This is a genomic window from Gilliamella sp. LMG 34359 (assembly GCF_984569085.1).
The window spans coordinates 1,499,457-1,614,799 of sequence record NZ_OZ474906.1 but is presented as its reverse complement, the minus strand read 5'-3'; the positions used below and the strand labels follow the sequence as shown (position 1 = coordinate 1,614,799).

Genomic DNA, 115,343 nt, shown 5'->3' with positions numbered 1-115,343 from the left:
TATTGTCACTTTTTTTTCGCTACTCATCATCAAATTATTCATCATGTTAAGCACCATATTATTTCACTAATGCCATTATCAACAGTAACGCATTTGACTATCAGCGGCTTTAAATATCCAATAGATAATCAAACTTTATCTTTGGGGGGGTTTACCAGTTTACGTAACAAAGCGATTGATGACACAGTGAAAATTTCCTTTAAAAATGGTAACTTATTGGTATTCATTGAAGATAAGTGCAGTTTGAATTGACTTCAACTTACATTACTTTACAATAGCGTTACATTTTATAAGAGTACCTTCTTAAAGGAACAACAGCATGCTTTTAAAAAAATTTACACTTTTTATTTGTTTTTCATTTGTTTCCTACACGGTTTTTGCTCAAGATAATAAACCAAGCGTTACTGATAATTTAGTTGACACTTTTCTTAACTGTGATAATCAATTTTTTCAGCATTTAGCGGAAAATAAGCAAACAGTGAGTGAATATGTTGATTTAACCACTAAAGATAATGTCACTTTTATCCCAGTTGAATCGATTTATCAACAAAATAAAAATAGCGTTAATTTCAAAAAACCACTTAAATATCACGGCTTGACGATAACTGGCTATCAAAATATTTTCATACCAACCAATCTGTCTGGTCAATATTATTATTGGGGCTTTATTTTTGATAATAGTCAAGAAGAAATTATTAAAACCTTAGATAAGTTAAATTGGTCCAGATACAATGAAAAAGTCTATATTGCTAATTCAAAAATCTATGATCGCAACGCCAAATCACCAGTATGGAAAAACAATCCCTACTCAATTGATGGTGTAGTACCAAGACTTGGCACTGTTGAAAAAGCCATTTATTTAGAAAGTATTGATAATAAACAAAATAGTTTGCTTTGTTCTATTCAAGGCGATTTAAATAAAGAGCTTCTCTATAAAGATCGTCCGGATATAAAACCATTTGACGAAGAGTTTGAAAAAATTCGGCAAGAAAAGAACAAAGCCTATAAATTGAAGAAACAACAAGAACAACAAGAAAAAAAAGCAGTGTCCGAAAACCAACCACAACCAACTAAAAAACAGTAGCTCGAAGGAAGGAGATTAAACTTAAATGAAAAAATTATGTCTATTCTTAATGCTCTTTTCTTTTGCAGCAACAATCCATGCCGCAGAAAACAAAGAGAAACCATCCTATACAGAGGCAGAGAAAGCAGCGCAAGCTAAACAAATTGAATTAATGCTGAGTAATCCCAAAATTGGCAAACAATTCGTTCCAATTTCGAAAAGTAATGAAGATAACAAGCTTGGTTATGCTTACCTTGATAAGGATTCAATAAAATTACACCCATATAATAAAAGAATCCGTGTTTTTAGAGAAGTTATTAATTATGTCCCAGAATTAGTACAAAACATTGATAATGTAAAAACGCCATATCATGCAATTGTCATCAATTATTATGCTAACTGTGCGAAAAAAGAGATCGCTAAAGGGCAACTAGATCTTGTTGAAAACTTCTTTGCTGAAGGTAAAACAATTAATCATATTAACATTCCAAGTCGTTGGAACCGAGCCCTGAAAGGGGACGATAAGCATCAATTACTCGTAATTGCTTGTTCTTTACCACTTAATAAATAAACACTTTATTCGCCTATTAACACTCTTGCCACCTTGCTGTGGCAGAGTCTTTTTATTTATGCTAATATCCCTACTTTAATCGCCCAACTATAGTTAGATCAATATGAATATCGCCCAATTCCATACCTTAACAGATCAACTTTTTAATCAAATCGAATTATACCTTGATGATTATGCTGATGAACATGATATCGATTTAGATTATGAAACGAATGGTAATGTCATTACGGTGAGTTTTCCTAATCACAGTAAAATTATTGTTAATACCCAAGAACCGCTATTCCAAGTTTGGTTAGCCACCAGAAAACAAGGGTATCATTTTGACTTTATCAATGACAAATGGATCTGTAATCGTACTGATCAATCATTCAGCGATATCTTTGCCCAAGCGGTACAAGAACAAGCCGAACAATAACTATCTAAAGAAAAGGCGCTAGATAACAATTTAGCGCCTTTTTTAAGGTATATGTTATTTACAGTAATGTCAGGTTGGCTAGTTTTATCACAAGCCATTTGATACCAACATCAACAAAAGCAATTTGCACTCGTTTATGCTCACCTTCGCCATCAAGATTTATAATGGAGCCTTCACCAAAACGGGCGTGTTTCACTTTTCTACCTAACGTATAGCCATCATCTTCTTTCATCTTCTTAGAATAGGATTTTTTACGTTCTTGATAGAATTGATCATCTTTGTCCTGATATTTACCACGATGACTAAATGATGAAAAACTACCATGGTAGAAAGTTTCATTTAAATTTTCAATCGGTAATTCATCTAAAAAACGGGATGGTAAATTACGTTCTTCACGGCCATAAAGTCGTCTTTGTTCTGACAGTGAAAGGGTTAAACATTTTCGCGCACGAGTAATTCCCACATAAGCTAATCGTCTTTCCTCTTCCATTTTATCGATTTCTTGGATTGATCGTTGCGCAGGGAAAATTCCCTCTTCCAAGCCCACAATAAAGACATTATCAAACTCTAAACCCTTAGCCGAGTGAAGCGTCATCAATTGTACAGAATCTTGCTCACTAACCGCATCCCGGCTTTCAAGTGAAGTAACCGATAAAAATGATTCAAGAACAGTTAATGGCTTACCAGTGACATTATCTTCAATCACCGCATTTTGATTTAAAAGATAAAATTGTTCAGCCGCTGACACCAGTTCTTCAAGATTTTCTATTCTTGTTTGTCCCTTAATACCCGGCTCTTGTTCATACATTCGCATTACACCGGATAATTTAATGATCCTCTCAAGCTGTGTATAGAAAGGTAGATCTTTAACTTCGGCGTAGATAGATTCCATTAAATGCAAAAAACGATTAACATCATTACGTTGTCGATCAGTCAGCGCATTTTGTTCAATCAACATTAAGCAGGCGTCCCACAAGGATATAGCATTATGGTTAGCACAATTTCTAATTTTATCTAATGTTACTTGTCCGATACCACGAGTCGGGGTATTTATGGTAGCGTCGAATGCCATATCATTGTTATGATCATGCAATAAACGTAAATAAGCGAGGGCTAATTTAACCTCTTGCCTTTCATAGAATCTAATCGAACCATAAATTTGAAAAGGTATAGCATTTTGCATCAAGGTATCTTCAAATATTCGCGATTGAATATTATTACGATACAAAATAGCGCAACTTGCATATTTCTGACCTTCATCATGATATTTTTTGATTTGGCCAACAACAAATCTAGCTTCATCTGCATCATTGAAGCTCCTATATACGGTGATCTTCTCGCCCTGACCACTATCCGTCCATAGATTTTTACCTAAACGATTCTTATTATTTGCAATTAATTTATTTGCCGTATCTAAAATAATCCCGGTAGATCGATAATTTTGCTCTAAGCGAATAATCTCAGTATCAGGATAATCATTGATAAATAATTGAAGATTATCGGCATTAGCCCCACGCCAACTATATATAGATTGGTCATCATCGCCAACGATCATTACATTAGCCGTGTTACCCGCGAGCTTTTGCACAAATCGATATTGAATTTTATTGGTATCTTGAAATTCATCAATTAACACATTTGAGAAACGATGACGGCAATAACTTAAAACATTTTCATCTTTGCAGAGTAATTCATAAGCTCGCAAAATTAGTTCAGAAAAATCGACATATCCTACTTTATCGCAAATTGCTTGATAATCGCGATAGATCGTTTGCCACATAACTTGTTTTGGATCTTCTGGCACTAAATCTTTTGCCCGCAGCCCTTTCTCTTTTTGAGCTGAGATATAATTGGCACACTCTTTAGCTGACCACTCTTTCTCATCTACTTGTAGTTCGCGAAAAATTCGCTTGATAAGTCGAATCTGATCTTCTGTATCAATAAGTTGGAAATTATCGGGAAGATTAGCTTGCTGGGCAAACATCCTTAGTAAACGATGGGTTAAGCCGTGGAAAGTTCCTACCCACATACCGGTTAAATAGCTCTCACCAACTAGCGCTTTTATTCGCTCTTGCATTTCAGCAGCTGCTTTGTTGGTAAATGTAACGGCAAAAATTGAACCAGATGAATAATTTTTTTCAATACAAAGCCAAGCTATTCGATGAACTAAAACACGAGTTTTACCGCTTCCGGCACCGGCAAGTACAATAGTATATTGATTATCAGTGGTTACTGCTGTTTGTTGTTCGGTATTAAGATCGCTTAATAATGATTGTTTAATGTCCATTATGCATTAACCCATCACGATAACATAAATCACTCATAGTTCTAAATGTTGCAACTCTTTTTAATATTTTCATTTTCTTTATAATATTTTTTAGAGGATCCGTTAAAAAAATAAAGACAGGAGTAAATGCAAGCGTAATTACATCTAACTTCACTGTCTTTTTATACACATATTGAACAATTATAACAGATTATCTAATTCTGGCAATCGAGTTATTTCAACATGAGGTAGACACCTTGCATCAGTAAGATGGTAGATATCTTGACCAAAAATATTTATCCAACATGACAAATAGCCATTATTAATGGCACCATTTACATCGGTCTCTAAATTATCACCAACATGTAAAATGTAGTTTTTGGCTACCGCTAATTTTTTTGCGGCTAAGTCAAAAATTTCAGGAAATGGTTTTGAGCGGCCATCCGGCCCACCACGTAAAGAAAATTGAAAATAGTCACCTAAACCTATTTTATTAACATCAACATTGCCATTAGTAATTACGGCTAGTGGATATTTTTTGGCGAGTTTGGCTAATAAGATATGCGTTGATTCAGGAATAACCATCTTATGCCGCCAAATATTAAAACAGCCTAAAGCATCATCAATAATATTAGTATGTTGTAATACGGGGATATTGGTTTTACTCAATAGAGATTTGATGGTCTCAATCCGCCAAGCTATCACATCATGATAGATTTCCGGATTTAAAGAAAGGATCAAATTTTTCTCTTGGTAATATAAATCTAAAGTTAAATTTGCTAGTTGCTGAAGTTTTTGTAAAGTTTTTAACATCTCCTCTTCAGCTTTATCGACAATCATACTATTGTCATATAAAGTATCATCAAGATCGAAAGTGATCGCTTTAATGCAGTCAATTGAACGATAAAAATGCATTATTTTTTCCCTCTTTTAGCTCGTGGATGAGCAGAATCATAAACTTCCGATAAATGTGAAAAATCCAAATGTGTATAAACTTGAGTTGTGGATAAATCAGCATGACCTAGTAATTCTTGTACTGCTCGCAAATCACCACTCGATTCAAGCATATGCGTGGCAAACGAGTGACGTAATTTATGTGGATGAACATGCGAACTTAAACCTTGTTTGACGCCCCATTGAGCAAAACGCTTTTCCACATTACGCGGCGAAATTCGTTTACCTAATTTAGAAATAAATAGAGCATCATCATGAGGTTTAAATTGATTACGCATGCTTAGCCAATGTTCAATCCATTTAATGGACTCGCGGCCTAAAGGTAATTTTCGCTCCTTATTGCCTTTTCCCATTACCCGGACTTCACCTTCTCGCAAATTTAGCTCTCGGCAATTGATATTCACTAATTCGGACAGTCGTAATCCCGAACCATACATTACTTCGAGCATAGCTCTATCGCGTACCGATAATGGGTCATTATATTCAATATTCAGTAATTGGTTAACTTCGTCAATATCAATATTTTTAGGAAGATGCTGACCTAATTTCGGATTGACTACACCGCGAGCCGGATTAGCGGCAATCAATTCATTTTTCACCATCCAATCAAAAAAACTACGCAGTGCCGACAAACGTAATGAGAGACTTCTTGCTTGTAAACCGGTTTGCCGACTACGACTAATTAACAGCCGTACCGCTGATGAATCGAGATCTTGCCAATTAGTGATATCCAAATCTTTGCTTAAATCGATAATAGCATAGAGTTGGCGACGATAATTAATTTGTGTATTAAGGCTAAGTTGTTTTTCCGATTTTAAATAATTTAAGAACTGTTCAATCGGTTTAGCTAATAAAGAGGAGTGACTGAGATTATTTTCAACCATCATAATTCCTTACTTTTTTCGCATAATCCATTTTTCAATTAAAATAGGTAGTATTTCACTTACCTTTTCCAATAACAAAGTACCTTGTCCAGCCTGATAATGCATAGAATCTGAACTGGTAAAAACTAACACCCCAAGGTCACCAAATTGACCAAATAAGGATAAAGCAACCGAACCTACATAACCACGGTGTGGTAATAGAAGGTCTAATTCACTGGTGTTTAACTGACCTAAATAGAATTGACTATACTGTAAATGACGGACACGAATAAAATCAAATTGTGCAGAACTTAAAGCCAAATGATGATAGTTAGATGGAGCGTTAATTAACCATTTATCATCGAAAAGATATAAATAAGCACCATTGAGGCCTAACTCTTTAGCCCAATTTTTTAAAGAAGTCATTAGTTCATCAATATCTTTTGCTTTAATTAATTCATATTGTAATTTCATTAGCTGATTAAACAGCAGTTCATTAGCAATAGCATGTTCCATCAGCATAGTGATTTCAGATTCTAACTGATTAATTTTATTACGTTGTCTAGCCATATGCCATTCTGGTAATGAAATAATCCCACGAACAGGGTGTGGCACACGCATACGCTCAATTTGCGCCGCATTGCGAATAAAGAAATCAGGATTATCAATGATATATTGACTCACCATTTCATCATTCAATTTAACGACTGTTTTTTGTTTATGACTTAGCTTATTTTTGGCTGTTTCTGCTTTTTTTTTGACCATAATTTATTTTTATTGAGCTCAATGAGGTTAGTTGTAGCAAACCTCATTGCTTGATTAGTTATTAAATTGATATATAACCATCATATACGTGTGTGGCAGGTCCAGTCATATAAAGTGGTTGCTGATTGCCTTGCCACTCGATAACTAATTTACCACCTGGCAAATTAACATTGACTCGCTGATTTAACAGTCCTTGCTTTATTCCAACAGCAACAGCTGCACAGGCACCGGTACCACAAGCTTGTGTTTCACCAACGCCGCGTTCAAATACTCGTAAATTAATATTATTTCTATCAATAATATGCATAAAACCAATATTGGCTTTTTCAGGAAAGCGTTCATGTTGTTCCAACAAAGGACCTAATGTGGCAACTTGAGCTGTCAATATATCATCTACTTGCAAAACACAATGCGGATTACCCATTGAGGCCACACCACACAGAACCGTCTGTTCTTGCGCGCGAATAATATAGGTTTTTTCTTCTTTAATGGCTTTGAAAGGAATTTTATTCGGCTCAAAAATGGGACTACCCATATTAACCCGCACGGTTTCATCATCATTAACAGTTAACACAATATTACCCTTCATGGTGCTCACCTTTAACACCCGTTTTTTCGTCAACCCTTTTAAACGAACAAAACGAGCAAAACAACGGGCACCATTGCCACATTGTCCAACTTCAGTACCATCAGCATTAAATATTCGATAATGAAAATCACTTTCTGGCGAATATGGTGGTTCAACAACCAGTAACTGATCGAATCCTATTCCAGTATATCGATCTGCCATCCGTTTAATCATTTCACTTGAAAGATGAACATTTTGCGTTACTGCATCAATAACCATAAAATCATTACCTAATCCATGCATTTTAGAAAAGTTCATCTTTAATTACCCTTTAGTGTGAAACATTATTATTGATTATTGTTTAAAATTTGATTCAAAAAGCGCTTTATTTGCCCTACGCATCAGCACATCGTTAGTGCCCTCGCAAGCAAATTATAGTACTAATTCACCGCGCCATAAATCATCAAACGTCTCACGTTTTCGAATTAGCTTATGTCTATTGCCTCCCTCGATCATGATTTCAGCTGGGCGTGGATGGCTATTATAATTTGATGCCATACTAAAGCCATAAGCACCGGCACTACAAATTACTAATAGATCATCTTGTGCAACCGACAATTCGCGTTGATAGGCTAATACGTCACTCGATTCGCAAATAGGCCCAACAACATTATAGCATTCTTTTTTATCCGAACTTGTTGGTTCTTTAACCGGTAAAACTCGCATCCAAGCTTTATAGAGTGCGGGTCGAATTAAATCATTCATTCCGGCATCTACAATAGCAAAATGGTTACCATCTTGATGTTTGGTGTATTCAACTTTAGTAATTAATATACCTGCATTGGCGATAATTGACCTACCCGGTTCAAAAATAATTTCAAGATCAGTATAATTGGTTAATTTTGCCATTAATTCTGCAGTAAGTAATGATGCGGAAGGAGGTGTTTCGTTATCATAACAAACACCCAATCCGCCACCTAAATCAATATGTTCAAGATGAATATTTTCTGCTTTAAGCTTATCAACTAAAGCTAAAATTCTATCGGTAGCGTCAAGAAATGGTGATAGTTCTGTTAACTGAGAGCCAATATGACAATCAATTCCCGCTATTTTAATATGACTTAAACAAGCGGCTTTACGATAAACGTCTAAAGCTAATTGATAACTTATACCAAATTTATTTTCCCGCAGTCCAGTTGAAATATAGGGATGGGTTTTTGCATCCACATCAGGATTAATTCGTAATGAAATTGCAGCGATTTTACCCAACTGTTGAGCAATTTGGTTAATCCGATATAATTCTGATTCGGATTCAACGTTAAAACATTTAATGCCAACCTCAAGCGCTCTTTTGATTTCGACAATGGATTTTGCCACACCTGAAAAAACAATCTTTTTAGGATCACCACCGGCTTTTAATACTCTTTCTAACTCACCTTGCGAAACAATATCAAAACCTGCACCAAGTTTGGCTAATAAGTTGAGAACCGATAAATTACTGTTGGTCTTAACGGCATAACAAATTAGATGTTGCTTATCTTTAAGCGAATCTTGATAAGCACGAAATTGCTGAGTGATATGGTTTGCAGAATAGACGTATAACGGCGTACCATATTGGTTAGCTAGTTCAGAAATAGCGACGTTATCAGCCAATAACTGGCCATTGTGATAGTGTAACAATTCCATTAAATGATTCCTTTAAGCGATTTTACTTATATCGTTAGATTGAACAGCGGCAGCTGACTCATCAGCAGGATAATAGAGGGGTCCCTTTAAACCACAGCCGACTAAAGTGAAAACGACTAAAAAAGTAGCAATAAGTTTTAAAAAGAATTTCATACAATATTCACAATTTAATCAAATTTATAATGCGCTCTATATTACACGATAGCCATATTCGTGCAAAGAGCAAATCATTAAGTTTTCTACAGTAAATCCGAGAAAATTACGACCAATAATTTAATCATAATAGTGATAGTGGTTTGATCATCAACTGGTATGATGTTTTAATTATCGAAATAATTCAAGTTAAAGATAGATACCCTACACTATCCCGCTTTAAAACCATGTTAACCGATAAATATCATCACTCCTTGAACCAAAATATTTCAATAGGTTGATTATTTTTTTAGATAATAATCCCTTGGTTTAATATAAATTTTTGAAAAATATCAAGCATCTATGCCTCCTCGCATCTATTTACCTAAAATTAAATCAGATATAAGACTGTGCTAACCTATTAAAGAACATAACTATTTTTTGATTAGTGTTAGCGGATGTATTAACTGAAATTTTTACCGCTCATTCCAATTATTAATAGGCTTTTTAAGTAATTATTACCTAGTTTAATTTAAATTTTTGAAAAAATATCGAGGCATCTATAACGTTTTATACCTATTCACCTAAAATTAACCATACATATAACCGGGCTAAACTATTAAAGAGCATAACTCCTTTTTAAACCGAAGTTACCAGATGCGGATCCTCTTAACTTTTAACCGTATATTTCAATCATTCATAGGCTTTATTGGTAATGATTACTTGGTTTAATAAAATTTTTGTTAAAAAATTGCCACGTCTATACCGCGTCTTCACCATCTAGTTAAGTCTGATAACCGCCACAGCCTAACCTAATCAATGCCCCACGTTAAAATTTTATGGAGCACTGTTTTAAATTATCATTGCAAATGAGGTATTCAAAATAGAGGAAAATCTGCCTGTTTGGCGATTGCTTGTAGGCGTTTTTTGGCGGTGATAATATTTTCTTGCCAATTATCATCTTTAGCCCACATTTCGATAACTAATGGTGCGGTATAATCCATCCTTTTTAGGGTTTTAAAGATGGAAAGAAAGTCCACTTCACCTTCACCAATCGTTAAATCTCTAAATTGACCTGCATAATTGCCGTTAACTTTATAAGTATCTTTTAAATGTATTTGCACTATATGTTCACGACTTAACATAAGCTCAGTACAAACATCATAATTCCAACCGGAAATATTACCCACATCGGGATAGGCCATAAAGTAAGGTGAACTCACCTCTTTTTTGAGAATTTCAAACTTGCTAAGCGAATTTAGATAATTAGTATCCATAATTTCGACAGCAAGCATTATCCCTAATTTTTCCGCTTGTTTTGCCGACCATTGCATACCCGAAATAAAGCGCTGGTGAGTTTGTAAATTGGCTGGTTCATAATAAACATCATAGCCAGCCAATTGAATAACTCTGATACCTAATTTATAGGCAAAAATGAGCGCTTTGTTCATAATGATTTTTGCTTGTTGACGAATGGTTTCATCAGCAGAACCAAAAGGATATTTACGATGAGCACTCAAACACATTGAATGTAATGGTAGACCAGATTGTTCACATAAACGTTTTAATTGATAAATTTCGTCATCTGACCAATCAAGTCTTGCCCGGCGTTCATCTGATTCATCAATTGAAATCTCGATAAAATTAAATCCGAGTGATTTTGCTTGGTCTAGTTTTTCTTGCCAAGTAAGATCATTCGGTAAGGCTTTTTCATAAATACCAATATGATTAGTCAATTTGGTTGGATCGATTGCAAATTTCGACATATTTAAAACCTAATAACAGTTGTTTAAACATAAAAAAATGCAGTCGTATTCCCGACTGCATCAGTTAAATTACCAATATTTAGCGATCTGCTCTCTTAATGCTTGCGCCGTTTTATTACCATTTTCATTGGCTAATGCGCGACCAGCAATGAAAGCCTTAGTTTTAATACCCGCAAACAAATGAATATCTTCTGGTACAATCCCACCGGTAATAGATAGCTCAAGGCCTAAATCCGAAAGTTGACGCATTTTAACAAGATCTGCTTCTCCCCAACCTACGCCGGCTAGCTCAGCATCACGAGAACGATGATAAATAGCCTGTTTAATTCCCAATTTCCGCCATGCTTTGGCATCTTCGAGTGTCCAATGACCATATAATTCGATCTGAATTTCGCCATTAAATTCGTCTGCCACTTTTTTACACGCTTCAATGGTAGCTATATGTGCGGCAGCTGAAACCGTTAACCAGTTAGCCCCAGCTGAAAAAGCCATTTTAGCTAATATCGCTCCGCCATCAGTGGTTTTTAAATCACAGACTAATATATGATTAGGATATAATTTTCTTAGATTTTTAACGCTTTCTATTCCAGCACCAAAGGCGAGAATAGTGCCAACTTCGATAATATCAACAAATCCTGAAACATTTTTTGCCACCTCCAATGCTGAGGTTAGTTCTGTTTGATCTAAAGCAATTTGTAATTTTGGTGTTGTCATGTTGGTTTCCTTATCTAATTTGATTTTTGGCCATAATAAGCATTAGCACCATGTTTGCGAAAATAGTGCTTATCGGATAATGTTTGTTGAATTTTGATGGTTTGATTAAGTTGTCGAGTTGAGATCGCCATCATTGCGACTTCTTCAAGTACCACAGCATTGTGTACCGCATTTAAGGCATTTTTACCCCAACAAAATGGCGCATGACCAGAGACAATAACCCCAGGCATCGCCATAGGATCAATACCGCGCTGTTTAAATTCCTCGATAATCACTAATCCGGTATTTTTTTCGTAATCTGTGGCGATTTCACTATCAGTTAGTCGGCGGGTACAAGGTACATCACCATAAAAATAGTCAGCATGAGTGGTACCTAATGCAGGAATATCCAATTCTGCCTGTGCCCAAACGGTTGCATAGCGAGAATGGGTATGCACAATTCCGCCAATATTTGCAAAGGCTTTATAGAGTTCGAGATGTGTTGCGGTATCACTAGAGGGATTTAGTTTGCCTTCGACAATTTCGCCGGTTAATGAAACCACAACAATATCATCTATGGTCATATCACTGTACTCAACCCCAGATGGTTTGATGGCAATGACCCCCTTGGCACGATCCACTTCTGATACATTTCCCCATGTAAAGGTGACTAAATTATATTGTGGTAGCAATAAATTAGCCTGTAGTACGCGTTCTTTTAATGCTTGAAACATTATTTAGCCTCCATTTAGCGCGCGATCGATAACCGCATAAACATCTTCTTTGCTGTTACAACGTCTTAATTTATCCAGATCAACACCAGTCTCACTATTTTCATCATCTAAAATTTGAGTCACTTCCATTAATCCTTCCATATGCTGATCAGAAGTACTGCCGGCAAGAGTAACTAGTACATCTACAGGATCAGTCTCTCCCTCAAAATAAACAGGTTTTTTCAAAGTTACTAATGCAAAAGCCGTACGGTTCACGCCATCTTCTGGTCGCGCATGTGGCATGGCCAGATTAGGGGCAATAATGATATAAGGCCCCATGGTTTTAACGCATTGAATGATGGCATCATAATAACGAGGCTCAATCGCTTTAGACGCAACTAGCATATCTGTTCCTAACTTAACCGCGTCTTGCCAATTTGTAGCTTCTGCTTTAAGTAAAATAGAGTTATTTTCAATTAATGATTCTTTGAAAGCCATTGTTGGACTCCTTTAAATATTTTGCCTATTTACCATTTACTTTATTGATAAGTTCAATAAGTTCATCGCCGAAAGTTTGAGGATTTAACATGTTTTGGACACCTAACGCATGTTGTCCTTCATTAACCTCGATTTCATGAATCAAATGTTTAGAAGCAACGATAATGTCGACATTAGGTAGTTTTGATTTATAATCCGTGACTGCGCATGAATCCATGACATTTGCGATACCTTTTTTATCTAAATAATTGGCAATTTTCATCTTCATCATCATTGATGATCCCTGACCACTACCACAAACAGCAAGAATACGAATCGGTTGACCTTCACTAATTGCCACTTCCTCCATTTTTTCAACTACTGCTTCATTAACATCATCATGAATATCATTGGTCGGTTGTTGTTTTTGTAAGGCTTCTTCGGCTCGTAGTGATTTAGCCGCAAAGAACATATAGACCAGAGATAACGCAATCAAGACATAAATAAATAGATGAGAGAAAGATAAACCTTGTAAAATCGGTGGGAATAAAATTGCCCAATCAGCCATTCCCATCCAGGAATCAATTGGCGTACCATTTTGGGCGAAGATATTAATTACCCAAGCAGAGCCTAGAACCTCAACCATTCCCATAATGAAACAGAGTTTCATTACCGCTTTCCATCCACCATAATGATTGGCAAATACACCAATAGTGGCATTAGAGAAAAACATAGGAATAAAACCAGGAATAATCATGATTGGCGATTTAAATACCAGTAATAAGGCTATCGCTAAAAATTGACCTAATGCCCCCCAAATAAAACCAAATACCATCGCGTTAGGTGAAAAAGCATAAATAGCCGCACAATCGATAGCCAACACCGCATTTGGTATTAATTTTTCAGAAATTCCCTTAAATGCTTCAGATAACTCGGCCACAAACATTCTTACACCACCAACAATAACTTGGATAGCTACGGCAAATTTAAGCCCGGTTTCGAAAATGTAGATAGTCCAGTGGGTCGACCCCGCCATTGTTTGTAAATTATCCAAACCAAATGAAAGAAGAATGATACCAAAAAAGAACGTCATCACAATCGTTGTGGCGGCAATACTATCGTGGAAAATATGTAACCATTTTGGTAATTTTAAATTATCTACTGAATCATCTTTATCGCCCAATTTTGGCGCTAATTTCACTGCAATCCATGAACCTAACTGCTGTTGGTGACCAATTGAAAAACCTGCGCCGCCAGTTACCGCTTCAGTTGGTTTAAACATCATATTTGAAAAAATTCCCCAATATAATGCCGTAATTATTGCTGAGTAGGTGATGGTTTCCCACATGCCATAACCAAATAGGAAGTAGAAAAGAGTAATTAAACCAACTTGTTGGAACATGATATGACCGGTCAACATGATGGTTCTAATTCCGGTGAAACGTCTAAAGATGACCAGTAAAATATTAATCGCTAATGCAAGCAATACTGCATAACCAACCCATGAATATTGTTCACCCATCCCCTTTTCGACAGCCACCATTGAGGCATAAGTATCGATAATCGATCCGGTTATACCATGATATTCGGAAAGTTTAGCAATAACGGGTTTAAATGTTGAAACTAAAACACCTGAGCCAACTTGTAACAGCATAAAACCAACAATGGTTTTAATCGTGCCTTTTAAAATCGTGGTGATATCTTTTTTTAAAAGACAATAACCTAGCAAGGTAACTAGGCCCAGTAATAATGGTGCCTTCGTCATAACTTGACTATAAAAGATATAAAATATGTTATAAATTACTTCCATATGTCCCTCTCATTGATTGTTGACAACTTTAGATAGCATTAATGCTATAAGCATGGAGACATCAACCCCACTTAATGTCATTTGTATAATTACTCATCTCGCAAAACGAATTGATGGAACTTTTGCTCATTTAGCGTTATCCAAATCGGAGAAATGAATAACTACTGCTATATTCCACAATCATAAATAATCACTCAATGATTGTTTATGATTATTTTGATCAAGATCACTTTTCTTACACTATTATCTAAACAAATGTGATTTCTGTCACATTTTGATAAAAAACCGCAAGTAAAACTTAAAAATATAACTATTATTATCAATACATTGTAGTGACAAGTTAAGATTATTGATTTAAACGATTGACAAATAACCAAACGAAAATTAATATCATTTTCAATCATAAAAAATCATGTTTACTTAATAAGAGGCAATAATGAACGAAATATCACGGCATAATGAAATTGTAGCGATGGTTAATGATCGAGGAATGGTAAGAGTCACCGAATTAGTCTCCTATTTTTCAATATCACCAGCCACGGCTCGTCGAGATATTACCAAGCTCGATCAGGATGGAAGAGTAAAAAAAGTTCGCAATGGAATTATGCGGATTGAAGTTGCAAAACCCATTTGGGCGCCAATAGGCAATAACAATACCGATCATTATCATGAAAAAGCACGTATCGCGATTAGAGCAGCCAAATTATGTGGAAGTGATGAAAATATCGTAATTAATTGTGGTTCTACTGCATTTTTGTTAGGTCGTGAACTGTGTGGTAAGAATGTTTCAATCATTACCAACTATTTTCCATTAGCGTGCTACTTGATTGAACATGATCATGAAAACGTCATCATTATGGGAGGGTTATATAACAAAACACAAAATATTATTCTCAACCCAATAGCTAACATAACTGATTCTTATGCAGGTAAATGGATGTTTACCAGTGGTAAAACTTTAACGCCTAATGGACTGTATAAAAATGAAATATTAGGTGCGGTAGCAGAACAACAAATACTTGAAAAAATAGAGAAATTAGTCGTTGTTGTTGATAGTTCAAAGATAAATACCAAAGCAAATTCTGGCATGCTTTTTTGCCCGATTACTAAAATTGATATTTTAATAACTGGCAAACAAGCAAATAAGGAAGTAATTGAAAGCATAAAGGAACAAGGCACAGAAGTGATTTTAGTTTAATAATTAAATTGTAAAAGGAACAAAGTATGAGTAAAGTAAACGAAATTACCAGAGAATCTTGGATATTGAATACCTTTCCTGAATGGGGAACGTGGCTTAATGAAGAAATAGAAACAACAGAGGTCAAACCTAATACGTTTACCATGTGGTGGCTTGCTTGTACCGGGATTTGGTTAAAATCAGCAGGTAATACTAATATCTCTGTCGATTTCTGGTGTGGTACAGGTAAAAAAACTCACGCCAATCCATTAATGAACAAACAACATCAAATGATGCGAATGGGTGGTGTTCGTGAACTACAACCAAATCTTAGAACCAGTCCATTTGTTCTAGATCCTTTTGCAATCAAAGAGATTGATGCTGTAATGGCAACCCATGATCATGCTGATCATATTGATGTCAATGTTGCGGCGGCAGTCATGCAAAACTGCTCCTCAAAAGTCAAATTTATTGGCCCTAAAGCTTGTGTTGAATTATGGAAAAGTTGGGGCGTTCCTGAAGATCGCTGTATTGTTGCTAAAGTAGGTGAAACTATCCAAGTTGGTGATATTACCATTCGCGTTTTAGACTCTTTTGATAGAACTTCATTAGTTACTTTACCGAAAGGTGTTTCATCCACCGATAAATCCATATTAGATGGAATGGATGATCGTGCGGTTAACTATTTATTCGAAACTTCTGGCGGATCACTTTATCATTCTGGCGATTCTCACTACTCTAATTATTATGCCAAGCATGGTAATGATCATAAAATTGATGTTGCTTTGTTATCTTATGGCGAGAACCCGCGCGGCGTAACCGATAAAATGACTTCATCAGACATTTTACGGGCGGCAGAATCGTTAAATACTAAAGTAGTAATTCCATTCCACCACGATATATGGGCGAATTTCCAAAGTGACCCGCGTGAAATTGAAGTCCTTTGGCAAATGAAAAAGGATCGTCTGGAGTATCAATTTACGCCATTCTTCTGGCAAGTTGGTGGTAAATATACTTATCCAACCGATAAAAACAAAATGCACTATCAACACTATCGTGGATTTAGAGATATCTTTACCGATGAACCTGAACTGCCATACCGTTCATTCTTATAAAGTAAAACGATAAAACAAACGGACTTTGAATAATCTCAAAGTCCGTTTTTTGTTGGTTGTGCAAGCCGTTATTTGATCTTAAGCCAAACTAAACAATTAGTTATACAGCTAGGCATTTATATATTTCTGTCTTTCTGGCAACCAACATTCAATAAGTTGTTGCGCAGACTCTGGATAATCTTGTTGAATATAATATGAGGCTTGTTGAACATCGCTAATTAAATGTTGATCACGGATTAAATCAACCACTTTAAAATTGGCGACCCCCATTTGTCTGGTACCTAGAATTTCGCCACTTCCTCTAATTTCAAGGTCTTTTTGCGCGATAACAAAACCATCACTACTCTCGCGCATCACTTTCATCCTTTGTTGTGCGACTTTACTCAGTGGCGCTTGATACATTAATACGCAATATGAAATTGCACTACCCCGACCAACTCGTCCTCGTAATTGATGTAATTGCGAAAGCCCTAATCGTTCAGCATTCTCAATAATCATCAAACTTGCGTTTGGCACATCAACCCCGACTTCAATAACGGTCGTTGCAACTAAAAGTTGTGTTTCACCTGATTTGAACGCTTTCATGACGGCTTGTTTTTCATCCGATTTCATTTTGCCATGAACTAAAGCGATCTTTAGATGAGGCAATAACATTCGCAACTCTTCAACCAACATTTCAGCAGCTTGGGCATCAAGTGTTTCGGACTCTTCAACTAATGTACAAACCCAATAAACCTGACGATTATTAAGACAAGCATTATTCACTTTTTCAATAATCTCATCGCGACGTGAATTAGGTATAACGATAGTTGTTACTGGGGTTCGTCCGGGAGGTAATTCATCAATAATTGATACATCTAAATCAGCATAAACCGTCATTGCTAAGGTTCTTGGAATTGGCGTTGCCGTCATGATTAATTGATGCGGATGACATTCATCTTTAGCACCTTTTTCCCAAAGACTTAATCGTTGATTTACCCCGAACCGATGCTGTTCATCAATAATGACTAAGCCTAAATGGTTAAACTTAACTTTATCAACAAACACCGCATGAGTACCGATTAACATTGAAATTTCACCCAATTCGATATCATTATAGCGTAGTTGTTTATTTTTAGCGGTTAAACGACCAGTGAGTAGCTCAACCTTAATCCCTAGTGGCTCAAACCATTGGCAAAAATTATGAAAATGTTGTTCAGCTAATATTTCAGTTGGCGCCATTAAGACGACTTGTTGCTTATTTTCAATAGCATTTAAAGCGGCTAACGCGGCAACTAAGGTTTTACCCGACCCTACATCACCTTGGATTAATCGCATCATTGGCACTGATTTTGCCATATCTTGATAAATATCCTGCACCACTCTTTTTTGCGCTTTGGTTGGTTCAAATGGTAATGCCGCAAGAAAAGGCCGAATATATTGTTGAGTAATATGCATTGGGTAAGAATGTTGTCTTTGATTATCAAATTTAATCAGCAACATACTTAAATGATAAGCAAGCAACTCTTCTAAAATAAATCGTTTTATTGCCAGATGCTCGCCAGCAATTAACTGCTCGACATCGGTGGTCAATGAAGGATTATGAACAATGTCTAATGATTCAATGACAGGCAAATATCTAGAACTCAATGTAGCCGGTAAAATTTCATCGGGTGGATTGCGTTTTAACAATATTAATGCCGATTGTATTGCCTTACGAATGACATTTTGAGTTAATCCATGGGTAGTAGAATAAATTGGCGTAAATCGCTCTTCATTGGCATCAGCAAAAGCGCTATGCGCTTCTTTTTGGCTTTGAATTTTAAATTGTGGATGAATAATTTCCGGATAATGACTACCGCTTTTTATCTCACCGTAAGCACTCACCCATTTACCAGGGGCTAGGGAAGCCTTCATCCCCATATTGAAATGAAGAAAACGTAAAATTGCGATACCCGAATCATCCTGAATATGACACAACAACATTTTACGTTTAGTAATGATAATTTCACTTTTAATGATACAACCTTGAATAGTGGTTGTTTCGCCAATTGCCACCTCACCAATAGCGGAAGATGTAGAACGGTCTTCATAACGAAGCGGAAAATGTAATAACAGATCTTGAACAGATTTAATACCCAGTTGAGAGAATTTACTTTCTAAACTAGGCCCAATGCCCGCTAATTTTGCAAGCGGTATGTGGTTTAGCAAACGATCAGCCATAATAACTAATTAATATTGCGTGTCACACTCACTACATCTTGTTGGAGTGACAATTTTCGGATTAAATCATTAAGTTGTTGGGTATTTTTAACTTCAATCTGCAAAATAATAGTGTATATTTGTCTATCTTTTTCTTCGGTATTCAACCACTGGATATGGGCTTTCTCATCATTAATGATAGAAAGAACATGCCCCAAAGAACCTTGATTATTAACAATATCTACCCAGATTTCCGCCACAAAAAACTGCTCAATATCAGGGGCCCATTTAAGTGGAATGTATTTTTCGGGATTATTTTGATAACCACTGATGTTACGACAAGACTCATGGTGGACCGTCAAACCTTTTTCCGGACTGACATGACCGATAATCGGATCATTAGGAATAGGATGGCAACATCTTGAAAAAGTTACCAATACCCCTTCACTTCCGGTTATAACTAATGTTTTATTGGCCTCAGATTCGTTTGATAAAAGTGTTTTATGTTCAAGACCTTTGACAATAAAATAGCTCATAATATTGCCAAGTCCTATTTCGGCTAAAACATCATCAAACGAGCTTAGTTGAGTCAACTCAACGATACGCTCTTTTTGCTTATCAGTTAGCGAATCAATTCCACTGGTTTTTATTAAAGCCAAATTAAGCAATTTACGCCCTAACAATATAGCATCTTCTCGTTTCAAGGTTTTTAATGCTTGGCGAATACGCGATCTGGCTTTGGCACTCACCACAAAATTTAACCAACTTGCATTAGGACGACTTTCAGGGGAGGTAATAATTTCAACCGTTTGCCCATTGCTCAACGGTTGAGAAAGCGGATAAGGTTTACGATCAACTACCGCACCAATACATTGGAAACCAATATCAGAGTGGACGGCATATGCTAAATCAACTGCGGTTGACCCTTCCGGTAATTGGACAATTCGACCTTTTGGTGTAAAGACATATATCTCTTTAGGAAATAGATCCGACTTAACATTTTCAATAAATTCAAATGAATTACCGACACTCTGCTGAAGTTCTAATAAACTTTGCATCCAACGTTGAGCTTTAATTTGCGCGGTAGTGTTATTTAACTCATCATTCTCATTATAAATCCAATGCGCAGCAACCCCCATTTCCGCCATTTGTTCCATATCTTCAGTTCTTATTTGCACTTCGACCGGTGTACCATGTGGGCCAATTAATGACGAATGTAATGATTGGTAACCATTGGCTTTGGGAATAGCAATATAATCTTTGAAGCGATTAAGTCTTGGTTTATATAGATTATGGACTAAACCAAGCGTACGATAGCAAGCATCGACATCATCAACAACAATGCGGAAAACGTAAATATCCATAATTGAGTGGAAATGTTGCTCACGAAGTTGCATCTTTTGGTAGATTGCATAGATATTCTTTTCAAGTGCTTCAACTTGCGCATGAATATTCGCTTCGCTTAAACGCCCTCTAATTTCTGATAAAATTTGCTGAACCAGCTCTTTTCTAGTTCCTTGAGCAATTTTTACCACTTTTTCAAGAACTTTAGCTCGATTAGGGTGCATAGCAGTAAAAGCAAGTATTTCAAGCTCAGTTTTAATATGATGAATACCCAACCGATGAGCCAAAGGCGCATAAATTTCTAAGGTTTCTTTGGCTATCCGACGACGTTTATCCGGCCGCAATGCACCAAGAGTACGCATATTATGCGTTCTATCAGCTAATTTAATTAAAATTACGCGCACATCTTCGGTCATGGCTAAAACCATTTTACGAAAATTTTCAGCTTGGGCTTCTTGTCGATTTCTAAATTTTAACTTATCAAGTTTTGATACACCTTCAACTAAAACAGCGACATGTTTACCAAACTTTTGAGTAATGTCTTGAAAGGTGACCGGAGTATCTTCGATGGTGTCATGTAACAATGCCGCGGTAACGGTTTCATAATCTAACCGCATTTCGGCTAAAATGGTTGCTACCGCAACCGGATGAGTAATATAAGGTTCACCGCTGGAACGGAATTGTCCATCATGTGCTTGCTTGGCAAAGAAATAGGCATCTTGAATAAATTCAACTTGTTTCGCTGGAAGATAAGATGCAACAACCTCTTTTAAGCTTTCAAAATATTGCATGGACAATTCTCAGCAATGTTTATTCGTATGAAGGAGTGTTTTCTAAAAGTACCGTTTCATGAAGAGCGTTACGCACTTCAGATTCTTCATCTTGACGAGCTTGGAATTCAGCTGTATCAAGGATTTGTTTATTTACAAGCCCATTCTCAATTTCGCGTAAAGCCACTACAGTTTCTTTATCGTGTTCTTCTGGAATTAGTGGTGTTTTGTTTTCAACTTGTAGTTGACGAGCGCGTCTTGCTGCAACTAAAACGAGATCAAAGCGATTACCAATTTTTTCTACTGCATCTTGGACAGTTACACGAGCCATTTTTACCTCTAATTTTTTAACTTAAATGCTTCAATTGAAAGATCAGTTATTCTACTTAATTTTGTAGGGAATTGTCCATAGTAATATTACTAATTAGTGAAAAACCTAATTTAAATTATTTGCAAAGTAAAAAATATTTGATAAATCTATGCAATCTGTTCCAACCAAACATTAGGGCCAACAATAGGCAGATTTAATAAATAACGACGCAAACCATCCAAGGCAATCGATGTCAAAATTTGTTGTTGAATTTTACTACTTTGCGATCGTCCAATATATTTTAACTTAAAGTGTAAAACTTGCTTAATGGTGGCAATAATCAAAGTAAATTCAGTATTCTTCTCCTGAAAATTTACTATGCCGAGTACAATATCAGCTCTCTGATTTTGCAATATTTGTGAGAAGTAATCAATCGGCTCTTCCATCACAAAAGGGACTACTTCTGACTTTACAATAGGCGCATTAGCTTCGAACAATTGGTAACTCACCATACCTGCGGATTGCTGTTCAATAACGACAATAGTTTGCTTGCTTTGATTTAATAACTTTGATACCACCTGAGCTAAGCCCGATTCACCTTGATTAATCACGACCCCTTCATAAAGTAAATTATCAGCAACAATGGCTTTTATCTTCTGCCAGATGTTATCCATTTCACTCTTTTTACTTTCTGGTCCAGTTAATTTTAACTCAATAATGGGCATAGCTGCACGATAACCAACAGTGATATAATGAGGAATCTCAACGGTTGTCTCGATCGCCTGTCCTAAATCACTTTCAGTTCGTCCCATAGTGGTTAATCGATAACAAAGATTTCTTTCGGTTATAGGATAATTAGCTTTAATTTCCGGTAGGATCGAATTTCTAACCATAGCTTTAAATTCAGACGGCACACCTGGGGTAAAAAATAAAAGACAATGATTTAACTGCATTTTAAAACCGCAAGCGGTGCCAATAGGATTATCAATTAACGTTGCACTCTGAGGTAACATAGCTTGTTTAATATTGGTTGCTGGCATCACTCTACCACGATTAAGGAAGTAGCGTTCAAGCGTCTTAAGCCACTCTTCGTGTAAAATCAACGATTCATTATTCGCCTGAGCTGCGGCTTGGGCACTAAGATCATCACTGGTTGGTCCTAATCCGCCATTCACAATTAAAATATCATTGTGTAAGCTACGCTCTTGCAAAGTTTCAACCAAGGTCAACAAATCATCGCCTACCGTATGGCGCGAAGTAATAGTGATCCCTTCTGCAAATAAAAAATCTGATAACCAAGCGGCATTAGTATCGACAATTTGACCGTATAAAACTTCATCACCAGTACTAAGCATTTCAATTTTGATGCGCTTTTTTATCTGATTCATAATTATCCTTAGCTAATTTAATATGATGATTAATGTTCTAATTATCAACATCTTCGTCGGTTTTGCTGTCCATATGCTCTTTACTTTGTACTAATCGCACCGCAAAATAAAGATCGTAAGCGAACTCAATATAATCACTATCTAATTTTAGATTCATCTGTTTAAACCAATTTTTCAAAGTTTTGCGTCGACCTGATAAAATTAGCACCACATTCCTAACTTTTAATGATTTAACCAACTCATCAATACCGGTTAATACACTGACATCTTTATAGGTAAAGCAAGGTATGGCATCAACAATAACATAATTAATTGGTTCAGAAGATTCATCAATATAACCGATAATTCTACGTTTAAAATAGGCAATATTGAAATAAGTTAATGGTGAATTGAAACGATAAATAATCGTATTACTTAACGGATAGACATCAGGCCCAATAGAATGAATTCGTCCACTTTCATCAACACCTAATAACTGATCATTTGGTCTAAACACTCGTCGTAAAAACAAAAATAGACCTAAAAGCACCGCCAACGCCATACCAGGTATGATACCAATGACTAAAACAGAAATTAGCGTCGTTAAGCTTAGATAAAATGCATCACGATCAAATTTAAAAAATCGAATAATAGTTTGTAAATTAATAAGGGATAGAGAAGAATAAATTAATATGACACCTAATACGCAAGTTGGAATATACTGTAGCGGTGACAAAAAGAACATTACCACAAAGCCAATCAAAACCGCGGCGATAATTGACACCAATTGGGTTTTGCCTCCATTGGCATCATTCACCGCAGTACGCGAAGAAGTACCACTTACTACAAAACCTTGTGATAAGCCAGCTACGATATTGGCCATACCTAACGCTTTAAATTCGACATCAGCATTAGTTTCATAATTATTTTTAGAAGCAAAACTACGTACCGTTATCATCATACTAACAAAGCAGATCACGGCTATATTAAGTGAAGGTACCACTAAATTTCGCATCAAACCTTTATCAAAATCTATCCATGACTCAGCAGGAATAAAATTACTGCTTACACTACCAATAATTCGAACATTGTAATGTTCAAAATTAAATAGCCAAGAGAGAAAAGTCATAATAATTACAGCAAAAAGTGGCGCAGGGTAACGCGGTTTGAATTTTTTTAAAACCACTAAAATTACTAATGTAAAAAAAGACACTAAGGTAGTTAATAAGTGGATTTCCGTTATTTTAAACGGTAAATAGACGATACGCTCAATTAAATAAGAATAGTCATAGCTAAAGCCAAAGGTTTTAGCTAACTGATCAACCATAATGGTAATAGAAATCCCATTAAGCAGACCAATCAAAATTGGTTGACTTAAGAGATCAGCCAAGGCACCTAAATGAAGTTTACCAGCGATAAGACACCAAATACCTATCATAATAGTTAACAGTATCACTAATTGCCAACGCAAAATAGGATCATTTGCTGCCAAAGGAAACACCACAGCCGCCACCACCGCACAAGTTGCCGTGTCGGGACCGACAATGAGTTGTTTAGAAGAACCAAAAAGCGCATAAACAATAAGTGGTAAAATTGTTGAATATAATCCAGCAATCGCCCCGACACCAGTAAGCTCCGCATAGGCGATAGATACTGGCAAAGAGACTGCTGCCACTGATAATCCCGCTTTAATATCAAAACTAAAATATTCACGCTTATAGCGTAATAAACTCATTAACCCCGGCATCCAAAGAATCACTTTTTGGAATAACGCGCTATTGGTAAACTTTCCCATGTTTGCCTATTTCCCTGCTATACTCATATTTTCAATTAATATTGAGCCAGTTTGAATACTACTTCTGGTCTCAATATCATTACCTATTGCTACAATATTTTGGTACATATCTTTAAGATTACCCGCAACAGTAATTTCATTGATTGGATATTGGATTTTACCATTTTCTACCCAAAAACCTGTAGCACCACGCGAATAATCACCGGTTACATTATTAACACCTTGTCCCATTAACGAGGTAATGACAACACCTTTATCTAATTTTTTGAGCATTGCAGCAAAATCAGCATCAGATTGACTTGGTGAAACTAACCAATTATGAATGCCACCTGCATGTCCAGTTGATTTCAAACCCAATTTTCTTGCTGAATAATTACTTAACAAATAAGTTTGTAAAATACCTTGATCAATAATATTGCGCTTAAATGTTTGGGTGCCTTCACTATCAAATGGTGACGACCCTATCCCTGTTAAAATGTGAGGATCTTCTAAAATCGTCAGCCAAGCGGGAAAAATCGCTTTACCGACACTGTCTAATAAAAAAGAGGATTTTCGATAGATAGCACCACCACTGATTGCACTAACTAAGTGCCGCATCAACCCCACAGCAACATCAGCACAAAAAAGAACCGGAACTTGCATTGTCGGAATTTGCCTCGCACCTAAATGGGCTACCGCCTTTTCAGCAGCATGCTTACCAACCCAAGCAGATGATTTTAGTTGGTTGACATCGCGAGATGACGTATATTCATAATTACGCTCCATTTGTCCATCTTGCTGAGCAATAACTGAACAAGAAAGTGAATGCGAACTCGCACAATAACCTTGTAACATTCCGAAGCTATTACCATAAACATAAACACCATAACGGCTGTTATAATAACCACCATCACAGCTTATCAAAGAAGAGTGAGTAAGTGCATTATGTTCTGCCTGTTTTGCTTGCTCAATAGCATTATCAACATTCAAATCACTTGGATAAAACAGATCTAAATCTGGTGCATCAAAAGCCATCAAATCAGGGTCGCCCAAGCCAGAATAAGGATCCGCTGAGGTATACTGCATAATGTTAATCGCCATATCCACCGTTTGACTAATCGCCTGTGGCGACAAATCACTGGTTGATGCACTACCTTTACGCTGATTTTGATACACTGTAATGCCTAATGCACCATCACTATTAAACTCAACATTTTCTGTGTCACCTTCTCGGGTACTGACACTAATACCAGTCGATTGATTGATCGACACCTCAACAGCATCAACTCGAGCTTGCGCCTGTTTAATCGCATCAGCGACAATCGCTGACAAATGCTGCTTTTGGCTCATCGCGTCTTTTTTAATTTGTTCTACACTCATTCTATTATTTTCTACAATTCTGCTAGTGATACGTTATAATATGCCAGAATTCAATTTTAGTTAACAAAAGAAATAGCATGAATAGCAATCAAGAGCCAAATTTAGAACCTGACTTCAATATAGACCTTGAAGATGAAGAGATTATCTACGTTAGTAAAAGTGAAATCAAACGCGATGCTGAAGCACTTAAAAAGTTAGGTGTCGAACTTGTCAACTTAAGCAAAAATGAAATTGCCAAAATTCCCCTTGATGAAGATTTACTTTATGCGATTGAATTAGCGCAAAAAATAAAAAAAGAGGGTTATCGAAGACAGATCCAATACATTGGCAAGTTACTTCGAAGTCGTGATATCGAACCGATTACATCAGCTTTAGATAAACTTAAAAACCGCCATAATCAGCAGGTCGCGCTATTTCATCGATTAGAAAAATTACGCGATGAACTTATCGAAACTGGTGATGCAGAATCAATTATGGAGCTATTTCCTTCCGCAGATAGACAGCAATTGCGTACATTAGCGCGTTTAGCGAAAAAAGAACTCACGGCAAACAAACCACCAAAAACTGCTAGACAAATCTTTCAATATTTAAAAGATTTGAGCGAAACTGAGTAAGTTTTTATAATGTTTGCATTATATTTATTATTAAACACTATTAACAAATAAAAGATAGAGGATACAAAAATGGGACTATTAAATGTACCAGCAGGTAAAGAATTACCAGACGACATCTATGTTGTAATCGAAATTCCAGCGAATGCTGATCCAATCAAATATGAAGTAGATAAAGATACTGGTGCTGTCTTTGTCGATCGTTTCATGGCAACAGCGATGTTTTACCCATGTAACTATGGTTACATTAATCACACATTATCACTCGATGGTGATCCTGTTGACGTATTAGTTCCAACTCCGTACCCATTACAACCAGGCTCAGTTATTCGTTGTCGTCCAGTTGGCGTATTAAAAATGACCGACGAAGCAGGCTCTGATGCAAAATTAGTAGCAGTTCCACATACTAAACTGTCAAAAGAATATGATCACATTAAAGACGTTAATGACTTACCTGAGTTATTAAAATCTCAAATCAAACACTTCTTTGAACAGTATAAAGCACTTGAAAAAGGCAAATGGGTAAAAGTTGAAGGCTGGGATAATGCTGAAGCCGCACGCAAAGAAATTATCGAATCTTTTGAACGTGCAAAACAAAAATAACATTTCTTAACAAAAAAGTAATCGTTTCATCGAGTCATAGAAAAAAAATTTTATGGCTCGTGTTTTTCCACTTTTTTTGACTTTCGAAATATCCTCAAGTAGTTATAATATAAGCAATTTGCTATAGATCAAAAAACGATCAATTACCAAAAAATCATAGAAAAAACTTTATCATAAGATGAAAAAATTGTAATGAAACTCTTGCTTTCGATTTTAAATTATGAGGTAATAGTAATGGGCAAACAACATAAGCATTTTTATGGAAACGATTAACTTTTTAATTTAGCGTTTAACTAGTTAAATTTGTTTTTGAGTTGAAGTAATAATGTTTAGTGATGCCTAAACAGCCGATAAGGCAAATTATTAATTATTGTTAGGATGTCTAGTAAATGAATAAAAAAACAGGCCAAGTAAAATGGTTCAACGAAAGTAAAGGTTTTGGTTTTATTACCCCTGCCGACGGAAGCAAAGACGTATTTGTTCACTTCTCTGCTATCTCAGGTGACGGATTTAAAACCTTAGCTGAAGGACAACAAGTCGAATTTGCTATCCAGGATAGCCCTCGTGGACCAGCAGCGGCTGAAGTTGTTGTTATCTAATTAAATTTAATTAAATAATATAAGCAAAACGCCTATTTCTCGAAATAGGCGTTTTTTTATGCGTACAAACAATAATTTCAAGCAGAAATTAAAAAAGCGACACCAATGAAGTGACCCCCAATAGTTGGACAACCAATTACTGAGGGTCTTTTTATGTCAAAATATAGTCGAGAATTAAAAATTATCATAGCTAATGAATTCTTATCAGGAGAATCATCGAAAATTCTTTCAAAAAAATATGCGATATCTTCTAGTCAGATTCGATATTGGTCCCAAGTGGTTGCGATTCATGGTGATAACGCCTTTCAACCAACACCTCATTTACGTCATGCCGAAGCAAGATTACAAGCACTAAAATTAATGTGGACAAATAATTGGTCTCTCGGGCACACTAGTGCTATGCTTAATTTAAGTTCCCCCGGTCTTCTATTTGTTTGGCTTGATAGATATCATAAAAAAGGTTTCCGAGGGCTTGAATATCGTTCCAGAGGAAGACCATGTATGAAGCGAACCCGTATTGAACCCACTCACAGTGATGATGAAAAAACAATTGAAGAATTAAAAGAGGAAATTGCTTATTTACGAGCAGAAAATGCTGTTCTAAAAAAGTTAGAAGAGCTGAAGCAAGCAAAACGTCAACAAACAAAGAAAAAACGTTAGTTGTTTTAGCTCTTAAATATCAGTATTCTTTAAAACATTTGCTATCAGCAACAAAACTGGCAAAAAGTGTTTTTTATTATCATGTTAATAGGTTGAAAATGCCGTCTGCTTATGAAAATGAGTTAAAACGTATAGAATCGATTTACCATGAACATAAAGGGCGTTATGGTTATCGGCGAATTCATTTAACGTTGATAAATGAAGGCATTAAGCTCAATCATAAAACGGTACAACGCTTAATGGGTCAGCTTAATCTCAAATCGACAGTAAGACCTAAAAAATATCGTTCTTATCGTGGAGAGACAGGTAAAACAGTAGCTAATTATCTTAAAAGAGATTTTGAATCATCGAAACCAAATGAAAAATGGGTAACGGATGTCACAGAATTTAAGGTAAATGAACAGAAAATTTACCTATCGCCCATTATCGATTTATATAATCAAGAAGTAATCGCTTATAAAGTGGCTAAAAATGCACGTTTGACCTTGGTGACAGATATGCTTCAAAAAGGGATATCACGATTAAAACAGTGTGAAAAACCGTTACTACATAGTGACCAAGGCTGGCAATATAGAAATTGCCATTATCAGAAACTACTAGCTAATAATGGCATCAAACAAAGTATGTCCAGAAAAGGAAATTGTTTAGATAATGCGGTAGCTGAAAACTTTTTTGGTCTATTAAAATCAGAAATGTATCATGGACAATGCTTTCAAGATGCAGATGAATTGATTGAAAAAATAGAAGAATATATAGAATACTACAACACCAAACGGATTAAAGCCAAATTAAAAGGCCTGACTCCGGTTGAATTTCGAAATCAGGCCTTACAAGCCGCTTAATCAAAGTGTCCAACTTTATGGGGTCACTTCAACCAAGGTCGCTTTTTTTAATTACAATTGATTCTTATTTTTTAGAAACAACTGCGATTAAGTCTAATACTTTATTTGAATAACCAACTTCGTTATCGTACCAAGATACTAATTTAACAAAGTTATCGCTTAATTGGATACCCGCTTTAGCATCAAATACAGAAGTACAAACTTCGCCTAAGAAATCTGTAGACACAACGTCATCTTCAGTATAACCAAGAACGCCTTTCATTGGGCCTTCTGCAGCAGCTTTGATTGCTTTACAGATATCTTCGTATTTAGCTGGTTTTGCTAAACGAGCAGTTAAGTCAACAACAGAAACGTCTGGAGTTGGAACACGGAAAGCCATACCTGTTAATTTACCATTTAATTCAGGAATAACTTTACCTACCGCTTTAGCCGCACCAGTTGATGAAGGGATGATGTTTTGAGCAGCACCACGACCACCACGCCAATCTTTGTGAGAAGGACCATCAACTGTTTTTTGAGTTGCAGTTGTTGCGTGAACAGTAGTCATTAACGCTTCAACAATTCCGAAGTTATCATTAACTACTTTAGCTAAAGGTGCTAAACAGTTAGTAGTACAAGATGCGTTAGAAACAATATCTTGACCTGCATAGTCTTTATCATTAACACCCATAACGAACATAGGAGTGCTATCTTTAGATGGGCCAGTTAATACAACTTTTTTAGCGCCAGCTTGGATATGTTTACGCGCAGTTTCATCAGTTAAGAATAAACCAGTTGCTTCAGCTACAACATCAACACCTACTTCATTCCATTTTAAGTTTGCAGGATCTCTTTCAGCAGTAACGCGGATTGTTTTACCGTTAACGACTAATTTACCGTCTTTAACTTCAACAGTACCGTCAAAACGACCGTGAGTTGAATCATATTTAAGCATATAAGCCATATAATCAACGTCTAATAGATCATTGATCGCAACGATTTCAATGTCAGAACGTTTTTGTGCAGCACGGAAAACAATACGACCAATACGGCCAAAACCATTAATACCTACTTTGATTGTCATAACAATTACCTTCTTTTTTGTTGTATATGATAAAAATAACTTGCAGTAAACTACCAAATTTTGGGGGTTTATTCAAGATCATTACACGTAATTAGGCACGAATTAATGAAATAGTTTTAGGTAAACAAATAAACCAGAGAAAATAATAATTATAATCAAGGTATTAAATTATAAAATTAATTTAATGCTGCAACAAAAAAATAACTTCTGCATTAAGTAAAAATAATTGGGTATAATAATGAGCTATTAGCTCAATACCTTGTCAATAAAGTAGCTAAGAACGTATCGATCCAAAAATGAATATATATTATTATTCAATGCAAACTATAACCATTCATATTTAAGATAGTTGTAAACGGTTATAAATACAGATAACCACTTAAATATGAAATTTTACGATTAAAGTCTAAATATTATTTTTTAAACTAAAGAAACAACGCTATGACAGATAACCAAGATTTGACTGACCACACACCAATGATGCGACAGTATCTAAAGTTAAAAGCTGAAAACCCAGATATTTTATTGTTTTATCGTATGGGTGATTTTTATGAGATGTTTTATGAAGATGCTAAACGTGCTTCACAACTCTTAGATATTTCGCTTACTAAACGTGGTTCATCAAATGGTCAGCCAATTCCGATGGCTGGGGTACCTTATCACGCGGTTGAAAGTTATTTAGCCAAACTTATCTCGTTAGGCGAATCAGTGGCAATCTGTGAACAAATAGGCGATCCTGCAACCAGCAAAGGGCCTGTGGAGCGTAAGATTGTCCGTATTATCACTCCCGGCACGGTAAGTGATGAATTATTATTAGAAGATCGTAAAGACAACTTACTTGCCTGCATATGGCAACAAAAACAGCACTTTGGCTATGCCACTTTAGACATGAGTTCAGGTCGCTTTTTTGTATTTGAATGTGATAATCCGGAAGCAATGCAAGCTGAATTACAGCGAACTAGCCCAGTTGAATTACTTTACCCTGAAGACTTTCCATCAATGTGTTTAATCGAAAATCGCCACGGATTAAGACGACGCCCAATTTGGGATTTTGATCTGGAAACTGCCAAACAGCAACTTAATTTACAATTTGGTACCAATGATTTAGTGGGATATGGGGTGGAAGATTGCCATTATGCTTTATGTGCAGCAGGCTGTTTATTGCAATATGTCAAAGATACCCAACGCACAGCCATGCCACACATTCGCTCAATAGTTAAAGAATCTTCAGTTGATTTTGTGGTATTAGATGCCGCCACGCGCCGAAACTTAGAGATCACCGAAAACCTATCAGGTGGTACTGAACATACCGTTGCCGACATTTTAGATAACACCCAAACGGCCATGGGCAGTCGAATGCTTAAACGTTGGCTACACTCGCCAATTCGTAATTTGGCCATTTTAGAAAATCGACAACAAGCCATTAAAGAGTTACAAAATGATGTCACCGACCTACAACCGCTATTAAAGCAAATTGGTGATCTTGAACGAATTTTGGCAAGATTAGCACTACGAAGTGCTCGGCCACGCGATTTTGCTCGGTTACGTGATGCCTATAACCTATTACCACAACTCCAACAACAGTTAGCGCAATTTAACGCACCATCACTCATTGCATTACGCGCCAAAATCAATCAATTCGATCAAATTGCCGATCTCTTAAATCGGGCGATTGTCGAAGCGCCACCGGTTATTATTCGAGATGGAGGTGTAATTGCCACTAATTATCATCCTGAATTAGATGAATTGCGTAACCTAGCTGATGGTGCAACCAACTACTTAGAACAACTTGAAATTCGCGAACGCGAATCCTTAGGAATTGATACTCTAAAAGTAGGCTTTAATGCGGTACATGGTTACTACATCCAAATTAGCCGAGGTCAAAGCCACCTCGCACCAATACACTATACACGTAGACAAACACTGAAAAATGTCGAACGTTATATCATTCCTGAACTTAAAGAGTATGAAGACAAAGTTTTAACTTCAAAAGGCCGTGCATTAGCGCTTGAAAAGCAGCTTTATGATCAACTGTTCGATCTACTTATGCCTGAATTAGCGGATATGCAAACCAGTGCCGATGCGATTGCCGAACTTGATGTTCTAACTAATCTTGCTGAACGAGCTTTCACGCTCAACTACCATTGTCCAACATTAACTAATCAAACTGGTATTGAAATCAAAGACGGTCGACATGTTGTGATCGAACAAGTGCTACAAAAACCATTTATCGCCAACTCACTGTGTCTCTCATCACATAGACGGATGCTGATTATCACCGGCCCCAATATGGGCGGAAAAAGTACCTACATGCGTCAAGCGGCGCTAATTGTCTTATTGGCTTACATAGGTAGTTTTGTTCCGGCATCTAAAGCGACAATTGGTCCTGTTGATCGTATCTTTACTCGAATTGGGGCATCCGATGACTTAGCTTCAGGCCGTTCTACCTTTATGGTTGAAATGACTGAAACCGCTAACATTATGCATAACGCTACGCCAAATAGCTTAGTGTTAATGGATGAAATTGGCCGTGGTACCTCAACCTATGATGGACTTTCATTAGCATGGGCATGTGCTGAAAATTTAGCTAACCAAATCAAAGCGATGACGCTATTTGCCACCCACTATTTTGAGTTAACCCAATTACCTGAACAGATGCAAGGTGTCTATAATATCCATTTTGACGCTATTGAACACGACAACAGTGTCGCCTTCATTCATGAAGTATCCGAAGGTGCCGCCAGCAAAAGTTTTGGTATTGCTGTTGCAGGGCTAGCCGGTGTACCGAAAACTATCTTAAAACGCGCCAAACAAAAGCTAAAAGAGCTAGAAGTCATCTCTAAACAATCGGCTAACAGTCATGTTGAAAGCTCACAGCTTACTTTAATCACTGATAGTGAACCATCAGAAGTCGAACTCGCCCTACAGCAGATCGATCCTGATGCTCTAACACCAAAACAGGCGTTAGAGGCCATCTATCAATTAAAAAAATTACTTTAAATAAAATAAAAACCGCCATTAATTTAATAATGGCGGTTTGGATATTGAATTTAGCCTCTAACTTATTTCCAAAATTTCTTCTTAGAAGTTTTACCGATACCCGGATTGAAACTATTGGTTGGATCTAACTCATGATAGAATTTTTGCAAATCGGAATTGGCATGATACAAGTGACCAACATTATGTTCAGCTGGGTATTGAGCGCCACGCTGATCGAGTATCACCAACATTTCTTCTTCAACTTTCGCACAGTCAGTACCCTTTTTAGCCAAATAGTCTTGATGGAACACCGAACAGAAAAAGTGGCCATAATACAACTTATGAATAAAATGCTGACTAATATTTTCAGGTAACGTTTCAAACCACTGCTTATCATTACGACGCAAAGCAATATCCAGCGCCACTAAATCCTCGACAGTTTTAGTATGAACATTACGATAAACAGTCGCAGCACCAGCTACGGCAAAACGGTGTAACATTGCTGCTTCAGCTTCTTTATCATTACAACGGAAATAGCTACCGTTACGCTTATCTGTTGAACTATTAGCAAAATACTCTTTTAAAAACGCCTCAGCTTCGGCTATGCCGTCATCAGACATTTTTAAAATTAAATGATGTGCATAACGATCACGATAATCTCGTAGCGATTTTGGCAAATGGTTTGGCCACAATTTACATACCGTCACCGCAAATTTATCGGAAAAACTTCCTGAAAAGAAAGGAATTTTACTCATTATTCGATCGACAAAATTCTTTAATGCGTACATCTTTGGTATGGTATCAGTACCCAGTTTTTGAATCGCTAAAAACAGATGTTTACCATACACCGCTGCAATATCAAACGCATCACGATGAATATACTCGCCAGAGATTGGTAGATTTTTAAAATTACCTAAAATATGACGACGAATATCATCAAGCTCACTTGTATCATTGGTTCCAATATAAAATACTGCGGTGTTTTCCTCTAATGGAAAGGTATCTAACCGTACCGCAAACACCATCAACCGACCCGCACTTCCCGATGCCTCATAATGACGAGCAGGATCGGCATTATATCGCGCTGGTGTATCGGCATCGATTTGTCGCACATGGTCACAATAGTGATAATCATGTCCCAAACCAGCGTTAGGATTAACATCTTTATCAGTATAACTGCGTTTTTGTAGGTTCTCTAAAATCGCTTCTGGGGTATCACCTAATTCAATTCCTAAATGGTTAACCAAATGTAGCTCACCTTGCTCATCCAATTGGGCAAACACTGCCATTTGTGTATAAGCAGGACCACGCTGAATTAATGCACCACCGGAATTATTACAAACTCCGCCTAAAACCGAAGCGCCAATACAAGAAGAACCAATCACAGAATGTGGGCCACGATGATATTTTTTTAACTCTTTTTCCAAATGGAATAGTGTACTCCCCGGCAAACAGACCACCTGATCACCATTTTCAATCACTTGAATACCATCTAATCGACGAGTACTAACAATCACTATCGGCCGATCATAATCATTACCATCAGGTGTTGAGCCACCAGTTAATCCTGTATTAGCCGATTGTGTAATCACAATCACATCTGACTCAACACAAGCATTTAAAACTTGCCACTGTTCTAACAGCGTGCCGGGAATCACAACGGCTAATGCATCCCCTACCCCAAAACGAGCTCCTTGACGATAAGGTAAAGTACGACTTGGATCAGTTAAGGTATATTTATCACCAACAATATTTTTTAACTTCCCTACAAGATCTGATGTATTATTTACAGCCATTTTATGTTTCCTTATTTGGGTTATGATCACGCCAAAATTCACTCAATTTTTGTCTATACTATAACCAATGCAATCTATTGAAAAGAGCACATCACACTTTACAGCGCAAAACATCAAAACTGACACAAAAAGCTAAAAAGAATCAAAATAAAAGATAATTGTTAGTAGGTTGGAAATGTTAAAAATAAGAATTCAGGTTTTGTCGAAAACACAGTCGTATATGCATAGTATTAATTTTTTTTTGAAAATCTCGTTCCTCAACTTTTTTTTCTAAAAAATTCTTTTAATCGATATAAATATTTCCCAAAAAAGTCAAGTAAACGGCGTTTATAACTATTTTTTCTGAGTTTTTTAAATTCTTGGACGGATTTTATTAATGGTACTTCGGTTTTGAATATTTTTTTCGGCTTCTTTGGTTTTCTCTCTATTTTATTTTGTATTCGCTTTTCAATAACTTCAACAATACCAATCATAATAACAAACAATACGACTAAAAATTCACAAATTGCTGCATTAAAGATTCGATCACTGGGTCCCCTGAGAAGATAAATTCTTGTAGGTATTGACGAGGTTCTAGCACTGATGGCAGCATAAGCATCGGTGATATTTAACAAAAAAAAGAGTGAATAATAAAAAAAACTTTAATTTTAACATTCCTTTGCCATTACATTGTTACTTGTTCTTTATAAATAAGAGTGAGAGATAATATAAAATCTATTATTAAATTCATGGATAAAAAAACTATATTTTACCCAATTCCGCTATTATACCAAACATCGAAAAAAGTTTTATTTAATGAATTATTAATAAACGTAGAGTTTACACAATATTATTAGCCATTGATCCATTTGATTATCATGAATAAGATTAAAATCTTTTATCAAACCTCTACCACATTAAGCAATAACCATAAATGTTTCAAAAGTTTAGTAAACCCCATTATAATTTATTTGGTTATTTTGCTAATTTTCGGTTATTCAGCTTCAATCTCGAGTTTATAATCTTTGGCGACAATATCAAAAACATAATCATATGTTTGTAATACATAATGTTTATGATCTTTTTTTATCTTAGAAGTTGTCCCTCGGTTGGTTAATTCTTGAATTAAACAAGAATTGTCAACAAAATCAAAAGATGAATCCATCTTATTTTCATTTACATAAAGATCTAATTCACAACATTGATAATATATGACATTCGAAAAAGAAAATATATATGGGATAAAATCTTTCCCCGAAGTTATTTCAGTTAATGTGGAACTGAATTCACCTTTAAAAATACAATTATATTCTGAATCAAATATCTGCTTGAATTCATCTAAATAGATCGCATTTCTTCCGCTTATAATTCCAACCGCTTCAGTTTTAATCGCTTGATATTTCATATTGGTTAATCTTTTTAGTTAATATTTCTAGGGATTAATTTGTTTATAAATTATTATTTCATGCTTTCATCAAAAACAATTCTCTTTTTAGTTAACTTGGTACACAAACTATATTTGCTCATTAAATTTAGGGGCGATTATTTTTTTGAAATTAGAAAAAATAACTATGATTGTATTTACTATAAAAACGTATATTTAACACAGCAAATCATTTTCTCTATATTCCTAATAAAGTTGAATAAAAAGACGAATTAATTTTTTTAAATAACTAATTTTATAGATAAATAATGATTGTATTATTTATCTAAACTATTTTTATTATCACTAGCAATAGTGATGTTTACCAAAGTAAAAACTTAATCCAACTTGGGATGTTGATCGACAAGTTCCTGTCGTTTAGTTTGTAGTTCTTCGATCTGCTCATCGATATCTTCCACTTCATCTTCAATTGAATCAAAATGTTCAGATAGGAGTGATTCAGCTTCGTTGCGATTGGCGGCAGTTGGCGTGGTACCATGTAACGGTTTTTTAGCGGTTTCGTGCATGGCAAAACCGGTAACAACACCAATAAATCCCACCAACATCAAATAATAGGCTGGCATATATAAGTTACCGGTTGATTCAACAAGCCATGCTACTAAAGTTGGCGTTACCCCAGCAACAATAATCGCAAGATTGAAAATGCTAGCAATGGCGCTATAGCGGATATTGGTAGGAAACATGGCGGGCAATATTGAGGTAATAATCCCGGTAAAACAGTTAATAAACAGTGCTAAGATAAATACCCCTAAAAAAACCAAGGGAATATGCTGACTGTTAATTAACATAAACGCCGGATAAGATAATAGCAATAGACCGATACTACCAATTAATATAAATGGTTTACGTCCTACTTTGTCACTTATTAGCCCAATTATGGGTTGAATAATTAACATTCCGACCATTATCGCTATAATTATGAGTAAACCATGCTCAGTGTCATAATTTAAGTTATGCGCTAAATAGCTTGGCATATAAGTTAATAACAAATAGAACGATACGTTTGTCACAATAACTAATCCTACGCAAACCAAAATATGTCGCCAATATTTGCTGATAATATTTTTTAGCGCTGATTTGGTTTCAGCTATTTGTTCTGATTCTCTAGCTTCGAGGTGTTGTTGGAAAGTTGGAGTCTCTTCGGAAATATGATGTAAGATAAAACTAATTATACCTAAGGGTAAGGCAATTAAAAATGGGATACGCCAACCCCAACTATATAGCGCCGATTGACTAAGTAGCATGGATAAGAACACCACTAACCCTGCTCCAATAATAAACCCGACCATTGAACCAAAATCAAGCCAACCACCAATAAAACCGCGTTTACGATCGGGTGAATATTCCGCCACCACCGTTGCTGAACCTGAGTATTCACCACCAATTGAAAACCCTTGTGCTAATTTAACCATTAACAGTAATACCGGTGAGGTAATGCCAATTGTTTCATAAGTTGGTATCAGTCCAATACAAAATGTACTTAATGACATGATTACTAACGTGATAGATAGTACTTTTTGCCGACCGATATTATCACCAATTAAACCCCAAATTATCCCTCCTAATGGACGAATAAAAAAGGGAATAGAAAAGGTCGATAACGCTGCAATAATCTGCACACTAGGCGATACATGAGGAAAAAACACCTGACCGATAATATACGCCAAAAAGCTATATACACCAAAGTCATACCACTCAATAGCATTACTGAAAGCCGATGCCCAAGTGGCTTTTTTTAATTGGTTATCATTAATAATGGGAATGTCATTAATGTCTAGAGGTTTATGATTCGATTTTGCCATGAAATACCGCCTTTTAAATTTATTAATATCAAGATTTAAATCCAAATAATTAATTTCAACCGGCTGCCATGCCAAAGATAAACGATAAGATTAGATAAATTCGAGGTAAAAATCTAAACACACCAATTTTGTTTAATGATTGATGTCAGATAGGAAAGAATTATATACCTAAATTAAGCAAAAATAACTCATTTATCACACCATGCTATTATCTTCATTTTCATCTTGTTGATGGTGACTATTGCTAGTAACCTTATCTATTATCCTTTAGAATGAGATTACCCAAACTGATGAGGTATTCCCTATGCGATGGAGAGACCAAAGAGAGAGTGATAACATTGAAGATCGCCGCTCACAATCAGCAAGTGATATTGGGACACGTATCCCAATTGGTGGTAAAGGTAAAATTATTTTATTTCTTATCGTGTTAGTAGCCGGTTACTACGGCGTTGACTTGACGGGCTTACTAGACAGCAGTGTGATTAATTTAGGCGATAACACATCAACGAGCCAAGTTGATGACGCTCCACTTAACGACAGTGACGCTGCTAAATTTACTTCAGTGATTTTAGCTAGCACCGAAGATTTTTGGCAAGAACAATTCCAACAATTAGGCAAAACGTATATTCCTCCTAAACTGGTGCTGTATAGCGGTGCAACCCGGACGCTATGTGGTACTGGCCAAGCTATGATGGGTCCATTTTATTGTAATTTAGATAAAACCGTTTACCTTGATTTATCATTTTATCAAGAGATGAAAAGACGCCTTGGTGGTGGCGGTGACTTTGCTCAAGGCTATGTGATTGCCCACGAAGTTGGACATCACGTACAAAATTTACTTGGCACTTTTGATAAAATCCAGCAATTAGGGCAAAATCAAACAAATCAGCTATCGATTAAACTTGAATTGCAAGCCGATTGTTATGCCGGTTTATGGGGCAATGCTATGCAAAAACAGCATATTTTAGAAGTGGGCGATATCGAACAAGCCCTCAATACCGTGCAAGCGATTGGCGACGATCGTCTACAACAACAAAATAATGGTTATGTTGTTCCTGATAGTTTTACTCATGGCACCTCAAAACAACGTTATACATGGTTTAAACGTGGCTTTGATAGTGGGTCGATAAATCAGTGCAATACATTTATTCAATAAGGAAATTTAAGTTAAGGAACCAATATGTCAAAAAAATTAGTAAACCGAGTTCTATTAGTCAATGATGATGGCATTGATGCCACCGGGATCCGAATTTTGAAGAGTATCGCGGAAAATATCGCTAACGAAGTGTGGGTGGTTGCGCCGGTGGTCGATCAGAGCGGTGTTTCTTGTTCGGTGAGTCTAAAATCGCCATTTCGGGTACAAAAGCGTAGCCAAACGGAATATGCGGTCTATGGCACACCTGCCGACTGTTCGCTATTTGCTATAAAATCTGTCATGGCCAACCAATTACCTGATTTGGTGCTATCAGGAATTAATAATGGTTCCAATTTAGGATTTGAAACAGTATTATCGGGTACGGTAGGGGCAGCAATGATGGCGATGACGCTAGGCGTACCGGCAATGGCTTTAAGTCAAGTTAGTAGTGAAGATAACATACCAACCGATTGGCACTGTTCAACTCATCTTGCTGAATCCATAATTAGACAACTTTATGCGCTATCGACCCCAGATAATATCTGTTTTAATATCAACTTCCCTAATTGCCAAGCTGAGCAAATAAAAGGCGTTAAAATCACCAAACAAGGCAGTCCGGATGTTAGCCAATTTGTAATTGCTGAAACTCAAGATCCGGAAGGTCATGACTATTTTTGGTTTAGAGCCAAACGCAACCAAGGTGTGATTGATGTCGAAAAAGAACTCGATGCTGCCAATGATGGATATATTGCTATCACCCCGTTAAATTATGAACGTACCGATTATGCGTTTTATCAACAGATAAAAGCCACATTTAACGTTTAAATTTTTGTTTGATGGCAACCGTCTTCCTACTTGTTAAATCAAATAAGGAAGACGTTAATTTGCATAAGATAAAATGAGATGAATTGACAACTATTTTTTTACTAATGCACAAAATAGTAAAGAAATCGTCACCATTACTAAGCCAATCCAATAAACCACTTCATGACCGTAAGCTTGAGAGGCAAAACCTTGAATAATACCAGCCAAAATCACGCTACAAATAATGCCGTTATTAAATAAAGTTGAGGCAATACCCATGCGGGTTGGTAATAAGTCTTGGAAATAGATAATACCAATATTGGCAACAATCCCAATAAACAATCCATTAAAGATTTGTAATATATACAACATGGTTGCATCTTTAAATAAAATCATCCCGACATAAAACAAAATTCCGCAAATGATAGCAATAAAAAATAGATTGCGTTTGCCTAATACTGGTACCAAATAACCAGCAATAATCATAATAGGAATTTCAATTCCTGCCGCTAATCCCATCAAACTACCCGGTAATGAATTAGACAGGTGTAATACCGCTTCCACATAAATCGGCATATCGATGATATACATCATATTTGCAGTCCACATAAAAATAGTGGAGATTAACAAACACATCACATTGCGATTGGTGAAAATCGATTGGTTCGCCGTAGCTAATTCAGTTGCCGTAAACGAACTGATTGCTCTTTTTTCAACTGGCGGCAAGAAGATAGTGACGACAATCATCGAGATAATAAACATCGACATGGCACACAAATACATCGCAGTAAAACCGTAATTGATTGCCAACGCAAAAGATAATGGTGGACCTATCACCCATGCTAATGATAATTGCGCACGAATCAGGGAATTAAAGGCAACTGCATTACGACCGCTCTTTTCGGCATACTCACGCGCCATCGCAAATACCTGCGGCATTGCCGCAGACGCTAATGCGGCAAAAAATACACCTAAGGTAATTAACACATAATAGTTACGTGAATAAGCAAAAATCAGACTATTTGCCAGCCCCATCAAACAACAAAAAATTACAATTTTACGGCGGTCACCCCTGTTATCCGAATACTTGGCTAACAAATAACTACCAATAATACTGGCTAGCGCATTAACCGAATAAAACGCGCCGACTAAACGAGGATCAGCCCCAACTTCAAACGATAAGAAGCGACTTAAGGTAGGCGATTGTAAGGCACCCGCTACTCCAATAATAAACGTTGTCACTAAAAAAGCACCAAAAACAACGCCAGATTTTCGAATGAATGAAGAAGTCATAAACGCAGATTAACCATTAAATTAAGTGTCGTAATTATACCCTTAAAATTAATGGGAATATAGGCGTTCGTCAGCTAATTGGGCGACTTTTCAACTTATCGACAATATAGATGATCGATATATAATGTACCATTGAGTAATGTTTATTACCTAGGCTTTAAACACTTTAAAGGCTTTATAAAATTAGCGAAATAATCACCTAATATGCCTTTAAATTTGATTAATCTGAAAACTACATTATTATATTTTTAACATTATGTTATTTAATTGATGATATTGTTTCAAAAAATAGTTAACTTGCATAAACAAAGGATTAGATAGTTGCATAGCTAATAAAAAGGCTAATTGTCAGAACTTTCAATAAATCAGACAAAAATAAAAGATCCTTTATGGTATTTTTAAGGTAATAAAATAATGAAAAAAATATTAATTTTTGCAGTAACTTGTTTAGCTTTATTTTCGTGTAATATTCAAAAAAGCGAAGGACAAGAAAAAAAGTTAATAGTACTTTCGAACAACTATAACTTAATATGGAGGTCAGAGTATGCCCCTAACAGTATCGCAATTAAGAAACAAAAAATAATCCGTAATAATGAAGGAAGTAATAACGAATCAACTTTAACCATCGAAGCTAATCCAGATGGATTTATTACATCAGTATATGGTGACGAATATAAACTCTTAGAAGTTGATTATATCAATGCTATTTTCAAATCTTACGATGATGAAGATCAGGCTCAAATTTATCAATTAAAATTAGATCAAAATAACAATATTATTGAGACGTTTAATGATCGAAATGAACAAGCGAGTTACGCAAAATTCGATGACAGAGGCAGAGTGACAAATATATTTGACGTTGAAGATGATGATGGTGATGATGAATTAAACTTGCCCCATACTAAAGAGTTAAGCTATTTTGATAATAATAAACTAGCATTTTTTTCAAACAAATTTATCTACATTTCTGAGGAACATTCCCAAGAAGATTTATTCAAAAGCTATTTTTTTTATAACGACCAAAATCAGTTAATCAAATCTATAACTAAATACTCTCTGCGGTATAGTAATGAAAAAACCGATGATAACAGCCCACTTGAAAGACTTAAAGAAGCTTGTTTTTATTCAAATCATAACCAACATGGCGATTGGACTCAATCTTACTGTGTAAATGAGGACAATAAAAGAATATCGAGTTCTAGTCGAAGTTTAGAATATTAATCTATTACCTAATAGATTATAGAGATAACTGTTTTAAACAGCCTAAAATATCCTCTTTTTATCAACTTTGATAATTTGGAATATCTATACTAATCATACGACAAAATTAACGATTACTGTTTATTTAATGTCATCGCCATTAAATAAGCTAATAATTAAAAAGATAAAAAGTTATATGGACAACCATTTTCATTAACAAGGTTCATCTGTTCATTAACAGGTCTCATATTAGTAGTATTCGGAACTTTATCAAATTTTTCCTTTAAATAACGATATAATACCCCGATTTTATTTCTCTCTAAGATTGGCCATCATTCCCTGCCAATTAATAACCTCATTATGATATCCCATATTAAATTCTTCTGGCGAAAAATATTCAACTTCACCTTTAAAAAAGGCACTAATTTCATTGTTCTTCAATGCACGTTCAAATTTACCCATTATTTTAGCTTTATCTAGTTTCCAAATTGTTTTAACAATATTGGTTAATTACTGTTTTCATGGCACTCAATAACGCTATCTATTCGCCTAGAGATATATCATTTTTTAAAAAAATCTGAAATAGCATTAAAATCATCATCTATTTTTTGCTTTAATTGATCAAGTGCTTCGTTGAGGGGTTTTCTCTCTTCAAAGTTCTCCCGCCAAATATGAAACTCGGCAAAGCCATAATATCTCCTTTGGATTGAGTAATAATTATCTCTTGCAGATTCAATAAAATAATCAGCTGAACTTGTATCTTCAATTGCTGATGATATATCTGCAATTGTACGATTAATTGCAGATAACCAAGTGTTATCCTGTTCAGCAATTAAAATATTTCGAAGTTTAATAAAATCATCTAATAATGTATTTAATAATTGAGATAATATTCTAGTGTCCTTAAGGTATTGGTATTCGAAACAATCTTGAGCGTTAAATGGACGCGTTAAATCTAATGCCATCACAGAATCTATATATTCTTGTGGTGGTTTATAATAATGGTCCCTTATATAATGGAGGATAAGATCTGGTGACGCATAATATTGATTACTCACTTGTGATGGAATTAATAATTCGCAATATCCTAAAGGTATTCTCGCAGGCAAATTTCTCTTCTTATTGATATAAGGTTGTAAAATAGATTCTTTACATAAATTACAAGGAGTATTACATCTTATCCTATTAAATGTATAATCATAAATATCATCGTTGCTTATAATTTCTGTGAGTTTTTCAATGAATTCTGGTTCGGTATCGCCCATTTCATAAGAATGTTCAGAAGAAAGCCAACCAATATTGACAATCATTTTTAACGGTTTGTTCCAATTGTAACTATAGTGTGTATGATCTTTAAAATACATATTTTTCACCTTAAATATTTCCATGATGTTTCTACCGTTTTTATAATCTAACTTCTAGGTATATTAATAACAACTATTAATGATAGGTTTTAAATCCACCAATAGATCTTGAGCTCTAAACCGCCCAATAAATGGGGGGGAATAACGATCTAGATTGTAGTTTAGACCAGTCTCTTCGTGGTAGTATTGTCCCTAAAAATGCAGTGGCTCATCAGGGATAGCATGATTACCAACTTCATGGTAGGTTTCGTCAATAATTTATCCATAGGTATTATACTGGTATTCATATAATGTTTAACCAAATCCATCCGTTAACCCTATTGCGTGCTGAGTTGGTCGTTTGGCTATCAGTAAAATTGGGGGAGTACCTTGCTGGGCATTGTTAGTTTCGGTAATCAGTTTATGACCTTGCCAGATAAATTCCGTGGTTTTGCCATTAACCGTTTTACTGGTACGGCGGTTAAGCAACCTATTTACTCACATCAACATGACCTATAAAACAGCCCTTTAACGATTAGCTAGCTTTTATTAGTCAAAATGGGGCTCGCATGTAAAGATAGTTCAGGAATATCTTAAGTTTTTATATTTACATTCGAATATTTTCGGCTGTTAATAACTTATGCTCCAAGGAATATCATTAAGCAAATATAAGAATTTATATTATTAACTTTCTAACGCTTTAGTATCGTCAAGAATGCGTTGCGTTATTTTTTCTTTTAATAAATATGGAGGAAGCTCACCATTATATTTATAACTATCATCAACTGTAAACAAAGAAGTATCTATTCTTACTAATACCTCTTTGCAGTATTTTTTTATTGATTCATCTGTTATTCCTTTATCTTTTATGAAATTAATTATTATCTCTATCATCACTAATTTAGAAAAATCATCCAATTCTTTTTGTTTATAAAAAAAATCGAATGCAAATTTTATGTCATTCATTGAAAAATATTGGATATTACATCTAATTAATTCTAAATATTTAAAAAAATTGTTAGTTATTTCCTTGTTATTTGATGGTGCTAATAATTCTTCTTTATTTCTTAATAATAACTCTTTATACCACAGTGATAATAAATTATTAGGGATATTATATTTTTGGAATGTTTTATATAAATTATCACGCTCCATATGGAAAACATTTCCTTGATATTTTATAAATAATTCTTTAGCTTGATCATAAGTATTATCTTCCATAAAATTAATTTCCCATGTTTTTAATTGCTCGCCAATATGCCCTTCTTTTACAACATCATGATTAAACTTTAATAAATATTTTACTTCTTCTAAGTAATAACCTTCGGCCATATAAAGATTATGAGACAATAATATAGTTTTATCTAACGCTATTTGTAGTTTTAGAAAAACTTCGTTTATTTTCCATATATTACTGAGTCATAAAAATGACAATTAAGGATTGCCCATCCAGCGTCATTCCACGTAGCTGACCGTTACGGTGATGGTATTCCAACCACTGCCTATCGGGGAGTTTGATAGTTTTATACTGGTTTGCGGGAATAAAACATAGGCGTTACCGTTTGAATTTATTAGTAGAATCAGAATGTTATATCAAAACCAGTAACGCTCTATTTTTTTAAACTATACTCCGATTAAATCGGAATTTGTATACCAAATAATTAACAAGAAAATAGATCATATGGACAACCTTTTTCAAGAGTAAATTGAAATTGTTTATCTATAGGGTACATTTGTGCTGCACCCGGAACTTTATCAAAATTATTTCTTAAATAACGATATAGTACCCCAATTTTCTTTTTCTCTTCCGTAGATAATTGATCGATTAAGTATTCATTTTGAGTCAAAAAAAAGGGATTATTACTTCGAAGAATATAAAAACAAGCAATATTTCTAAATAAACTCCATGCATCTAAAGCTTCTTCCTTAAGTGAACTTAAGTAAAATTTAAAATATTTGACCAACTCTTGATAGGGATGTTCTTTATTTTTAAGATAGGACATCATTCCTGTGAAATTCATAATAAAACTATGGTACCCCATATTAAATTCCTCTGGTGTAAAATAGTCACCTTCACCTTTCAAATAGGCAATAATTTCATTATTATTTACTGCTTGTTCAAAATCACCTTTCATGGGAACTCCTCCTTGGTTTTATACTCCTACTCATAGAGGTAACTTTGCCAGTGCTTGTCGGTTTCGGCAATCAAATTATTGCCTTGCCACGCATTTTTCGGGAAAAAATTTGAACAACGCTTTAGCGTTCGCTCCGAAGGAGCGAGTCTCATGGATGAGACGAGCATTTGAATTCGGTTATTTTGCCATTAACGATTGATTGTTTCTGACTTTAATTAGTCAACATAAGTATTATTAACATCACCTAAAAATGATATTTAAAGAACATGAAGCTGATCAGTTTTTGTAAAGATGGTTCAGGAAATCTCGCTACTTCAATATAAAAACCTAAAATTACAGTTATACTAAGATGTAATAAACTTAAAATATATATGTTTTATTATAATAAACAATCCATGGCTTTATAAAAATTTAACATAAAATCATAAAGATATTGTTATACAACAAAGTTAATATTCTTCTGTAACTAAGGCTAATCCATGAGATACTATTTCTTGCGTTAATTCTTTTTCCGTAAAATTTGGAATATCTCGTATAAAGTCTAAAATCCAAGTGATTTTTTGCTCCTCAAAATATTTTAAAAATGAATACTTATATACATCTTGTAAAGAAAGAGTACACGCGTTACCTGCTTTTCCTTTTCCTTCTATGTAAATAATGAAGTGACCCCATAAAGTTGGACACTTTTATTAAGCGGCTTGTAAGGCCTGATTTCGATATTCAACCGGAGTCAGGCCTTTTAATTTGGCCTTAATCCGTTTGGTGTTGTAGTATTCTATATATTCTTCTATTTTTTCAATCAATTCATCTGCATCTTTAAAGCATTGTCCATGATACATTTCTGATTTTAATAGACCAAAAAAGTTTTCAGCTACCGCATTATCTAAACAATTTCCTTTTCTGGACATACTTTGTTTGATGCCATTATTAGCTAGTAGCTTCTGATAATGGCAATTTCTATATTGCCAGCCTTGGTCACTATGTAGTAACGGTTTTTCACACTGTTTTAATCGTGATATCCCTTTTTTAAGCATATCTGTCACCAAGGTCAAACGTGCATTTTTAGCCACTTTATAAGCGATTACTTCTTGATTATATAAATCGATAATGGGCGATAGGTAAATTTTCTGTTCATTTACCTTAAATTCTGTGACATCCGTTACCCATTTTTCATTTGGTCTCGATGATTCAAAATCTCTTTTAAGATAATTAGCTACTGTTTTACCTGTCTCTCCACGATAAGAACGATATTTTTTAGGTCTTACTGTCGATTTGAGATTAAGCTGACCCATTAAGCGTTGTACCGTTTTATGATTGAGCTTAATGCCTTCATTTATCAACGTTAAATGAATTCGCCGATAACCATAACGCCCTTTATGTTCATGGTAAATCGATTCTATACGTTTTAACTCATTTTCATAAGCAGACGGCATTTTCAACCTATTAACATGATAATAAAAAACACTTTTTGCCAGTTTTGTTGCTGATAGCAAATGTTTTAAAGAATACTGATATTTAAGAGCTAAAACAACTAACGTTTTTTCTTTGTTTGTTGACGTTTTGCTTGCTTCAGCTCTTCTAACTTTTTTAGAACAGCATTTTCTGCTCGTAAATAAGCAATTTCCTCTTTTAATTCTTCAATTGTTTTTTCATCATCACTGTGAGTGGGTTCAATACGGGTTCGCTTCATACATGGTCTTCCTCTGGAACGATATTCAAGCCCTCGGAAACCTTTTTTATGATATCTATCAAGCCAAACAAATAGAAGACCGGGGGAACTTAAATTAAGCATAGCACTAGTGTGCCCGAGAGACCAATTATTTGTCCACATTAATTTTAGTGCTTGTAATCTTGCTTCGGCATGACGTAAATGAGGTGTTGGTTGAAAGGCGTTATCACCATGAATCGCAACCACTTGGGACCAATATCGAATCTGACTAGAAGATATCGCATATTTTTTTGAAAGAATTTTCGATGATTCTCCTGATAAGAATTCATTAGCTATGATAATTTTTAATTCTCGACTATATTTTGACATAAAAAGACCCTCAGTAATTGGTTGTCCAACTATTGGGGGTCACTTCATAATTGGTGCGTTTTTATTACAATTGTCTGCGGTAATACCTATTTTTAACACTCCATCTAGAGCATTAGCTAAATATGGATGTAGATCAATATCAACTAAAATATAATATAACGCTCTCATTCTAATATCCTTGATGCAAAACTCACTCTGTAATGTAAGTATAGTGATTTTTTTTTGATTTAATCAACATATAATTTGCATGTAGTTGCTGCGCTTCCTCCTAAACCATATTCAGGATAAGCCATAGCAAAAGGTTCAAGTTTACCCTTCATAGTATCACCAGCCCAGTTTGGAATTCTTGCTTTAACGATACCATTTTCAAAAAGTTGTAATGTATCAAATTCGCCTAAGAGCCTCGCGTCAGACCATAACCTACTAATTTGATAAGCTTCTCTTGCAGCTGAGCCAGTATTAAATTTTACAATACCAAAATAATTTACTTTATTTGTCATCTCATCTAAAGTCACTGATACCGCATGACTTACAGTACCATCATCATTCAAATATCGCATATAACGATACCCAGTAGCTGGTAGAGTCGCACTTGATCCATTTGGACCGACATAAAAATCAATTGCAAACTCAGTTCCAGATATCACTACTGAAGACAACCCAAGCGGATCAATCCAGTTAACTGGATTTGGGCTGTATTGATAAAAATTGAGACCACCAATCAGCTTTATCGAGTCTTGAGTTATATACCGCCCGACAAAGGGGTCTAAAAATCTAACATAAAATCATAAAGATATTGTTATACAATAAAGTTAATATTCTTGTGTAACTAAGGCTAATCCATGAGATACTATTTCTTGCGTTAATTCTTTTTCCGTAAAATTTGGAGTATCTCGTATAAAGTCTAAAATCCAAGTGATTTTTTGCTCCTCAAAATATTTTAAAAATGAATACTTATATACATTTTCTAAAGAAAGAGTACACGTGTTATCTGCTTTTCCTTTTCCTTCAATGTAAATAATTGGCGCGTTTTTTCTACAATTGTCTGCGGTAATAGCTATTTTTAACACTCCATCTGGAGCATTAGCTAAATATGGATGTAGATCAATATCAACTAAAATATAATATAACGCTCTCATTCTAATATCCTTGATGCAAAACTCACTCTGTAATGTAAGTATAGTGATTTTTTTTTGATTTAATCAACATATAATTTGCATGTAGTTGCTGCGCTTCCCCCTAAACCATATTCAGGATAAGCCATAGCAAAAGGTTCAAGTTTACCCTTCATAGTATCACCAGCCCAGTTTGGAATTCTTGCTTTAACGATACCATTTTCAAAAAGTTGTAATGTATCAAATTCGCCTAAGAGCCTCGCTTCAGACCATAACCTACTAATTTGATAAGCTTCTCTTGCAGCTGAGCCATTACTAAATTTTCTAAAACCAAAGTAACTTACTTTATTTGTCATCGTATCTAAAGTCAGTGATGCTAAATTATTTACAGTACTATCATCATTCAAATATCGCATATAACGATACCCAATAGTTGGTAGAGTCGCACTTTGTCCATTTGGAACGACATAAAAATCAATTGCAAACTCAGTTCCAGATGTCACTACTGAAGACAACCCAAGCGGTTCAATCCAGTTAACTGGATTTGGGCTGTATTGGTAAAGATTGAGACCATCAATCAGCTTTATCGGGTCTTGGGTTATATACCGCCCGACAAAGGGGTCTAAAAATTTAACATAAAATCACAAAGATATTGTTATACAATAAAGTTAATATTCTTGTGTAACTAAGGCTAATCCATGAGATACTATTTCTTGCGTTAATTCTTTTTCCGTAAAATTTGGAATATCACGTATAAAGTCTAAAATCCAAGTGATGTTTTGCTCCTCAAAATATTTTAAAAATGAATACTTATATACATCTTCTAAAGAAAGAGAACACGCGTTATCTGCTTTTCCTTTTCCTTCAATGTAAATAATTGGTGCGTTTTTTCTACAATTGTCTGCGGTAATAGCTATTTTTAACACTCCATCTGGAGCATTAGCTAAATATGGATGTAGATCAATATCAACTAAAATATAATATAACGCTCTCATTCTAATATCCTTGATGCAAAACTCACTCTGTAAGTATAGTGATTTTTTTTTGATTTAATCAACATATAATTTGCATGTAGTTGCTGCGCTTCCCCCTAAACCATATTCAGGATAAGCCATAGCAAAAGGTTCAAGTTTACCCTTCATAGTATCACCAGCCCAGTTTGGAATTCTTGCTTTAACGATACCATTTTCAAAAAGTTGTAATGTATCAAATTCGCCTAAGAGCCTCGCGTCAGACCATGACCTACTAATTTGATAAGCATCTATTGCAGCTGAGTCATTACTAAATCTTCTAAAATCAAAGTAACTTACTTTATTTGTCATCGTATTTAAAGTCTTTGATACCAAATGATTTACAGTACCATCATCATTCAAATATCGCATATAACGATACCCAATAGTTGGTAGAGTCGCACTTGGTCCATTTGGAACGACATAAAAATCAATTGCAAACTCAGTTCCAGATGTCACTACTGAAGACAACCCAAGCGGTTCAATCCAGTTAACTGGATTTGGGCTGTATTGGTAAAGATTGAGACCACAAATCAGCTTTATCGGGTCTTGAGTTATATACCGCCCGACAAAGGGGTCGTAGTAACGATTTAGGTTGTAGTGTAGACCTGTCTCTTCATCGTAGCATTGTCCCTGAAAGCGCAGCGGGTTATCAGAGATAGCACGATTGCTAACTTCATGGTAGGTTTCATCAATAATTTGCCCATAGCCATTATACTGGCATTCATATAATGTTTCACCAAATCCATCGGTTAACCCTATCGGCGTGCCGAGTTGGTCGTTTTGGTACCAGTAGAGTTGGGGGTTGCCTTGTTGGGCATTGCCCTGTACTAACGCCAGTGGCCGGAAGGAGTCCTGCTCATAGAGGTAACTTTGCCAGTGCTTGTCATTGTCGGTTTCGGCAATCAGTTTATGACCTTGTCACACATTTTTCGGGAAAAATTTGAACAACGCTTTAACGTTGGCTCGACAGAAGCGAGTCTCATGGATGAGACGAGTATTTGAATTCGGTTATTTTGCCATTAACCGTCTTACGGCTACGGCGGTTAAGCAATCTATTTGCTCACACTTATGGCCTAATGAGTTATAAAACAGCCCCAATAACGATTAGCTATTTTTGACTATTGTTAGTCAGATTGCTAGTGCATGTAAAGATGTTTCAGGAAACAAACATGTTTAAGTATAAGTTTTCAAATCTAGCGTTCTAATAGATAACCAGATTACATATACAATATTTTATCTTTCAAGGAGCTTACTATGTTTTATATTATAATAAATATAATTGGTTTTTTATTTATTTGATTTATTTAACCATTTAATTTAATTTAATTAAAATATCCTGCTAGCATACATTCAACTTCTTCTTTTGATTTTACTTCCATCATATCAAATAGTTTTTTATCGCTCTCCGTGGCTGTTCTAATTCGAGTGTCATTTAACCATAATTCATTATCAACTATTCTACGAGCTAAATTTTTGTAACTTTTGTCTATTTCACTAAAATAGATAATTGACCAACCACCACTTTTTATATGCTGAGCATTTGAATAAATTAAATGAGAGAATCGATTTGGATATGTAGGAGGAGCACTTATCTCTTTAGTTTTTTTGACTTTATCACCATAAATACCAAGAAGAATAGTCTCATCTAAATAAGACACATACAATACTTGAGCGGAAATGAAATAACACTCATTGAGAGGGATAGCAATTGCTGAGCCTAAAATATCTTGTTTAGTTAATTCATTGAGTGAAGCATCAATTTTTTTATCGAGACCAACAAACGTCACTTTACATTCGCCAGTATGGATATTGCCGTAAGTACGGATAATCTCAATACCCATTTTTGCTGGCTCACCAGGAAGATATAGAAAAAAGAATCGATCCCCATTATTATGATATTCAATACCCAGAGTCATTTTCTCATTAATTTCTGCGGGAATAATATATTCACTTAATGTTTCAACTGTTAATAATCTTGCTTTTTCTTGTAATTCATTTTCAATATATTTTTTTGTATCAATCATTCTCGTATCCTACTCGGTAACGGTTTCCTGTCTGGGGTTATCATATCACCTTTAGAATTAAAGAGTATTCTTGTGCCTTTTAGATCAAATATTTCACTTCTTGTATTTCTAAAAAATCTGATAATTAATCGATCTCCTTCCGATGACATCAATGTACCATCAGGATGTACATGGCTAGACCAACGCCAACCTTGTTCACCAAGCACTTTCGCTTTATTTATATCTATCGGAATACTGGTAGCATTTCCTCGAACAATTAATCTACGCCCACCAGTGGTAAACATTGCAAACTCTTCCCTGTTGCGGCACTAAGTGCGACTAAATCATTTTGTCCAAAAAGGCTTTTTTTAGCAATAGTGCTTGAACCATAGCTAGGGAGCTCAGCTAAAACTGTTGCTTGAGTAGGGCTTAAACTTTCCACTCCCATCGCAATTGCTCGATAGTTTTGATTTGGAGTAGATATGATAACACCATCAGATAAACCTTTAATTAATCCTAATGGGTCAGACCATTTTACAGGGTTACCACACACATACTGATAGAAGTTCCATCCCCCCGCCAACTTTATCGGGTCTTGGGTTATATACCGCCCGACAAAGGGGTCATAGTAACGATTTAGATTGTAGTGTAGACCTGTCTCTTCATCGTAATATTGTCCCTGAAAGCGCAGCGGGTTATCAGGGATAGCACGATTGCCAACTTCATGGTAGGTTTCATCAATAATTTGTCCATAGCCATTATACTGGCATTCATATAATGTTTCACCAAATCCATCGGTTAATCCTATCGGCGTGCCGAGTTGGTCGTTTTGGTACCAGTAGAGTTGGGTTTTGCCTTTTTTTAGAATAGCTTATACTTTAAGCTGTACGAATTAGCATAGCCTATCTAGCCTATTTAGCCTATTTAGCGAGTTTTTACCCCTCCATCACCTTGCAAGCTTTAGATATATGGTAAATATTTTTCAGTTTAATTTTATAAGTTTTGTTTCTCTAACAAATCAAAACAATCTTGAGCGTTAAATGGTTGCGTTAAATCTAATGCCATCACAGAATCTATATATTCTTGTGGTGGTTTATAATAATGATCCCTTATATAATGGAGGATAAGACCTGGTGACGCATAATATTGATTATTCACTTGTGATGGAATTAATAATTCACTATGTCCTAGAGGCATATCCATAAGTGCATTTCTCTTCTTATTTATATAAGGTATTTCAATACATTCTCTACATAAATTACAAGGAGCATTGCATCTTATCCTATTAAATTTATAATCATAAAAATCATCGTTAATTATAATTTCTGTGAGTTTTTCAATAAATTCTGGTTCTGTATCGCCCATTTCATAAAAATGTTCATAAGAAAGCCAACCAATATTGATAATCATTTCTAGCGGTTTGTTCACATAATAATTATAGTATGTATGATCTTTAAAATACATATCGTCAAAATTGTAACTATAATGTGTTTGATCTTTAAAATACATATTTTTCACCTCTTATACCTCGTGCATGCAGCCCATTGGACACACCCCATATTAGAGACGATGTCGGCAATCATACTCATAATGCGTCACCAGACTTTGGTTTTTACCGCGCTTTTCGGTAATTAAATTACCAAAACGGTCATACTCAAAATGTTTATCACTAAAAAACAGTAGCCGATTGCCACGGTTCACTTTCGCTTCAAGCTGCGCTAAAGACTGTTTCTCACTGATTTTATTGCCGGTGGTATCATAACTAAACAGCTCTACTTTTTCCGCATGATGCTCTTCGCGATTCGCTTGGGGATAGCTGACCGTTTGCAGTTGACCTAACTTATCGTAACGGTAATGGCGGGCTTGATTACCGTTGATTTGGGCAAGTTGACCATCAGGCTCATATTGGTACTGCTGTTGCCAGACCGGCAGCGGGGTATCATTGAGTTCAACATCAAAACCACGGTAGATTTGGTGTGACGCAAGCTGGCCGAGTTCATCATAGTGATAACGGTTAATTAAGCCATTACCCTGACGCCGCTCGCGCTCTCGTCCGGCTGAGTCATAAAACATGCCAATTAAGGATTGCCCCTCTAGCGTCATTCCTCGTAGCTGACCGTTACGGTGATGGTATTCCAACCACTGCCCATCGGGGAGTTTGGTAACTTATGTTGGCTTGCGGGTATAAAACATAAACATTACCGTTTGGAATCTGTTGATAGATTCCATACTTTATAGAAAACCGGTAGCCATCTGTTTTTTTTTAAATTATTCCGGTTAAATCGCAACTCACACTTTAATTATTAAAAAGAAAATAGATCATATCGGCAACCATTTTTACGAGTAAACTCAAATTGTTTATCTATAGGGTACATTTGTGCTGCACCCGGGACTTTATCAAAATTTTCTCTTAAATAACGACATAGTATCGCAATTTTCTTTTTCTCTTCCGCAGTTAATTCATCGATTAAATCTTCATTTTGCGTTAAAAAATAGCGATTATTTTTTTGGAAAAAATAAAAACAATTAATATTTCTAAATAAACTCCAAGCATCTAGAGCATCTTCCTTAAGTGAACTTAAGTATAATCTAAAATATTTGACCATCAATTGATAAGGATGTTCTTTATTTTTAAGATAGGATATCATCCCTGTGAAATTCATGATATAACTATGATATCCCATACACCCTTCCTCTGGTGAAAAATAGTCACCTTCACCGTTAAAATAGGCAGTAATTTCATTATTATTTACTGCTTCTTCAAAATCGCCTTTCATGAGAACTCATCCTTGGTTTTAGACCATTGGCAAAGATATTTCAGGAAACACACATTTAGATATAAATTTAATATTAGCTTAGCGGGGGAATTTAATCATCACTAATAATTAAAAATTGGCAAGTTTTTTGAGTAATAAAAAGTATCTGGTGATACCCCCATCACCTTGCAAACTTTAGATATATAGTGAATATTTCTCAGTTTAATTTTATAAGTTTTGTTTCTTTAACAAATCAAAACAATCTTGAGCGTTAAATGGTTGCGTTAAATCTAATGCCATCACAGAATCTATATATTCTTGTGGTGGTTTATAATAATGATCCCTTATATAATGGAGGATAAGACCTGGTGACGCATAATATTGATTATTCACTTGTGATGGAATTAATAATTCACTATGTCCTAGAGGCATATCCATAAGTACATTTCTCCTCTTATTTATATAAGGTAGTTCAATACATTCTCTACATAAATTACAAGGAGCATTGCATCTAATCTTGTTAAATTTATAATTATAAATATCATTACTGATTATAATTTCTGTGAGTTTTTCAATAAATTTTGGTTCTGTATCGCCCATTTCATAAAAATGTTCAGAAGAAAGCCAACCAATATTGATAATCATTTCTAGCGGTTTGTTCACATAATAATTATAGTATGTATGATCTTTAAAATACATATCGTCAAAATTGTAACTATAATGTGTTTGATCTTTAAAATACATATTTTTCACCTCTTATACCTCGTGCATGCAGCCCATTGGACACACCCCATATTAGAGACGATGTCGGCAATCATACTCATAATGCGTCACCAGACTTTGGTTTTTACCGCGCTTTTCGGTAATTAAATTACCAAAACGGTCATACTCAAAATGTTTATTATTAAAAAAGAGAATCAGATTTGGTGTGAGGCTAACACTTGTGTTTCATACTACAACAGTTTACATTCAACTCAATATTTAATATAAACACTACCATTTTACTTCATAAAAATCGCTAATTTCACCAGTTATTGGATCTATACTAAATCGATAATCACATAATGAATTATTAAATAAAAAATAAACCAAATCATTTTCATTATATACAAAAAAAATTTTGTTAGTTTTAACATGTTTTTGTTTATATAATAATTCTCCAATGTTCCACAATAAAGCTCCTTTTCCATTAACGATATAGGCTTTATTTGTAGTAAATGACTTCATCCCTTCAATTATTGCTAACTCGTTGCGTTTTTCTAGTATAACCCCTATCACGCCATCTTCATTCACTATTGAATACTGTGAGCCATTAAATTTCCATTTTATACCAATAGGTAGTAATTCAGACTGATTTAACATATCTGGATTATTGATAGTATCATATCCCTGATGTTTATTAATAAACTGAAAATCATATATTTTATCCATATTTCTCTCATTATTTTATTGGTCTTGGTTTACCTATTTGTATAATTTTATTTTTATCTATAATATTTAATATCTGTATTTGAGGCGCCCCTCCTGGGTATATAATACCATTAAAAATTTGTGGTCCAGTTATGCCTGTTTGGATTCGAACCCCTTCGGGAATGAATATTTTTTGAACATAAGCGATCTCTTCTTTAAATGCAGGCGTTACAGCTAGCTTATTTCTTACAAAACTGACACTGGTTATTGACTCTGTTGTTGCCCATGAACCCAAAAATACGTTATTACCCATTACTTGTCCAGGAGCTAATGCCATCTCCGCATACATACCTCCTTCAGGAACAATGATAGACTCTATTTCAGTTCCTACCATCCACGGGTTTTCCATCGTTTTTTCTAAAAGTAATGGAAGTGTTTCTCCTTGCCCTAGCATACCCTTAAACCCAAGTGGATCTATCCAATTGACCGGATTCTGGCAGTATTGATAAAAATTGAGACCACCAATCAGCTTTATCGGGTCTTGGGTTATATACCGCCCGACAAAGGGGTCGTAGTAACGATTTAGGTTGTAGTGTAGACCTGTCTCTTCATCGTAGTATTGTCCCTGAAAGCGCAGCGGGTTATCAGGGATAGCTCGATTGCCAACTTCATGGTAGGTTTCATCAATAATTTGCCCATAGCCATTATACTGGCATTCATATAATGTTTCACCAAATCCATCCGTTAACCCTATCGGCGTGCCGAGTTGGTCGTTTTGGTACCAGTAGAGTTGGGTTTTGCCTTGTTGGGCATTGCCCTGTACTAACGCCAGTGGCCGGAAGGAGTCCTGCTCATAGAGGTAACTTTGCCAGTGTTTGTCATTATAGGTTTCGGCAATCAGTTTATGACCTTGCCAGATAAATTCCGTGGTTTTGCCATTAACCGTTTTACTGGTTCGGCGGTTAAACGGGTCATAGCTGTAGGTAATGGTCTGACCACTGGGTTTAATCACCTTGATTAGACGATGTCGGCAATCATACTCATAATGCGTCACCAGACTTTGGTTTTTACCGCGCTTTTCGGTAATTAAATTACCAAAACGGTCATACTCAAAATGTTTATCACTAAAAAACAGTAGCCGATTGCCGCGGTTCACTTTCGCTTCAAGCTGCGCTAAAGATTGTTTCTCACTGATTTTATTGCCGGTGGTATCATAACTAAACAGCTCTACTTTTTCCGCATGATGCTGTTCGCGATTCGCTTGCGGATAGCTGACCGTTTGCAGTTGACCTAACTTATCATAACGGTAATGGCGGGCTTGATTACCGTTGATTTGGGCAAGCTGACCATCGGGCTCATATTGGTACTGCTGTTGCCAGACCGGCAGCGGGGTATCATTGAGTTCAACATCAAAACCACGGTAGATTTGGTGTGACGCAAGCTGGCCGAGTTCATCATAGTGATAACGGTTAATTAAGCCATTACCCTGACGCCGCTCGCGCTCTCGTCCAGCTGAGTCATAAAACATGCCAATTAAGGATTGCCCATCCAGCGTCATTCCTCGTAGCTGACCGTTACGGTGATGGTATTCCAACCACTGCCCATCGGGCAGTTTGGTAACTTATGTTGGCTTGCGGGTATAAAACATAAACATTACCGTTTGGAATCTGTTGATAGATTCCATACTTTATAGAAAACCGGTAGCCATCTGTTTTTTTTTAAAATTATTCCGGTTAAATCGCAACCCACACCTTAATAATTAAAAAGAAAATAGATCATATGGACAACCTTTTTTAAGAGTAAATTCAAATTGTTTATCTATAGGATACATTTGTGCTGCACCCGGGACTTTATCAAAATTCTCTCTTAAATAACGATATAATACCCCAATTTTCTTTTTCTCTTCCGCTGTTAATTGATCGATTAAGTAATCATTTTGAGTCAAAAAAAAGGGATTATATCTTCGAAGAGTATAAAAACAACTAATATTGTTAAATAAACTCCATGCATCTAAAGCATCTTCTTTTAGCGAACTTAAGTAGAATTTAAAATATTTGACCAACTCTTGATAAGGATGTTCTTTATTTTTAAGATAGGACATCATTCCTGTGAAATTCATAATAAAACTATGATACCCCATATTAAATTCCTCTGGCGTAAAATAGTCACCTTCACCTTTCAAATAGGCAATAATTTCATTATTATTTACTGCTTGTTCAAAATCACCTTTCATGGGAACTCCTCCTTGGTAAAGTGATAGTGCTGAGGATTTTTATGACAAAAAAGTATCTCTAATATGCTTATCAGCTTGCAAGTTCTAGATATATTTTAGATGTTCACTTGCGGGTATATAACATAACCATTACCGTTTGGAATTTGTAATTAGATTCAATACTTTATAGCCAAAGTGGTAACACTCTGTTTTTTTAAACTATTCTCCGGTTAAATCGCAACTCACAACTTAACCATTAAAAAGTCAAAAGTCATAAAGAAAAAAGATCATATGGACAACCATCTGCTTTTACCATCTTCATCTGCTCATCAATAGGTCTCATACTGGCTGAATCAGGAACTTTATCAAAGTTATCTTTTAAATAACGACATAATACCCCGATTTTCTTTTTCTCTTCCTCTGTTAATTCACTAATTAAATCGTCATGTTGAGTTAAAAAATAGCTATTATCTTTTTGAAGAATATAAAAACAATCAAGATTATTAAATAAACCCCAAGCATCTAGAACATCTTCCTTTAATGAACTTAAATATAATTTAAAATATTTGACCAGAAGTTGATAGGAATTTTCTCCCTTTTCAAGATTAGCCATCATTCCCATCCAATTAGTCATAGGACTATGATATCCTCGGTTCCATTCATTTGGCGAGAAATAGCTACCTTCACCTTTAAAAAAGGCACTAATTTCATTATTGTTTACAGCTCGTTCAAATTTACCCATTATGGTCACCTCTCCTTGGTAAAGTGATAGTGCTGAGGATTTTTATGACAAAAAACTATCCCTTAATATGCTTATCAGCTTGCAAATTCTTGATATATTTTAGATATTCACTTGCGGGTATATAACATAACCATTACCGTTTGGAATCTGTTGGTAGATTCCATACTTTATAGAAAAACGGTAGCCATCTGTTTTTTAAACTATTCTCCGGTTAAATCGGAACTTGTATACCTAATAATTAAAAAGAAAGAAAGTCATATGGACAATTCCGTTTTTTCAATACTTCTATCTGCTCATCAAAAAGCTTCATTTCAGCTATATCCTCTAATGGGAGTTTATCAAAATTTTCTCTTAAATAACGAAATAATACTCCGATTTTCTTTTTCTCTTCCGCAGTTAATTCATCGATTAAATCTTCATTTTGCGTTAAAAAATAGGAATTATCACTTCGAAGAAAATAATAACAAGCAATATTTCTAAATAAACTCCAAGCATCTAGAACATCTTCCTTAAGTGAACTTAAGTATAATCTAAAATATTTGACCAACAGTTGATAGGGATATTCTTGCTTTTTAAGATATCCCATCATTCCCATAAAATTATTTATAAAATTATGATTTCCCCTAATCATTTCCCATGGCGCAAAATAGTCACCTTCTCCTTTCAAATAGGCACTAATTTCATTATTTTTTACTGCTTGTTCAAAATCACCTTTCATGGGAACTCCTCCTTGGTAAAGTGATAGTACTGAGGATTTTTATGACAAAAAAGTATCTCTTAATATGCTTATCAGCTTGCAAGTTCTAGGTATATTTTAGATATTCACTTGCGGGTATAAAACATAAACATTACCGTTTGGAATCTGTTGATAGATTCCAAACGTTATAGTCAAAGCGGTAAAGTTCTGTTTTTTTTAAACTATTCTCCGGTTAAATCACAACTCACACCTTAATCATTAAAAAGAAAAAAGATCATATGGGCAACCATCTTCATACACAAATTTCATCTGATCATTAATTGGTCTCATATCAGCTGCACCGGGGACTTTATCAAAGTTCTCTCTTAAATAACGACATAATACCCCGATTTTCTTTTTCTCTTCCACAGTTAATTCATCGATTAAATCTTCGTTTTGCGTTAAAAAATAGGAATTATCACTTCGAAGAAAATAATAACAAGCAATATTTCTAAATAAACTCCAAGCATCTAGAGCACCTTCATTAAGTGAGCTTAAGTATAATTTAAAATATTTGACCAACTCTTGATAGGGATGTTTTTTTTTTTCAAGATAGAACATCATCCCCATTAAATTCATGATATAACTATGATATCCCATACACCCTTCCTCTGGCGAAAAATAGTCACCTTCACCTTTCAAATAGGCACTAACTTCATTATTATTTACTGCTTGTTCAAAATCGCCTTTCATTATAACTCCTCCCAGTTATCAAAGTATTTCAATAATTTTTCAAGGGAACCGTCATGTTTAATAGCCTCTGACCCTTCCCAAACGGCTTCTCTTCCCCCCCCTATAGTTTTGCCCCCCGGACGCCATAGATCATTCGCCCCGACTTCATTACCCGTTGGCATTCCAAACTTATATTGACCATTTTTAGGATCAAGACGAATGTAAACTATTCGCGCGCCTTCAAGCTTCGCTCTATCTAATCCTAATCGTTCGCTCAATATTAGCCTATCCTTACCCGCTGTTTGGTATTCGGCAATGATTTTTTCCATATCGGAGCTTAATGCCACAAACTTTAGTGGTGGAAAATTAGTGAATCCCAATCTAAAATCATCAATAAGCCACTTGTCAAGCACAATAAAACCGGCACCTTCTTGTTTAAATAACTCCAGATGTGCATCTACATAACCGTCCGGTAAGTATTCACGGGGATTAGTCGGTCGATTATTTTTACCTAACTTAGTAATTTTTTCATATAGTTCTCTGGATATTGGAACACCATTATATTCAGTGGTATCGGTCTTTACACCACTCTTCGGCAGGCTACTAAACCCAAGCGGATCTATCCAATTGACCGGATTCTGGCAGTATTGATAAAAATTGAGACCACCAATCAGCTTTATCGGGTCTTGGGTTATATACCGCCCGACAAAGGGGTCGTAGTAACGATTTAGGTTGTAGTGTAGGCCTGTCTCTTCATCGTAATATTGTCCCTGAAAGCGCAGCGGGTTATCAGGGATAGCACGATTGCCAACTTCATGGTAGGTTTCATCAATAATTTGCCCATAGCCATTATACTGGCATTCATATAATGTTTCACCAAATCCATCGGTTAACCCTATCGGCGTGCCGAGTTGGTCGTTTTGGTACCAGTAGAGTTGGGTTTTGCCTTGTTGGGCATTGCCCTGTACTAACGCCAGTGGCCGGAAGGAGTCCTGCTCATAGAGGTAACTTTGCCAGTGCTTGTCATTGTCGGTTTCGGCAATCAGTTTATGACCTTGCCAGATAAATTCCGTGGTTTTGCCATTAACCGTTTTACTGGTACGGCGGTTAAACGGGTCATAGCTGTAGGTAATGGTCTGACCACTGGGTTTAATCACCTTGATTAGACGATGTCGGCAATCATACTCATAATGCGTCACCAGACTTTGGTTTTTACCGCGCTTTTCAGTAATTAAATTACCAAAACGGTCATACTCAAAATGTTTATCACTAAAAAACAGTAGCCGATTGCCACGGTTCACTTTCGCTTCAAGCTGCGCTAAAGACTGTTTCTCACTGATTTTATTGCCGGTGGTATCATAACTAAACAGCTCTACTTTTTCCGCATGATGCTCTTCGCGATTCGCTTGGGGATAGCTGACAGTTTGCAGTTGACCTAACTTATCATAACGGTAATGGCGGGCTTGATTACCGTTGATTTGGGCAAGTTGACCATCAGGCTCATATTGGTATTGGTACTGCTGTTGCCAGACCGGCAGCGGGGTATCATTGAGTTCAACATCAAAACCACGGTAGATTTGGTGTGACGCCAGCTGGCCGAGTTCATCATAGTGATAACGGTTAATTAAGCCATTCCCCTGACGCCGCTCGCGCTCTCGTCCGGCTGAGTCATAAAACATGCCAATTAAGGATTGCCCCTCTAGCGTCATTCCTCGTAGCTGACCGTTACGGTGATGGTATTCCAACCACTGCCCATCGGGGAGTTTGGTAATTTATGTTCACTTGCGGGTCTAAAACATAAACATTACCGTTTGGAATTTGTTATTAGATTCAATACTTTATAGCCAAACCGGTAAAGTTCTGTTTTTTTTTAAACTATTCTCCGGTTAAATCGCAACTCACATCTCAATCATTAAAAAGAAAAAAGATCATATGGGCAACCTTTTTTAAGAGTAAATTCAAATTGTTTATCTATAGGATACATTTGTGCTGCACCCGGGACTTTATCAAAATTTTCTCTTAAATAGCGATATAATACCCCGATTTTCTTTTTCTCTTCCGCAGTCAATTGATCAATTAAATATTCATTTTGCGTTAGAAAATAGGAATTATCTTGTCGAAGAGTATAAAAACAAGCAATATTTCTAAATAAACTCCAAGCATCTAGAGGTTCTTCCTTAAGTGAACTTAAGTATAATTTAAAATATTTGACCAACTCTTGGTAGGGATGTTCTTGCTTTTTAAGATATCCCATCATTCCCATAAAGTTAATCATCTCATTATGATATCCCATACTAAATTCTTCAGGTGTAAAATACTCACCTTCACCGTTTAAATAGGCAGTAATTTCATTATTGTTTATTGCATGTTCAAAATCACCCTTCATTATAACTCCTCCCATTTTTCAAAGTATTTTAATAATTTTTTAATCGAACCATTATGTATAATTTTCTCCGATCCCCTTAAAATGGCTTCTCTAATACCACCACTGGTCCAACCGCCCGGCAACCATTTGTCATTGGCACCAACTTCTTTACCGGTGGACATTCCAAACTTAAAGCGAATATCGTTTGGTTTAATATGAACGACATATATTCGCGCGCCTTCAAGATCCTTTGCATCCAATCCTAATCGTTTAATCAATACTTGCTTATCGTTACCGGCTGCTCGGTATTCGGCAAGGATTTTTTCCATATCCGATTTTAAAGCCACAAACTTATTTGCTGGAAAAGTAGTGAATCCCTTTTCAAGATCATTCATAAGCCATTTATCAATCACAATAAAACTAGCACCTTCTTGCTCAAATAAAGCCAGATGTGCATCTACATATTCTTTTGACAAGTATTCAAGGACATTAGCTGGTCGTTGATCTTTTTCTAACCCCGCTATTCTCTCAAATTCTTCATCGCTCATTGAAGTTCTATTACGGGTGCCACCACACCCCGGTATATTTTTAAACCCAAGCGGATCTACCCAATTGACCGGATTCTGGCAGTATTGATAAAAATTGAGACCACCAATCAGCTTTATCGGGTCTTGGGTTATATACCGCCCGACAAAGGGGTCGTAGTAACGATTTAGGTTGTAGTGTAGACCTGTCTCTTCATCGTAATATTGTCCCTGAAAGCGCAGCGGGTTATCAGGAATAGCACGATTGCCAACTTCATGGTAGGTTTCATCAATAATTTGCCCATAGCCATTATACTGGCATTCATATAATGTTTCACCAAATCCATCCGTTAACCCTATTGGGGTACCAAGTTGGTCGTTTTGGTACCAGTAGAGTTGGGTTTTGCCTTGTTGGGCATGGCCTTGTACTAACGCCAGTGGCCGGAAGGAGTCCTGCTCATAGAGGTAACTTTGCCAGTGCTTGTCATTGTCGGTTTCGGCAATCAGTTTATGACCTTGCCAGATAAATTCCGTGGTTTTGCCATTAACCGTTTTACTGGTTCGGCGGTTAAACGGGTCATAGCTGTAGGTAATGGTTTGACCACTGGGTTTAATCACCTTGATTAGACGATGTCGGCAATCATACTCATAATGCGTCACCAGACTTTGGTTTTTACCACGCTTTTCGGTAATTAAATTACCAAAACGGTCATACTCAAAATGTTTATCACTAAAAAACAGTAGCCGATTGCCACGGTTCACTTTCGCTTCAAGCTGCGCTAAAGATTGTTTCTCACTGATTTTATTGCCGGTGGTATCATAACTAAACAGCTCTACTTTTTCCGCATGATGCTCTTCGCGATTCGCTTGGGGATAGCTAACCGTTTGCAGTTGACCTAACTTATCATAACGGTAATGGCGGGCTTGATTACCGTTGATTTGGGCAAGCTGACCATCAGGCTCATATTGGTACTGCTGTTGCCAGACCGGCAGCGGGGTATCATTGAGTTCAACATCAAAACCACGGTAGATTTGGTGTGACGCGAGCTGGCCGAGTTCATCATAGTGATAACGGTTAATTAAGCCATTACCCTGACGCCGCTCGCGCTCTCGTCCGGCTGAGTCATAAAACATGCCAATTAGGGATTGACCCTCTAGCGTCATTCCTCGTAGCTGACCGTTACGGTGATGGTATTCCAACCACTGCCCATCGGGGAGTTTGGTAACTTATGTTGGCTGCGGGTATAAAACATAAACATTACCGTTTGGAATGTGTTGATAGATTCCATACTTTACAGCAAAACCGGTAACGCTATAATTTTTTTAAACTATTCTCCAGTTAAATCGCAACTCACACCTTAATCATTAAAAAGAAAAAAGATCATATGGGCAACCATTTTTACGAGTAAAGTTAAATTGTATGTCTAAAGGGTTCATATTTTCTGCATCCGGGACTTTATCAAAGTTATCTCTTAAATAACGATATAATACTCCTATTTTCTTTCTCTCTTCCGCGGTTAATTCATCAATTAAATCTTCATGTTGAGTTAAAAAAAAGTAGGAATTATCTTTTCTGAGATGATAATAACATTCTATATTTTCAAATAAACTCCAAGCGTCTTCAACATTTTCCTCAAGTGAACTTAAGTATAATCTAAAATATTTGATCAACAGTTGATGCGGATATTCTTGCTTTTTAAGATATCCCATCATTCCCAAAAAATTAGTCATATAACTCTGATATCCTCGGCTCCATTCATTTGCCGCAAAATAGTCACCTTCACCTTTCAAATAGGCACTAATTTCATTATTGTTTACTGCTTGTTCAAAATCACCTTTCATGGGAACTCCTTCTATTGAAGATTTTTATGACAAAAAAGTATCCCTTAATATGCTTATCAGCTTGCAAGTTCTAGGTTTATTTTAGATGTTCACTTGCGGGTATAGAACATAACCATTACCGTTTGGAATCTGTTGATAGATTCCAAGCGTTATAGCCAAACCGGTAACACTCTGTTTTTTTTTAAACTATTCTCCGGTTAAATCGCAACTCACAACTTAACCATTAAAAAGTCAAAAGATTATATGGACAACCATATTTAATTTCCATTTTCATTTGTTTTTCAATAGGGTACATTTGTGCTGAACCCGGAACTTTATCAAAGTTATCTCTTAAATAACGACATAATACCCCGATTTTCTTTTTCTCTTCCGCGGTTAATTCATCCATTAAATCTTCATTTTGCGTTAAAAAATAGCTATTATCTTTTCGAAGAGTATAATAACAACCAAGATTATTAAATAAACCCCAGGCATCTAGAGGATCTTCCTTAAGTGAACTTAAGTATAATCTAAAATATTTAACCAACAGTTGATAGGGATGTTCTTGCTTTTCAAGATACCCCAACATTCCCGTAAAATTAATGATATGACTATGATATCCCATATTACCTTCCTCTGGGGCAAAATAGTCACCTTCACCGTTTAAATAGGCAGTAATTTCATTATTATTTACTGCTTCGTCAAAATAACCCTTCATTATAACTCCTCCCATTTTTCAAAGTATTTTAATAATTTTTCAATCGAGCCATTATGTATAATTTTCTCCGACCCTCTTAAAATGGCTTCTCTAATACCACCACTGGTCCAACCGCCCGGCAACCACTTGCTATTGGCTCCGACTTCTTTACCGGTGGACATTCCAAACTTAAAGCGAATATCGTCTGGTTTAATATGAACGACATATATTCGCGCGCCTTTAAGATCCTTTGCATCCAATCCTAATCGTTTAATCAATACTTGCCTATCGTTACCGGCAGCTCGGTATTCAGCAAGGATTTTTTCCATATCTGATCTTAAAGCTACAAACTTATCTGGTGCTAAAGTTTTGTGTCCCCTTTTAAGATCATTAATAAGCCATCTGTCAATCACAATAAAACTGGCACCTTCTTGCTCAAATAAGGCCAGATGTGCATCTACATATTCTTTTGACAAGTATTCAAGGACATTAGCTGGTCGTTGATCTTTTTCTAACCCAGCAATTTCCCTAGCTTTTTTCTCGTTTAATGGAGGTCGATTTTGTTTGCCACACCCCGGTATATTTTTAAACCCAAGCGGGTCAATCCAATTGACCGGATTCTGACAGTATTGATAAAAATTGAGACCACCAATCAGCTTTATTGGGTCTTGGGTTATATACCGCCCGACAAAGGGGTCGTAGTAACGATTTAGGTTGTAGTGTAGACCTGTCTCTTCATCGTAATATTGTCCCTGAAAACGCAGCGGGTTATCAGGAATAGCTCGATTGCCAACTTCATGGTAGGTTTCATCAATAATTTGCCCATAGCCATTATACTGGCATTCATATAATGTTTCACCAAATCCATCGGTTAACCCTATCGGCGTGCCGAGTTGGTCGTTTTGGTACCAGTAGAGTTGGGTTTTGCCTTGTTGGGCATTGCCCTGTACTAACGCCAATGGCCGGAAGGAGTCCTGCTCATAGAGGTAACTTTGCCAGTGCTTGTCATTGTCGGTTTCGGCAATCAGTTTATGACCTTGCCAGATAAATTCCGTGGTTTTGCCATTAACCGTTTTACTGGTACGGCGGTTAAACGGGTCATAGCTGTAGGTAATGGTCTGACCACTGGGTTTAATCACCTTGATTAGACGATGTCGGCAATCATACTCATAATGCGTCACCAGACTTTGGTTTTTACCGCGCTTTTCGGCAATTAAATTACCAAAACGGTCATACTCAAAATGTTTATCACTAAAAAACAGTAGCCGATTGCCACGGTTCACTTTCGCTTCAAGTTGTGCTAAAGATTGTTTCTCACTGATTTTATTGCCGGTGCTATCATAACTAAACAGCTCTACTTTTTCCGCATGATGCTCTTCGCGATTCGCTTGCGGATAGCTGACCGTTTGCAGTTGACCTAACTTATCATAACGGTAATGGCGGGCTTGATGACCGTTGATTTGGGCAAGCTGACCATCGGGCTCATATTGGTACTGCTGTTGCCAGACCGGCAGCGGGGTATCATTGAGTTCAACATCAAAACCACGGTAGATTTGGTGTGACGCCAGCTGGCCGAGTTCATCATAGTGATAACGGTTAATTAAGCCATTACCCTGACGCCGCTCACGCTCTCGTCCGGCTGAGTCATAAAACATGCCGATTAAGGATTGCCCCTCTAGCGTCATTCCTCGTAGCTGACCGTTACGGTGATGGTATTCCAACCACTGCCCATCGGGGAGTTTGGTGCCGTCGAGCAAACCACTGGTTTTATCATAACGGTGACGAATCGTTGCCCAGTTTTGATGTTCCGCCGTCATCTGACCATCAAGATTATATTCCCAAACCAGTATATTTTGACCGTCTTTAACTTTAATCAACTGACCATATGCATCATATTCATACTGCTCAATAACGCCGTCAGCAAAAATTCGCCGAACCAAGCGACCCGTGATATCACGCTGGTACTGTGTCACCAAAGGCTCCGCATCCGGCGTGTTACCATATTCCCTTTTTTCGATAATACGCCCGGCGTTGTCATAATGATAGGTGGTTCTAATGCCATCAAAGCCTATCTCTTCACTTAGCTGCCCGGTCGGGGTATAGTTTAAGTGATACACTTCACCTTTTTGGTTCTCAATCTCACTCATCTGTACGTGAACATTGTCATAGCGAAATTTGAGCCGCTCACCATTAGGTAAGCGTTTTTCCGTTACTAAGTGCAGCGGTGAGGCATACTCATATTCCGTCACCTTGCCCGATTCATCCTTAAACCAAGTCACTTTGCCATAAGCATTATAGCGATATTCCCGCGTAGTCTTGTTCGGGTAGGTCAGTTGGGTAACTTGCCCCAAACTGTCATAGGTGTAGCTTATCGTCTGGTTTTGCCCATCACTGATGGCCGTTATTCGCCCTTGGGCATCATAGGTATAATACTCAATGCGGCCATCCGGATAGGTGGTTTGTGTTCGTTGACCGGCATCATCCCATGCTTGAGTTAATTTAGTACCATCCGGGTAGATAATCGCAATACACTGTCCATCTTCATTGTACTGATATTGCGTCTTTTTCCCTTCTGGCGTAATTTCTTCTATGCGGTCTCCATAACCATTGTAGCGAAACTTCCAATTGCGGTTGCCTTGTATAATCTCACTGATTTGCTCATCCCACCAGTAATAGTAGGTCGATTGCCCGTCGGGGGTGTTAACTTCAGTCAGATTATTAAATTCATTATAGACATAATGGGTCTGACCGCCGAGCGCATCGGTTTTTACGGTCATTTGACCGTTGTCATTATACTCGTAGGTGGTCGTGTCACCATTGGCATTGGTTTCACTAATGAGTTTACCTTGTTGATTATGAATGTAGATTAAGGTCGTGCCATCTGACTGGTAAACGGTCGATTTACGCTGCTGGGTATCCCATTCGTAACGACTTTCAATACCATTAAAGTTGGTGATTTGACGATGACAAACCGCCGATTTCCCTTCACCTTGCCACTGCCAGCTAAATATCGCGCCTCCCGCCAGTTGACGCTGAACAATAAGATGCCCTTCCCCATAACGATAATGCTCGGTTTGATTTAATGCATTACTTGCCGCTATCAGCTCTTGCTGTTCATTGTACTGATAATGCATAATTGGGCGTAGCAGTTGCCATTCCTGTATTGCTGACTGGCGAGTAAACTCACTTACCTCAGTGATAAGTGAAGGGGTTTGCGCTGAGTAAGTCAGTGCTATCCGCTTTAAGCCACCAGCCAGCTCAAGGGCTATCAGTTTACCCTCTGTATCGTAAATCACGGTATGCTCATGACCATATTTATCACTGATAGCCACCAGTTTGGCTGTGCTGGCGGTAGCCGAGTCTCGCTTAAAGTGATAAATACCAAACTCACTGCTAACCAGATAGTGATTCGGTTTTCGACCTAAATAGAGTGCCGCTTCGGATAATAAGTTGACAATCGCCGGCGCTGACTCGGTAGGTTGTGGGAAGCTAATAAGATTGTTTTCGTGGTTTTGCCAAATAACGCGGTCATCCGCGGTAAAGGTTAACGTATGGCAAAGGCTATGACTCCAACCATAACCCAGACCACAATTGAACTCCACCGCACTGGTTCGGTAAAGCCGCTGCCAAACAAAAGGGAACTGGCTAAATAGGGTATCATCAACTAAGGTTAATAGCTCTTCACCGGTTAACATTGATACCGGATCGAGGTTTTTTCTATGTTCTTTTCCTGTTGTATTTTTTTTTCCATTTTGCGTTTTTGGCGGGGTATTTTTTATATTTTTATTGTTGTTTAATGTAAGGATGTTTTCATCTTTGCCAGCATTCGTCACTACGTTAACTGATTTCTTACTTTCATTTTTAACAACCGTTTTTAATCCGGTCGCTTCAGCTGTTGTACCGCCTACCTTTGTCACTGAAGTTTTTAGCTGTTTTTTATTAAAAAACTGGATAAAACGTTCAGGAAGCGAACCAATTATTTCCGCAGTAGTTGCTTTTGCAACCGAAGTTTTGGTTGATATAAAACTCTTGCCTTTTTCCAGTAAATTAGCGGTGGTTCGACTGATTGTTGAAGAAGAGGTTCGTAAAACGCTTGCAGCAATAGGGATAGCTTTTCCCATTACATAGCATTCGGCAAAAAACTGCGCCACATCAACGGCAAAATCAAAAAAATCTTTACCCAATAAATAAGCTTTATCTTTTGGCGACTGTATTTCATACCAATACTCAAGGGCGGCCGTGATAATATACAGATATACTTCATCTTGAACAAAAAAATAGACGTCTTTTATTTCGTTTTCTGTTTTGGGGGGTTCTGATGGCTCTTGAGTTTGGAATAATGACTGACACGATTCCAATAATTTCTTACCGGCAGCTTGCGCAAGAAATGGATTTGTTGGGGTAAGTAGTGAAGCATATATTGCCCCGTGGTCAATCATGAAATCCCATCCATCGATGACGGACTCTATACTTTCACCGGTTTTTTCTACCGCGCGATCCGCAACCCCCTCAAAAAAATCACCACCGACTGCCGTTGCTAATGGGATTTCCTCTGATATGGGATTATCGTAAATTCGTTGAGTGGCTTCAGCCATAGCTTTATCAAAGATTTGCCACCGTTGCTCATGGACATTGTCCCATTCGGATTCTAAAAATTCAGATAAATGTTGAATAATACGTTTATAACCATTTAGCCACTCATCAACTTGTTGTTGATTTGTAAAGGGGTCCATACGAATATAATAACGCTTGCCGGGTTGACAGCCATCAATAACTGCCCGGCCGTTATCATCCAATTCAAATGGGATTGCATTTTCTTCATCGGGAAAATATTCAGTATGGGACATGTTATTTGCGCCCCATTTATTCGGAACGATTTTGGCTAATTGTGGTATAAGTTGCCCTTTCAAGTTACCGACTTTAATAAATCGTTTACCGTCAGGCTGTTGGGCTGCCTCTACAGGGGCATCGGAAAATACAGAGGTTGAGAGTTCAAATCCATATTGAATAATAATCTGTTTATTTAAAGGACACTGCGCGGTTACTCCATTTTTATCCTTATATTCTTCTTGTGGATATCTCCAGGGGGTAAGCCCCTTCCTATTTCCTCCGCCCTTTCTTCCATGGTTTTACTGAGCTTATCATTTAATGCTAATATTTGAATGCTGCTTGCCACACCACTTTCTTGTAACTTCTTTTTATATTTAGCGTGAGCAGAGTAGTCGATATCGTCTAAAATACGAGAGAAACGCGCTAAGACAGACTGTAAAACTTCTTGTTTTCGATTCTTTTTATCCATATTTTACATCCCTGTGAGGTATTGTGTTTTTATAATGTGTATTTAATTAGCTGTTGAACCGCTTTACTTACGCCGTTTTCACCCTTTTCAATAACAAGATGCGATAATAGATGTACTAGCTTTTTATGTATAATCTCCTCATCAAATTGAAAATAGTAAGTTGGATACTCTTCCTGCAAACATTGAATAATATTACCAATTAAAGGCGTCTTATTTTTTTGTGATAGATAATCGATAAGTTCAGCCGGCACTTGCCACCAAGGGGAAACTTGCGCCTCTGCCTGTAGTGGAACAAAAACAGTAAAAGGTTCACCATTGATCCAGTAAAAGGCAAACGCCGGTAATACCTCAGCCCAACTATCGGCCATAAAACGGATTTGTTCAGCCAAATAGGTACCATCCCAGTAGCGAAAAAAGACCGTTTCACCATCCGGCATAATCACTTGGGTTAAACTGCGCAGATGAGCACAAATCGATTCAAAGGGCAAATGTGAACGTGCCAACCACCCCCAATTCTGATATTCAGTTTGGCTGACCCAATTTAAAAACGGACTATTTTCATCAAGTTGGACAATCATTGGCATCACACTATGCCAATTAGTATAGGGCGTACCGGTATAAAGCCCATAAGGAGTTTGCGAGCCATCAGTCACATAATAGTTTTTCACTGACTGCGCATCACTGACATTCGATAACACAGCGTAAAGCGGCATCTTTGCCGTGGCTGTTATTTGACTCCAGTCTGATAGTGCAAGCTTAGTCATCTTGACCTCTTAATCAACACCGATAACTGATAATGTCATTGACTTGATTATAGGTGCTTTAACTGCATAAGGCAATTATATGATTGGTTTAATAACGGATAAAATTTAAGCTAATTCATCGCATAAATATTGAACAATAAATGCAAATGTAGCTGTTTGAGGATATCAAACGTCACCCTCTAGGATAATACCGTTGCTGAAGCGACATTTAAGACAATAAAAACTGAATTTATCAAAAATAAGATATTCACCAATACGAATGAACTACGACAACGTTTTTCTGCTTATGCATATTGGTAAAACAACAATCGGCGGCATTCATCATTAGGTTATTTGACGCCGATGGCATTTAATAAACAGTTACCCCTTAATTTTGTTGTATGAAAAAGTATAGACATTCCACATCATTCCAATAAAATTAAGTATCTCATTATAATATCCCATATTACCTTCCTCCGGCGAAAAATAGTCACCTTCACCTTTAAAAAAGAGAATAATTTCATTATTGTTTACGGCTCGTTCAAATTTACCTATTAGCGTCACCTCTCCTTGGTAAAGTGATATTGGTTATACAAAACCTATCACTTACTTTTTACAAACGACATTTGCATAAGAAGAGTTATACATAGAACCAATCAACCTAAAAGAATAACTAACAACATAACCATCATGGCAATGAACAACGAATCCCCATTGAGAATCAGTTTTATTGATTTCTTTAGTCCAATAACGACCGGAAAAAGTTGCTGTATCAATAGGATCTTCTCGCCAATTTGAATCAGGATAACTATTTTTAGTCGCCCATCCCCATTCTCCAAATACTGAATCACCTATTTTTCTTGTATAACTATTACTAATATGGTCTGCACTGGTTAGATTATAATAGTCATAGGATCGTGGTGAATTAGAAAGATCTGCCATAGTTAACATATTATCTTGTCCATTACAAATTTGTACTGCTTGATCATAAGTATATTTACCATTGTGGGGAACAACCCACATCCTGGTTACATCAAAGGTATATTGATGGACAATATTATTATCTCTAATTAGTTTCGCATTTATTGTAACGGCACCTGTGGGTTTATCATTTAGCGTAATATAACCTTGATCATCTACACTTACATTACCGCCAGGATTAACGGGGATAGAAAACTCATAATCCGTTTGGGCACCGGTCATCACTAATTGAAATTTGGCGCCAGAAAAACCTGTAGTTGGAAATATTTTGCCTGATGATGCGGCCGGATTGGCTTTATATCCCCAATTAGGTACATAATCAACAGAGTAACCTCCACCATTATTTGGATTGGGTTGGGAAAAATTAGGATCATTCCAATTATAACCATCCGCAGAATTAATCCCGACCCATTGATAGCCTGATTTGGATTCTGTTGAATAAGGTTTGGCATAGCATAACTTAGATTTTGATGCGATTTTGTATAATTTAGTTATCGCTACTGCCTCACTTTCATTTGGGTTACCATATTCAGAATAAGTTTTTACTGAGGTTGTTATTGTCAACGTTAACGGCATCGCATAACCACTTCCACAACCAATTATGTTCAGTTTATCGCTATCAGCAATTCTTATCCCATTATTATCAAACCACTGGTAAATCGTCTGGCCAACGGCAAATGGTTGGCTATGACTTATACTATCTCCTTCGGCATCATCATAATTAGACGAATTATCTAAATCATTGGCGGTATAGTTTTTGATAATAAAATCGCTTAATTTAGTAAAACCATCAAATTCATTGATATTTGTATCACTTAAATTATGAGTGCTTGAACTGTAAAAAACACCATTTAAGATAAAGCCATGTTTTTTGGCGGCTGCTGTTATATCGACAACTTTCGGTTTACTACCAACAATGATATTTATGGTATGTGCTGTAAGTGCATGACTTTTTTGACTGACCGTTAAAATACATAACGTCAATAAAAGTAGAATGATTGGTTTATTACTAAAATTAATCGAATTTAAATGATGAGTTAGGCAGGTTTGGTGTTTGGTGTTTGGTGTTTAAAATTATAATTCATAATGACAATCCTGTCAAGTAACTTAATGTTTTATATGATTTTTTAAGATGCGATGACTAAATATAAACCAGATTTTGTATTTAAAATCAGCGGGAAGTATAGTGATAAAAAAAAATCTAAGCAACTGCTTTTAAATTTTAATTTGTTAACTTTTGTAAATGTTATTATTAATTTAAAATTTTAAAGTATAGCTTTGAATCTTAGAGAATCGTTCCTCAACTTTTTTGTGGAAAATGACTGCCTACACGGCAGTAATCTGTTATTAAATTGTGCGCTGATGCGCTCAAGTTTTCTAAACTACCTACACGGCATTAATCTAGAACACGATATAATATAAACATAGTTTGCAAGAAGTAAAAGTGGATTTTTACTCATAAAAACCCTTTTTTTTGACAAATTTATATTTTATTGATTTTTAATAATTTTATTTTTAGTCAAAAAAAAGGGTTGGCAATAGCATGATGTTGGCTGAAAAAAACTTCCTCAACTTTTGGGAAAATTTGTTTAAAAAAGATTTCTTTTTGTTTTTTTGAGTGTACAATCAAAATCATCCACAAAAAGAGGTAACGTTATGTTATATAATAACAAATCCGGACAATCTCACCACGATAATCACGATCATTGTCATGGCGATTGTCATAATATTGCTCATAATCATTCCCACGATTCTCACCATTCTCAGGAAACTAGTCATAGCGCATGCTGTGATGGGCATGATCATAGCACATCACAAAAATGTGAGATTGAAGATCCCCCCGAAGACCCAGAGCGGAGTAGCCAAGGCGTTAAGTTAACTTGGAAAATTCAAGGTATGGATTGCGCTCATTGCGCCAGCAAAATCGAAAACGGTGTTAAAACACTGCCAAATATTAATCAAACCAAAATCATATTCTCAACCGAAAAATTAATCGTTTTTATTCCTAAGCATGATGATGCAGTAATCAAGATGATTGAAGATAAGGTTATAGAACTAGGCTATACGCCGATTTTTGAGTCGAGCCCGGCTCATCACCATGAACATTCGCATAGTTTTGATAAAAAGGCATTTATTCCATTAGCGGTTTTAGGTGTATTGATTGTGGTTAGTTATCTCATTTTGTTGGTGAATAAAACCGCAGGTGAATATGCATTTATTGTGACAGCTGTAGTTGGGATTATCCCAATTTTGAAAGAGGCTATTGTTTTAACCCGTAGTGGTACGCCGTTTGCGATTGAAACACTAATGAGTATTTCGGCAATGGGTGCGCTGTTTATTGGTGCGGCCGAAGAAGCCACCATGGTGATCTTTCTGTTTATGATAGGCGAGATGCTGGAAGGCTTTGCAACCAGTAAGGCGAAAAAAGGCATCTCATCACTAGCGGAATTAATGCCTGATGAGACGGTGATTATTATTGATGGTAAAAGGAAAACAGTTGCTAGTCATACCTTAAAACCAGATGATATTATCGAAATTTCATCCGGTGGTCGATTACCAGCTGATGTTATTTTGGTTAGCGAACAAGCCAGTATTGATGAAAGTGCGCTAACCGGTGAGTCCATTCCGGTTAATTATTTAAGTGGTGATAAAATTTTAGCTGGGTCGTTAGTAGTCGATAATACCATTCAACTTAAGGTGATTTCAAAATCGGGACAAAATGCTGTCGATCGTATTTTACAGCTGATTGAAGATGCCGAGGATCGTAAAGCGCCAATAGAGCGGTTTATCGATAAGTTTAGCCGTTATTATACGCCGGCGATTACATTATTTGCGTTTTTAGTGATCCTAATTCCACCATTGTTGACCGGCGCTGATTGGTATACTTGGATATATCGAGGGTTGACGTTGTTGTTAATTGGTTGTCCTTGTGCGTTAGTAATATCAACTCCAGCGGTGATTACCTCGGCCTTGTCTAGCGCGGCTAAATACGGGGTATTAATTAAGGGCGGTGCGGCACTCGAGCGTATTGGTTCAATTAAAATGTTGGCGTTTGATAAGACAGGAACATTAACCGAAGGTAAGCCACAAGTGACTGATGTCATTAATCGACACTGTTCTAACGAGGAGCTGTTAACGATTGTTGCGGCGGTTGAAAGCGGCTCACACCATCCTTTAGCTAAAGCATTAGTCGATTATGTTAAGCAAAAGCCGATCGAGTTTGCCGAAGCAAATAATCGTAAAGCAATTGCTGGTGTTGGGATACAAGGTGAATTAAATCAGCAAACCTATTTTGTTGTGTCGCCAAATAAGATCGAGACAGTGTCAACTGCGCTTAATGCCGAGGATGCTCATACGATTACTCAGCTTGAAGATGGTGGTAAGACGGTTGTAGTCGTTACCACCAGTCAACAGTTGCTGGGGATTATTGCTTTGCAAGATGTACTGCGTAATGATGCTTTACCGGCTATCACTGAACTTAAGCAACTTGGTTTGCAAACCTTGATGTTAACTGGCGATAATCAACGCGCCGCTAAAGCAATTGCCGGTCAATTAGGTATGGAGTATCGTGCTGAGCTATTGCCGGCAGATAAGTTAGCCAAAATCGAAGAGATTGGTCGGCAGACTCCGATTGCGATGATTGGTGATGGCATTAATGATTCCCCAGCAATGAAAGCCGCCACAGTCGGAATTGCCATGGGCAGCGGGACTGATGTTGCACTCGAAACGGCGGATGCGGCGTTGACTAAAAACAATTTGTTAAGTTTGCCAATGTTGATTCGCTTAACTCGCTTGGCTAATCGAAATATTAAGCAAAATATTACCATTGCTTTGGGAATTAAGTTGATATTTTTAATCACTAGTTTATTTGGCGTGACAGGGCTTTGGTTAGCGGTGTTAGCTGATTCTGGTACCACGGCAATCGTTACCGCTAATGCTTTGCGGTTATTGAGAATTAAAAAATAGGTACTAATTTTATCATGCCCCATTTATACTTAAATGGGGCAATTTTGTGACAGCGACTATTGACTATTTATTCATCACTCCTTAATGAAATTTCGCCACCGATAAACGCCTTGGTTTCGCTATTTTGTTCTAAAAGTAATGCACCCTGCTCATTGATACCTTTAGCAACACCGCGGATCACATTGTCACCAATTAATAATTTAACCGGGCGATTAACAAAATTGTCAAGTCGTTGCCAATCATTAAGAAATGGTGTTAGACCGTGTTGTTCAAAGTCACGAAGTTTGGTTTTGAGGTTTTTAGCTACCTTTGCTACCAGCAAATTGCGATCAACTTTACCTAAATTAGCCCATTTTTGGTTGACGATGTTGGGATCGGGGTTGGTCATCATTAAGTTGACCCCCACACCAATAACAACATGCGCGCAATCACCGGTTTTACCCGCAAGTTCGACTAATATGCCTGCAAGTTTTTGATCATCAAGATACAAATCATTAGGCCATTTAACTTTGATATCTTGACCAGAGATTTCCCGTAATGTATCAGCCATCACAATACCAACCACTAAACTTAGTCCCATAGCAGCTGCAATACCTTGATCAAGTCGCCAATACATCGAAAAGTAAAGATTACTGCCAAACGGTGCGAACCATTGTCGCCCTCGTCTACCTCGAGCTTTAGATTGAAACTCGGCTACACAACTGTCACCTGTTTGTAATTTTTCAATATTATTTAATAGATATTGGTTGGTCGAGTCGATGATCGGCAACACCTCTACATGACTATCCTCACCATAATTTTCGTCTATTTTGACTTTATCGAGTAAGTCAATTGGTGATGCTAAACAGTAACCTTTACCTTGTACGGATGATAAGGTGATGCCCCAATCTCGTAGTACTTTGATATATTTGTTGATGCCAGCACGGGTAATGCCAAATTGGTTGGCAAGTTCCTCACCTGAGTGAAACTGTCCATCAGCTAATATATTGATTAATTTCAATGGATTTTGGTTACTGCGCATTCAATCCTCACTTTTTGAGCAATAATAAAACAACAAAATAGAGTGAAATTATAGCAAAACTAATAAATAAGTAAGTATTGCTTAATGTGTCCATTATAAAAGCTATCACAGCCGGAGCAACTAGACTTCCGAGTGTATTGGTTAATAGCATGGCTTGGTTCATCGATACAATTTCTTGTTTGCGAACACATGAGCAAGCCCACGCCATGGAGATTGGATAAATGGTGTAAATGGTGGCACCAAGTAGAATAATGGCTAATACACCATAAACGTTGAATATCAGCAAGCCACAGGCGATCATCATGAAAATTGATTCAACTAACAATACAATACGGCGACCAAACCTATCTGCACACCAGTTAGCCGGCATTTGGGCAATCACACCAGAAAGTATTAGTAGTACCATCCAATTGGCAACTTGATTATCGGTATAACCTAAGTGAGAGTAGTAAGCAGGCATTAGTGAATAAAGTGATCCAATTAACATACCGGCAATGGCACAACCAATTAAGCCAACGCGAGAAGGTTTATACATTATCATTGGCATAATGTTGAAACTGCTTTTTTTCTTCTTCGGTAATTTGTAATGGGTTAACAATATAAATAAGATGGCTAATCCCATTAATACGGCAATCACTAAACCAAAATAGAGAACCTCTTGCGGAAAATATTGCAGCAATGCTTGTCCTAATACGGTACCTAAGTAGTAAGTAGTCAAATATACCGCAAGCATTTTTCCTCGAGTGCGTACTGTACCAGTGACTAAAATACAACTTTCAATCACCACCCAAGTGACAGCACAAGCGATCCCAATGAAAAATCGCCAGATAGCCCAGCTGTAAAAATCCATTGAGAAGCTTAAACCGATAGTCGCAATTGCAAAAATGATACAACTGTAGGTGTAAGTTAATCTGGCATTAAATCGGCTAATAAACCAATTTGCCATAATCGTGCCAAGCAAGTTACCTGCGAAATAGCTCGAGCCAACTAAGCCTATCTGCCCTAGCGAAAATTCTTCACGCACAAGCCAAAGTGGCACTTGGGTATTGAGTGCCGATAGAGCAATGGTAACAAATAGTAAACTCGTTAATAAAATAGGAAATGAATACGAATGTTTCATAAGTTTGTAAGTAATTTTGTTGTTTTTAGGACGTATTTATAAAAATTTATCCACGTCAATTTCACCTGTCGCTCCCATAAATCGAATTTCAGGCGATAGGTGCACCGAGAACTTTTGCAATACTGCATTGATGATATAACGCGCTAATGCGACAACATCTTGCGCGGTCGCATTATCTTTATTGACTAATACCAGAGCTTGTTGTTGATGGACTGCTGCACCACCAATTTGGTATCCTTTTAGACCACACTGATCAATTAACCAACCGGCAGCTAATTTTATTTGATCTGCTGTTTGTGGATATATAGGCATTGTTGGATATTTTTCAAGTAGTTTATCCGCAAGTTTTTTATCGACTATCGGATTTTTAAAGAAGCTTCCACCATTACCTAGTACATTAGGATCAGGCAATTTGCTTCGACGGATTTCACACACTTTATCAAAGATCATTTTAGGGGTGACGCTATTTGCATCAAAATTTCTTAATTCACCATAAGTTAGCACTGGATTCCACTGTTTTGGTAATTTGATACCAACATAGACAACGGCGTAATCATTGGCATATTTTTGTTTGAAGATGCTTTCACGATAGCCATATTGACCATCAGTGACAGTAATAATTTTACCGGTTGAAAATTCAAGTAATTCAACATAATCCGCGACTTTTTGAAATTCAACCCCATATGCACCAATATTTTGGATGGGTGCAGAACCAACACAACCGGGTATTAAAGCCAAGTTTTCAAGGCCAGGGATGTTCTGGTTAATAGTGTTAGCAACTAAATCATGCCAATATTCGCCGGCCCCCACTTTTAAATGCCAGTGAGTCGCGGTTTCGGTTATGGTTAATCCTTTAATTCGATTAACTATGATTGTACCAGCAAAATTTTCAGTAAATAATGTATTACTGCCTTGTCCAATAATTATAAAAGGTTGATTATCGAGATTGTTTTTCCAAACTTGCATTAGTTGTTCAACAGTTGTGACTGTTTCGACCCGGTTGGCATAAACATCTAGAGCAAATGTATTAGGAATTTTTGGGTTCATTAATGACTACCTTTTATAAAAAATACTTTTAAATTCGATTCAACCAATTTTATTTGACGCTTTTGATAGACATTCAGTATTTAGAATTAATCAATCAATGCGTTATCAATTTTTGATAAAACACTTTATTCAATTAAAGCTTATTTATTTGCTATCTTAACACAATGCAAAACGATCTTTTATGGATTAAACTATTTTTTTACTTATCTTGACTTTTTATTTATTGATAAAAATGTCAAAAGATTAGCCAAATAATCAATGAATATGAGTTAATCCCTTTTTTGTTTTTTTTTATCATGTATTATAGCTAACCAAACGATCTTTTTTATAAATTTAGTTATAATCTATTTTACTCAGCCTTATGGTAAACGTTATTATTATTTTATAAAATTCGAGAAATAAGTTATCGATCACGGTTTTAAATGAATTTATGCTTCAAGATGGTAGCTCTGTTTTATGGTAGTTGAGATTTAGAGGAAATTATGAAAAGAGTTTTTATTATGATCCTCGATTCCTTCGGGATCGGCGGTGCAGAAGATGCCAAAAAGTATGGCGATGAAGGTTCGGATACTTTAGGTCATATTGCCGAAGCTTGTGCTTTAGGTAAAGCAGATCATGGTCGACAAGGCCCATTAAAATTACCTAATTTAGGGAAATTAGGTTTGATTGAGGCCGCTTATGAATCTACAGGTGCATACCCTAAAGGAATGGCTACCGAAGGTGATGTAATTGGTGCTTATGGTTATGCCAGTGAAATTTCATCTGGTAAAGATACGCCATCTGGTCATTGGGAGATCGCTGGCGTTCCTGTGTTGTTTGATTGGGGTTATTTTACTAATACTACTAATAGCTTTCCTCAAGAATTATTAGATAAGATTGTTAAACGTGCTAATTTGCCGGGCTATCTCGGTGATTGCCATTCATCGGGGACTGTGATTCTTGATGAGCTTGGCCTTGAGCATATGGCTACGGGTAAACCTATTTTTTATACCTCTGCTGATTCAGTGTTTCAAATTGCCTGCCACGAAGAGACTTTTGGTCTAGATAAGCTTTATGAAGTTTGTGAAATTGCGCGTGATGAGCTTAATAAAGGCGATTATAATATCGGCCGCGTTATTGCTCGACCATTTTTAGGTAATAAACCGGGTGAATTTGTCCGTACCGGCAATCGTCATGATTTAGCTGTCGAACCACCAGCACCAACAATGATTAAAAAACTGGTTGATGAAAAACAAGGTACAGTAGTGTCAATTGGTAAAATTGCCGATATCTATGCTGAAGTGGGTATTACCAAAAAAGTTAAAGCAACAGGTATTGAAGCGTTATTTGATGCTTCATTAAAAGAAATCAAACAAGCGAAAGATAACACTATTGTGTTTACCAATTTTGTTGATTTTGACTCCTCTTATGGTCATCGACGTGACGTTGCAGGTTACGCAGCAGCGTTAGAATATTTTGATAAACGTTTGCCTGAGATGTTAGCGCTTATTGAACCGGGCGATCTTTTAATTATTAGCGCTGATCATGGTTGTGATCCAACTTGGTCTGGTACAGATCATACTCGTGAACATATTCCAGTTTTAGTTTACGGTGATAGCGTTCCGGTGGGATCACTTGGTCATCGTAAAACATTTGCTGATATCGGGCAAAGTGTTGCCGATTATTTTGATTTATCACCAATGGATTATGGCGAATCATTTATTAGCAAATAATGATTTGTTTTGTTGAGTTCGTTTTTTAGTAATTAATCAGGAGAGTTAAATGCCTACCCCACATATTAACGCCGCCGATGATGCTTTTGCTCAAACGGTTTTGATGCCCGGCGATCCATTACGAGCTAAGTTTATTGCCGAAACTTTTTTAGATAATGCGAAAGAAGTAACTAATGTTAGAGGAATGCTTGGTTTTACTGGTCACTATAAAGGTAAACAAGTTTCCGTGATGGGGCATGGTATGGGTATTCCATCTTGTTCTATCTATACTACTGAATTGATTAAGTTTTATGGTGTTAAAAACATCATTCGTATCGGTTCATGTGGCGCAATTAGCCCTGATGTCAATCTTGGTGATGTGGTTATAGGTATGGGCGCCTGTACGGATTCTAAAGTAAATCGTTTGCGTTTTAAAAATCATGATTTTGCCGCCATTGCTGATTTTGGTCTTGTTTGTAATGCAGTTAATGCAGCGAAACAATTAAATGTGAATGTTAAAGTTGGTAATATTTTTTCAGCTGATCTATTTTATAGCGTCGAGCCTGATCTTTTCGATATTATGGAAAAATACAATATTTTAGGTGTCGAAATGGAAGCGGCGGGTATTTATGGTGTGGCAGCAGAATATGGCGCCAAAGCGTTGGCAATTTGTACCGTATCGGATCATATTCGAAAAGGTGAAGCGATGTCTTCCGAACAGCGTCAGCTTGGTTTTAAAGAGATGATTACTGTTGCTTTAGAGTCGGTATTACTTAATTCAAATTAAATTAATGGCAGAATTTCTGCCATTTTTTTTATTTAAAAAATATATAAATTTTTCATTGGCAGTTATTAAACTGTGTTAACTGTCAATGGATTTATCGTTATAACTAGCGTTTTGATAGTCATAACAAATTTTAATTATTCATTAATTTTTATCTTATAGGTTAGAAAAGAGCTCATTTAATAAGGAATCGAAATGAATACCAAGCTACAACTGAAAGTTATTTTATTCTTACAATTTTTTATCTGGGGGAGTTGGTTAATTACCTTAGGCTCCTATATGATGAAAATATTAAACTTTACTGGTATTGAAGTCGGCGCCGTATATGGCACCATGGGGATTGCCTCAGTATTTATGCCTAGTCTGCTTGGTATCGTAGCTGATAGATGGATACCTGCTAATCGTTTATATGTGCTATGCCATTTGATTGGCGCAGTAACCTTATTTATCGCGGCATCTATTACTTCACCAGGTTTAATGGTATTAGTGATGCTTATCCATTGTCTTGCGTTTATGCCAACCATTGCAATTTCTAATTCAATTTCTTACTCTTGCTTAGAATCACAAGGACTAGACGTTATCGAACAGTTCCCGGCAATTCGAATCTTCGGCACTATCGGTTTTATTGTAGCGATGTGGATGGTTAGCTTTATGCAGTTAGAACTCAGTAATATGCAACTTTATATTGCAGCTGGTAGTTCGGTTTTATTAAGTCTCTATTCATTAACCTTACCTTTAATTGAAGTTACAAAAAATGATGGCAAAGAAAAGTCTATTATAAGTGCATTAGGTTTAGATGCATTTGTATTATTAAAACAACCTAAAATGGCCATCTTCTTTTTATTTGCGGTATTATTAGGTGGGATTTTACAAATTACTAATACTTTTGGTAATCCGTTTCTACATGACTTCGATAAAATACCGGAATACGCTGATAGCTTAGTAGTTAAATACCCATCAGTTTTATTATCAATTTCGCAAATTTCAGAAGTGGTATTTATCTTATTTGTACCATTTTTTATGAAGAAACTTGGTATTAAATATGTGATGTTAATCAGTATGTTGGCATGGGTTGCTCGCTTTGGTCTTTTTGCTTACGGCGATCCATCACCATTCGGTTTTGTGCTGTTACTATTATCAATGATTGTTTATGGTTGTGCGTTTGACTTCTATAATATTTCTGGATCAATGTATGTTGAAAAAACAGTATCACCTAACATCCGTAACAGTGCTCAAGGTTTATTTATGACGATGACTAACGGTATTGGTGCTTATTTAGGTTCAATGGGTAGTGGTTTAGTTGTTGATTACTTTAAATCTGAAGCAGGTACTGATTGGCATACTGTATGGCTTATCTTTGCTGGTTATTCATTAGTGCTTGCAATTATTTTTGTCTTGATATTCAAAAATGATACTACTGAGCAAAAAACCGCATCCCTTAGCAACTAATTAAAATTAAATTCAGGTCAAAGCGTTTTTTGACCTGAATTATTAAATCAAGTTTAGAATAGATAGATAAACCAAATTAATTCATTTGGCAAAATCACCGATTAGGCAACAGTTAAATTGTTGCCTAATTATTAACTTGGCTAAAATGTTATCAGTCTCACAGAAAACCGATAAGTTACACAAAATATCTGGAAAATAAGTGTCTTATCAAGGTAGAATAAAATGCTTGTAATGATTGTATCAATTTAGTCTTACTGATTGATGAATAATTTACAAGTGCCTATAAGCATATACTTAAACAGATTAGAACTCGATGAATAAACAAATAATCCCTAAAGTTATACTTCATGAGCATGTAGAAGGCAGTATTACTCCCTTTATGGCGAAAAAACTAGCCGATAAAAATCATTTAACTTTCCCTGAGTCATTATGTTATCGAACCGGCGAATATGATCAAGCCGAGTATAAAAATGGTCGATATAACTATGATGAATCCGATTTTGTTTCATTTATCCAAACCTATGATATTGTCTCTAATTTTGTGAAACATCCTGACGATTATTACCTAATCACCTACGATTTTTTGAGCCGAAATGCTAAACAAGGCTTAATTTATTGCGAATTATTTCTATTGCCTTATCATATTTGTGCAACAGAAAACCAAGGTAAAGTTATTTGGGATCAAGCAAGATTTCAACAAACATTAAATCAAATGGACAAAGCGATTGTCGATGTCCAAAAAGAGCATAATATAACGGTACAATATCATGTTATTGGCGTACGCCATCTTGGCGCCGATGTAGTATACGAGACATTACAATTTATTGAGAATAATCCTCATCCATTCATTACTGGATTTAATATTGCCGGCAATGAAAAAGCTGGGCATTTTGATGATTTCGCCAAAGCTCATCAACTCGCGTCTAAATTAAACTTAAAAAAATCTTATCACGCTGGGGAAATCGATTGCGCAGAAAGTATTATCCAAGCGCTTAAGCATGGCGCTAATCGAATCGGCCACGGTATTGCCGCGATTGAAGATGATAAATTGATTAAGCAATTGGTGGAAAACAAGATCACTTTAGAAATAGCTCTTACCAGTAACCGTATTTTAGTCAATAATTTACATGGTGATATTCATAATCATCCAATTCGAAAACTTTATGATAAAGGGGTAAGAATCACCCTTAATACCGATGATGCAGGTATTTTTGGTACCGATATTGAAAAAGAATATCAACTCGCCGAACAAATTTTTCACTTTTCACGCTTAGAACTATTTGATATTACACTTTGTGGAATTGATGCCGCATTTATTGAATCCAAAGAAAAATCACGTCTAGTAAATGAAGTTTTGGCTTTTTTTACCACCAATGATAAGCAGTGTTTACAACAAGCAATCAACGATGAGCAGTATCACCCCGCTATTATTGAACGATTACAACATTACCAAATTTTATTAGCACAACAGGTTAATGATTAACTGAAGCAGAAAAATAGGAGATTAAAATGAATAAAACCCGATTAACGTTAAGTCTACTACCCCTATTAATTTCTGGAACACTGCAAGCTGCAATAGTAGATTTAAGAATTATGGAAACCACTGATCTGCACGGTAATATGATGAATTTCGATTATTTTAAAGATCAGGATATTGATACCTTTGGTTTAACTAAAACCGCCAATTTAATTCATCAAGCACGACAAGAGGTTAAAAATAGTGTATTAGTTGATAATGGTGATCTGATTCAAGGCAGTCCTATGGCTGATTATGCCTTGAATAAGGGACTAAACAAAGGTGATATCCATCCGGTTTATAAAGCCCTTAATACGCTAGATTATGTAGTTGGTAATATCGGTAATCATGAATTTAATTTTGGTTTGGATTTTTTACAAAAAAGTCAGGCTGGGGCAAATTTTCCTTATGTTAATGCCAACGTATATGATGCCAAAACGAATAAACCTTTCTTCAGACAATATATTATTCTAGATAAACCAGTTGTTGATAGAGACGGTAAACAACACACTATTAAAATCGGTTATATTGGTTTTGTTCCACCACAAATCATGCAATGGGATAAACTTAATTTGGAAGGAAAAGTAATAGTTAAAGATATTACCCAAACCGCCAAAGAGTTGGTACCTGAAATGAAAAAACAGGGGGCAGATATTATTGTAGCGATTCCCCATTCCGGCGTTTCTGCTGAACCTTATAAGGCTTTAGCGGAAAATTCGGTTTACTATTTAAGCCAAGTTGAGGGGATTAATGCCATTATGTTTGGCCATTCACATGGCGTATTCCCAAGTGAAGATTTTAAATCGTTGCCTAATACCGATATTAATACCGGAAATATTAACCATATACCGGCGGTAATGCCAGGGCAATGGGGTAGCCATTTAGGCGTGGTCGATTTAGTTATTGAAGGTGATAAGGCTAATTGGAAAGTGGTTTCTGGTAAATCACAAGCCCGCCCAATCTTTGATGTTAAAAACAAAAAAGCGTTGGTTGATGCCGATCAAAACATTGTTAAAGTGTTAAAAGAGGATCATGAAGGTACCCGAGAGTTTGTCGGTAAGCCAATTGGTAAGGTATCAACCGATATCAATAGTTATTTAGCCTTAGTGGAAGATACCTCCGCTTTACAGATTATTAGCGATGCGCAAATTGATTATGTAAAACAATTTGTGCAAGGTGATCCTGATCTAGATGGCTTAACCATTTTGTCAGCGATTGCTCCATTTAAAGCAGGTGGTCGTAAAAATGATCCTACTGCATATGTAGATGTGAAAAAAGGTGACTTAACCTTTAGAAATGCAGCCGATATCTATCTTTATCCGAATATTTTATCAGCCGTTAAGATTACCGGAAAAGAGGTTAAAGAGTGGCTAGAATGTTCTGCGGGTGTTTATAATCAAATTGATATCAATTCGCCACAACCACAATATTTGATTAATTGGGATAAATTTAGAACTTATAATTTTGATACTATCGATGGAGTGAATTATCAAATTGATATCACTAAACCAGCGCGTTACGATGGTAATTGTCAGTTAATCAACCCTGATTCAGAACGTATTGTAAACTTAACTTATCAACAAAAACCGATTGATACCAATCAAGCTTTTTTAATTGCCACGAATAACTACCGTGCTTACACCGGTGCATTCCCGGGAACCGGCGGTAAAAATGTTAAATTTAATTCGCCGGATGACTTAAGAGTCATTCTTTCAGCTTACATTACTAATCGCACTAAGAAACAAGGTGAAGTGAAGGTAACAGTTGACAATAACTGGCGAATTGCGCCGATTCATAGCCAGAATAATTTGGATATCCGCTTTGAATCTTCACCGACGGAGGAAGCCAAAGCGTATATTGAAAACCATTCATTGTATCCGACTAAATTTGTTGAGAAAGATAAGTTAGGTTTTGGTGTCTATCAAATTGATTTACAAACAGCAAGCAAATCACAACCTAAAAACCAGTAAGAGATTGAAGACTACAAGGATTATAATTATGAAAATTGATAAACTAATCGAACTCGCTAAAACAGCTCGCTCAAAGGCTTATGTGCCCTATTCTAAATTTCAAGTCGGTGCGGTATTGATTACCGAAGATGATGAAGTTATTTTAGGATGCAATATTGAAAATGCCTCTTATGGACTAGCTAACTGTGCTGAACGAACGGCGATTTTTAAAGCCGTATCAGAAGGGAAAACAAAATTCAAAAAATTAGTGGTGATTGGTGATACCGAAGGGCCTATTTCACCTTGTGGAGCTTGTCGTCAAGTTATCAGTGAATTTTGTGCTAAAGATATGCCGGTAATTTTAACTAATATGCACGGCAAAATTCAAGAAACCACTGTCGGTGAATTATTACCTTTCTCATTTTCACCAAGTGATTTAGATTAGTTTTATCGGTGGGCAATGTATTTTAACTAATTAGAAAGTATATTTAGGAAGTCAATTTAGAAAATAAATTAACAGAATAAATTGAAAAACTAATAGGCAAATAATAAAAGTGATTGATGATATAGTTGGCTAACATCAGCGTTATTATCAATCCAAATCGTGGATGAGAAGAATATAATCCTAATTTGATTTATTGATATTAAGAGAGAAGAGTAATGAGATTTGTAGATATTATTGAAAAAAAACGTGATGGCCATGCGTTAACCACCGAAGAAATTCAATTTTTTATTACTAATTATACTAATGGTACGATTCCTGACTATCAAGTCAGTGCGTTACTTATGGCAATTTATTACCAAGGTATGACATCAAAAGAGTGTGCTGATTTAACCAGTGCGATGATGTATTCCGGTGATACTGTTGATCTTTCATCTATTAAAGGTATTAAAGTCGATAAACATTCAACTGGTGGCGTGGGTGATACAACCACTTTAGTGTTGGCACCATTAGTCGCTGCTTTAGATATTCCGGTTGCTAAGATGTCAGGTCGTGGATTAGGTCACACTGGTGGCACAACTGATAAGTTTGAAACAATTCCCGGCTTTAAAATCGAATTAGGTAAACAAGAGTTTATCGATCAAGTTAACCAAAAAGGTGTAGCCGTTATTGGCCAATCCGGCAACTTGACTCCTGCCGATAAAAAGCTCTACTCATTGCGTGATGTAACTGGTACGGTTAACTCTATTCCATTGATTGCTAGCTCAATAATGAGTAAAAAACTGGCTGCTGGCGCTGATGCTATTGTATTAGATGTTAAAACCGGTGACGGTGCCTTAATGAAAACGATGGAAGATTCGGAAAAATTGGCGCATGAAATGGTTAATATTGGTAATCAAATTGGCCGACGAACCATGGCGATTATCTCAGACATGTCACAACCTTTAGGATATGCTATTGGTAATGCCTTAGAAGTTAAAGAAGCCATTGATACGCTAAATGGTCATGGCCCTGCTGATTTAACTGAGTTAGTTTTAACCCTTGGTAGTCAAATGGTGGTGTTAGCCAATAAAGCTAAGACATTAGATGAAGCAAGAGATAAACTACAAGAAGTGATTAAAAATGGTAAAGCGATTGAGAAATTCAAAACGCTAATTGAAGCTCAAGGTGGCGATAGTTCAGTCGTTGATCATCCTGAAAAATTGGCCAATGCACGTTATCAAATCGATCTACCAGCACAAAAATCAGGTTATGTCTCACGGATTATTGCCGACCAAATTGGTATTGCTGCGATGCAATTAGGTGCCGGACGAGCAACTAAAGAAGATATTATTGATCCTGCTGTCGGTATCGTTTTACATAAAAAAGTGGGTGATAAAGTTGCAGAGGGCGAAGCGCTATTAACGATTCACGCAAGTAGTGATCAAATTGATGCAATTAAACAAAAATTGTATGACAATATTGAGATCAGTGATAGTGCTAAACAACCGCAATTAATCTTTAAAGTAATTACGGAATAGTTTTAATAAATAAGGATTTAGAAGACGCCATGTATTGTTTTAATTTGAATAAAAAACTGTCACTACTTGTTATTTCCATTCTGTTTTCAGCAAATTCATTTGCCGCAGATACCACCAAGCAGCCTACCGCAGTTACTTGGGAGAAAAACAAACCCTACTCGTTTACTATTTTGCATACTAACGACCATCATGGTCATTTTTGGCAAAATGATATTGGCGAGTATGGTTTAGCAGCGCAAAAAACAGTGGTAGATCAAATCAGAAAAGAAGTTGCAGAAAAAGGCGGAAAATTACTGCTACTTTCAGGTGGTGACATTAATACCGGCGTCCCTGAATCCGATGTATTACAAGCTAAACCCGATTTTATCGGAATGAACGATATTGGTTATGATGCCATGGCGGTTGGTAACCATGAATTTGATCATCCTTTAGCCGTTATTCGTGAACAACAAAAATGGGCTCACTTTCCATTTTTATCAGCAAATACTTACTTCAAAAATACCGATAAGCGTGTCTTTGATGCCTATAAGATGTTTGATTTAAATGGTATTAAAGTAGCGGTATTTGGTTTAACTACTGATGACACTATTTTGCTTACTTCACCCAAAAATACTGAAGGTATCGAGTTTCGTAAAACCTTGCCAGAAGCGAAAAAAGTCATTAACCAAATTAAAAGTAATGAACATCCTGATATGATTATTGCTGTTACTCATATGGGACATTATGAAAATGGTGAACATGGTTCAATGGCACCGGGTGATGTGACATTAGCACGAGGATTAAAACCGGGCGAGTTAAATATGATTGTGGGTGGTCACTCGCAAAATCCGGTATGTATGGCAAGTCCTAACAAACGTATTAATGAATATGTTCCGGGTACGCCATGTGCGCCAGATCAACAAAATGGTACTTGGATTGTTCAGGCTCATGAATGGGGCAAATATGTTGGTCGTGCCGATTTTGTCTTTTTAAACGGAAAAATTACCTTAAAAAATTATCAATTGATTCCCATCAATTTGAAAAAAGAAGTGGATAATGGCAACAATACTAAACGTCTTGAGTATTACACCAGTGAGATCGAACAAGATAAAAAATTGTTAGCAACACTCAAACCTTATCAAGATCAGGGTAAAGAGCAGTTACTTACGAAAAGCGGTGAATTAATTGGTCGTTTAGAAGGTGAACGTAACGTAGTAAGATATCAACAAACTAACATGGGACAGTTACTACTCAGTGCCTTGATCGAAAAAACTAATGCTGATGTTGGTGTTATGGCTGGCGGTATGATTCGAGATTCACTTATTGAAGGTAATATTACTTATCGTGACATTCTAAAAGTTGAGCCTTTTGGTAATAGTGTTGTCTATTTTGATTTAACTGGTCGTGAGTTGGTGGAGTATCTTAAAGTTGCCTTAAGTAAAAAACAGGGTTCGGGCGGCTATACCCACTTAAAAAATATCACATTAACTAAAACTGGCGATACGATTAGTGATATTAAAATTAATAATGAGCCAATTGATATGCAAAAATCCTATCGCATTACGACATTAGATTATTTAGCGGCTGGCGGAGATGGTTATCCTGTTACCAACACTTCAGCAACTTATGTGGATACCGGTTACCGTGACGCCGATGTGATAAGACAATATTTTGAAGCGCATTCGCCAATCAATGCCGCCGATTATGAACCGACGAAGTTTATTTTAGAAAAATAGTGGTTTTAACTAAGAGATATAGAACATAAATAGCACTGACGATAATGATTTTCAGTGCTAATAATTAGCTATCAAGATTTAATTTTGCTTTCCGCATTATATAGAGGTATTTATGAACATGACAGAATTTCAAAAAAATTGTTACGATATTGTGACCGACCCTAATTTGTCACCAAAACAAAAAGCTAACCTTCTCGCTTTAGCAGCTGAAAATAATTTACCCTATGTTAATTTAGATAGTGAAACGCAAAATGCCCTTAATGAGCGAGTAATTTGCGACATGTATGAAGGCCATGCCCCATATAAACCTCGTTATGTATTACCGGATTATGCAAAATTTCTTAAGCAAGGATCGGAATATTTAGAACTTGAACCAGCAAAAAACTTTGATGATGCATTAAATATGTTAACCATTGCTTATCATCATGTTCCTTCTGTCACTGGTATGCCGGTTTATTTAGGCTGTTTAGATCAAGTCTTACTTCCTTATGTTGGCAATTTAACAGAAGAAGAGCTCTATCCGCGATTAAAACGTTTTTGGATTATGTTAGATCGTAATCTTCCTGATGCCTTTATGCATGCCAACATTGGGCCAACCGATAATGTGATCTGCCGAGTGATATTACGTGTCGATCGTGAACTTAAACAAGTTGCACCTAATTTAACCTTTATTTATGACGAAAATATCACACCAGAATCTTTACTTAATATTGCAATTGAGAACATTTGTCACACTGCCAAACCACATATTGCGAATAATATGATGATTAAAAAAGATTTTGATGACAAAGGTTATGGGGTGGTGAGCTGTTATAACTCACTACCTATTGCCGGTGGTGGTAGCACGTTATCTAGAATCAACTTGAAAGAAGTCGCATTAAAAAGTAACAACATTACCGATTTTTTACAAAACACCTTGCCTTATTATTGCCAATTGCAATTGAATTTAATCAAAGCAAGATCAGAATTTCTTTATGAGAAATCGAATTTCTTCGCAAATAGCTTTTTAGTTAAAGAGGGATTAATTGACGCAAACCGATTCGCGCCAATGTTCGGTATTTATGCCATGGCTGAGGCAGTCAATATTCTACAAGAAAAATCCAACTTAGCCGGTCGTTATGGCGTCGATGAAGATGCTAATCAACTGGCCACCACTATTTCTCAACAATTAGCCGACTTTATTGATAACCATAAAATTAAGCATGCATGGCAAGGTAAAGCAATGTTACATGCTCAATCTGGCATCAGTTCAGATAGAGGCGCTACGCCAGGTTTACGTATTCCGTATGGACATGAACCGGATCCAGTTACTCATATTATGGCACTATTTAAACACCATAAATATTATACCTCTGGTATTAGTGATATTTTAACGGTTGATGAAACAATAAAAAACAATCCGCTAGCCTTAGTACAGATTTGTAAGGCCGCGTTTAAATTTGGTTTCCGTGAATTTACCGCTAATATAAGTGGTAATGATCTGGTACGTGTAACTGGCTATATGGTGAGATTATCAGATATCAAAAAATACAAACAAGAGGGATCGCGAATTAATACCACCTTTTTAGGTAGTGAAGCGGCCGAAGATACTGAAAATAACAGCTACTTATGCCGAACACCTCGGGTAATCAGTCATGAACAAGTCATGGGCAATCGTTAATAAACTGTTACCCTTTTCTTGTGTTGATGGACCGGGAAACCGGTTAGTCATCTTTTTACAAGGCTGTAATTTCAAATGTTTAAATTGCCACAATCCTTATACCATTTCACGGTGTAAGAATTGTGGGGATTGCGTTACTACCTGTCCACATCAAGCGTTAACATTTATCAATAACAAAGTGATTTGGCAATCTTCAAATTGCCAGCAATGTGATACCTGTATTAATACCTGTAATTATCAATCCACACCAATGACCTATAACTACAATATTGAAGATATTCTACTCGAAATTCGTAAATACTTACCTTTTCTCAATGGCATTACCATTAGCGGTGGTGAAGCAACATTACAATTACCTTTTATTGAAAAGCTATTTCAAGCGATAAAACAAGCAGAAGATTTAAAACACCTGACTTGTTTTATTGATAGTAATGGTTATTTAGCTAAAACTGGCTGGCAAAAAGTTGAAAGAGTAATGGATGGTGCGATGATCGATCTGAAAGCTTGGGATACTCAAGTGCATAAAAAACTTACTGGTCGGGATAATGATCGCGTCAAACAAACCATTGAATATCTAGCCCAAATAGGAAAACTGCATGAAGTCCGATTTTTAGTGATTCCTGAGCATACTGATTTGCAAAACAGTGCTAAACAACTTGCTGATTTTTTAATAATACTCAACCCACAAATTAAAGTCAGAATTAATGCTTTTCATAATCATGGTGTACATGGCATAGCCAAAACATGGCCAGCGGCAACACAACAGCAAATCGAATCTTTTGCTGCTGAGTTAAAACATTATGGATTGCAAAATATTACTTTGCCGAGTATCTATTTATAATATCTTTATAGCCACATTAATTATAAGGTCGGATTATTTACAGGTATTTGCTAACCGGTAATTGTGATGCTAATCATATTGCAAATGCAAAAATAATTATCTTTAATCAATACGAAACGACTGATAAGCATAATTATCACCCCTGACAAAATAAACTTGCTGGAAGATGGCAATATTTTTTTACCAACTTCAGCAAGTCATCAATTTTAATTAATATTTGGTACACATGGTATAGGCACTATCTGGTTCGACAATGACATTACCCTCAGCATTTCCTACACTATAACGATGGATAAATCCATCGGAGTCAACCACAGAAGTCAATTCATTGGTGAAATAAAAATCATAATTAAATAATTTTTCGTAATCAGAATCACTGATACCAGCCATCATATCGCGCAAGTCACCATTTATTGGTGCATAATAGAAAATTTTACCCCACTCTCCCATTAAGCTATTGCCAATAGCACGTTTATATCCATTTCCTTGGAGATACCATTGGGTATTAGTGTTATTATCATAAGCAAGAGGTGAATTAGTCAGTTCTGCTCGCGTTGGTAAGCGATCACCACTGTTTCGGCATAAAGATTCCGCATTATAGAAAGAGATGAAGCCAAGATTGCCTGTATGTACATAAAACCAATGTTGTATCGAGAATTGATAGAAGAACGTTGCGTTTGTTTGCGTGTTGGTAAGTTGAATTACAAATTTATCTCCTTTACTAGGAACATTATTAGTAAAGATAAATTCACTTTTTGAGTCTGCAACCGAACTGCGTGGTACATTTTTTAGGGATGAATTTGGATTTTTAAGTATTTTGTATGTATATTGTGATATCGAATTAACTGGCACAATTCTGAAGCGAGCATATGGAAATGCAGTGCTTGGGAAATGATTACCGGAAGCATCAACAGCCGAGGCTATAAAACCAGTACCTTTAACAAATTGATTCGGATCATAAGGATCCACTCGATTAACAACATTACTCCCCCACCATGCATTATTATCGCCTTCCGGCCAGCCAGTTGGATAAAGGGTGTTAACTGCTAAAACGCCAGGTCTTATATAACAAATACCATCGTTAGCTTTTACGGTAAATGTTTTAGAAACTTCTTTAGGCTGAGATTCAGTTGGAACACCATACTGAGTTCTAGCAGAAATATTAATAGTAAGCTTTAGTGTTGAATCACCTCTATAAGGCTCTGAATTACAGATATTACTACCTAATGCAGCTGTTGAATCAGAAGGAATTATATTATTATTACTATCACGCCATTCAGCTGTTATACTCTCCACTTTAAAATTATTGCTACTTCCCAAATAATCACCATCAATATCAATAATATCATCATTAGTCATAGTCGAAAAATCAACATCAAATGAATACATACTTGGTGAAGTATTAAAAGCAACAGATATTTGCTTAGATGAACCAGGGGTTATAACTAAAGGATCACTGTTTGGTACATTTAATTTTACTTTAATACCATTAAGTACTTTTGTGCCGCCTGACTCTGAAATCTCCGGCGCATTACCAATAATATACATTTGCGTGATCACGTATGAAGGTAAAATTGCTAACCCATTATTTACAGAAATCGATAGTACCAATAAAAATAACATCGGTTTTGATAGGTTTAATAATAGTATTAAAGACAATTTTCTAAAAAAAACTACACAATTGTTCATCGCTACTCCTCTATGCATAAACTTCTCCGCCGATCCGAATAAGATTATTGATTTGAAGTATTATTGAATTAACAATTTTTATAGAAAGATAAAAAATTGCTACCCGCTAATATCAGTGCTAAGACGACAAAAATCCGCTTACTGAAAATCATCCAAGGTACAGTTTGAACAAAATTACTTTTGTTTGAGACTTAAATCGTAACATCCTAAATTCTAAAAAATTTAAAATAAGAACATCAGATAAATATTTTGAAAAGCTAAAAAGATATGATTAAAAGTAAATTTAATACGAGTGTAAATTGATATAAAATCAATAGTAGTTCTTATTATATATTAATTATCTTTAAGAGGGAAATAAAAAAAGAGATTATTTTATACATTATTAATAGGAACCAACAATTAAAAATATTAAATTTCATTTTACACGTTATATTGGTTTACATTAATAAAATAAGGGGGAGCCCCCCCCTTAATATTACTATAAATCTATTTATTTTTTTTAAATGCCGCAGCAAAGGCATTACCCATTGCACTATTAGTTGCCGTTGTGGCGGGACGATGTTTACTATTGGATGATACATTTACTGATTTATTATCCACTTTTGTAGAGGTAGTATCATCTAAACGCATTGATAAAGCGATACGTTTTCGAGGGATATCAACTTCTATCACTTTTACTTTTACAATGTCACCTGCTTTAACTATGGTTCGCGGATCATCTACAAATTTATCGGATAACGCCGAGATATGAACCAGACCGTCTTGATGCACACCGATATCGACAAAAGCGCCAAAATTAGTTACATTAGTTACCGCACCTTCCATAATCATGCCAATTTTTAAATCTTCCATTGTTTCAATATTATCGGCAAATTGTGCAGTTTTAAATTCTGGCCGAGGATCGCGACCTGGTTTATCTAATTCTTTGATAATATCCGTTACTGTCGGCACACCAAAATGGTCATCGACATAATCAACCGCTTTTAATGATTTTAGATAGTTTGAATCCCCTAAAATATCTTTTAAAGATTTATGGTTTTTAGCTAAAATTCGCTCAACCACAGGGTAAGCTTCAGGATGAACAGCCGATGCATCAAGTGGGTTAGTACCTTCCATAATTCTTAAAAAACCGGCACATTGTTCAAAGGCTTTAGGCCCTAATCGTGGCACTTTTAATAATTGTTTTCTATCGGCAAATTTACCGTTTTCGTTACGCCAATCGACAATATTTTGAGCAATAACCTTATTAAGACCAGCAATACGCGCAAGTAGCATCATTGAAGCGGTATTTAAATTAACGCCTACCGCATTAACCCCATCTTCAACCACCGCATCAAGTTTTTTCGCAAGTTGAGTTTGGCTTACATCATGTTGATATTGACCAACACCTATCGATTTTGGATCAATTTTAACTAATTCAGCTAATGGATCTTGCAAACGTCGCGCAATGGAAACCGCACCACGGATTGATACGTCGAGATCAGGAAACTCTTGTGCTGCAAGTTCTGAAGCCGAATAAACTGACGCCCCAGCTTCACTAACAATCACTTTCTGACCTTTCACATCTGGATATTTTTTCTGAACATCAAGATAAAAGCGTTCTGTTTCTCGTGAAGCAGTACCATTACCGATCGCCACAAGTTCAACTTGATATTTTATACAAAGTGCTGCAACAACCATTGCGGCTTTATCCGCCTGACCGGTATGAGGATAGATAGTTTCGGTAGCAACTAATTTTCCGGTGGCATCAACAACGGCAATTTTAACACCAGTTCGTAAACCTGGATCCATCCCCATGGTGACTTTCATGCCCGCCGGTGCCGCCATTAACATATCGTGTAGATTAGCGGCGAAAACATTAATAGCGTCTTCTTCGGCTCGTTCTCGTAATGTGGTCATTAGTTCGGTTTCCATGTGCATTAGGATTTTAATGCGCCATGTCCAGTTGATCACTGCTTTTCGCCACTTATCGGCAGGCTGATCGTTGAAGCGCACACCTAAATGTTCAGTAATAATTTGCTCGCAATAACTCTCTTTAGGTGCTTCGTCAAATTGTGGATCAGCATTTAATGATAGTTGTAAAAATCCTTCATTTCGACCACGGAACATCGCTAAAGCTCGATGTGATGGTACTTTAGAAATAAGTTCACTTTGGGCAAAATAATCTCTAAATTTAGCGCCTTCTTCCTCTTTACCGGTAATAACTTGAGAAACAAGGTGGGCATTATTCCAAAGATAATGACGAACTTTAGCTAGTAAAGCGGCGTCTTCGGCAAAGCGCTCCATTAAAATATAACGCGCACCATCTAATGCTGATTTAGTATCAGCTACGCCTTTTTCTGGATCAATATATTTTTCAGCTTCTGTTTCTGGATCGAGATCTGGGCGTTGCCATAAATCATCAGCAAGTGGCTCAAGACCCGCTTCTATAGCTATTTGTCCGCGTGTGCGACGTTTTGGTTTATAAGGAAGATAGAGATCTTCTAATTCGGTTTTACTAAGGGTATTGGTAATTTTTTGGTTTAATTCGGGGGTTAATTTTCCTTGTTCCTCAATTGATTTTAAAATCGTCTGTTTTCGATCCTCTAGTTCTCGAAGATAACTTAAACGACTATCTAAGGTACGTAATTGGGTATCATCCAATCCGCCGGTTACCTCTTTACGATAGCGAGCAATAAAGGGGACGGTACTACCATCATCTAATAATTGTATGGCAGCTAAAACTTGTTCTGGTTTTACGGTTAATTCACCCGCTATAATATGGCTAATTTGATTATTTATCATGGTATCTCTGTATATCTTGTCGATTAACGGAATTTAAATTCATCATGCAAAAAGCTAATTATATAACAAGAGAAGGCTACTTGGCACTCGATCGTGAACTGAAATATTTATGGAAAGAAGAAAGACCAAGAGTAACCCAAGCGGTATCTGATGCGGCCGCACTTGGCGATCGTAGTGAGAATGCCGAATATATCTATGGAAAAAGACGATTAAGAGAAATTGATAGACGAGTACGATTCTTGACTAAACGCTTAGAGATCTTAAAAATTGTCGATCCTGATCCGCGTCAAGAAGGTAAAGTTTTTTTTGGCGCTTGGGTAAAATTAGAAGATGATTCAGGAAAATTACATATTTATCGCATCGTCGGTACCGATGAATTCGATCCGAAGAGAAATTGGATATCCATCAATAGCCCTGTTGCCAGAGCTTTGATTGGTCATAAGATTGATGATGAAATATCAGTTATCACACCAAACGGTAAAACGTTTTATTATATTATTGATATTAGTTACCAAGAACTTGTTTAGATGTTTTTTTATGATTATTTAAATAATAAACATTCAAAATCATCTACGTTATCAACTTTGATTAAATTATCAAGTCGATAGTCTTCATCCAGCCATTCGATGAGATCAGACATCGCATCGATATGCTTATTATTGTCTGATGCAGCTAACATAATAAGCAAAGATATTTTTTCACCGTCAGGAAAAATAACTGGATGAGTGCATTTTAATAAAGAAAACTTTGTATCATCACAAATTACACCATTTTCAGAACGAGCATGAGGTAAGGCAAAGCCATCTGCAATAATAAAGTAAGCACCAATTTCATTAACATTATCAATAATAGATGTGATATATCTTTGTTCGATGTGATTGTTTTCAATTAATGAATTTCCAACTATTTGAATTGCACTTTTCCAATCCAAATTTTCTTTACTAAATTGCCAATGCTGCTCAAAAATAGGATGTAACTGTTTAGACATATTTTAACCTTTACTCTTGTATTACTTATTATTAATTTCTAACTTTATAATGGTTACAAGCTACCACTTGTAACCATTATTTATTTTAAGATAAAACCTGCAAAAATTGGTCACAAATATTTTGACCACTAATGCCATATTTATCTTTTAATTGACTACTTTTTCCTGATTCGGTAAACGTATCACAAACGCCTATCCTTATTAGTGGTTTTAAAATACCATTTTGCATACTTTGCTCGGCAATTAATCCACCTACTCCGCCATTAATACTATGGTTTTCAACAGTTATAATGACATTAACCTGTTGACATAAGGATTTAAATTTTTCCTGATTAAATGGTTTAATACAGGCTAAATGTATAAGTTTACCTTTATGACCAAGTGCGGATAATTTTTGATAACCGTCATTAGCTTGTTCATAACTTGCCCCTTCGAAGATGATGGCAAAATCATTTCCTTCATCAATAACCGCATCAATGTCATTGACTCGAGGAACGATTGTTTTATCCCGAACTGGCATTGGTTCACGTGCAACTCTAATGTAAACAGGACCATTAATTTTAGCCGCTTGTTCAAAAGCTTGGTAAACTTCATCGGCATCAGCAGGCGATAAAACGGTTAGATTAGGTAAAACTCTTGTTAACGCAATATCTTCTAGAGCATGATGTGAGGCACCATCAAATCCACCATCAACACCTGGGTGAGTTCCAACTATTTTAATATTGGCATTTGCGTAACAAGATTGTCGCAGCTGAGTCCATACTGTTCCGGTTGCAAAAATAGCAAAATCGATAAAGAACGGAATTAATCCTTCGAATGATTGCCCCGCGGCAAAACTTAATGATGAAGCTTCAGCAATACCCATTTCAAAAAAACGTTCTGGGTAATTTTTGGCAAACTGATCTGCACGAGTTGAACTAGCTAAATCACAATCAATAACAGTAATTGGGAAATTGTTTTCTGCTAATTGAATTAACGCTTTACCAATTGCATCTCGAGGTGCTTTCATTTCTGTCATTGTAAATCCTCCATAGCTTGTTTATATTCGACATCAGTTGGTGTTTTAGAATGCCAATCACCATTATTTTCCATAAAACTAACCCCTTTCCCTTTAATGGTGTGTGCTAAAATAGCTATCGGTTTTCCTTTATAATGACGCGCCAAAGCAAAACCATCGACAACTTGTTGCATATCATTACCGTCGGTTAATTCAATTACGTGCCAACCAAAAACTCGTAATTTGTCAGCCAATGGCTCTAATCTACATACTGAATTTACCTCGTCATGAGACGATAATTTGTTGTAATCAATAACTGCAACTAAATTATCCATTTGCATGTGAGCGGCTTGTTGTAGCGCTTCCCAAATTTGTCCTTCATGCATTTCACCATCACCAATGATGGCATAAACTTTATTAGGATCATTATTGAGTTTTTTGGCGGCAGCCATTCCCAATGCAATTGACAAACCTTGACCTAATAAACCTGTATTTGCATCAAGTTGTGGGACCGTTTTGATATTAGGATGCCCTTGCAGACGAGAATTTAAATTACGAAAAGTACTCATTTCTTCATCTTTAATAAAACCTAATTGTTTAAGTAATGCGTACTGAATGGCAACCGCGTGACCTTTACTCATCACCAGCCGAGCTCGCGGACTTTGGTTGAAATTAATTTCATTGTGATAAAGGTAGGTCATGATATCGGTTATTGATAACGCCCCACCAGGGTGACCTGCCCCTGAACGATATATCATAGTGACAATATCACGTCTGGCTTGTTTTGCTGAAATTTTTAACTGTTCAATATTCATTATTTCCTCACTTGTTCTGTTCCATAATCAAGCTCAACATTTAATAAGCACTTTAAGTTTGCCATCAAGATTTCCCGATATAGCTTGTTGAAAGGCTTTATCGGCATCTTCTAATGAAAATACTTTTTCATAAATAATTTGAGATAAGTCGGTTTGAACTTCTTTTCGATTTAGTAATTTAGCCGTATTAATCAGATCTTCCGGTGTATACATATGACTGGAGATAACGGTTATTTCTGATGATTGTAATTCATGAAGATTTACGCTATTTCCTTTAGCATATTGGGCGATAAGCACTAAATATTCTGGTTTTCGTTGAGAATCAATAATTTCATCAAATACCTTTCTAACCCCCGAGCATTCAAAAATAATTGGTCTAATTTTTGAATTTAAAATATCGACTTCAGAGATACTATTTTTCACCGTGAAACCAAGTTCATGAAGTAATTTAACTCGAGCTTGATTGGTTTCAATGATAATTGGTTTTAGATTATGAAGATGTTTTAAAACCAAGCCGGTCACTACACCGATAGTGCCACCACCAGTAATAATGATTGGATAATTATTTAAATCTATATTTTCTAGAAGCGTAACTGCATGGTAACCGACCGCCAAAGGTTCAAATGTTGCGGCTATTTTAAGATCGATGTTATTGTCTAATTTGACTAAATGATCAAGATCTATGGTGATATATTGCGCTAAAGTCCCATCTAATCTAAATCCCATTACACGGCGATTTACACGACAAATATTAGGATGTCCATTAACACAGTTAACACATTCCCCACAGCCAACAAGTGGATTGATTGCCACGTGATCACCAACTGAAAATCCTTTAGTATTAGGACTTACTTTGGTAATAACTCCAACCGCTTCATGGCCTTGAATAAAGTTTGTTGGTGGCTTCAATGAGGGATGCATTCCCAGATAGAAGTGGGTATCTGAACCACAGATACCACCATATTCAATTTTAACGACTGCATTTCCATCATTGAGTGAGGGTTCAGGAAGCTCAATGATGTCTGTTTTTTTAATATCAGTTATTTTCACTGCTTTCATGTTTTGTCTCTTTATTAAAAGTTATAAAATTCTTTTTTCAATTAAATAGGGTCATATTAAGAGAGAGCTTGTTTTATATCGTTGATTAATTGATCTAATTTCGGATCTCCAATGTAGTTTTTAATACTTACAATTGGTTGTTTAACTGTATGGCTTGCTCTTTCAACCAAACGTTCTTGAATGACGACCAGATCAGCTTCTTGCGGCACATTTTCGATTGAAAAATGCTTCACAATAATCTCTTTATCAACACCATTTTCCTTCAAGAGTTTTTTGAATCTTGATGCACCTAGCGCACTTGAACCCGCTCCAGCGTCACAAGCAAAAGCAATGAATTGAATGTTTTTTAGATCAAGTTCTTGTTCATGAGATTGATTTGATAATGAAATGTCAGCTTTGGCTTTTAAATAAGCTTTATTACTTCCTTCCGTTTTAGTATTAATGACCTCTTGTTTTGAATTAGAGAAATCTTCATCTTTTTCAGTGATTGGGCTGATTTTTAGTAACAAACTACAACCAATAAATGAAACTGCCGCAGCGGCACTTATACCACATATTGTTGCAAGATGTTTGCCTGGAGGTGTAAGTGCTAAGAAAGCAAAAATTGATCCTGGTGTTGCACCGGCAACTAATCCGGCATTCATAAGTGAGAAAACCATAATTCCCGCAGCCGAACCTAACATAAGTGGGAAAATCATTAGAGGACGCATATAAACATATGGGAAATACATTTCATGAATACCACCAAAGAAATGAATAATTGTAGCTGCTGGTGCCGATTTTTTACTCATACCTTTACCGAAAAAGCAGAATGCTAATAGTAGTCCTAATCCAGGGCCTGGGCTGGCAAATACCATGAAGTAAACTGAAGATCCGTTAACTAAAGCATCCTTCATCCCTAACTGATAGAATATTGCCTGATCGATAGCATTATTGAGGAATAGTACTCTCGTTGGTTCAATTAGTAAGGCAAGAGAAGCTAAATAGCCAGTTTGCAATAATCCGTCTATTGCGGCGGCAATGATATTGGTGATAGATAGCATGAATGGGCCAATAAAATAATAACCTAAAATTGCTAATCCCATTCCTAAGAAACCTAATGCAAAATTTTGAATGATGTTTTCAAAGCCATTAGGTAAACGATTTTCTAATAATTTATCCAGCTGTTTACTGCAATAGCCCCCTAAAGGTCCCATCGCCATTGCACCTAATAACATAGGTATATCTGAACCAACTACAATCCCCATGGTACCGACAGTACCAATTATTGCACCGCGTTTACCTCCAACCATGTCACCACCGGTATAACCTACCAGCATCGGTAACATATAAGTAATCATAGGGCTAACTAAACTGCCTAGTTGTTCGTTAGGTAACCAACCTGCAGGAATAAAAAGTGCGGTAATAAATCCCCAAGCCATGAAAGCGCCAATATTTGGTATAACCATAGCCGTGAGAAATCCACCAAAACTTTGAATTTTAGCTCTCAATGATAGTTTCTTATCCATAGTAAAATTCCTTAAAAAATAAAACATACACTCATATTTAATATGACTACTCATATAAGTAGTGAGTCAATAATATTTAATAAACAAAATATGTATATATATTTTTATTCAAAGTGTTAACTAAATCACATTTTAGCCATTAATTTTATGAATAGACATATTTTTAGATCTACTTAATAGGAGGTTAAATTTATTTGCAGGACATAAAGCAAATTGACCATCAATAACAACTTAATAATCTGATCACTGTTTTATATAGTTGAAATATTGCTATTTGTAGTTAATTAAATGAAAATGGTAACTAATCGAGAAAATGAGGAATAAAAATGAGTGGTAACATAACAATTAAACAATTAAAAGTTATCAATTACATTACTAACCTAATTGAAGAGAAAAACTTATCTACCGGTGAAAAAATTGATACTGAAGTTAATATTGCCAAGATTTTAGATGTAACCCGTACCACAGTTAGAGAAGCGACAAGACATTTGTTAGAAGAAGGTTTGGTTTATCGTGTTAGAAAGTCAGGATTACATGTTGGTTCATCTGAACGAAATATTAATTTAACCGGTAAATTCAATGTTATTTCACATTTCGATTATCAAGCTAAAAAACAGGGTTATAAAGGATCGAGAAAAGTACTCTCAGCAAGTATAGTTCCTGTTCCTAGTGAAGAATTGGCCAATTTACTCAAATTAAAAAGAAGCGATTTTGTTTATAAAATTGAGAGATTAATGTTTTTTGATAATATTCCAGTGTCTCTCGAATTTACCCTAATACCAACAAATTTGTTTGATCAGTTTCAATTTAGTCAATTAGAGATATCTAAATTTGGCTATATTGAAGAAAGTACTGGAAAAAAAGTAAAAAAACGCATTCAAAATATCATGGCAGTAAATGTCGATGATGAAATGATTGAGAACGCATTAAATGTGGCAAAAAATACCGCATTATTAAAACTTGAGGAAGTCACTTATCTTGAGGATGATACGCCTTGTGAGCACAATATTTCTTTTATAAAAGCTGAATATCATCCTATACAAAATATAATTGAACGACGATTATAAGATAGCTGAGTGAAGCATTTGTCCAGTCTGGTGTTTAGATATATAAATTACTAATAATTAAACTATATAATTTTCGAGAACTAATTGAATACTTAACTATATGATTACCGTTAACCAACTCTTTATCTATCCAATTAAATCAATGCAAGGTATTGCGTTGACTCATGCCGAGAGTATCGATGGTGGTTTTGAATTTGACCGTATTTTAATGATAAGTGAACCGGATGGAAGATTTATTACAGCAAGGCAATATCCAGACCTTTTAAAACTGAAAACCGCAATAATTGATAATCAAATTCAGGTTTCGTTACCAACTAATGAGTCAATAATGATTAATTTTGATGAGTTCTCATTGAGTAACGAAGCAACTGAAGTTTGGGGAAATCACTTCACCTCACATATTGCGCCAATTAAAGTTAATCAATTTTTTAGCCAATTTCTGCAAAAAGATGTGCAACTACGGTGGATCGGTAAACAATTGAGTCGAAGAACTAAACGCTATCCCGATGTACCTGTTAGCTTTGCTGATGGTTATCCATATTTGTTATTGAATCTAGCTTCATACAATTATCTTGAACAGCAATGTCCTGAAAAATTAGACATTCGGCAATTTCGTGGCAATATTATTATTGAAGGAGCACTACCTTTTGCTGAAGATGGATGGAAAACCATCAAAATTGGTGACGTTATTTTTGATATCGTTAAACCTTGTACTCGTTGTGTATTAACCACATTTAATGTTAACTCCGCCATGGCATTACCTAATAATGAACCTTTAAGAACTTTAAGTTATTTTAGAGCTGATCCAGATGGTAAACTCGATTTTGGCATGAATATGCTAGCTCGAAATCATGGCACGGTATCTGTTGGTGATAAAATAGAGGTTCTTGAACGGCAACCCGCTAAAAATTATTTAAAAAACTTCCCTAAAGATACATTAAAAGACTCGCAACCTTGTATCATTACTTTCGGAAATAAAAAAATTACCGGCAATAATCAACAGACGATTTTAGAACAACTCGAACAACATCATATCTCACTGCCTAATTCTTGTCGGGCTGGTGTATGTGGCCGTTGCTCAGTGTTATTAAAGAAAGGCAAGGTAAAATCATTAACTCAATCAGTGGTTAATCAAGATAGCCATATCCTAACCTGTAGTTGTACCCCGAAAGGAGATATCACGATAGAACTGAAAAAACAGTAATAAAGCTAGAATTAGATATGATCAATAGATAACGGATTTAATTTATTAAAATTACAAGATTAATATTAGGTTACAATGGATGTTTGGAAAAATAATATTATTTATATTTTTAGGTTTACTCTCTGCATCGGCACTGCCATTGGATCATTATAAAATGGTATTTGATGATATAAAGAGCGGCAAAGAAGGAAAAGTTATTAAAGAATTAGCAGAAGGCAATTCAACCCATCTAACCTATCTTACAAGTTTAGGAATGAGTTATATTGAATTAGCGCATAATTTTAATCCTAAAAATTGCTATAAACTATATAAAATTAATGACTTAGTATCTAGTTGGTATGATAATTTTGTTCTCACCGAAAATATCTATTATAACGATTATGATCAAGATAAAGAATTTAATGAATCCTTAGCATATAAATGTAAAAAAGTAGGTTTTGCAGACATAAATTATTTTATTAAACCTAAATTAGTCGATAAAGGATTATCACTAATTCGAATAGCAATCCTGAATGGTGATTTAAACGCTGTTCGATTATTAATAGTTTTAAAAGATTCAGATAAAATACCAAACAGTTATATCATTAATTTAATTAAACGGTTAAAAACAGATAATAAGATAAATATTAATCCATATATATCGTTTTTAATTGGGCAAGACTATCTTACCGATCCACTTATTGATCCAACTAGCGCATTACAGCAATTTGTTGATGCTAAAGATATTGATGATCCATCTTTATCCTATTTTATTGCTTATGCTAAGATTGAAGAGCTAATTGAGGTTTTATTAGATGATAAACACAATTTTAGTGAAGACGATTATAAATATGAAAACCAAGTAATTGATAAAAAGATCCTTGAAAATATTCATGAGAATGCTTCACGAGGCGATATAACATCCATACTTTATTTGAGCCAATATTATGTAAACGAAACAAAGCTAAATCAAGCTTTGATGTATTTTAATCAAGCTTGCTCATTATCTTCTTCACGTGCATGTGAAATATATAAACTGCGGCGCGATCTTTCAAGAAGTAGTGATCTTTACCCTTTATTAGAAAAATTTGATAAAGATACACCTGATCCTGAAATCGCCATAGCTATTGGTAAATGGTATGACTCACATAACAAGGATTTAGCTGCAATTTATTACTATTCATATGCTGCTGATAATAACCCTGAATTATTCCTTCATTATGTTAAAAGCCCTAAAATCATGGAAAAGATTGCTTCCAAGTATGACTATGATTCAAATCTTGATCAAAAAATTTATTGGTTAGAAGCAGCTGCAAATGCAGGTAGTTTTTCATCTAAACAAACATTATACGAAATGTATATAAAAGGCGATTATGTAACTAAAAATTATGACAAAGCAATTTACTGGCATCAAAGATACTGCTTCGATGAACAAGTTGAATATACATGGGGAAGTTGTACTGCTTTAAATAGATTAAGACAAGATCCTCAATTACAACGCGCATTAGATAATGGTGATAAGGAGGCTCAGTACGAAATAGGTTCTATGTTTATTGAATATAAAACATTGTATGATATAGGAATTGATTTACTTGAAAAAGCAGCTAAACAAGGTCAATTATCAGCTGAAATGATATTACGTTTGAAGCGTCAAAAAAGCCATATAGACTTTTCTGGATAATAGCAAATTGAAAGTAGAATGATCTTATAAAATGTAATAGTTAAGTTAAAAAGAATAGATTTATAAATGAGCAGGAACTTGCTACTCATTTAGAATAAAACTCTATTAATTAAGAAATCGCTTTTAATTCTATATGGTTATCATCTAGACCCACCGAATTTTCGTTTTTTATGAACTGTTTCGCTAACGCTAATCTATCATTCATCACTTTAATCGCTTCGGAAAAATAGAAAGTTTTGTTCATAGCAACAAACGTTCTTTCGGCAATAACACACAAAGAGGCGTTTTCACCCGCTTCAACGACCAGTAAATTAACTTTTTGACCGGTTTCTTGTAAGTTCACTTCGACAATATCGGCAACTTTAGGGTTATAAAGTCGAGGTTGCTGAGAAAAATACCAGCTTTTAGGCATTTGTGGTTTTAAAAAATTCGAGGCTACCACTGCATTAATTGATAATTCAATTTTTTTTGAATCGCTTAAGAGTAAAGGTTGGCAACTATCATAAAATAGATAGTAAGCTGTTGCATCATCGACAGAAAAAGGGAATTCGCCAAAAACATCTGGTATGAGAATTTTACTTGCGTAATTACATCGAAATAATATTTCTGATGAAATTTCAAGCATTAAACTATCATATTCATTGTCAAAATACCAACGCCAGCTATCAGTTGGTCGAAAAGCCATTTTCATTGATATTTTTATCCTTACCTTAATTGAATTAAATTTGAGCAAATATAACATAGCAAACAAAAAAAATAAATAAAAAAATAAAATAACAAAAATTTAATTGTTTAATTTTTAAAAGTTTTATCAAAATTTAGAAATGATCCCAATGATCTAAGTTGGATCATTTTTGATCTTCTTGGATCAAATCTTAGCTTGCCGATAACCTAAATGATCTTAACGCCGCTAGAACTGCGATATCTGGTGATTAAGTTGGATATGATATTTATCTGCAACAACAATTAATTAAACAGAATGATTATTGTCTATTTAACCATTGGGATTGGGATTATGAATTATGATTATGAAGAGCTTAACTGGACTAAAAGATGGTGAAGCAGTAGTGATTCCCCAATTATTATTGCCAATAAACCTTAATAATTCAACAAAACTAAGATCGCGGAAAAATATAACCAAACGCAAGCCATATTAAGTATAAAAAAAGGTGCCAATGAGCACCTTTTTCCGACTAAATAATTAATTAGCTCGCCACATTAATTCGTTTCATATCCGTCATATAGCTACGAAGTTTACGACCTACGATCTCAATTGGGTGATGGCGAATAGCTTCATTTACATCACGTAATTGAGCATTATCCACGCTACCTTCAGGAATAGCTTTACCTAAATCACCGGCTTGTAACATTGGCATAAATTTCTCTTTTAATAACGGAACTGCAGCGTTAGCAAATAAATAGTTACCGTATTCAGCTGTGTCAGAAATAACTACATTCATTTCATATAAACGTTTACGGGCAATGGTATTGGCGATAAGTGGCAATTCATGTAGTGATTCATAATAAGCTGATTCAGGTAGAATACCAGATTCAAGCATGGTTTCAAACGCAAGTTCCACACCAGCTTTAACCATAGCAACCATAACAACACCTTGATCAAAATAAGCTTGTTCGTCGATCTTACCTTGATATTCAGCCGCTTTTTCAAAGGCTGTTTCACCTGTCTCTTTACGCCATTTTAATAAGTTAACATCATCGTTAGCCCAATCTTTCATCATGGTTGATGAGAATTCACCAGAAATGATATCGTCCATATGTTTACGATAAAGATCTGTCATGATCACTTTTAATTCTTTCGCTAAGGCATTGGCACGTAATTTAGCTGGATTAGATAAACGATCCATCATTAAGGTAATACCGCCTTGTTTTAATGCTTCGGTGATCGTTTCCCAACCGAATTGTAATAATTTACATGCATATGCAGGATCAACACCATCAGCAACAAGTTTATCAAAGCAGAGCAATGATCCTGTCTGTAACATACCACATAAGATCGTTTGTTCACCCATAAGATCCGATTTAACTTCAGCAACAAATGAAGATTGTAAGACGCCCGCTCTATGACCACCTGTAGCAGCAGCCCATGCTTTAGCAATAGCTAATCCTTCACCTTGCGGATCATTTTCTGGATGGACGGCGATCAAAGTTGGTACCCCAAAGCCGCGTTTATACTCTTCACGAACTTCAGTTCCCGGACATTTTGGTGCAACCATAACAACCGTAATATCTGGTCGAATTTTTTCACCAACTTCAACAATATTAAAACCATGTGAATAGCCTAGAGCCGCACCTTTTTTCATTAATGGTTGAACGGCTTGAACTACTGCTGAATGTTGCTTATCCGGCGTAAGATTGATAACTAAATCTGCGGTCGGAATCAACTCTTCATAAGTTCCTACTTTAAAGCCATTTTCTGTTGCTTTTTTCCAAGATGCTCTCTTTTCGGCAATCGCTTCTTTACGTAATGCATAAGCAATATCTAAACCAGAATCACGCATATTTAGACCTTGGTTAAGACCTTGAGCACCACAACCGACAATCACAATCTTTTTGCCTTTTAAAAAATTAGCTTCAGAAGCAAATTCATCACGCGCCATAAAACGACATTGACCTAATTGTTCTAATTTTTCGCGTAAATTTAATGTATTGAAATAGTTAGACATCATTCTCTCCATGAGTTGAATTATTTATAATCAAGTTGTTAGCACTATATCGTAAAATCATAATTGCGGAAATTGATATATTTAAAATATTATATTGCATAAATTGCAATACACTTGCCAAGTTAAATGGTTTCTTTTACTCTAAGCCACCCAATTTAATTAACCCTTTATTTAATATGGATAGACGTTACAAGCAGGCTAATAAAGAAGCAAAGCTTTCATTGTTACTCACTTTGATCTATTTTGCTGCATGGATAATCAGTGCTTATACCGTAAAAGATCAAACAGGCTTTATAGGCTTACCATTATGGTTTGAATTGTCATGTATAATGGTGCCATTGGGTTTTATCTTGTTATGTTACATCGTGGTAAAAAAACAATTTAAAAATATACCACTAGAATAGGCAATTTAATCATGCAATTAGATATTATTCTTCCTCTTATTATTTATCTTATATTCGTCTTTGCGTTGTCAATATATGCATATGCAAAACGGAAAAAAGTAAATCAATTTACTGACTATTTTATTGGTAACCGCACTATGGGCGGTTTTTTATTGGCGATGACTTTAGCCGCGACTTACATTAGTGCCAGTTCATTTATTGGTGGACCAGGTGCCGCTTATAAATATGGCCTTGGTTGGGTGCTTCTATCAATGATCCAAGTTCCTACTGTATTACTGTCACTTGGTGTTTTAGGAAAAAAATTCGCCATTTTAGCACGTAAATACAATGCAATAACCTTAAGTGATATGCTCTATTCTCACTATAAAAGTAAGGTGATTGTATGGTTTGCAAGTATTGCATTAATTACAGCTTTTATTGGTGCGATGACGGTACAATTTGTAGGGGGAGCCCGTTTATTAGAATCATCCGTCGGTATACCGTATGACAATGGATTAATTATTTTTGGTTTAGGCACCGTCATCTATACGGCTTTTGGTGGATTTAGAGCCAGTATTTTAAATGATGCCTTCCAAGGCTTAGTTATGATTATTGGCGCTATTCTACTCTTAGTTGCCATTATTTACGCTGGCGGAGGAATTACCAATATAGTTGACCGTTTATATGCTATTGATCCTGCTCTATTGACGCCACAAGGTCCTGATAACTTTATGGATTTTCCTTTTATGGCTTCATTCTGGGTTTTAGTCTGTTTTGGTGTTGTCGGTTTGCCGCATACAGCCGTTCGTTGTATGGCTTATAAAGACAGTAAAGCGGTACACCGAGGGATTATTATTGGTACCGCGGTGGTGACGATCATCATGTTGACTATGCATTTATCTGGAGCGCTTGGCCGAGCCATAATCAGCGATTTAACTATTCCCGATCAAATTGTACCAACATTAATAATAAAAGTTATGCCGCCTTTAGCTGCAGGGATCTTTTTAGCTGCTCCGCTTTCCGCTATAATGTCAACGATCAATGCCCAATTACTGCAAGTATCATCGGTTATTATTAAAGATCTCTTCCTATCGATGAGACCAAATACTAAATTTAGTGATAAGCTACTAACAAGATTATCAGTCACTATTACCTATTTCTTTGGTGGATTATTAATTTTAGCTGCATGGAAACCACCGGAAATGATCATCTGGCTTAACTTGCTAGCTTTCGGTGGACTTGAAGCCGTATTCTTATGGCCATTGGTGCTTGGATTATATTGGAAAAAAGCAAATTCCACCGGCGCCCTTTGCTCAATGTTGGCTGGCGCAACAAGCTATACTATTCTGGCTATTTATAACATTAAAATCTATGCGTTCCATCCAATCGTACCATCGTTACTGATCGGATTAGTTGTATTTATCATCGCCAATCTATTTGGCCAAACAGGAAAAAAATATGCCTTGGATTCAACTCAGAATTAACACTACCAATGATTTAGCTGAACAAATCAGCGAACAGTTAGAAGAATCAGGTGCGGTATCGGTCACTTTTCAAGACACATATGATAACCCTGTTTTTGAACCTCTACCGGGTGAAACCAAACTTTGGGGAAATACCGACGTTGTCGGACTCTATGATGCTCAAACCGATATTGCCGAATTACAAGCAATATTAAATCTTGATCAATATTCTTATAAAATAGAACAGTTAGAAGATAAAGACTGGGAACGAGAATGGATGGATAACTTTCATCCAATGCAGTTCGGAAAAAGATTATGGATATGTCCTAGCTGGCGAGATATACCAGATCCGAATGCGGTCAATGTGATGTTAGATCCAGGACTAGCATTTGGTACTGGCACCCACCCTACTACCGCATTATGTTTAACTTGGTTAGATAGCCTCGATCTTAACAATAAGATTGTGATCGATTATGGTTGTGGCTCGGGTATTTTAGCCATTGCGGCACTAAAATTGGGGGCGGAGCGAGTCATTGGGATCGATATTGATCCTCAAGCGATCCAAGCTAGCCGTGACAATGCTGAACGTAATAATGTAAGTCAGAAAATTGAATTATATTTAGCTCAAGATCTCCCAGACAATTTACAAGCTGATGTTGTTATCGCAAACATATTAGCCGGTCCGTTAAAAGAGCTTGCGCCTCAAATTAGTAAGCTGGTAAAAACGGATGGAAAGTTAGGATTATCGGGTATTTTAGCTAATCAATCTCAAAGTGTATGTGAAGCGTATAAATCTCAGTTTGAACTCGATCCAGTTATTGAACAGGAAGAGTGGTGCCGAATAACGGGTAAAAAAAAATAAAAATTTAACATTACCCCCTTTTAACTTCGAGAAAAAATGCGTAATATAGCCGGCCTTAATTCGCTTAACATTGGCAAGGTCACATTAAAAAACAATTTAATTGCTGCGCCAATGGCAGGTATAAGTGATAAACCATTTAGAAATTTATGTCATCGCTTTGGCGCAGGAATGACTGTTTCTGAAATGTTTTTAGCTAACTCTGATATATGGCATACGGATAAATCAACATTAAGAATGATTTCTAGTGATGATGTCGGTATCCGCGCGGTGCAAATCGTTGGTTCAGACCCAGATGAAATGGCTAGAGCTGCCGAGTTTAATGTTAAACATGGAGCTCAGTTAATTGATGTTAATATGGGATGCCCTGCTAAAAAAGTGAATAAGAAACTAGCTGGTTCTGCATTGATGCAGCATCCAGATTTGATAAAAACTATTTTGCAAAAAGTTGTTGGCTCAGTAGATGTACCAGTAACACTAAAAACTCGGACTGGATGGAATAAAAATAATAGAAATTGCATTGAAATCGCACAAATTGCACAGGATTGTGGCGTAAAGGCTATTACTATTCATGGGCGAACTCGTGCATGCTTATTCAATGGAGAAGTCGAATATGACTCAATAAAAGCAGTGAAAGAAAAGGTAACTATTCCTGTCATTGCCAATGGTGATATTTGTACCCCTGAACAAGCAAAAGATGTTTTCAAATATACGCAAGCTGATGGTATAATGATCGGCCGAGCGGCACAGGGGCGACCTTGGATATTTGAAGAAATTGCATTCTATTTAGCACACGGACAGTTAAAGAAAAATAAGACAATTGATGAAGTAGAACAAATAGTGTTAACCCACCTTGAAGATCTTTATCAATTTTATGGAGAATACAAAGGATTACGGATTGCCAGAAAGCATGTAAATTGGTATACCAAGAACTATGCTGATAGTGATCAATTCAGGCGCTTATTTAGTGTACTTAGCAATACAAGTGAGCAAGTAAAAACACTAAAAGCATTTTTTAGTCAAATTAGAAACAGATAAAAGAGTTAAAAATACTATGTCAGAACAACGCGTTACAGCTGCAGCACTTAAATTTACAACTGTAAACTCTCAAGACCAAATAACACAAAAACCTTTGCGAGACTCAGTAAAACAAGCTTTAAAAAACTATTTAGCCCAATTAAATGGTGAAGATCCTACTGATCTATACGAATTAGTGTTAGCTGAAGTTGAACACCCATTCCTTGATATGGTTATGCAATATACTCGTGGCAATCAAACCCGAGCAGCAAATATGCTTGGTATCAACCGTGGTACTTTACGCAAAAAATTAAAACAATATGGAATGAGTTAGTCTAAACCTCAAACCAGATTATAAAATTATTTAAAAGCGTCTATTTGAGAGGGCGCTTTTTTTGTTCTCAATTATCAATTAGCTGTTATTCACGCTGAAAAACGCTTAATTAGTGTAGGCCTCAAAGTTAATATTTGTCGCGACCTTTGGGGATTTTGAATACGATTTAGTAACGTTTCAACCGCTAACTGGCCTAATTCTTCTTTCGGTTGGTGGATAGTAGTCAAAGAAGGAGACATGTATTGGGCAATTTCAATATCATCATAACCAATAATGGCGATATCCTTGCCTACTTCAAGACCGTTTCGATATAGAGTTTGGTAAGCACCAATCGCCATAGCATCATTAAAACAAAATACCGCTTGCGGTGGAATTGGCAAATCTAATAATTGCTGCATAGCCACCACGCCTGATGAAAAGTGGAAATCTCCTTGAACTTCATAACCGTCAAGTATAGTTATATTAGCGGCCTGCAAAGCATTTCTAAAGCCTTTTAAACGCAATTGAGATTGGGTATTATTCAATGGCCCCGTAAT

At 36.0% G+C, this 115,343-nt stretch carries 108 protein-coding genes and 3 pseudogenes (2 of these 111 cut by a window edge); 36 read left to right on the top strand and 75 right to left on the bottom strand.

Going from position 1 to position 115,343, the window contains the following annotated elements; genetic code table 11:
• From AC5LXV_RS07505 to cyaY, 4 genes are all read left to right on the top strand, one after another.
• Positions 1–252, top strand: the 3' portion of a protein-coding gene (locus tag AC5LXV_RS07505) for a thiamine diphosphokinase (RefSeq protein WP_493467849.1). It extends 384 nt beyond the left edge of the window; 252 of the gene's 636 nt are visible here — the last part of the coding sequence; its start codon lies off the left edge, out of view; the stop codon is at positions 250–252.
• Positions 253–319: 67 nt separating this feature from the next.
• Complete coding sequence (locus AC5LXV_RS07500; protein ID WP_493467848.1) at positions 320–1,084, top strand: hypothetical protein; 765 nt, start codon at positions 320–322, stop codon at positions 1,082–1,084.
• A 25-nt stretch (positions 1,085–1,109) separates the two neighbouring features.
• Positions 1,110–1,634: a surface-adhesin E family protein gene (locus AC5LXV_RS07495; RefSeq protein WP_493467847.1), complete on the top strand. Its 525-nt coding sequence runs from the start codon at positions 1,110–1,112 to the stop codon at positions 1,632–1,634.
• A 103-nt stretch (positions 1,635–1,737) separates the two neighbouring features.
• A complete protein-coding gene (gene cyaY, locus AC5LXV_RS07490) occupies positions 1,738–2,049 on the top strand; it encodes an iron donor protein CyaY (RefSeq protein WP_110434029.1) in 312 nt (103 codons plus the stop codon).
• 58 nt (positions 2,050–2,107) lie between these two features.
• On the opposite strand, the gene uvrD is transcribed toward cyaY, so the two are convergent.
• The 12 genes from uvrD to AC5LXV_RS07430 all read right to left on the bottom strand — a co-directional run bounded on the left by uvrD (position 2,108) and on the right by AC5LXV_RS07430 (position 14,697).
• Entirely contained in the window at positions 2,108–4,336 is a 2,229-nt protein-coding gene (gene uvrD / locus AC5LXV_RS07485; protein WP_110434030.1) for a DNA helicase II, read from the bottom strand.
• 180 nt (positions 4,337–4,516) lie between these two features.
• Positions 4,517–5,230, bottom strand: a complete 714-nt coding sequence (gene yigB, locus AC5LXV_RS07480; RefSeq protein WP_493467846.1) for a 5-amino-6-(5-phospho-D-ribitylamino)uracil phosphatase YigB — start codon at positions 5,228–5,230, stop codon at positions 4,517–4,519.
• Entirely contained in the window at positions 5,230–6,153 is a 924-nt protein-coding gene (xerC, locus tag AC5LXV_RS07475; protein WP_110434032.1) for a tyrosine recombinase XerC, read from the bottom strand. Before xerC ends, yigB begins: the two co-directional genes overlap by 1 nt.
• A gap of 9 nt (positions 6,154–6,162) precedes the next feature.
• On the bottom strand, positions 6,163–6,897 hold the full coding sequence (locus AC5LXV_RS07470) for a DUF484 family protein (protein WP_110434033.1): 735 nt from the start codon (positions 6,895–6,897) through the stop codon (positions 6,163–6,165).
• A gap of 61 nt (positions 6,898–6,958) precedes the next feature.
• On the bottom strand, positions 6,959–7,783 hold the full coding sequence (gene dapF, locus AC5LXV_RS07465; RefSeq protein ID WP_110434034.1) for a diaminopimelate epimerase: 825 nt from the start codon (positions 7,781–7,783) through the stop codon (positions 6,959–6,961).
• A 114-nt stretch (positions 7,784–7,897) separates the two neighbouring features.
• Entirely contained in the window at positions 7,898–9,151 is a 1,254-nt protein-coding gene (gene lysA / locus AC5LXV_RS07460; protein WP_493467845.1) for a diaminopimelate decarboxylase, read from the bottom strand.
• 12 nt (positions 9,152–9,163) lie between these two features.
• Positions 9,164–9,304, bottom strand: coding sequence for an LPS translocon maturation chaperone LptM (gene lptM, locus AC5LXV_RS07455; protein WP_110434036.1), 141 nt, complete (start codon positions 9,302–9,304; stop codon positions 9,164–9,166).
• Between the two features lie 857 nt (positions 9,305–10,161).
• Positions 10,162–11,049, bottom strand: a complete 888-nt coding sequence (locus AC5LXV_RS07450; protein WP_493467844.1) for an L-ribulose-5-phosphate 3-epimerase — start codon at positions 11,047–11,049, stop codon at positions 10,162–10,164.
• A 69-nt stretch (positions 11,050–11,118) separates the two neighbouring features.
• A complete protein-coding gene (locus AC5LXV_RS07445; RefSeq protein ID WP_110423825.1) occupies positions 11,119–11,763 on the bottom strand; it encodes a 3-keto-L-gulonate-6-phosphate decarboxylase UlaD in 645 nt (214 codons plus the stop codon).
• A gap of 14 nt (positions 11,764–11,777) precedes the next feature.
• Positions 11,778–12,476 (bottom strand): L-ribulose-5-phosphate 4-epimerase, encoded by a 699-nt coding sequence (locus tag AC5LXV_RS07440; protein ID WP_110434038.1) that lies wholly within the window; start codon positions 12,474–12,476, stop codon positions 11,778–11,780.
• 3 nt (positions 12,477–12,479) lie between these two features.
• Complete coding sequence (locus AC5LXV_RS07435; protein ID WP_086360844.1) at positions 12,480–12,953, bottom strand: PTS sugar transporter subunit IIA; 474 nt, start codon at positions 12,951–12,953, stop codon at positions 12,480–12,482.
• A gap of 25 nt (positions 12,954–12,978) precedes the next feature.
• The gene (locus tag AC5LXV_RS07430; protein ID WP_493446428.1) at positions 12,979–14,697 is read right to left on the bottom strand and encodes a PTS ascorbate-specific subunit IIBC; all 1,719 of its coding nucleotides are present in this window, start codon (positions 14,695–14,697) and stop codon (positions 12,979–12,981) included.
• 481 nt (positions 14,698–15,178) lie between these two features.
• On the opposite strand from AC5LXV_RS07430, the gene ulaR reads away from it, so the two are divergent.
• Entirely contained in the window at positions 15,179–15,940 is a 762-nt protein-coding gene (gene ulaR, locus AC5LXV_RS07425; protein ID WP_110434041.1) for an HTH-type transcriptional regulator UlaR, read from the top strand.
• Between the two features lie 26 nt (positions 15,941–15,966).
• Complete coding sequence (gene ulaG, locus AC5LXV_RS07420; protein ID WP_493467843.1) at positions 15,967–17,034, top strand: L-ascorbate 6-phosphate lactonase; 1,068 nt, start codon at positions 15,967–15,969, stop codon at positions 17,032–17,034.
• A gap of 108 nt (positions 17,035–17,142) precedes the next feature.
• Here the strand turns inward: ulaG and recG are convergent, their stop codons facing one another.
• From recG to pmbA, 6 genes are all read right to left on the bottom strand, one after another.
• Complete coding sequence (recG, locus tag AC5LXV_RS07415; RefSeq protein ID WP_493467842.1) at positions 17,143–19,236, bottom strand: ATP-dependent DNA helicase RecG; 2,094 nt, start codon at positions 19,234–19,236, stop codon at positions 17,143–17,145.
• Positions 19,237–19,241: 5 nt separating this feature from the next.
• Positions 19,242–21,350, bottom strand: a complete 2,109-nt coding sequence (gene spoT / locus AC5LXV_RS07410; protein WP_493467841.1) for a bifunctional GTP diphosphokinase/guanosine-3',5'-bis pyrophosphate 3'-pyrophosphohydrolase — start codon at positions 21,348–21,350, stop codon at positions 19,242–19,244.
• Between the two features lie 19 nt (positions 21,351–21,369).
• Positions 21,370–21,660, bottom strand: coding sequence for a DNA-directed RNA polymerase subunit omega (gene rpoZ, locus AC5LXV_RS07405; protein ID WP_110423832.1), 291 nt, complete (start codon positions 21,658–21,660; stop codon positions 21,370–21,372).
• A gap of 146 nt (positions 21,661–21,806) precedes the next feature.
• Entirely contained in the window at positions 21,807–23,027 is a 1,221-nt protein-coding gene (locus AC5LXV_RS07400; RefSeq protein WP_493467840.1) for a CinA family nicotinamide mononucleotide deamidase-related protein, read from the bottom strand.
• Between the two features lie 37 nt (positions 23,028–23,064).
• Positions 23,065–24,801, bottom strand: coding sequence for a SulP family inorganic anion transporter (locus AC5LXV_RS07395; RefSeq protein WP_493467839.1), 1,737 nt, complete (start codon positions 24,799–24,801; stop codon positions 23,065–23,067).
• A 6-nt stretch (positions 24,802–24,807) separates the two neighbouring features.
• Positions 24,808–26,160 carry a metalloprotease PmbA gene (gene pmbA, locus AC5LXV_RS07390; RefSeq protein WP_493467838.1) on the bottom strand — a complete coding sequence of 451 codons (1,353 nt, stop codon included), beginning with the start codon at positions 26,158–26,160 and terminating at the stop codon, positions 24,808–24,810.
• 77 nt (positions 26,161–26,237) lie between these two features.
• Between pmbA and yjgA the strand changes: the two genes are divergently transcribed.
• From yjgA to AC5LXV_RS07365, 5 genes are all read left to right on the top strand, one after another.
• Positions 26,238–26,774 carry a ribosome biogenesis factor YjgA gene (gene yjgA, locus AC5LXV_RS07385; RefSeq protein WP_493467837.1) on the top strand — a complete coding sequence of 179 codons (537 nt, stop codon included), beginning with the start codon at positions 26,238–26,240 and terminating at the stop codon, positions 26,772–26,774.
• A 69-nt stretch (positions 26,775–26,843) separates the two neighbouring features.
• Positions 26,844–27,374, top strand: a complete 531-nt coding sequence (ppa, locus tag AC5LXV_RS07380; protein ID WP_110434047.1) for an inorganic diphosphatase — start codon at positions 26,844–26,846, stop codon at positions 27,372–27,374.
• A 389-nt stretch (positions 27,375–27,763) separates the two neighbouring features.
• On the top strand, positions 27,764–27,973 hold the full coding sequence (gene cspE, locus AC5LXV_RS07375; protein ID WP_025315032.1) for a transcription antiterminator/RNA stability regulator CspE: 210 nt from the start codon (positions 27,764–27,766) through the stop codon (positions 27,971–27,973).
• A gap of 153 nt (positions 27,974–28,126) precedes the next feature.
• The gene (locus AC5LXV_RS07370) at positions 28,127–28,633 is read left to right on the top strand and encodes a helix-turn-helix domain-containing protein (protein ID WP_493467825.1); all 507 of its coding nucleotides are present in this window, start codon (positions 28,127–28,129) and stop codon (positions 28,631–28,633) included.
• Entirely contained in the window at positions 28,531–29,475 is a 945-nt protein-coding gene (locus tag AC5LXV_RS07365; RefSeq protein WP_493467974.1) for an IS3 family transposase, read from the top strand. The genes AC5LXV_RS07370 and AC5LXV_RS07365 overlap by 103 nt, the downstream gene beginning before the upstream one ends.
• Positions 29,476–29,539: 64 nt before the next feature.
• Here AC5LXV_RS07365 and gapA read toward each other — a convergent pair whose 3' ends face one another.
• On the bottom strand, positions 29,540–30,538 hold the full coding sequence (gene gapA, locus AC5LXV_RS07360) for a glyceraldehyde-3-phosphate dehydrogenase (protein ID WP_110434048.1): 999 nt from the start codon (positions 30,536–30,538) through the stop codon (positions 29,540–29,542).
• Between the two features lie 441 nt (positions 30,539–30,979).
• On the opposite strand from gapA, the gene mutS reads away from it, so the two are divergent.
• Complete coding sequence (mutS, locus tag AC5LXV_RS07355; RefSeq protein WP_493467836.1) at positions 30,980–33,538, top strand: DNA mismatch repair protein MutS; 2,559 nt, start codon at positions 30,980–30,982, stop codon at positions 33,536–33,538.
• Between the two features lie 62 nt (positions 33,539–33,600).
• On the opposite strand, the gene dld is transcribed toward mutS, so the two are convergent.
• From dld to proP, 4 genes are all read right to left on the bottom strand, one after another.
• Complete coding sequence (gene dld / locus AC5LXV_RS07350) at positions 33,601–35,313, bottom strand: D-lactate dehydrogenase (protein WP_493467835.1); 1,713 nt, start codon at positions 35,311–35,313, stop codon at positions 33,601–33,603.
• A 257-nt stretch (positions 35,314–35,570) separates the two neighbouring features.
• Positions 35,571–35,927, bottom strand: a complete 357-nt coding sequence (locus tag AC5LXV_RS07345) for a hypothetical protein (RefSeq protein ID WP_493467834.1) — start codon at positions 35,925–35,927, stop codon at positions 35,571–35,573.
• Positions 35,928–36,286: 359 nt separating this feature from the next.
• Positions 36,287–36,697 carry a hypothetical protein gene (locus AC5LXV_RS07340; protein WP_493467833.1) on the bottom strand — a complete coding sequence of 137 codons (411 nt, stop codon included), beginning with the start codon at positions 36,695–36,697 and terminating at the stop codon, positions 36,287–36,289.
• A gap of 356 nt (positions 36,698–37,053) precedes the next feature.
• Positions 37,054–38,538, bottom strand: coding sequence for a glycine betaine/L-proline transporter ProP (gene proP / locus AC5LXV_RS07335; RefSeq protein WP_493467832.1), 1,485 nt, complete (start codon positions 38,536–38,538; stop codon positions 37,054–37,056).
• 304 nt (positions 38,539–38,842) lie between these two features.
• Here proP and ypfJ point away from each other — a divergent pair, with 304 nt between their 5' ends.
• Positions 38,843–39,694 carry a KPN_02809 family neutral zinc metallopeptidase gene (gene ypfJ, locus AC5LXV_RS07330; protein WP_493446235.1) on the top strand — a complete coding sequence of 284 codons (852 nt, stop codon included), beginning with the start codon at positions 38,843–38,845 and terminating at the stop codon, positions 39,692–39,694.
• Between the two features lie 24 nt (positions 39,695–39,718).
• The gene (gene surE, locus AC5LXV_RS07325; protein ID WP_493446234.1) at positions 39,719–40,498 is read left to right on the top strand and encodes a 5'/3'-nucleotidase SurE; all 780 of its coding nucleotides are present in this window, start codon (positions 39,719–39,721) and stop codon (positions 40,496–40,498) included.
• A gap of 90 nt (positions 40,499–40,588) precedes the next feature.
• Here surE and AC5LXV_RS07320 read toward each other — a convergent pair whose 3' ends face one another.
• Complete coding sequence (locus AC5LXV_RS07320; RefSeq protein ID WP_110434070.1) at positions 40,589–41,770, bottom strand: MFS transporter; 1,182 nt, start codon at positions 41,768–41,770, stop codon at positions 40,589–40,591.
• A 414-nt stretch (positions 41,771–42,184) separates the two neighbouring features.
• On the opposite strand from AC5LXV_RS07320, the gene AC5LXV_RS07315 reads away from it, so the two are divergent.
• Positions 42,185–42,991 carry a hypothetical protein gene (locus tag AC5LXV_RS07315; protein WP_493467831.1) on the top strand — a complete coding sequence of 269 codons (807 nt, stop codon included), beginning with the start codon at positions 42,185–42,187 and terminating at the stop codon, positions 42,989–42,991.
• A 288-nt stretch (positions 42,992–43,279) separates the two neighbouring features.
• Here AC5LXV_RS07315 and AC5LXV_RS07310 read toward each other — a convergent pair whose 3' ends face one another.
• From AC5LXV_RS07310 to AC5LXV_RS07240, 15 genes and pseudogenes are all read right to left on the bottom strand, one after another.
• Positions 43,280–43,432 carry a hypothetical protein gene (locus tag AC5LXV_RS07310; protein WP_493467830.1) on the bottom strand — a complete coding sequence of 51 codons (153 nt, stop codon included), beginning with the start codon at positions 43,430–43,432 and terminating at the stop codon, positions 43,280–43,282.
• 98 nt (positions 43,433–43,530) lie between these two features.
• Entirely contained in the window at positions 43,531–44,334 is an 804-nt protein-coding gene (locus AC5LXV_RS07305) for a DUF7919 family protein (RefSeq protein ID WP_493467829.1), read from the bottom strand.
• Between the two features lie 294 nt (positions 44,335–44,628).
• Positions 44,629–44,802: a hypothetical protein gene (locus AC5LXV_RS07300; RefSeq protein WP_493467828.1), complete on the bottom strand. Its 174-nt coding sequence runs from the start codon at positions 44,800–44,802 to the stop codon at positions 44,629–44,631.
• Positions 44,803–44,997: 195 nt separating this feature from the next.
• Positions 44,998–45,645 (bottom strand): hypothetical protein, encoded by a 648-nt coding sequence (locus AC5LXV_RS07295; RefSeq protein WP_493467827.1) that lies wholly within the window; start codon positions 45,643–45,645, stop codon positions 44,998–45,000.
• 329 nt (positions 45,646–45,974) lie between these two features.
• On the bottom strand, positions 45,975–46,448 hold the full coding sequence (locus AC5LXV_RS07290) for a hypothetical protein (protein WP_493467826.1): 474 nt from the start codon (positions 46,446–46,448) through the stop codon (positions 45,975–45,977).
• 689 nt (positions 46,449–47,137) lie between these two features.
• The gene (locus AC5LXV_RS07285; protein ID WP_493467973.1) at positions 47,138–48,082 is read right to left on the bottom strand and encodes an IS3 family transposase; all 945 of its coding nucleotides are present in this window, start codon (positions 48,080–48,082) and stop codon (positions 47,138–47,140) included.
• On the bottom strand, positions 47,980–48,486 hold the full coding sequence (locus AC5LXV_RS07280) for a helix-turn-helix domain-containing protein (RefSeq protein ID WP_493467825.1): 507 nt from the start codon (positions 48,484–48,486) through the stop codon (positions 47,980–47,982). The genes AC5LXV_RS07285 and AC5LXV_RS07280 overlap by 103 nt, the downstream gene beginning before the upstream one ends.
• A 39-nt stretch (positions 48,487–48,525) precedes the next feature.
• Positions 48,526–48,654 carry a hypothetical protein gene (locus AC5LXV_RS07275; RefSeq protein WP_493467824.1) on the bottom strand — a complete coding sequence of 43 codons (129 nt, stop codon included), beginning with the start codon at positions 48,652–48,654 and terminating at the stop codon, positions 48,526–48,528.
• Between the two features lie 59 nt (positions 48,655–48,713).
• Entirely contained in the window at positions 48,714–49,145 is a 432-nt protein-coding gene (locus AC5LXV_RS07270) for a hypothetical protein (RefSeq protein ID WP_493467823.1), read from the bottom strand.
• A gap of 9 nt (positions 49,146–49,154) precedes the next feature.
• Positions 49,155–49,253, bottom strand: a pseudogene (locus AC5LXV_RS07265) (RHS repeat-associated core domain-containing protein); the annotation flags it as partial.
• Positions 49,254–49,298: 45 nt separating this feature from the next.
• Positions 49,299–49,625: a hypothetical protein gene (locus tag AC5LXV_RS07260; RefSeq protein ID WP_493467822.1), complete on the bottom strand. Its 327-nt coding sequence runs from the start codon at positions 49,623–49,625 to the stop codon at positions 49,299–49,301.
• A 59-nt stretch (positions 49,626–49,684) separates the two neighbouring features.
• A complete protein-coding gene (locus AC5LXV_RS07255; protein WP_493467821.1) occupies positions 49,685–50,116 on the bottom strand; it encodes a hypothetical protein in 432 nt (143 codons plus the stop codon).
• A gap of 153 nt (positions 50,117–50,269) precedes the next feature.
• Positions 50,270–50,596 carry a hypothetical protein gene (locus AC5LXV_RS07250; protein ID WP_493460488.1) on the bottom strand — a complete coding sequence of 109 codons (327 nt, stop codon included), beginning with the start codon at positions 50,594–50,596 and terminating at the stop codon, positions 50,270–50,272.
• 54 nt (positions 50,597–50,650) lie between these two features.
• Positions 50,651–51,082, bottom strand: a complete 432-nt coding sequence (locus tag AC5LXV_RS07245; RefSeq protein ID WP_493467820.1) for a hypothetical protein — start codon at positions 51,080–51,082, stop codon at positions 50,651–50,653.
• 57 nt (positions 51,083–51,139) lie between these two features.
• A pseudogene (locus AC5LXV_RS07240) lies at positions 51,140–51,373 on the bottom strand (RHS repeat-associated core domain-containing protein); the annotation flags it as partial.
• On the opposite strand from AC5LXV_RS07240, the gene AC5LXV_RS07235 reads away from it, so the two are divergent.
• Positions 51,343–51,558 (top strand): hypothetical protein, encoded by a 216-nt coding sequence (locus tag AC5LXV_RS07235; RefSeq protein WP_493467819.1) that lies wholly within the window; start codon positions 51,343–51,345, stop codon positions 51,556–51,558. The pseudogene AC5LXV_RS07240 and the gene AC5LXV_RS07235 sit on opposite strands and share 31 nt — an antisense overlap.
• Before the next feature lie 378 nt (positions 51,559–51,936).
• Here AC5LXV_RS07235 and AC5LXV_RS07230 read toward each other — a convergent pair whose 3' ends face one another.
• The 23 genes and pseudogenes from AC5LXV_RS07230 to AC5LXV_RS07120 form a co-directional block, all read right to left on the bottom strand.
• Positions 51,937–52,638 carry a hypothetical protein gene (locus AC5LXV_RS07230; RefSeq protein WP_493467818.1) on the bottom strand — a complete coding sequence of 234 codons (702 nt, stop codon included), beginning with the start codon at positions 52,636–52,638 and terminating at the stop codon, positions 51,937–51,939.
• Positions 52,635–52,922 carry a hypothetical protein gene (locus AC5LXV_RS07225; protein ID WP_493467817.1) on the bottom strand — a complete coding sequence of 96 codons (288 nt, stop codon included), beginning with the start codon at positions 52,920–52,922 and terminating at the stop codon, positions 52,635–52,637. The genes AC5LXV_RS07230 and AC5LXV_RS07225 overlap by 4 nt, the downstream gene beginning before the upstream one ends.
• Before the next feature lie 206 nt (positions 52,923–53,128).
• Positions 53,129–53,458: pseudogene (locus tag AC5LXV_RS07220) on the bottom strand (RHS repeat-associated core domain-containing protein); the annotation flags it as partial.
• Between the two features lie 152 nt (positions 53,459–53,610).
• Positions 53,611–54,126: a DUF7919 family protein gene (locus AC5LXV_RS07215; protein WP_493467816.1), complete on the bottom strand. Its 516-nt coding sequence runs from the start codon at positions 54,124–54,126 to the stop codon at positions 53,611–53,613.
• 51 nt (positions 54,127–54,177) lie between these two features.
• The gene (locus tag AC5LXV_RS07210; protein WP_493467815.1) at positions 54,178–54,756 is read right to left on the bottom strand and encodes an RHS repeat domain-containing protein; all 579 of its coding nucleotides are present in this window, start codon (positions 54,754–54,756) and stop codon (positions 54,178–54,180) included.
• Positions 54,757–54,920: 164 nt separating this feature from the next.
• A complete protein-coding gene (locus AC5LXV_RS07205) occupies positions 54,921–55,394 on the bottom strand; it encodes a hypothetical protein (RefSeq protein ID WP_493467814.1) in 474 nt (157 codons plus the stop codon).
• Between the two features lie 207 nt (positions 55,395–55,601).
• Positions 55,602–56,117: a DUF7919 family protein gene (locus AC5LXV_RS07200; protein ID WP_493467813.1), complete on the bottom strand. Its 516-nt coding sequence runs from the start codon at positions 56,115–56,117 to the stop codon at positions 55,602–55,604.
• Between the two features lie 249 nt (positions 56,118–56,366).
• Positions 56,367–56,804 carry a hypothetical protein gene (locus AC5LXV_RS07195; RefSeq protein WP_493467812.1) on the bottom strand — a complete coding sequence of 146 codons (438 nt, stop codon included), beginning with the start codon at positions 56,802–56,804 and terminating at the stop codon, positions 56,367–56,369.
• A gap of 10 nt (positions 56,805–56,814) precedes the next feature.
• Entirely contained in the window at positions 56,815–58,377 is a 1,563-nt protein-coding gene (locus tag AC5LXV_RS07190) for an RHS repeat domain-containing protein (RefSeq protein ID WP_493467811.1), read from the bottom strand.
• Positions 58,378–58,542: 165 nt separating this feature from the next.
• Positions 58,543–59,016, bottom strand: coding sequence for a hypothetical protein (locus AC5LXV_RS07185; RefSeq protein ID WP_493467810.1), 474 nt, complete (start codon positions 59,014–59,016; stop codon positions 58,543–58,545).
• A 250-nt stretch (positions 59,017–59,266) separates the two neighbouring features.
• On the bottom strand, positions 59,267–59,737 hold the full coding sequence (locus AC5LXV_RS07180) for a hypothetical protein (protein ID WP_493467809.1): 471 nt from the start codon (positions 59,735–59,737) through the stop codon (positions 59,267–59,269).
• Between the two features lie 238 nt (positions 59,738–59,975).
• Complete coding sequence (locus AC5LXV_RS07175) at positions 59,976–60,455, bottom strand: hypothetical protein (protein WP_493467808.1); 480 nt, start codon at positions 60,453–60,455, stop codon at positions 59,976–59,978.
• 237 nt (positions 60,456–60,692) lie between these two features.
• The gene (locus AC5LXV_RS07170) at positions 60,693–61,166 is read right to left on the bottom strand and encodes a hypothetical protein (protein ID WP_493467807.1); all 474 of its coding nucleotides are present in this window, start codon (positions 61,164–61,166) and stop codon (positions 60,693–60,695) included.
• Positions 61,166–62,890, bottom strand: a complete 1,725-nt coding sequence (locus AC5LXV_RS07165; protein ID WP_493467806.1) for an RHS repeat domain-containing protein — start codon at positions 62,888–62,890, stop codon at positions 61,166–61,168. The genes AC5LXV_RS07170 and AC5LXV_RS07165 overlap by 1 nt, the downstream gene beginning before the upstream one ends.
• A gap of 167 nt (positions 62,891–63,057) precedes the next feature.
• The gene (locus AC5LXV_RS07160; RefSeq protein WP_493467805.1) at positions 63,058–63,531 is read right to left on the bottom strand and encodes a hypothetical protein; all 474 of its coding nucleotides are present in this window, start codon (positions 63,529–63,531) and stop codon (positions 63,058–63,060) included.
• On the bottom strand, positions 63,531–65,234 hold the full coding sequence (locus AC5LXV_RS07155; RefSeq protein WP_493467804.1) for an RHS repeat domain-containing protein: 1,704 nt from the start codon (positions 65,232–65,234) through the stop codon (positions 63,531–63,533). Before AC5LXV_RS07155 ends, AC5LXV_RS07160 begins: the two co-directional genes overlap by 1 nt.
• A 165-nt stretch (positions 65,235–65,399) precedes the next feature.
• Positions 65,400–65,876: a hypothetical protein gene (locus AC5LXV_RS07150; RefSeq protein WP_493467803.1), complete on the bottom strand. Its 477-nt coding sequence runs from the start codon at positions 65,874–65,876 to the stop codon at positions 65,400–65,402.
• Between the two features lie 223 nt (positions 65,877–66,099).
• Positions 66,100–66,573, bottom strand: a complete 474-nt coding sequence (locus tag AC5LXV_RS07145; RefSeq protein ID WP_493452988.1) for a hypothetical protein — start codon at positions 66,571–66,573, stop codon at positions 66,100–66,102.
• Positions 66,573–71,462 carry an RHS repeat-associated core domain-containing protein gene (locus AC5LXV_RS07140; protein ID WP_493467802.1) on the bottom strand — a complete coding sequence of 1,630 codons (4,890 nt, stop codon included), beginning with the start codon at positions 71,460–71,462 and terminating at the stop codon, positions 66,573–66,575. Before AC5LXV_RS07140 ends, AC5LXV_RS07145 begins: the two co-directional genes overlap by 1 nt.
• 131 nt (positions 71,463–71,593) lie before the next feature.
• Positions 71,594–71,851, bottom strand: a complete 258-nt coding sequence (locus AC5LXV_RS07135) for a hypothetical protein (protein WP_493466187.1) — start codon at positions 71,849–71,851, stop codon at positions 71,594–71,596.
• A 29-nt stretch (positions 71,852–71,880) separates the two neighbouring features.
• The gene (locus AC5LXV_RS07130; RefSeq protein WP_493467801.1) at positions 71,881–72,615 is read right to left on the bottom strand and encodes a DUF4123 domain-containing protein; all 735 of its coding nucleotides are present in this window, start codon (positions 72,613–72,615) and stop codon (positions 71,881–71,883) included.
• A 360-nt stretch (positions 72,616–72,975) separates the two neighbouring features.
• On the bottom strand, positions 72,976–73,158 hold the full coding sequence (locus AC5LXV_RS07125; protein ID WP_493467800.1) for a hypothetical protein: 183 nt from the start codon (positions 73,156–73,158) through the stop codon (positions 72,976–72,978).
• Between the two features lie 42 nt (positions 73,159–73,200).
• A complete protein-coding gene (locus AC5LXV_RS07120; protein WP_110434126.1) occupies positions 73,201–74,559 on the bottom strand; it encodes a hypothetical protein in 1,359 nt (452 codons plus the stop codon).
• Between the two features lie 672 nt (positions 74,560–75,231).
• Here AC5LXV_RS07120 and AC5LXV_RS07115 point away from each other — a divergent pair.
• The gene (locus AC5LXV_RS07115) at positions 75,232–77,541 is read left to right on the top strand and encodes a zinc/cadmium/mercury/lead-transporting ATPase (RefSeq protein ID WP_493467799.1); all 2,310 of its coding nucleotides are present in this window, start codon (positions 75,232–75,234) and stop codon (positions 77,539–77,541) included.
• 67 nt (positions 77,542–77,608) lie between these two features.
• On the opposite strand, the gene birA is transcribed toward AC5LXV_RS07115, so the two are convergent.
• From birA to murB, 3 genes are read right to left on the bottom strand one after another with little or no spacing between them, the layout of a single operon-like run.
• Positions 77,609–78,562, bottom strand: coding sequence for a bifunctional biotin--[acetyl-CoA-carboxylase] ligase/biotin operon repressor BirA (gene birA / locus AC5LXV_RS07110; RefSeq protein ID WP_493467798.1), 954 nt, complete (start codon positions 78,560–78,562; stop codon positions 77,609–77,611).
• Positions 78,563–78,569: 7 nt separating this feature from the next.
• Complete coding sequence (locus AC5LXV_RS07105) at positions 78,570–79,682, bottom strand: MFS transporter (protein ID WP_493467797.1); 1,113 nt, start codon at positions 79,680–79,682, stop codon at positions 78,570–78,572.
• Between the two features lie 36 nt (positions 79,683–79,718).
• Positions 79,719–80,729: a UDP-N-acetylmuramate dehydrogenase gene (murB, locus tag AC5LXV_RS07100; protein ID WP_493467796.1), complete on the bottom strand. Its 1,011-nt coding sequence runs from the start codon at positions 80,727–80,729 to the stop codon at positions 79,719–79,721.
• A 482-nt stretch (positions 80,730–81,211) separates the two neighbouring features.
• Here murB and AC5LXV_RS07095 point away from each other — a divergent pair, with 482 nt between their 5' ends.
• The 10 genes from AC5LXV_RS07095 (at position 81,212) to AC5LXV_RS07050 (ending at position 94,296) form a co-directional block, all read left to right on the top strand.
• Complete coding sequence (locus AC5LXV_RS07095) at positions 81,212–82,441, top strand: phosphopentomutase (protein WP_493446209.1); 1,230 nt, start codon at positions 81,212–81,214, stop codon at positions 82,439–82,441.
• Positions 82,442–82,490: 49 nt separating this feature from the next.
• Entirely contained in the window at positions 82,491–83,207 is a 717-nt protein-coding gene (gene deoD / locus AC5LXV_RS07090; RefSeq protein ID WP_110434130.1) for a purine-nucleoside phosphorylase, read from the top strand.
• Positions 83,208–83,399: 192 nt separating this feature from the next.
• Positions 83,400–84,653, top strand: a complete 1,254-nt coding sequence (locus AC5LXV_RS07085) for a nucleoside permease (RefSeq protein WP_110434131.1) — start codon at positions 83,400–83,402, stop codon at positions 84,651–84,653.
• 313 nt (positions 84,654–84,966) lie between these two features.
• Positions 84,967–86,136: an adenosine deaminase gene (add, locus tag AC5LXV_RS07080; RefSeq protein ID WP_493467795.1), complete on the top strand. Its 1,170-nt coding sequence runs from the start codon at positions 84,967–84,969 to the stop codon at positions 86,134–86,136.
• Between the two features lie 26 nt (positions 86,137–86,162).
• Positions 86,163–88,139 carry a bifunctional 2',3'-cyclic-nucleotide 2'-phosphodiesterase/3'-nucleotidase gene (locus AC5LXV_RS07075; RefSeq protein WP_493467794.1) on the top strand — a complete coding sequence of 659 codons (1,977 nt, stop codon included), beginning with the start codon at positions 86,163–86,165 and terminating at the stop codon, positions 88,137–88,139.
• A gap of 28 nt (positions 88,140–88,167) precedes the next feature.
• Positions 88,168–88,563: a cytidine deaminase gene (locus AC5LXV_RS07070; protein WP_034883598.1), complete on the top strand. Its 396-nt coding sequence runs from the start codon at positions 88,168–88,170 to the stop codon at positions 88,561–88,563.
• 215 nt (positions 88,564–88,778) lie between these two features.
• Positions 88,779–90,080 (top strand): pyrimidine-nucleoside phosphorylase, encoded by a 1,302-nt coding sequence (locus AC5LXV_RS07065; protein ID WP_493467793.1) that lies wholly within the window; start codon positions 88,779–88,781, stop codon positions 90,078–90,080.
• Between the two features lie 29 nt (positions 90,081–90,109).
• The gene (gene ushA, locus AC5LXV_RS07060; RefSeq protein ID WP_493467792.1) at positions 90,110–91,795 is read left to right on the top strand and encodes a bifunctional UDP-sugar hydrolase/5'-nucleotidase UshA; all 1,686 of its coding nucleotides are present in this window, start codon (positions 90,110–90,112) and stop codon (positions 91,793–91,795) included.
• Between the two features lie 112 nt (positions 91,796–91,907).
• Positions 91,908–93,455, top strand: a complete 1,548-nt coding sequence (locus tag AC5LXV_RS07055; protein WP_493467791.1) for a YjjI family glycine radical enzyme — start codon at positions 91,908–91,910, stop codon at positions 93,453–93,455.
• Entirely contained in the window at positions 93,430–94,296 is an 867-nt protein-coding gene (locus AC5LXV_RS07050; protein ID WP_493467790.1) for a YjjW family glycine radical enzyme activase, read from the top strand. Before AC5LXV_RS07055 ends, AC5LXV_RS07050 begins: the two co-directional genes overlap by 26 nt.
• Positions 94,297–94,506: 210 nt before the next feature.
• On the opposite strand, the gene AC5LXV_RS07045 is transcribed toward AC5LXV_RS07050, so the two are convergent.
• Together AC5LXV_RS07045 and AC5LXV_RS07040 are read right to left on the bottom strand one after the other, a co-directional pair.
• A complete protein-coding gene (locus AC5LXV_RS07045; protein WP_493467789.1) occupies positions 94,507–95,985 on the bottom strand; it encodes a hypothetical protein in 1,479 nt (492 codons plus the stop codon).
• Positions 95,986–96,471: 486 nt separating this feature from the next.
• Positions 96,472–98,769 carry a Tex family protein gene (locus AC5LXV_RS07040; protein WP_493467788.1) on the bottom strand — a complete coding sequence of 766 codons (2,298 nt, stop codon included), beginning with the start codon at positions 98,767–98,769 and terminating at the stop codon, positions 96,472–96,474.
• 44 nt (positions 98,770–98,813) lie between these two features.
• Between AC5LXV_RS07040 and greB the strand changes: the two genes are divergently transcribed.
• Entirely contained in the window at positions 98,814–99,296 is a 483-nt protein-coding gene (greB, locus tag AC5LXV_RS07035; RefSeq protein ID WP_110423863.1) for a transcription elongation factor GreB, read from the top strand.
• A gap of 14 nt (positions 99,297–99,310) precedes the next feature.
• On the opposite strand, the gene AC5LXV_RS07030 is transcribed toward greB, so the two are convergent.
• The 5 genes from AC5LXV_RS07030 to AC5LXV_RS07010 all read right to left on the bottom strand — a co-directional run bounded on the left by AC5LXV_RS07030 (position 99,311) and on the right by AC5LXV_RS07010 (position 104,136).
• Positions 99,311–99,757, bottom strand: coding sequence for a PTS sugar transporter subunit IIA (locus tag AC5LXV_RS07030; RefSeq protein WP_493467787.1), 447 nt, complete (start codon positions 99,755–99,757; stop codon positions 99,311–99,313).
• A gap of 85 nt (positions 99,758–99,842) precedes the next feature.
• The gene (locus tag AC5LXV_RS07025; protein WP_493452901.1) at positions 99,843–100,766 is read right to left on the bottom strand and encodes a transketolase family protein; all 924 of its coding nucleotides are present in this window, start codon (positions 100,764–100,766) and stop codon (positions 99,843–99,845) included.
• A gap of 5 nt (positions 100,767–100,771) precedes the next feature.
• Positions 100,772–101,569 (bottom strand): transketolase, encoded by a 798-nt coding sequence (locus tag AC5LXV_RS07020; protein WP_110434140.1) that lies wholly within the window; start codon positions 101,567–101,569, stop codon positions 100,772–100,774.
• A 33-nt stretch (positions 101,570–101,602) separates the two neighbouring features.
• On the bottom strand, positions 101,603–102,628 hold the full coding sequence (locus AC5LXV_RS07015; protein ID WP_493467786.1) for a zinc-dependent alcohol dehydrogenase: 1,026 nt from the start codon (positions 102,626–102,628) through the stop codon (positions 101,603–101,605).
• Positions 102,629–102,684: 56 nt separating this feature from the next.
• A complete protein-coding gene (locus tag AC5LXV_RS07010; protein WP_493467785.1) occupies positions 102,685–104,136 on the bottom strand; it encodes a PTS mannitol transporter subunit IIBC in 1,452 nt (483 codons plus the stop codon).
• A gap of 326 nt (positions 104,137–104,462) precedes the next feature.
• Between AC5LXV_RS07010 and AC5LXV_RS07005 the strand changes: the two genes are divergently transcribed.
• The 3 genes from AC5LXV_RS07005 to AC5LXV_RS06995 all read left to right on the top strand — a co-directional run bounded on the left by AC5LXV_RS07005 (position 104,463) and on the right by AC5LXV_RS06995 (position 108,067).
• Positions 104,463–105,203, top strand: a complete 741-nt coding sequence (locus AC5LXV_RS07005; protein ID WP_110434143.1) for a GntR family transcriptional regulator — start codon at positions 104,463–104,465, stop codon at positions 105,201–105,203.
• Between the two features lie 100 nt (positions 105,204–105,303).
• Positions 105,304–106,407 (top strand): YcbX family protein, encoded by a 1,104-nt coding sequence (locus AC5LXV_RS07000; RefSeq protein ID WP_493467784.1) that lies wholly within the window; start codon positions 105,304–105,306, stop codon positions 106,405–106,407.
• Positions 106,408–106,486: 79 nt separating this feature from the next.
• Positions 106,487–108,067 carry a tetratricopeptide repeat protein gene (locus AC5LXV_RS06995; protein ID WP_493467783.1) on the top strand — a complete coding sequence of 527 codons (1,581 nt, stop codon included), beginning with the start codon at positions 106,487–106,489 and terminating at the stop codon, positions 108,065–108,067.
• 109 nt (positions 108,068–108,176) lie between these two features.
• Here AC5LXV_RS06995 and AC5LXV_RS06990 read toward each other — a convergent pair whose 3' ends face one another.
• A complete protein-coding gene (locus AC5LXV_RS06990; protein WP_493467782.1) occupies positions 108,177–108,758 on the bottom strand; it encodes a cell division protein ZapC in 582 nt (193 codons plus the stop codon).
• Positions 108,759–109,272: 514 nt separating this feature from the next.
• Positions 109,273–110,751 carry a ketol-acid reductoisomerase gene (gene ilvC / locus AC5LXV_RS06985; protein WP_110423872.1) on the bottom strand — a complete coding sequence of 493 codons (1,479 nt, stop codon included), beginning with the start codon at positions 110,749–110,751 and terminating at the stop codon, positions 109,273–109,275.
• Between the two features lie 176 nt (positions 110,752–110,927).
• On the opposite strand from ilvC, the gene AC5LXV_RS06980 reads away from it, so the two are divergent.
• From AC5LXV_RS06980 to fis, 5 genes are read left to right on the top strand one after another with little or no spacing between them, the layout of a single operon-like run.
• The gene (locus AC5LXV_RS06980) at positions 110,928–111,155 is read left to right on the top strand and encodes a YhdT family protein (RefSeq protein ID WP_110434305.1); all 228 of its coding nucleotides are present in this window, start codon (positions 110,928–110,930) and stop codon (positions 111,153–111,155) included.
• An 11-nt stretch (positions 111,156–111,166) separates the two neighbouring features.
• Complete coding sequence (gene panF / locus AC5LXV_RS06975; RefSeq protein ID WP_493467781.1) at positions 111,167–112,618, top strand: sodium/pantothenate symporter; 1,452 nt, start codon at positions 111,167–111,169, stop codon at positions 112,616–112,618.
• The gene (gene prmA, locus AC5LXV_RS06970; RefSeq protein ID WP_493446195.1) at positions 112,593–113,459 is read left to right on the top strand and encodes a 50S ribosomal protein L11 methyltransferase; all 867 of its coding nucleotides are present in this window, start codon (positions 112,593–112,595) and stop codon (positions 113,457–113,459) included. The genes panF and prmA overlap by 26 nt, the downstream gene beginning before the upstream one ends.
• A gap of 36 nt (positions 113,460–113,495) precedes the next feature.
• On the top strand, positions 113,496–114,494 hold the full coding sequence (gene dusB / locus AC5LXV_RS06965; RefSeq protein WP_110434149.1) for a tRNA dihydrouridine synthase DusB: 999 nt from the start codon (positions 113,496–113,498) through the stop codon (positions 114,492–114,494).
• Positions 114,495–114,510: 16 nt separating this feature from the next.
• Positions 114,511–114,807: a DNA-binding transcriptional regulator Fis gene (gene fis, locus AC5LXV_RS06960; protein ID WP_493446194.1), complete on the top strand. Its 297-nt coding sequence runs from the start codon at positions 114,511–114,513 to the stop codon at positions 114,805–114,807.
• An 89-nt stretch (positions 114,808–114,896) separates the two neighbouring features.
• On the opposite strand, the gene AC5LXV_RS06955 is transcribed toward fis, so the two are convergent.
• A protein-coding gene (locus AC5LXV_RS06955; protein ID WP_493467780.1) for a substrate-binding domain-containing protein crosses the window boundary here: on the bottom strand, positions 114,897–115,343 show its 3' portion. It continues 546 nt past the right edge of the window; only the last 447 of its 993 coding nucleotides appear in the window; its start codon lies beyond the right edge, outside the window; its stop codon occupies positions 114,897–114,899.

What these genes read in the sequence shown, in the direction of transcription:
- AC5LXV_RS07500 (WP_493467848.1), top strand. Translation starts at nt 320, where the DNA reads ATGCTTTTAAAAAAATTTACACTTTTTATTTGTTTTTCATTTGTTTCC.
- AC5LXV_RS07495 (WP_493467847.1), top strand. Translation starts at nt 1,110, where the DNA reads ATGAAAAAATTATGTCTATTCTTAATGCTCTTTTCTTTTGCAGCAACA.
- cyaY (WP_110434029.1), top strand. Translation starts at nt 1,738, where the DNA reads ATGAATATCGCCCAATTCCATACCTTAACAGATCAACTTTTTAATCAA.
- uvrD (WP_110434030.1), bottom strand. Translation starts at nt 4,336, where the DNA reads ATGGACATTAAACAATCATTATTAAGCGATCTTAATACCGAACAACAA.
- yigB (WP_493467846.1), bottom strand. Translation starts at nt 5,230, where the DNA reads ATGCATTTTTATCGTTCAATTGACTGCATTAAAGCGATCACTTTCGAT.
- xerC (WP_110434032.1), bottom strand. Translation starts at nt 6,153, where the DNA reads ATGGTTGAAAATAATCTCAGTCACTCCTCTTTATTAGCTAAACCGATT.
- AC5LXV_RS07470 (WP_110434033.1), bottom strand. Translation starts at nt 6,897, where the DNA reads ATGGTCAAAAAAAAAGCAGAAACAGCCAAAAATAAGCTAAGTCATAAA.
- dapF (WP_110434034.1), bottom strand. Translation starts at nt 7,783, where the DNA reads ATGAACTTTTCTAAAATGCATGGATTAGGTAATGATTTTATGGTTATT.
- lysA (WP_493467845.1), bottom strand. Translation starts at nt 9,151, where the DNA reads ATGGAATTGTTACACTATCACAATGGCCAGTTATTGGCTGATAACGTC.
- lptM (WP_110434036.1), bottom strand. Translation starts at nt 9,304, where the DNA reads ATGAAATTCTTTTTAAAACTTATTGCTACTTTTTTAGTCGTTTTCACT.
- AC5LXV_RS07450 (WP_493467844.1), bottom strand. Translation starts at nt 11,049, where the DNA reads ATGTCGAAATTTGCAATCGATCCAACCAAATTGACTAATCATATTGGT.
- AC5LXV_RS07445 (WP_110423825.1), bottom strand. Translation starts at nt 11,763, where the DNA reads ATGACAACACCAAAATTACAAATTGCTTTAGATCAAACAGAACTAACC.
- AC5LXV_RS07440 (WP_110434038.1), bottom strand. Translation starts at nt 12,476, where the DNA reads ATGTTTCAAGCATTAAAAGAACGCGTACTACAGGCTAATTTATTGCTA.
- AC5LXV_RS07435 (WP_086360844.1), bottom strand. Translation starts at nt 12,953, where the DNA reads ATGGCTTTCAAAGAATCATTAATTGAAAATAACTCTATTTTACTTAAA.
- AC5LXV_RS07430 (WP_493446428.1), bottom strand. Translation starts at nt 14,697, where the DNA reads ATGACGAAGGCACCATTATTACTGGGCCTAGTTACCTTGCTAGGTTAT.
- ulaR (WP_110434041.1), top strand. Translation starts at nt 15,179, where the DNA reads ATGAACGAAATATCACGGCATAATGAAATTGTAGCGATGGTTAATGAT.
- ulaG (WP_493467843.1), top strand. Translation starts at nt 15,967, where the DNA reads ATGAGTAAAGTAAACGAAATTACCAGAGAATCTTGGATATTGAATACC.
- recG (WP_493467842.1), bottom strand. Translation starts at nt 19,236, where the DNA reads ATGGCTGATCGTTTGCTAAACCACATACCGCTTGCAAAATTAGCGGGC.
- spoT (WP_493467841.1), bottom strand. Translation starts at nt 21,350, where the DNA reads ATGCAATATTTTGAAAGCTTAAAAGAGGTTGTTGCATCTTATCTTCCA.
- rpoZ (WP_110423832.1), bottom strand. Translation starts at nt 21,660, where the DNA reads ATGGCTCGTGTAACTGTCCAAGATGCAGTAGAAAAAATTGGTAATCGC.
- AC5LXV_RS07400 (WP_493467840.1), bottom strand. Translation starts at nt 23,027, where the DNA reads ATGAATCAGATAAAAAAGCGCATCAAAATTGAAATGCTTAGTACTGGT.
- AC5LXV_RS07395 (WP_493467839.1), bottom strand. Translation starts at nt 24,801, where the DNA reads ATGGGAAAGTTTACCAATAGCGCGTTATTCCAAAAAGTGATTCTTTGG.
- pmbA (WP_493467838.1), bottom strand. Translation starts at nt 26,160, where the DNA reads ATGAGTGTAGAACAAATTAAAAAAGACGCGATGAGCCAAAAGCAGCAT.
- yjgA (WP_493467837.1), top strand. Translation starts at nt 26,238, where the DNA reads ATGAATAGCAATCAAGAGCCAAATTTAGAACCTGACTTCAATATAGAC.
- ppa (WP_110434047.1), top strand. Translation starts at nt 26,844, where the DNA reads ATGGGACTATTAAATGTACCAGCAGGTAAAGAATTACCAGACGACATC.
- cspE (WP_025315032.1), top strand. Translation starts at nt 27,764, where the DNA reads ATGAATAAAAAAACAGGCCAAGTAAAATGGTTCAACGAAAGTAAAGGT.
- AC5LXV_RS07370 (WP_493467825.1), top strand. Translation starts at nt 28,127, where the DNA reads ATGTCAAAATATAGTCGAGAATTAAAAATTATCATAGCTAATGAATTC.
- gapA (WP_110434048.1), bottom strand. Translation starts at nt 30,538, where the DNA reads ATGACAATCAAAGTAGGTATTAATGGTTTTGGCCGTATTGGTCGTATT.
- mutS (WP_493467836.1), top strand. Translation starts at nt 30,980, where the DNA reads ATGACAGATAACCAAGATTTGACTGACCACACACCAATGATGCGACAG.
- dld (WP_493467835.1), bottom strand. Translation starts at nt 35,313, where the DNA reads ATGGCTGTAAATAATACATCAGATCTTGTAGGGAAGTTAAAAAATATT.
- AC5LXV_RS07340 (WP_493467833.1), bottom strand. Translation starts at nt 36,697, where the DNA reads ATGAAATATCAAGCGATTAAAACTGAAGCGGTTGGAATTATAAGCGGA.
- proP (WP_493467832.1), bottom strand. Translation starts at nt 38,538, where the DNA reads ATGGCAAAATCGAATCATAAACCTCTAGACATTAATGACATTCCCATT.
- ypfJ (WP_493446235.1), top strand. Translation starts at nt 38,843, where the DNA reads ATGCGATGGAGAGACCAAAGAGAGAGTGATAACATTGAAGATCGCCGC.
- surE (WP_493446234.1), top strand. Translation starts at nt 39,719, where the DNA reads ATGTCAAAAAAATTAGTAAACCGAGTTCTATTAGTCAATGATGATGGC.
- AC5LXV_RS07320 (WP_110434070.1), bottom strand. Translation starts at nt 41,770, where the DNA reads ATGACTTCTTCATTCATTCGAAAATCTGGCGTTGTTTTTGGTGCTTTT.
- AC5LXV_RS07315 (WP_493467831.1), top strand. Translation starts at nt 42,185, where the DNA reads ATGAAAAAAATATTAATTTTTGCAGTAACTTGTTTAGCTTTATTTTCG.
- AC5LXV_RS07310 (WP_493467830.1), bottom strand. Translation starts at nt 43,432, where the DNA reads ATGGGTAAATTTGAACGTGCATTGAAGAACAATGAAATTAGTGCCTTT.
- AC5LXV_RS07305 (WP_493467829.1), bottom strand. Translation starts at nt 44,334, where the DNA reads ATGTATTTTAAAGATCATACACACTATAGTTACAATTGGAACAAACCG.
- AC5LXV_RS07295 (WP_493467827.1), bottom strand. Translation starts at nt 45,645, where the DNA reads ATGGCCGAAGGTTATTACTTAGAAGAAGTAAAATATTTATTAAAGTTT.
- AC5LXV_RS07290 (WP_493467826.1), bottom strand. Translation starts at nt 46,448, where the DNA reads ATGAAAGGTGATTTTGAACAAGCAGTAAATAATAATGAAATTATTGCC.
- AC5LXV_RS07280 (WP_493467825.1), bottom strand. Translation starts at nt 48,486, where the DNA reads ATGTCAAAATATAGTCGAGAATTAAAAATTATCATAGCTAATGAATTC.
- AC5LXV_RS07275 (WP_493467824.1), bottom strand. Translation starts at nt 48,654, where the DNA reads ATGAGAGCGTTATATTATATTTTAGTTGATATTGATCTACATCCATAT.
- AC5LXV_RS07260 (WP_493467822.1), bottom strand. Translation starts at nt 49,625, where the DNA reads ATGAGAGCGTTATATTATATTTTAGTTGATATTGATCTACATCCATAT.
- AC5LXV_RS07250 (WP_493460488.1), bottom strand. Translation starts at nt 50,596, where the DNA reads ATGAGAGCGTTATATTATATTTTAGTTGATATTGATCTACATCCATAT.
- AC5LXV_RS07235 (WP_493467819.1), top strand. Translation starts at nt 51,343, where the DNA reads ATGTTTCACCAAATCCATCGGTTAACCCTATCGGCGTGCCGAGTTGGT.
- AC5LXV_RS07230 (WP_493467818.1), bottom strand. Translation starts at nt 52,638, where the DNA reads ATGATTGATACAAAAAAATATATTGAAAATGAATTACAAGAAAAAGCA.
- AC5LXV_RS07225 (WP_493467817.1), bottom strand. Translation starts at nt 52,922, where the DNA reads ATGTTTACCACTGGTGGGCGTAGATTAATTGTTCGAGGAAATGCTACC.
- AC5LXV_RS07215 (WP_493467816.1), bottom strand. Translation starts at nt 54,126, where the DNA reads ATGTATTTTAAAGATCAAACACATTATAGTTACAATTTTGACGATATG.
- AC5LXV_RS07205 (WP_493467814.1), bottom strand. Translation starts at nt 55,394, where the DNA reads ATGAAAGGCGATTTTGAAGAAGCAGTAAATAATAATGAAATTACTGCC.
- AC5LXV_RS07200 (WP_493467813.1), bottom strand. Translation starts at nt 56,117, where the DNA reads ATGTATTTTAAAGATCAAACACATTATAGTTACAATTTTGACGATATG.
- AC5LXV_RS07195 (WP_493467812.1), bottom strand. Translation starts at nt 56,804, where the DNA reads ATGGATAAAATATATGATTTTCAGTTTATTAATAAACATCAGGGATAT.
- AC5LXV_RS07185 (WP_493467810.1), bottom strand. Translation starts at nt 59,016, where the DNA reads ATGAAAGGTGATTTTGAACAAGCAGTAAATAATAATGAAATTATTGCC.
- AC5LXV_RS07180 (WP_493467809.1), bottom strand. Translation starts at nt 59,737, where the DNA reads ATGGGTAAATTTGAACGAGCTGTAAACAATAATGAAATTAGTGCCTTT.
- AC5LXV_RS07175 (WP_493467808.1), bottom strand. Translation starts at nt 60,455, where the DNA reads ATGAAAGGTGATTTTGAACAAGCAGTAAAAAATAATGAAATTAGTGCC.
- AC5LXV_RS07170 (WP_493467807.1), bottom strand. Translation starts at nt 61,166, where the DNA reads ATGAAAGGCGATTTTGAACAAGCAGTAAATAATAATGAAGTTAGTGCC.
- AC5LXV_RS07160 (WP_493467805.1), bottom strand. Translation starts at nt 63,531, where the DNA reads ATGAAGGGTGATTTTGAACATGCAATAAACAATAATGAAATTACTGCC.
- AC5LXV_RS07150 (WP_493467803.1), bottom strand. Translation starts at nt 65,876, where the DNA reads ATGAAAGGTGATTTTGAACAAGCAGTAAACAATAATGAAATTAGTGCC.
- AC5LXV_RS07145 (WP_493452988.1), bottom strand. Translation starts at nt 66,573, where the DNA reads ATGAAGGGTTATTTTGACGAAGCAGTAAATAATAATGAAATTACTGCC.
- AC5LXV_RS07135 (WP_493466187.1), bottom strand. Translation starts at nt 71,851, where the DNA reads ATGGATAAAAAGAATCGAAAACAAGAAGTTTTACAGTCTGTCTTAGCG.
- AC5LXV_RS07130 (WP_493467801.1), bottom strand. Translation starts at nt 72,615, where the DNA reads ATGACTAAGCTTGCACTATCAGACTGGAGTCAAATAACAGCCACGGCA.
- AC5LXV_RS07115 (WP_493467799.1), top strand. Translation starts at nt 75,232, where the DNA reads ATGTTATATAATAACAAATCCGGACAATCTCACCACGATAATCACGAT.
- birA (WP_493467798.1), bottom strand. Translation starts at nt 78,562, where the DNA reads ATGCGCAGTAACCAAAATCCATTGAAATTAATCAATATATTAGCTGAT.
- AC5LXV_RS07105 (WP_493467797.1), bottom strand. Translation starts at nt 79,682, where the DNA reads ATGAAACATTCGTATTCATTTCCTATTTTATTAACGAGTTTACTATTT.
- murB (WP_493467796.1), bottom strand. Translation starts at nt 80,729, where the DNA reads ATGAACCCAAAAATTCCTAATACATTTGCTCTAGATGTTTATGCCAAC.
- AC5LXV_RS07095 (WP_493446209.1), top strand. Translation starts at nt 81,212, where the DNA reads ATGAAAAGAGTTTTTATTATGATCCTCGATTCCTTCGGGATCGGCGGT.
- deoD (WP_110434130.1), top strand. Translation starts at nt 82,491, where the DNA reads ATGCCTACCCCACATATTAACGCCGCCGATGATGCTTTTGCTCAAACG.
- AC5LXV_RS07085 (WP_110434131.1), top strand. Translation starts at nt 83,400, where the DNA reads ATGAATACCAAGCTACAACTGAAAGTTATTTTATTCTTACAATTTTTT.
- add (WP_493467795.1), top strand. Translation starts at nt 84,967, where the DNA reads ATGAATAAACAAATAATCCCTAAAGTTATACTTCATGAGCATGTAGAA.
- AC5LXV_RS07075 (WP_493467794.1), top strand. Translation starts at nt 86,163, where the DNA reads ATGAATAAAACCCGATTAACGTTAAGTCTACTACCCCTATTAATTTCT.
- AC5LXV_RS07070 (WP_034883598.1), top strand. Translation starts at nt 88,168, where the DNA reads ATGAAAATTGATAAACTAATCGAACTCGCTAAAACAGCTCGCTCAAAG.
- AC5LXV_RS07065 (WP_493467793.1), top strand. Translation starts at nt 88,779, where the DNA reads ATGAGATTTGTAGATATTATTGAAAAAAAACGTGATGGCCATGCGTTA.
- ushA (WP_493467792.1), top strand. Translation starts at nt 90,110, where the DNA reads ATGTATTGTTTTAATTTGAATAAAAAACTGTCACTACTTGTTATTTCC.
- AC5LXV_RS07055 (WP_493467791.1), top strand. Translation starts at nt 91,908, where the DNA reads ATGAACATGACAGAATTTCAAAAAAATTGTTACGATATTGTGACCGAC.
- AC5LXV_RS07050 (WP_493467790.1), top strand. Translation starts at nt 93,430, where the DNA reads ATGAACAAGTCATGGGCAATCGTTAATAAACTGTTACCCTTTTCTTGT.
- AC5LXV_RS07045 (WP_493467789.1), bottom strand. Translation starts at nt 95,985, where the DNA reads ATGAACAATTGTGTAGTTTTTTTTAGAAAATTGTCTTTAATACTATTA.
- AC5LXV_RS07040 (WP_493467788.1), bottom strand. Translation starts at nt 98,769, where the DNA reads ATGATAAATAATCAAATTAGCCATATTATAGCGGGTGAATTAACCGTA.
- greB (WP_110423863.1), top strand. Translation starts at nt 98,814, where the DNA reads ATGCAAAAAGCTAATTATATAACAAGAGAAGGCTACTTGGCACTCGAT.
- AC5LXV_RS07030 (WP_493467787.1), bottom strand. Translation starts at nt 99,757, where the DNA reads ATGTCTAAACAGTTACATCCTATTTTTGAGCAGCATTGGCAATTTAGT.
- AC5LXV_RS07025 (WP_493452901.1), bottom strand. Translation starts at nt 100,766, where the DNA reads ATGAAAGCACCTCGAGATGCAATTGGTAAAGCGTTAATTCAATTAGCA.
- AC5LXV_RS07020 (WP_110434140.1), bottom strand. Translation starts at nt 101,569, where the DNA reads ATGAATATTGAACAGTTAAAAATTTCAGCAAAACAAGCCAGACGTGAT.
- AC5LXV_RS07015 (WP_493467786.1), bottom strand. Translation starts at nt 102,628, where the DNA reads ATGAAAGCAGTGAAAATAACTGATATTAAAAAAACAGACATCATTGAG.
- AC5LXV_RS07010 (WP_493467785.1), bottom strand. Translation starts at nt 104,136, where the DNA reads ATGGATAAGAAACTATCATTGAGAGCTAAAATTCAAAGTTTTGGTGGA.
- AC5LXV_RS07005 (WP_110434143.1), top strand. Translation starts at nt 104,463, where the DNA reads ATGAGTGGTAACATAACAATTAAACAATTAAAAGTTATCAATTACATT.
- AC5LXV_RS07000 (WP_493467784.1), top strand. Translation starts at nt 105,304, where the DNA reads ATGATTACCGTTAACCAACTCTTTATCTATCCAATTAAATCAATGCAA.
- AC5LXV_RS06995 (WP_493467783.1), top strand. Translation starts at nt 106,487, where the DNA reads ATGTTTGGAAAAATAATATTATTTATATTTTTAGGTTTACTCTCTGCA.
- AC5LXV_RS06990 (WP_493467782.1), bottom strand. Translation starts at nt 108,758, where the DNA reads ATGAAAATGGCTTTTCGACCAACTGATAGCTGGCGTTGGTATTTTGAC.
- ilvC (WP_110423872.1), bottom strand. Translation starts at nt 110,751, where the DNA reads ATGTCTAACTATTTCAATACATTAAATTTACGCGAAAAATTAGAACAA.
- AC5LXV_RS06980 (WP_110434305.1), top strand. Translation starts at nt 110,928, where the DNA reads ATGGATAGACGTTACAAGCAGGCTAATAAAGAAGCAAAGCTTTCATTG.
- panF (WP_493467781.1), top strand. Translation starts at nt 111,167, where the DNA reads ATGCAATTAGATATTATTCTTCCTCTTATTATTTATCTTATATTCGTC.
- prmA (WP_493446195.1), top strand. Translation starts at nt 112,593, where the DNA reads ATGCCTTGGATTCAACTCAGAATTAACACTACCAATGATTTAGCTGAA.
- dusB (WP_110434149.1), top strand. Translation starts at nt 113,496, where the DNA reads ATGCGTAATATAGCCGGCCTTAATTCGCTTAACATTGGCAAGGTCACA.
- fis (WP_493446194.1), top strand. Translation starts at nt 114,511, where the DNA reads ATGTCAGAACAACGCGTTACAGCTGCAGCACTTAAATTTACAACTGTA.